We start from the raw sequence: 115,343 nt of genomic DNA, 5'->3' as shown, positions 1-115,343 counted from the left end.
GGTAAGGGTAAAGGATGCGTTCTGCATATAATATCTTAAATGATGTTTAAATTGAGCCTCCTTTCACAGCGCCGCTGTAAAACGGGTTACATTTGCAACCAACAACGAAAGTAAGTATATGAAAAAAATTTTCGCAGGATTGTTTTTAGTACTCAGCAGTTTTGCCGCACAATCGCAAACGGTTGACGAGATCATTTCAAAATACGAGGCCGCTGCCGGTGGCAGGGAAAAACTGGAAGGCGTTAAACAGCTCGAGGTGATCAGCAATGTGCGCATCGGTATGATGGGACAAAACATCGATCTTCCCCTTACGCTGGTTCGTGAAAAAGGAAAACTGTTTCGCCGCCAGGTGAGTGGCATCATGGGTATGGGTGATAGCTTTACGATGATCACTGATACATCAGGCAACTTATACATCCCGGGTATGCGCAATTTTGGCGGCCCTGGTGGTGGCGGATTTGGCGGCGGCGGCGGAAGGGATGGCCGTGGCGGTGGTGGTGAGAACGGTGCGCAACTTACACGCATGACTCCCGAGGAGGTTGCTGCGCAACAGTATGAACTCGATTGCGCCGGTGCTTTTCCCGAGCTTGTGAACTATGCCGCAAAAGGACACAAGGCCGAATTGGCAGGAACAGAAAAAATAAGCAAGGTGCCCTGCTACAAAATTAAAATGACATTGAAAACAGGACAGGTGGTTACCTATTACATCGACACCAACACCTTTCTTGTAAAACAAATGGAAACCTCCGGCGATATGGCCGCAAACCTTACCGGTTTCAGAAGCCTGATGCAGGCCTTTGGAAGCAACGTTCCCAAAAACACAAAAGCAACCGTGCTGGTAAAAGAGTATGGCGACTTTAAAGAAATCAAGTTCCCGAGAAAATTGGTATTGAGTTACGGGCCGATCGAATCAGAAGTTGAGAATACCAATATCCAGATCAACGAAGGGCTGGAAGAGAAATGGTATCATCCCAAGCCGTAGCTTTTAGCTCCAGGGAAAAAATAAGAAAAGGATAGGATGCGATTGCATTCTATCCTTTTTTATGATGATAAGGGCAAAGGAAATTATTCCTCATCCAGGAGATCCGGCCGTCTTTCTTTTGTACGTTGCAACGATTGCTCGTGGCGCCACTCTTCCACTTTTTTGGGATCGCCCTGCAGCAGCACTTCGGGAACCTTGTCGCCACGAAAATCTGCGGGGCGGGTGTATACGGGAGGCGCGAGTAGATTGTCCTGGAAAGAATCGAAAAGCGCCGATGTTTCATCGTTCAATACACCCGGCAGCAGCCGGCCGATCGCATCCACCACAACAGCTGCTGCAAGCTCGCCGCCGCTCAACACATAATCGCCGATGGAAATTTCACGCGTTACATAGGTCTGGCGTATGCGTTCGTCGATGCCTTTGTAATGACCGCAGATGATGAGAATGTTTTCTTTCATCGACAACAGGTTCGCTGTTTTCTGGTTGAAAGAAACGCCGTCGGGTGTCATGTAGATGATCTCGTCAAACTTCTTATCCTGCTGCAGTTCGTTGATCGCATTGGCCAGTGGCTCCGGCATCATCACCATGCCTGCGCCGCCGCCAAACTGGTAATCGTCTACCTGCATGTGTTTGTTGATGGCCCATTTGCGCAGGTTATGCGTACGCACCGTAAGCAGTCCTTTCTCCCTTGCACGTTTCATAATGCTGTGGTTGAAAGGGCTCTCCAGTAATTCGGGAACAACGGTGATGATGTCGATGGTCATTTTGCAAAACTAGGCGAAAAAGAACGAACATCGTTCACGCCTGTTGCGGCGGCGCTATTCATCAAAAACAAAAGTAGACACCTGCCGCTTGCGATAGGTGCTGGCCTTACCGCCTACAATAGCGGGCGACCATCTCGGGGCGTTTTTCAGAACGCGGTTCACCTCGTTGCGCACCGCCTGGCTAACCTGCCCCTCGATGTTGATGAGACCGATGCTTCCATCTGCAAGAACATTGAAAGTATATACAACGCGCTGCGTTTTTCCGAAGCGCTCGTAATCCTTTGCCGTCATCTGCGCAACCATGTTCTTGTTGTTGAATGCAGTGTCGAGATAGTGTTTCCATGCACTGTCTCCACCGGGAAAAGTGGCGGGAATATTGCCATCCTGTGCTGCGGCCGCCATGCCGGCGCCGATCATCAGGAAGAACAGGAGAAGAGGTCTCATCTTATGATTTCAAAATTCTTTAATTAACAAGAGATGTAATCGACTGTTTGTGCCTTTTACTTGTTTTGTAACAACCTACTGGTCCATAAATCCACCCAAATCGCGGCGCTCCCTTTTGGTGGGTCTTCCGATCTTGCTCATCCGTTTTCCGGTTTGAAAAACAGCTGCCTGGAACTGGATGCGGTCGAGCTCCTCGGCCGGTGTTATGTCTGTATAAAATTTGATCGCTTCCTGGTATTGTACTCGGTTCTGCAGCAGGCCGGTTACCCTGATCACCCATTTGCGGGCCTCTGTTTTTACTTCGTACTCATCACCCACAGCCACCACGCGCGAAGCCTTTACCGCTGTGCCGTTCATTTTCACTTTTCCTTTGTCGCACGCATCTCCCGCCTGGCTCCGCGTCTTGAACAAACGGATGGCCCAGAGGTATTTGTCGATGCGGAGCTTTTCTTTTTGTTCAGGCATGGGTGTTGAATTTGGAGCCGTACCAAAGCGCTTTACACACTTCCGTACCTAACTGTTTTTCATTTCAGCAAAGAACTGGTGGAAATAAGGTATCGTTTCAATGCCTTTGTAAAAATTAAAGAGATCGTATTTTTCATTCGGGCTGTGCAGGTTATCGCTGTCGAGGCCAAAGCCCATGAAAACGATCTTTATGCCGAGTTCTTTTTCAAACAATGCACAGATCGGAATGCTTCCTCCGCCGCGTACGGGTATCGGGTCCTTTCCAAAAGTTGCATGTATGGCTTTTGCCGCCGCTTTGTATGCGTTCGAATCGATCGGCGTCATATAGGGTTCGCCGCCATGGTGCTCTTCCGCTTTTACGGTAACGCCTGCCGGTGCGATGCTTTTGAAATAGCTGAGGATCTTTTCCGTCATCTTAACCGACGACTGGTTGGGAACCAGCCTGCAGGAGATCTTTGCAAACGCTTTTGATGGCAAAACTGTTTTTGCGCCTTCTCCTGTATAACCGCCCCATATGCCATTCACCTCCAATGTAGGGCGTATGCCCGTTCTTTCATTGGTGGTATAGCCTTTTTCGCCCCAGAGACTGTTGATGCCGAGGTCTTTTTTGTATGCTTCTTCGTCGAACGGAGCCTGTGCCATTTTTGCCCTTTCTTCGGGGGTTGACTCCACAACATCGTCGTAAAAACCCGGGATGGTGATGTGGTTGTTTTCATCGTGGCAGGATGCGATCATTTTGGCAAGCATGGTTACAGGGTTTGCAACTGCGCCGCCATACACGCCGCTGTGCAGGTCGCGGTTAGGGCCGGTTACCTCAACCTCGATGTAGCTCAACCCGCGCACGCCGATATCTATCGACGGTGTTTCCATGCTTAACATGGAAGTATCGCTGATGAGGATCACATCTGCTTTCAGCAGTTCTTTGTTGGCCTTAACAAATGTGGCCAGGTTCGGGCTTCCCACTTCTTCTTCGCCCTCGATGCAGAATTTCACGTTGGCCTGCAGGGTATTGGTGCGGGTCATTGTTTCCAATGCCTTCACGTGCATGTAGAATTGCCCTTTGTCGTCGCAGGAACCGCGTGCATATATTTTCCCGTCTTTGATCACCGGATCAAAAGGGCCGCTGTTCCAGAGTTCGAGCGGGTCGGCGGGCTGAACGTCGTAATGCCCGTACACCAGTATGGTAGGTTTGGAAGGATCGATGATCTTTTCTCCATACACAACCGGGTGACCGTCGGTTGGATAGATGGTTACGGTATCGGCGCCTGCTTCCAGCAAACGCTGTTTAACCGCTTCGGCGCAACGCGTCATATCATCTTTGTGCTCACTGCGCGCACTTACACTTGGTATGCGCAACAGATCGAGCAACTCATTTAAGAAACGATCCTTGTTTTGTTCCTGGTATTCTTTCCAAGCCTTCATTGTTTCAAATTTAGGGTGCAAAGATAAGCGGTTCGCTGTTAGCTGCATGCGTTGCAGCCTCGTTTTGGGGAGTCAATGCTTTCTTACTGTACCGGTGCATTCAGGCTATGAACCTACAATCGGTGTTTCTCGTTCGAAATAATATCCTTTAAGGTCCATTCCATTCTTGCTTTCATGGGTTGCTGGCGAACGGGGCAGTCGTTTTTGGTGCAGATGGTGCAACTGAAGGGGAGGCAGCCATCGGTATGCACAAACAGTTCGATGGCATCGCCGAAATTGTTTTTGATGAGCAGTTCCAGTTCATCGATCTCCAGGTGTGCCTCGTGAACATTCAGGTACCAGGGCACGGTAAGGTGGCAATCAATGTGCAGCAGCGGTCCGTATTTGATCACGCGTAAATTGTGAAGGTCTATCCAGTTGGCGCGCCGGTGTTCGTTAAGAACGGTGATGAAGCGGTTGAGCAATTGCATATCGGCCTCATCCATAATCCCGGCAAGCGAGGCGCGGATGATCTTGTAACCATTATAAACGATAAATACCGCCATGCCTAAGGCAATCACGCGGTCGAGCCAGTACATATCGGTAACCAGTATCACAACAAGCCCTGCAATGATGCCAAGTGTTGAATAGGTATCTACCTGCAAATGCTTTCCACTCGCCTGCAAGGCGAGCGATGTGTTTTTTTTGCCGATGCGGTAACAGATCGTACCCGCGATGAAATTGATCACCGCGGTAATGCCCACCAGTATCAAACCGGTATCCAGTTTCTGGATGGGGTTGTTCTGCAGGAAATTGATCACTGTTTCATAAATGATCATGATGCCCGCAGCAACGATCAGCGCACCTTCAACCGCGGCTGAAACAAATTCTGCTTTCCCATGCCCATAAGGATGATCGATGTCGCGCGGCTTGCCAGCCACATACAAACTATATAGGCCGATGAATCCTGCTATCACATTCACAATGCTTTCCAGCGCATCCGTTAAAATGGCGAGTGAGTGCGTAAACTGGTAGGCGATGATCTTTGTGAGGAACAACACCACGCTCAGGACCGTGATCCAAAGCTGTACGCGGAAATTTTGTCTGGAAGCCTGCATCGTGGGAAAGCCTTTGGCTGCTAGCTTTTAGCGCTAGCGTTCTTTTGAGTTAGGGTGCAGCCATTATCAGATCAACTCAATGGTATAATTGATCGGGCAATGTTTTGCAAGCATGGCAGATACGCCGCAATATTTTTCCTGCGATAAGGATACGGCGCGTTTTACTTTGTCGAGGTCCTCTTCTTTTGCATCCACTTTGTAAACCATTTCAATCGATTTGTAAACTTTCGGATGCTCTTCTGTCTGCTCCGCTTCGGCTTCTATCTCGAGTTTGGTAAATGCCACTTTCATTTTCTTCAATACTTCCACTACATCCATTCCGCTGCAGGCGCTCAAGGCGCCGAGCACCATTTTTTTCGGGTTCATACCGCTGCCCAACCCGCCGCCTTCTACAGACGTATCAATACGAACGGTGTGGCCGCTATCTGCTGTTGCGTCGAAGGCTAGGGCCTCGACCCATTTTGTTGTCGTTTTCATAAGCTTTTGTTTTGTGTTGGTGATCCATAGTACATCGGCTATGAACCATCGTCCAAAAATTTACATCTCAAGACGCCTGCCCACAAAATCCCAGTTCACCACGTTCCACCAGTTGTTGATGTAGTCGGGGCGTTTGTTCTGGTATTTGAGATAGTAAGCGTGTTCCCAAACATCGAGGCCCAGCAATGGGGTGCCTTTTACTTCGGCAACATCCATGAGCGGGTTGTCCTGGTTGGGGGTTGAGGATACAACGAGTTTTTTATCGGGCGTCATCACCAGCCATGCCCATCCGCTGCCGAAACGGTTCTTGCCCGCATCGGTGAACTGTGTTTTGAACGCTTCGTATGAACCAAAATGCTGGTTGATCGCCGCGGCCAGTTTTCCCTGCGGAACACCTGCTATCCCGGGTTTCATGCATTGCCAGAACAGCTCGTGGTTGTAATGCCCGCCACCGTTGTTGCGCAGTTTGGCGGAATATTTTGAAACATTGCGAAGAAGATCTTCCAGTTTGTTTGCGTTTGTATCAATCTTTTTTTCGGCCAGTTCATCCGCAAGGTTTTTTGCGTAGGCCGCGGCGTGTTTGCTGTAGTGGATCTCCATCGTCATCGCATCGATCACCGGTTCAAGCGCCGTATATGGGTAGGGCAGGGGTTGTTGTGCGAAAGAAGTTTCAACCGTTAAGGGCCCCGCAGTTACCAGCGAAGGTAAAATGGTGGAAGCAATGGCCGCGCCAATGCCGGCTTTGCCCGTGGTTTTGATAAACGCGCGGCGACTGTTGTCATGGTTATTCATACAATAAGATTTAGGATGATTTTTTACCGAACCTAAAATTAGCCAAAAATCTCCGCAATACTTTGAAAGTGCGGTAATAGAATTCCTGGTTAAATAATTGTGAATCGCGCATCGCCTTAAAGGTGAGAAAGATGCCTATCGGTATGAGGATGAATGTAGAGAGCCACATACCCGCAAATGCGCTTGTTTGCTCGGATTTCACAAACTTTTCGCCAAACGTGTTGAAGAGGTGGAAGATCACAAAGAACACGATCGCAAATACCAGCGGCAATCCCAACCCCCCTTTGCGTATGATGGACCCCAGCGGTGCGCCGATCAGCAGCAATACAAGACAGGCCGCCGAAAGCGTAAGCTTCCTGTGCCATTCGATCTCGTGGTAACGCATCGATTTCATCTTTTCGTTGTAATCCGTTACCAGAACGCTGATATTGCCTTTTGTTGTGGCGATCAACCCCTGTGCGCTGTTGGCAAAATCCGATTTCAGCGAGTCGGGTACTAGTTCGTTGAATGATTTTACTTTCCTGATCCTGGCAGTGTCAACTTTTGTCCACCCTGTATCGATATACCGCAGAAAGCGGAAATACGGAGCCAGCTCGCGTGAGGTTCGTTGTTTGTACAACGTGTCTTTGTTCTGCAAGGAATCGATGGCGTAATTCAACTGGCGTATGCTCAGCATCCTGGGGTCGTAGAAGGAGCTGTCGCCGGTTCGCTCCAATCCAAACCCGCGCATATCCAGCAGCTTTTTGTATTCTTTGAAATGGGTGCGGGTAAATTCTGTATTCGTTGTGCCGCGCGCGCCTTTCTCTTCGTAGCGCCAGCCGTTCCTTAAAATGAATTCAAGGAATTTATTGTCCCTGCCCACACGCATCACACCACGTTCGGCCATCAGCATATTGTCTTGCAGCCCAACGCCGGGTTTCTTCTCAAATATGATCACATCGTGAATGATGGTGTCGTTCTTTTCTTTTTTGCCAAGCTTGATGACATAGCCATCGATCTTATCATAAAAAACGCCTTCCTTGATATCCATCGCGGGTTTGGTGCGGATGATGTCGTATTTGAGGGTAGACAACTGCAGGTTGGAATACGGTATGATGTTATTGGCAAAAAGGAAGGCGCATCCGCTGATGAAAACAGTAACGATCACCAGTGGCCGCATGAAACGCGACAACGGGATACCGGCTGCTTTGATGGCAACAAGTTCGAAGCTTTCTCCCAGGTTGCCAAAACTCATGATGGAAGAGAACAGCAGCGCGAGCGGCAATGCCAGCGGAACGCAGGTGATGGCCACAAAGCCAACCAGTCTTAAAATGGTAAAAAGGTCAAGGCCTTTCCCTACAAAATCGTCGATCCACAACCAGAAGAACTGCATGGTAAGAACAAAAAGGGAAATGGCAAATGCACCGATGAAAGGGCCGATAAACGAACGGATGATGAGTATATCAAGTTTTTTTATCACTTTGTCCTTTCTTAATATTGTTTGATGAGCCCTGCAAAAGTAACGCTTTCGCCAAAGGAACTCGAATTGGTGAACAATAGTGATTGGATTTTAACAAAGAACGCCATCATAGGCAAAGTGTACACGCTTTTCGGGGAACTTAGCCAGGCGTATACGGCACAACTGAAAGAACAATCCTTTAACGCCCGCGGCGTCGATCTTGCTTCGGCCAAGATCGCAAAAGGCGACCAGTACGAGGGGCTGCCGTGGGTAATGCTCGACCAGCCGCGGCATTTTACACATACAGACACATTCGCCATCCGCAGTTTTTTCTGGTGGGGAAATTTCTGCAGTATTACGCTGCAGTTATCCGGGCGTTTTGCGGAACAATATGGCCCGGGTGCTTTGAACTATTTTGCGAACAAACCTTCGGAGGGCTGGTACACCTGTATTAATGGGGATGCCTGGCAACATCATTTCCGCGCAGACAATTATGTGCCGGTAACTGAAGGCACTGCACTCCGGTTCGAAGAAAGGCCTTTCATCAAACTTGCTAAAAAGATCCCGCTCACAGACTGGCACGCATTGCCTGAATTTTATGAGCGTTCTTTTGCAGAGATCCTGGAAGCGCTTCGTTTTGAATGATGTGTTGGTCGAGGAAACAAAAAAGCGATGTGGGAACAAACCGCACATCGCTTACTGGTATTTTTATCATGATCTGATACCGCGGGCGCTTACGCTCCTCCCAGCCTGTGAAACAGGTCCTTGATCTGGTAACCCCAAAGCTGGCTCTGGTCTTTGATCTCGTTTTTCTCGGCAAAATCTTTGATCACGAGGATCGTTTGGTTTGAGATCTCCGTTTTTTCTATGCGGAACTCGAAATATTCGTTTTTATCGCTGTGCTGCCAGTGAAAGCGGATGAATTTATCTTCTTCTTTGTCGAGAACATCGGCCTTATCCGGTGTTCCCCCGTTCCATGAAAAGCTGTAAACATTCTCCCATTCGTCAACTTTATCTGCGAACCATTCCTGTAAACCTGCGGGCGTGGCTAAAAATTCGTATAAAATGGTTGGTGAACATCTGACTGGAAACTCTAACGTAAATAGTTGCTTCTTACTCATTACAATCTCTTTTACTTACGAGCAATCGCTTTCGTAAGCCTGCAATAATATTAAATAATCCTTCGCTTCCAAATGTTTTTTTGACAATGGCATACCGTTCGGATGAATTATTAAAGGAGGCTAAAAAATATCCATGTTAAAACATTGTTTTTCAATTGGTTGCACAAAAATCTTTTTTTTGATAAGTTTTCGGAATTTGTTAAATTGCTCTACGGGTGATCGTGTGGCGTATTGTTTTTTCTGAGTGGCCCAACCACCGCGGTTTTTTACCATAACTACTATACAACCAAAACTGTTTATTATGAGTATGCGCCAACTCAAAATAACGAAGTCTATTACCAACCGCGAGTCGCAAAGTCTCGACAAATACCTGCAGGAAATAGGGAAAGTAGAGCTCATCAAACCTGATGAAGAGGTGCAGCTTGCGATGCGCATCCGGGAGGGCGACCAGTTGGCGCTCGACAGGCTCATCAAGGCCAATCTCCGTTTCGTGGTGTCTGTTGCCAAGCAGTACCAGAACCAGGGGCTCACGCTCCCCGACCTCATCAACGAGGGCAATCTCGGCCTGATCAAAGCCGCATTGCGTTTTGATGAAACGCGTGGTTTCAAATTCATCTCCTATGCCGTATGGTGGATCAGGCAAAGCATCCTGCAGTCGCTCGCCGAACAGAGCCGCATTGTTCGTTTGCCTTTGAACAAGGTGGGATTGACCAACCGCATCAGCAGGGCCTACCAGCAACTGGAGCAGGAATACGAACGCGAACCAACACCGGAGGAACTCGCCACTTTATTAGACATCAGCATAGAAGAAGTTACGGCCACCATGAGCGTGGGTTTTCGCCATGTAAGCATGGATACACCGCTGTCGGAAGGCGAAGACGGTACGCTTATGGACATGATGGAAAACCCCAATGCCGAGCGCACCGATGAACAGCTGGTTCACCACGAATCGCTGCGGATGGAGATCGAACGGAGCCTGCAGACGCTTACCGACAGGCAGAAAGATGTGGTTTGTTATTTTTTCGGCATCGGCATCGACCACCCGCTAAGCCTCGAGGACATCGGCGAGCGGTTTCACCTCACGCGAGAAAGGGTGAGGCAGATCAAAGACAAAGCCATCAACAAGTTGAGGAGCACAAACCGGTCGAAACATTTGAGATTCTATTTGGGATAGTTTTTCTGCATACCCCCGTCTTCTCTGCCAGGAAGAGCGTTTGGGGATTTAATGGGCGCCGGGGTCTTCCGTGACGTCTTTATTTGAAAACAAGAACGCAGGTTTGCAGGGGTAAACGCTATCCCGGCCGCTACTTTGTGCGGCGGGGAGGGGCCGGTGGGAGCGTAAATCCCTATATTTGCGGTCCTTATTTTGAAAGACTGAAACAAGCGAACCATGTTTAATTCCCTCAGTGAAAAACTCGAATCCGCGTTTAAAAACCTCAAAGGCGAAGCGCGGATCAACGACCTCAATATTGCCAATACGGTAAAAGACATTCGCCGCGCATTGATCGATGCCGACGTGAACTTCAAGATCGCAAAAGAGTTTACCGATAAAGTAAGAGAGAAAGCAACCGGTGAAAAAGTGATCAACGCCATCAGTCCCGGGCAGTTGATGGTGAAAATTGTGCAGGATGAGCTCACCGAACTGATGGGCGGTTCAGAGGCGCAATTCAACGTAACGGGTAATCCCGCAATCATTCTGATTGCAGGTTTGCAGGGTAGTGGTAAAACAACTTTCACAGGTAAACTTGCGAATTATCTAAAGACCAAAAAAGCAAAATCCGTTTTGCTCGTGGCTGCGGATGTGTATCGCCCGGCGGCGATCGACCAGCTGACTGTTTTGGCAGGGCAGGTGGGTGTAGATGTATACAGCGAGCCGGAAAACAAAAACCCGGTGGAGATCGCGCAGAATGCGATCAAAGAAGCAAAGACCAGGAACAAGAACGTGATCATCATCGATACCGCGGGCCGATTGGCTGTTGACGAGGTGATGATGACCGAGGTTGCCAATATCAAGGCCGCCGTTAACCCTGCGGAAATCCTTTTCGTAGTGGATTCAATGACGGGGCAGGATGCGGTAAATACCGCGAAAGCGTTCAACGACCGGCTTGATTTTACCGGTGTTGTGCTTACCAAACTGGATGGTGATACAAGGGGAGGTGCGGCATTGTCGATCAAATACACGGTAAACAAACCGATCAAGTTTGTGAGCAGCGGGGAAAAGATGGATACGCTGGATGTATTCTATCCCGACCGTATGGCGCAGCGTATCCTCGGGATGGGCGATATCACCAGCCTGGTAGAAAAAGCACAGGCCCAATACGACGAAGCCGAGGCTAAAAAACTTGAGAAAAAGATCCGCAAGAACCAGTTCGATTTCCAGGATTTTATGGACCAGTTGCAGCAGATCAAAAAAATGGGTAACCTGAAAGACCTCATGGGAATGATACCGGGTGTGGGAAAAGCCATGAAAGACATCGACATCAAAGACGATGCATTCAAAGGCATAGAAGCGATGATCAGTTCGATGACGCCTTTTGAAAGGGCAAACCCCGATTCGCTCACGCCATCGCGCAAGCAAAGGATCGCCAGGGGCAGCGGCAAAGACATCGCCGAGATCAACGCTTTTATGAAGCAGTTTGAACAGATGAAACAGATGATGAAAATGATGAACAACATGCCGATGGGAAGGATGCCGGGGTTGAGGAGATAAAAAATTTCTGTATAAACTTTTAATAGGGAGCCGATGATCATCGGCTCCCTATTTTTTGGAATTCTGATGCAGCCTTAAATTGGAAACGGAATCATCATTTCTCCTTGTTAAAACCAACCGTAAAATCAAAAACTTCGGTAATTTTACTTCGCTTTGAAAACGACGATCTTCATTCTTTTTCTTTTACTGGGCAGCCACCATGCCCGTTCGCAAACGATCGCGACCGTTGATGCCATGGAGCAGCGGAAGAAAGGGTGCCTCGAGGGAAATGAGCCGGGGCGCTCGCAGCTTTTTTGTATCGGCCGGTATAAAGACCAGTTGGATAGCCTGATGCAGGTGGTGTACCAGAAACTAAACGACCGTGCATCCGTATCGTACCAGCAGATCTTGCGGAAAGAGCAGGCCGACTGGCTCGAAAAAAGAATGGCCAACGATGCGGCCACCGATACCCTTAAGAAAGAGGGCTTGAACGATGCCGCGCTCCGTATTTACAGGTACGACCGTAGAACGGAGTTTCTCCGTGATCGCGTGAAATACCTGATCGGCAAACTGTAAGTGCCGGTACCAATAGCAGCGGTGCGATGCAACCATCTGCTGCAATACAACAATTACCAGTTCAAACATGGTTATGGCGCGGCAGAAAATAATTTTTCCTTTTCTTCTGATCTGTTTCTCTGCAAACACATCGCAGGCGCAATCTTATGCAGACATTGAACGGTTTGAAAAGGAGGAGAAAAGTTGCCTGGATACAAGCCGCGCGAAGACCGGTTGCGTGGTGCTTTTCAAAAAGCAGATGGACAGCCTTTTAGCGGTTGCTTACAACGGCCTTTTGAATACAGGCACAGGAAGCGAAAGGGAAGGGATCGTAAAGGAACAGGCTGCGTGGCTGGAGCAGCAAAAGGAGTTCAACCAAAGAACCGACGAGCAGTACAACCTCGAAGTAACCGAAAAAGACTTTGGCGAAATCGCGGCAACGATGGTTTTGAGCGAAAAGGCAGATTTTGTTCGGGATAGGGTGAAAAACCTCCTCGAAAGGCAAAAACGCTCCGCGCGGACGGCGCATTAGGATTTTTCTAACAAATAGTTCAGGCAGAAACTTGGTCGAAACGGGTTTTCGGGTTAGTTTTGCCGTCCGATTATTCTTAGTCGGGTTAACCAAATTCCTAACGTTAAATATCTATTTAACATGGCAGTAAAAATGAGATTACAGCGCCACGGAAGCAAAAAACGTCCATTCTACTTTATCGTAGTGGCCGATGCACGTGCGCCAAGAGATGGTAAGTTTATCCAGAAAGTGGGAACTTACAACCCGCTTACAGTTCCGGCAACCATTCAGCTCGATCGTCAGAAAGCGCTGGAGTGGCTGAACAAAGGTGCTCAACCTACCGACACTGTACGCCGAATTCTCTCTTTCAAGGGAGTATTGTACCTGAAACACCTGTTAAGAGGTGTGAAACTGGGATTGTTTGATGAAGCTGCAGCTATGACCAAGTTCCAGACCTGGCACAGCGAACACGAAGCCAACATTACCCGTCGTTCTGATGCCCACAAAGGCGCCCAAAGAGCTAAAAAAGCGTACGTTCCAGTTGTAAAAAAAGTGGAAACCGCTCAACCGGAACCAACCCCGGAAGCTGCTGAAGGAACTGCTGAAGAAGCATAACCAGACAGACGTTTACAATATTTCCGACATAAAAGCCCGAAACAAAGATCTTCGGGCTTTTTTATGCGGGTGGGGCCATGGAACGGCAAATCGTGCATGATCTGCCGCGAAAGATTGCCGCAACAAAGTTGGTTACTGTTAACCATTCGCAGTAAAAACATCGCACGCAAAAACATATGACCAATTACATCAACATAGGAAAATTCGTTGCCGCTTTTGGTGTGAAAGGTGACCTGATATTGAAGCATGCATTGGGTAAAAAAACAATGCTCAAAGACATAGAAGCCGTATTTGTGGAAGAGGTAAAGGGTTCGTACCTGCCGTATTTTGTAGAGTCGTCGAAGGCAAAGGACACCGAAGAAACCTATGTGAAACTGGACAGCATCGACACACGCGAGGCAGCTGCGCGGCTGAGCACAAAAAATGTGTGGCTGCCGGAAGAGGATTTCAGGAAGCTCGCGGGAAAATCGGCGCCGATCTCTTTACTCGGTTTCATACTGATCACCGATGAAGAAGAAAATCTTGGCCCGATAGAAGAAGTGATCGAACAACCGCACCAGGTATTGCTGCGTATAGATCTCGACGGGAAAGAAGCGTTGATACCATTGCACGCAGAAACGCTCGACAGGATCGATCACCAGAAAAAAGAAGTACACGTAACATTGCCCGATGGCCTGCTTGACATTTACCGTTAAAAGATCAACATGCGCAACGGCAGCGAAAAAAAGTTTTTTGAATATACCATCGAGGTAACAGCGGCGCACATAGACGGGCTCAACCACGTGAACAACGTTGTATATGTTCAGTGGATGCAGGACGCCGCCGCCCGGCACTGGAACAGCGTATCGCCCGCAGCGGCCGAAGACGAGGTATCCTGGATGGTGCGCAGCCATGAAATAGAATACCTGAACCAGTCGTATCTTGGCGATGTATTGCGGGTGAAGACATGGACCGGTGAGTATTCTGCCGTAACATGGAACCGGCACTACGAGATCGTACGCGCATCGGATGGAAAGAAGATCGTTTCGGCAAGAAGCGTCTGGATCTTGCTTGACAAAACAACGGGCAGGCCAAGGACGATAGATCATAACATCCTGGCCCGCTTTGATGAAGAGGAATTAAAATAAAAAGGCTAATGTTATGCAACAATTGTTGCGTATGTTGTATCATATAGCTGGATCGTTTTATAAAGCGCTACCTGAACTTTGGTTTTGAAGAGCGTGATTTTGTGGAAAAGAGTTTTAACCATTAAAAAGTATGTAGCACCCTTTATTGTCATGTTTAATCTGAATCCGGTACCAACTGTTATGAACAATCGTTTGGTGAAAGGGCTGGCCCTTGTGCTGGTCATGATCACCGTATCTTCTACCCAGTCTTTTGCCCAACCGCAGACAGCAACCGTTTGCAGTGGCACTCCTTTTTACTTTTACAAACCCGGTGCAGTTGCCGGAACCACTTATACATGGTCTGCGCCCAACATCCTTCCGGCAGCAGGGGCCATTACCGGGGGCGCTGCGCAAAGCACGCCGCAAACATCGGTATCGGAATTGCTGGAAAACACAACAACTTTCCAGGCCAAGGCAACCTATACCGTGGTTGCCACCAACCCGAATACTTCGGCCACAGAAACCTTTACGCTGGAGGTTACTGTAAATCCTTTACCTGAACTTACTTCCTCTCCAACACCGGCTGCGATCTGCAGCGGAACCGCGTTCAATTATGTTCCGCAGAGCAGCACACCGAATTCCGGTTTTGCCTGGAGCCGGCTTGCCGTTCCCGGCGTAAGCAATGTGGGCGCACAGGGTAATGGCAATCCCAATGAGATCCTATCGAATACAACGGTAATGCCTGTAACCGTGATCTATAAATATACGGTTACAGCAAACGGTTGTTCGAAAGGCGAACAAGAGGTCGCAGTTGATGTGAACCCGATCCCGTTCCTGAGCAGTTCATTGCTGCCCGCAGCGGTGTGCAGCGGGTCAACCTTTAACTATGTACCTGCATCACCCAATGCAAACAGCTATTCCTGGACGAGGGCCGCGGTAGCCGGCATCAGCAATACGGCGGGCCAAAGCAACGGCAATCCCGAGATACACGAACTGCTGCAGAACACAACGCTCACGCCAAGGCTGGTGGCTTATCGCTATACGCTTACAAACACCTCGCTCACCTGTTCTTCCAATACGCAGGTGATTGAAGTGGTGGTGAATCCTACGGCAGTTGTTGCCAACCAAACGATTACTTCTTTGTGCAATACCAATGCATTTCTTTCATCACCGGCCAACGTGCCCGAAGGAACGCTGTATACATGGAACACGCCGGCGCCCATCAATTCAACGGCAAATATCATTGGGGGTAGTGCGGTTTCTGTGGGGCAGTTGTTCATCAGTCAGCAACTCACCAATCTTGGAACTTCAACCGAAACACTGCGTTACACCGTTACGGCCAATTCGGGCGGTTGCATAGGAAGTACATTTTTTGTGGATGTGCCTGTGAATACAACCTCCAATTCAAGGGCCGAGTTAACCAACCCTACACCGGCAGGGATCTGTAGCGGCGGCACTTTTAATTTCACACCAGCGAGCGCAACCGCATCGAGCTATTCGTGGAAACGGTTTTACAATTCATCCATCGCACAATCGGCGAACCAGTCCAATAACACATCGGGAAACATAACCGAGATACTAACGAACACAACATCCATCCAGACAACCGCGTACTATGCGTACACTTTGTTTACGCCCAATGGATGTTCCAATACGGTTACACTTGCCGTGCCCGTAAATCCACCCACTTCACTTTCCACACCGTTAACGCCTGTGCCCATCTGCAGCAGCACGACTTTCAATTACGAACCTGCAAGCGCCACGCCCAATACAAGTTTTGCATGGACAAGGGCCGTTGTTACCGGCATCAGCAATTCTGCAGACGGTGGTACAGGTAACCCGAAAGAAACATTGGTGAATACAACACCCAATCCGATTCCAGTAGTCTATCGGTACGCCATGACCACACCGGATGGTTGTAACAATGCGCAAAATGTTACTGTGGTGGTAAACCCAACACCGTTATTGACAAGCACCGCAAACCCTGCGGCCGTTTGCAGCGGGTCACCGTTTACTTATAATCCGGCGAGCTCATCATCCGGTGTTTCTTTTAGCTGGACGAGGGCCGCTGTGCCATCCATCTCAAACGCGGCCGGCTCCGGCAACGGTGTTGTGTTGTCTGAGATCCTGGTAGATACTTCTATCGTTTCCGTACCCGTTGTATACAACTATATTGTTTCGGCGAATGGATGTGCAAGCCCTGCGCAGCCCGTAACCGTTGTTGTTAAACCAACGCCGCGGGTTAGCGGACAATTTGTTACCGCCTGCAGTAAAACAACACTTGAACTGCCGGCGCTGAATGTTCCCGCTGGAACAACTTATGGATGGGCGCCGCCATCGATCACTCCACTCAGTTCGCTCGCAGGAGCAAATGCGGTCACGTTGACCGGGGAGACGAGTTTTACACAGTTCCTTACCAACCAGACATTGAACCCTGCATTTGCGGTGTACAATGTAACACCGGTAACCAATGGGTGTACGGGGGTTACTTTCAGGGTGGATGCAACCATCAATCCTGTTCCGGTAGTGGCCAACCAGCAACTGCAATCGGTATGCAGCGGTGTCGGGTTCAGTTATTCGAATGGAAGTGTGCCAACCGGAACCACGTATACGTGGAGCAGTCCCGTACAAACGCCGTTGAACAGTTTAACCGGGGCAAGTGCGCAATCCATCGGGCAAAGCAGCATCAGCCAGTTGTTGAGCAGCACAAACAACCAAACCAATACGGCTGTGTATACCGTTACGCCTACTGCGTATGGCTGCGCCGGGCAAACATTCATGCTCACCGTACCTGTTAATCCAACACCGGCGATCAACAGCATTACTGATACGATCTGCTCTGCTGGCTCTTTTGTGCTGGCGCCAACGGCACCATCAAATACAACGTATTCGTGGGGACTGCCCACAAGTTTGCCTTTCGGGGCCATTGTAGGGAGCAGCGCGCAAACGGGGCAGACCACCATTTCGCAAACGCTTACCAATGCGACCAATACGAACGGACGCGCAGTATATACCGTAACACCAACCTCGGGAACCTGTGTGGGCCCAACATTCAATGTGAGCGTAACGGTTGGCGTGCCATTGCCATTTACACCGGACCAGGCAGCCTTGATCTGCAGCGGAACAGCGTTCGATGTAACACCAGCAACGGCCCGGCCCGGAACCAGCTATACATGGAGCGTTCCAACGATCACGCCTGCAGGATCGATTGTGGGGGCATCTGCTGTAACAACACCTCAAACATTCATCAGCCAGAAGTTGGATAACCTGATTACAAGAACAGATACCGTAGAGTATACCATCCTTCCCTACAATACAGGGTGCCGTGGAAATATTTTCAAGGCAACCGTACGGGTATTGCCTTTGCCTACCGCCACCATCACAGGATCGCCGGTGATCTGCCGTACGCCTACAGATACGGTCAGCGTAAGCTTTACCGGAACAGGGCCCTGGAGTTTCAACTACACCAACGGAAACACCACCGGCACGCAAACAGGCATCACCACATCTCCCTACAAATGGGCCGTGGCGGCGATACCCGATCTTGCATCGCGCGCGTTGTCGATATCGGAGGTGAGGGATTTTGCCTGTGTGAACACAGGTAACACAGGAGTGTTTGTACAAAAGGTAAATCCATTGCCCACAGCGCAGATGGTATCATTGCACGGCATATACATCTGTAATAATATACAGGATACATTGCTTGTTCAATCGCTGCGCTCAACGGATGTGCTCAGCTATCAATGGACACGCAATGGCACGCCTGTGCCGAATGCCGTTCGCGATACTTTCATTACATCGCAGGCGGGAAGGTACAACGTTACACTGGTGAACCAGTTTGGTTGTACAGACACCATTGCTGCGCCCATACCCGTTAGCGTGGTGCTGCAGCCCGTGCTCAGGATCTCACTCGATTCCTATTGCGTAGACAAGCAGATCCAGTTCACCAATCTTACGGATACCCTCAGTATTGGCGCAACCACCTGGCTGTGGGATTTCGGCGATACCACAACAAGCACCGCCTTCCATCCAACACATACCTACGCACGCGCAGGCAAGCATCATTTGCGTCTTACGGCCGTGCAGGCATTCTGCGCAGGCTACACCACCTCAGCCGATGCGATACTGGATGTGCAGGCGCCAATACCCGGCATAACCATGCCTTCCGTAAGCACGTATAAAGGAACCATCACACCCCTCGCCGTACGAGCATTGCCCAATTACACCTACCGCTGGAACCCAAGCAGGGGGATCGACAGGCCCGACAGCGCCTCTGTTAATTTTGACCTTTCGTCTACGCAGCAATATGCCGTTAGCCTTATTTCATCCGGCGGATGCGTAACAACCGATTCATTGCTTGTTCGTGTGTTTGATGATAAACTGCAAAACATTTTTGTTCCAAAATCATTCACGCCCAACAACGATGGCATCAACGATAAATTGTATCCATACCTGAGCGGCATAAAGGAGTTCAAATACTTTAAGGTTTTCAACCGCTTTGGTAAATTAATGTTCGAAACCACCAATCCCGATATTGGCTGGAACGGATCCGTTAACGGCACAGCGCAACCCATGGGCATCTACCTCTGGTTCTCTGTAGGCACAGCGCTGGATGGAACACCGGTTGAGAACAAGGGGCAAACCCTTTTGATAAGATAAGAAGCAGTAAGACGGGTATCGCCATACCCGTCTTCTTTTCAACGCATCATTTCAGAAAGCACAAACAGGTTCAGTTTCTTCTGCGTTTTTTTTACGCTTAGTTGCAACGCCCGGTCTGCCTGCAGTATGTGGCGGTAGTTGTGTGCGACGAGAAAGAGAAAAGTATCGCCAAGTTTCAGTTTGATGAATTTTGCGATGGAGATCGGGATCCGGATGGCGCCCATGTCTACTTTTTTTGCTTTGCGGAGGAGCAGCAGCATCTTTTCCTGCTGCTCAATAAATTCGGCGATCACCGCAAAGCTCTCGTTGGTTGTTTCGGGCGAATAGGCTTTGGGGGCAGACATTTTTTTTACCGGTGTTCCATCTGCATTGTTGAGCATCATCCCGGTAAAATAATTGCCCAGCCATCCCGCTTTGAATTCGATTGCCGGATCTTTTCCCGACGCGGTATATTCATCGATCGCTTTTTCGATCAATGGCAGGTAATACCTTCCGTATTCATTCAAATGTGCAAGACACTGGTTCGCACTCCATTTGTCTGGCCCAGGCTTGCTTGCAAACTGGTGGTGTGGCAGCATCTGCCACTCGCTCACCCCTTTGTCTAAAAATGCCTCGGTATGGTCCGAGAGAGCATCCAGTAATGTTTGTGATAAATAAACAGGCATACGATTTTTGTTTTGTTGGCACAAAGCTCTGGCCGCAAAAATTCATAAATCTTGGGAAATACCATGATTTTCTAAAAGCGCATGCAGTTGCCTTATACCCTCACGCTTCCCAACAATTTACTGAATGTTCCCGCATCGATGCCGAGGTAAGAAGCAAGGTATTTGTGCGGGATCAATCCCAGCACGTGCGGGCTCCTCTTCAGCAGCGCCCTGAATTTCTCTTCCGCCGAAAAACACTGCAATTCGATCTGTCTTTCCAGCACGCCCGACAGTGTAAAGCTTGTAGACTTGCGGATCAGTGTTTCAAAATTGTGGTAACGGTCCATCAATGCCTGCAATTGCTGGAAACTGGTCCTGATGAATTCGCTTTTCGTAAGCGTTTCCAAATAAAACCGCGAGGGGGTCTGCAGCAAAAAAGAATCGGCCACGCCGGAAAACGAGAAAGGGTACATAAAAACGATCGTGGCCTCTTTGCCATCGTCGCCCTGGTAAAATGCGCGCTGCACGCCTTCGGTAACAAAGTAGAGGTATTTTTCGGTATCGCCGGCTGCGGTAAGAACCGTTTTTCTTTTGGCTGAATAGGGTTGCCAGACCGATGCAAAATCGTTCCATTCCTCCTCGCGCAGCGGGTGAATGGGTGCAATGAATTTTTTTAACTGGAGGATCGCTTCTTCCTGGCTGATCATTTTTTATTTTTCAGGATCCAATCTACGGCAGTTTCAAGTACCGTATCTTTTTTTTGTGATGGGCCAACAACGGTGATATCGGGGATCACACTATCAAAATTGCGCTCATCTCCATCTGCCCTCGTAAACATTTTGGTTGAGGCCCGCGCGATGATATGGGTGTTGGGCAACATAAAATTAAACATCTCTCCGTAATCATTTCCCGATTCTGCCGTAGGCTCGCCCATCACCGTTGCCAGGTGGTAACTTTTGATGCCGTCTGCAAACATGTTCGCAGAAGAGAAGGTACCCGGGCCGATCAGCACCACAACGTTTCCTTTGTAACGAAGTGGATTGTTACCCGGCTTTTTGGGTTTCGATTGGTACGTAAACATAAACCCATCCGGCTTTGATGCATAGGCAACATCTTCGTCGCCTTTTTCTTTGATAAAATTTTTATAATGACTGCTGACCTTCCATTTCATCCCGCCTGCAAAACGACGTTTTTTACCCGAGAAATAATCGGCAAACAGCTGCCCGTAATAGGAGTTACCCCCGCTGTTTTCCCTAAGGTCAATGATCAGGCCACGCGCATCGGCTTCCCTGATCTTTGTAAAACTGCTCCTGAGGAATGCTTCAAACGGCTCTTCTTTCCAATCTTCCATGCTGCGGTAATTGATGTAGGCAATGTTATCGCTGCGCATTTCAAAACTGTAGGTTTTTTTTTGTGTTTGTGTTGCGTTGAGCGCCTTGCTAATGCTGTCTGCCTGCGTTCTTGAAAAACCCTCCGTAACTACACTGATCTTTCTCCCATCGGCCGTAACCGCATCAACCGTAAACGGGCTCACCAGGTTGTTCAGAAAAAAAAGCTTGCGCACATACGTTCCTATCTGCTGTTTGCGCCAGGCGTTCAGTCCGCCAAAATACTGGCTGAACTGCCGGTTGAGCAAATAAACGGGGATGTTGTTCACTGCCACGATCTCGGCTTCTGCGCCTACCTTGTGTTCTGCACTCACATCATACGAAACCACCCATGCGCTGTCCTTCACCCTGCCAATGAAAAACGGGAAGCGCAGTGTGTTCGCATACGTCATATCGGTAGAGGCACTGGAAGGGAGCCCGATATGACCCTCGTTCAACGCCGCGGCCAGCTTGCCTATAATAAGGACGGCCTGTTTCTGCGAAAGGCTGTCTTTTACATCTTCCAGCAATTTATTTTCCATCTTCAGCAAGCTGTCTTTGCTGATGGCATGGTAAAGATCCACATGCGATTCTTCCATCACTTTGAGCCAGAAGGCAATGTCTTCCTTCATTTCGTTTTTTGAAATGCTGCGCGAAGCAAAACCCGGCGCGTCGGTTTTTTTGTAAACGATGGTTTGCGCGTTTGCCAGGGAGGAAACAGCGAGAGTGCACCAAAGGAAGATCGTTCTCATAAGTACGTTTAACGCTTCAAAGTTACTGCGGCAGCGCCTCAATTTTAACCACATAAAAAGGTGATTGAAACTGAATTTTTTTACCTTGCTCTCCCAATGGCCAACCCGCAGCGGTACATAGCGCATTTTGATCTCGACTCTTTTTTTGTGAGCGTTGCGATACTGAACGATCCATCGCTCAAGGGAAAAGCCGTGATCGTTGGCGGCTCGCGCGAGCGTGGTGTGGTAACCAGCGCCAGCTACGAGGCCCGCAGGTTTGGCGTGCGCAGTGCGATGCCCATGAGGGCCGCTTTGAAGTTATGCCCGCATGCGATCCTCGTTGGCGGCACACGCGGCGAATACAGCCGCTACTCGCGCTGGGTAACCGATATCATCGCGGCAAAAGCGCCCTTGTTTGAGAAAGCGTCCATAGATGAATTCTACATCGACCTCACCGGGATGGATAAATTCTTCGATCCGCTGAAATGGACGGTAGACCTGCGTGCGGAGATCATTGAAAAAACACAGTTGCCGATCTCGTTCGGGCTGGCAACAAACAAGATGGTCGCAAAAATTGCCACGGATGAGGCCAAACCCAACGGTTATCTTTTTGTACAGCCCGGCAAGGAAAAAGAATTTCTTGCGCCGTTGCCGGTGGACAAGTTTTCGGGTGTGGGAGAACAGACCTACATCACGCTGAAAGCAATGGGCATCTATACGATCAGGGACCTTAGTGAAACGCCCATAGCGGTGCTCGAAAAAAAACTGGGCAAATACGGCGGCGATCTCTGGCGCAAATCGCAGGGCATTCACAATGGCGAGGTGCATGCATACCATGAGGCCAAATCCATCTCCTGTGAAAATACGTTCGAGGAAAATTCCGCAGACACCGCGTTCCTGTTGAGCGAGCTTGTGCGTATGACGGAACGCGTGGCTTACGAATTGCGACAGGATGAAAAGCTCACCGGTTGCATTGCGGTGAAGATCCGTTACCCGGATTTTGAAACCACATCCAAACAGACCACGATCGATTACACGCTGCGCGATGATGAACTGATACCGGTTGCCATCGATCTTTTTCACAAACTGTACCGAAAGGGCGTGCCTGTTCGCCTGCTGGGCGTTCGCCTGAGCGAACTTACCAACCACGCGGTGCAGGCCAGCCTGTTTGAGGATGCAGAGAAGAAGAACAACCTTTACAAAGCGATCGACGATGTAAAAAACAAGTTTGGAAAAACTTCGCTGAAGAAAGCGAGAACGGTAACGGCAAAAGATCCGCCCTCTTCATAAAAACTGTGCAGGTGCCGGTGGGTTATACCGATCGTAAAGACCCTCTTTTGTTGCCCGGTACAAAAAAACAAAAAAGTCTACCAATTTAATAGGAAATCCATATTTTTACCATACAAAATTTTAAAACCATGAGTTTACGCCTAGGGGATATCGCTCCCAACTTTACAGCACAGACCAGTATCGGGGAAATTGATTTTTATGAATATTTAGGGGATGGATGGGGAGTTCTCTTCTCGCATCCTGCCGATTACACCCCGGTGTGTACCACTGAGCTGGGTAAGACCGCTGCCCTGCAAGGCGAGTTTGAAAAACGCAACGTAAAAGTATTGGCGCTGAGCGTGGATGGGCTCGACAGGCACGCGGGCTGGATCAACGACATCAACGAGACACAGCAGGTAAATGTGGGTTTCCCGATCATCGCAGACCAGGATAAAAGCATTGCGAACGCCTATGGTATGATCCATCCGAATGCATCCGAAACCTTTACCGTTCGCTCGCTGTTCGTGATCGGACCCGATAAAAAAGTGAAACTGATGATCACCTATCCTGCATCAACAGGAAGGAACTTTGTTGAAGTGTTGCGCGTGATAGATTCTTTACAGTTAACGGCCAATTACAGTGTGGCCACACCGGCAGACTGGAAAGAAGGAGAAGACGTGATCGTGGTGCCGGCAGTAAGCACAGAAGACGCCATCAAAAAATTCCCTAAGGGTGTGAACGTTGTAAAACCTTACCTCCGTTATACACCACAACCCAATAAATAACGTTTTAGTTTTTTTGTACTTGTTCGGCCCTGGTTTCTACCAGGGCCCTTTTTTTGGTTGGTGGCCGCTGCGCAACAAAGAGCGGGCAGGCAGGAAGAATAATGAATCAATTTCGCGCCAGGTGTATTCCGGTGGGTTTTGCGTTCACTATTCACGTCCGTGTTGGTGTCGATGTTCGCCGTTCTTTTCCTATCTTACCACAAATTACTGCTATGAGAAAGCTCTTCTTCGTCTTATTTATTGTGATGGGATTTGCCGGGTATACGCAAAAAACATTGATCCATTGCGGGCAACTCATCGACGTGAAAAACCTGCAGGTATTGAAAGAGATGACGGTCCTTATAGAAGGAAACAAGATCATCGATGTACAGAAAGGCTATACCACGGCGGGCGCCGGCGAAAAGGCCATCGATCTGAAAACAAAAACAGTAATGCCCGGCCTGATCGATATGCATGTGCACATGGAGTCTGAAACGAATCCCAATAAATACATGGAAACGTTCACCTTCAACCCTGCGGATTTCGCATTTCAGTCTGTTGTGTTTGCAGAAACAACCCTGATGGCCGGTTTCACAACCGTTCGCGATCTTGGCGGGAGCGGTGTGAACATTTCACTTCGCAATGCCATCAATAAAGGAATGATCAAAGGGCCGCGGATCTACACTGCGGGAAAATCCATTGCCAGTACGGGTGGTCATGCAGATCCGACCAATGGATACAAGAACCAGCTGATGGGCAACCCCGGGCCGGAGCAAGGTGTTGCCAATGGCGTTGATGAATGTATGAAAGCCGTTCGCCAGCGTTACAAAGACGGGAGCGATGTGATCAAGATCACCGCATCCGGTGGTGTGCTCAGCGTTGCAAAGAGTGGTGAGAACCCGCAGTTCACCGAAGAAGAGATCAAAGCCATTGTTGCCACTGCAAACGATTACGGGTTTAAGGTGGCGGCACACTGCCACGGTGTTATCGCCATGCAGCGCGCCATCCGCGCCGGTGTAAATTCAATAGAACACGGAACGTATATGGATGCGGAAACAATGGAGCTGATGAAAAAACACGGCACCTATCTCGTGCCAACGATCATTGCCGGAAAATCTGTTGCCGATTCTGCAAAGAAACCCGGCTACTTCCCCGATGTGGTTACACCAAAAGCACTGGCCATCGGCCCCAAACTGCAAAGCATGTTTGCGGCGGCCTACAAATCAGGCGTAAAGATTGCGTTTGGTACAGATGCCAGCGTATATGCGCACGGAAAAAACTGGATGGAATTTGTATACATGACCGAAGCCGGTATGCCCATCCTCGAAGCGATACGCGCGGCAACGGTGAGGGCATCGGACCTGTTGGGCGACGACAGGCTGGGTGTAATTGAAAAAGACAAGCTGGCCGATATTGTTGCAGTAGATGGCGACCCCACGAAAGATGTGAAAAGCATGGGCCGCGTAACTTTTGTTATGAAAAACGGCGTCGTTTACAAAAACAATTGATCTTAGCGCATCAAAACACGCCATGAAAAAACACAAGGTTGCGATCTTTTTTCTCCTGCTGTACTACGCATGGTTTGCATTTGTGGGATGGCACATGGCAACGGGTGCAGACAATGAAGCCGAAGGATTGCGTATCACGGCGATGGTCGTTATTTCGCTCGGAATATCGGCAGTGTACGTGGTGGGGTTCATGATCAAAATGTTTACGTCGAAAGAATCGGTAAGGGAGAATTTTATTTTTTTATGGCTGGTCACATTGCCGATCGTGATCGGGTTCATTGCTCACATCATTAACATGTGACCCTTTCCACTCATCCCTTCCATTTGCGCAACTGTTGCAACACTGCCCTCAGATCCTTTGGCAGCGCCGCTTCCAGCGCAAATGTCTCTCCCTTTAAAGTGAACTTCAAAGTGGTAGAATGAAGTGCGAGCCTTGAAAGAACGGGGCGCTCTTCGTCGGCCGATTTGGATAGTTTGAAATTTTTCTTCAATGATGAAAGCAATACCGGTTTCGGGTCGCCATAAATCTCATCGCAAACAATCGGGTGGCCCAGGTGCTGCATGTGTACACGTATCTGGTGCGTTCTCCCGGTATGGATCCTGAACTGCACCCACGAAAACAACCGGAAAGATTCCAGCACCTCGTAATCCGTTAACGAAGGTTTCCCCTTCGCATGCGTCATCATCTTCGTAACCTTGCCCGGGTGTTCGGCGATGGGCGCGTCTATGCTTCCTGAAGCGTTCATCATATTTCCATAGACCAGTCCTACATAATATTTTTCCATCTCCCTTCCTTCAAACAACTGCGAAAGCTCTTTGTGGCTCTCTTCCGTTTTTGCAAAAACGATGATGCCGCTCGTATCCCTGTCGAGGCGGTGCACGGTATAAATACCATCGTATTTTTCTTTCAGCATGTCTTTCAAAGAAATTTCCTGTCCCAGCCTGTCTGGAATACTCAGCAAACCCGATGGTTTGTTTACTGCGATGAAATCATCGTTCTCAAAAATGACATCTATATGCATTATGCGTTGTTGGTGTTTGAAATGGTTGCGTGTTGGTAATTGTGGCCGCTGTTTAGGAGTATCAATCCTGCTCTTCACTGGCAACATTCTTCCCGCCGCCTTTGTTTTTTCTTACAAAGGATTGGTTCATGTATTTCAGCAGGCGCACTTCTTTTTCCTGCAGCAGGCGCCATTTACCGCGTTCCACATTTTTCTTGGTGAGGTTGGCGAACATAACACGGTCGAGGTTCTTCACTTCGTAACCGAGGTGTTCAAAAATGCGGCGCACAATACGGTTACGGCCGCTGTGGATCTCGATGCCGACCACGGTTTTTTCTTTCGGATCGGTATAACCCACGGCATCGGCCTGTATAAGCCCATCCTCCAGCGTTATACCTGACGTAATGGATTCGAGATCCTTTTTGGTAACGGGCTTGTCGAGCGTTACCTCATATATTTTTTTGATCTCGAAAGAGGGATGCGTAAGTTTTTGCGCAAGCTCGCCATCGTTGGTGAGCAGCAATACACCTGTTGTATTTCTGTCGAGCCTGCCCACAGGGTATACCCGTTCGGTGGTGGCCTGCTTTACCAGGTCGAGCACCGTTTTTCTTCCCTGCGGATCGCTTGAGGTGGTTAAAAAATCTTTTGGCTTGTTCAACAAAATGTAAACGGAATTTCGCTGGAGGAAAACCTGTTTCCCCTTCACCACTACCTTGTCTGCACCGCTTACCTTGTAACCCGGCTCAAATATCTTGTCTCCGTTAACGGTTACCTTGCCGTCTTTCACGAGATCGGCCGCTTCCCTTCTGCCACACACGCCGGCGTGCGCAATGAATTTATTCAGCGGCATCTGTTCGGTTGAGGCTTTATCGGTGGATTGTTGCGGATCGAATGCCTGCGGGCGGTTATCGGGTTTCTTGAAGCGTTTGCTTTTCTTCTCCGGTGATCCGGATTCCTGTTTCCTGCCTATGGGTTTGTTTTCTGTTCTTTTAGCGGGTGGGCCGGCTTTTTTAAACTTTGGTTCCTTCGGTTTGGTTTCTTCTACGTTGATGCCGCGGGCCTTGTCCAGTTTTTTCTTCCGCATTTCTTCACCTGCGGCGCGGGCCTCGAGTTTGTTTCTCTTTTTCTCCTGGCGGTATTGTTCTTTGATTGCGCTGCCTCTTGTTTTGTTGGCAAACTTGTCGAAGTTGTCGGTACGTTGTTTTTTCATTGTAGTTGATTTGCTGTTTTTCAACAGGAGCCACAAAGGTAGCCAAAAAAACAGAAGCAGGCTCCAGGCCTGCTTCTGCACTACTTATCACTCAAAAAACCCGCTGTATTATTTTGTTGCCACGCCTTTTCCCCTTCTGCCTGGTTTTCCTGCTTTCATCTTCTCCAGTTGTTCAGGCGTAAGCACTGATTTGAATTGTTCTTTCTGTTGTTTGAAAACCGCCTTTACCTGTTCTTTCTTCTGGTCATCGGTCAACGATTTGTCTTCGCGTATGCTTTTGATCTTTGTCTGAACCCCTTCCTGGCTTTCCTTTAATTTTCTTGACTGCTCGTCTGTTAATCCCAGCTGCGTTTTCATTTTGTCAAAACGCTTTGCCTGGCCCTCTTTCATCCTGCCCGCCATTACCTTGCGTTGCGCCGCCAATTGGTTTTTCTGCTCGGGTGTAAGGATCGACTGCATCTTTTCATGTTGCTCCTTGCGCAGTGCGGCAGATTTTGTGCGGAAGTCGCCCACAGACATGCTGGTGTTCTTTTTCAGATCAGCAAACTGTTTGTGGTAGCTTTCATTGAGCTCTTTAACCTGTTTTTTCTGGTCGTCATTCAGGTTCAGGCCGGACATTTGTTTCCTTCCCTGGAGTCCTTTATGATGCGATGTTTTTAGGTCATCTTTTGTTTGGGCCTGTAATGCCGCGGTTGACATTAACAAGGCTGCTGCTGCGATAAAAATTTTCTTCATGGTCTTTTTGTTTTGCTTGAATATAAGACCATGTGATGTTGAGGAGGTTTAAGCAATTGATCAAAACAATTGTTAAAGGTGCGGTCAGTATGAACACGAGGAGGTAGAGCTTTTGCATGGCAGTAATTTTAACAATTACTGAAAAAACTGTGCCTGCCCCAACCCTGGCAGACCGCCTGGGCGCCAGGGGATGGTTATTTGTTCTTATTTGCCAGCTGGCCACAGGCCGCATCAATGTCTTTACCCCTGCTGCGCCTGAGGCGGGCATTTACCTTATTGGCCTCGAGGATACCCATAAAATTCTGGATCGCATCCTCATCCGGTTTGGCGAAGCGGAAAGCATCGATGGGGTTGTATTCAATTATATTAACCAGGTCTGCCGGCACCTGGCGGTAAATACGGGTAAGTTCTTCGGCGTCTTTTTCCGAATCGTTGAGGTTCTTGAAAAGGATGTATTCGAGGGTGATCTCGTTGCCGGTCTGTTTGTAGAAATAGTTGAGCGCTTCTATCAACACCTTGATGTTGTTGTGCTCATTAATCGGCATGATGGTATCCCGCTTCGCATCGTTGGCTGCATGAAGGGAGAGGGCAAGCTTGAAACGCACCTTGTCGTCGCCCAGCATTTTGATCTGTTTGGCAACCCCGGCAGTAGAAACGGTGATCCTTTTCGGGCTCATAAACAACCCATCTTCCGCAGAAATGCGTTCAATGGCCTTGAGTACGTTGTTGTAATTCATCAACGGCTCGCCCATTCCCATGAAAACAATGTTGGTGAGCTTGCGGTCGTATGTTTTTTCGCTTTGCTGGTTGATGAGCACTACCTGGTCGTAGATCTCGTCGTAGGTAAGGTTGCGTTTGCGGTCCATATACCCCGTTGCGCAGAATTTGCAACTCAGGCTGCAACCGATCTGTGAAGAAACGCAGGCGGTTTTCCGTTCGTCGGTCGGGATCAATACACCCTCTATAAAATGGCCGTCGAATGTTTTGAAGCGGCTCTTAACCGTTCCGTCATCGCTGAACTGCGTGGTATCCGTTTTCAGTGCAGGCAAAGAAAAACTGCCGGCCAGCTTGGCGCGGAGGTCTTTGCTGAGGTTGGTCATATCATCAAAACTATGCGCATGTTTCTGCCACAGCCATTCGTGCACCTGTTTTACGCGGAACTTCTTATCACCGATCGATTCAAAATATTCTTCCAGCGCAGGTACACCCAGGTGGCGTATGTTGGGTAAAGGGGTATTCATCCTGCAAAGATACCTTTTTAGTGAGTTTATAAGGGTGAATGGTGAATCATGAATTGTTATTTTTTGCCCGTTCCTGCTCTTCCCGGCCCTTTTCTTCAATTACGGACCGCGATTGACGATTCGCGCCCAAACTCTATCTTGCAGTCCTATTTACTGAAAAGGAACACCAGCCATGAAAACATGTTATGTAATAGACGCAGTACGAACACCCATAGGACGTTACGGGGGAAAATTAAGTTCCATCCGTCCTGACGACCTGCTTGCGCATACCATCACCGCCCTGTTGCAACGGAACGAAGGCATAGATGTTGGCAGGATCGAAGACGTGATAGCCGGCGCTGCCAACCAGGCCGGTGAAGACAACCGCGATGTGGCCCGTATGGCCGCACTCCTCGCGGGCCTGCCCGTTAACGTAGCGGGCAATACGGTAAACCGCCTCTGCGCCAGCGGCCTCCAGGCCGTGATGGATGCCGCCCGCGCCATCATGTGCAACGAAGGGATGCTGTACATCGCCTGCGGGGTTGAGAGCATGACACGCGCCCCCTTTGTTACCGCCAAAAGCGACGGCGCATGGAACCGTAAAATAGAAACCTACGATACCACGATAGGATGGAGATTCACCAATAAAAAACTGGCAGAAATGTACCATCCCTTCAGCATGGGGGAAACGGCGGAAAATGTGGCGCGCGACTGGAACATCAGCCGCGAGGACCAGGATGCTTTCGCCTTTGCATCGCAACAGAAATATTTTGCAGCACTGGAAGCAGGCAAATGGGAAAACGAGATCACGGCGATAGAAATGATCAACGACAGGCTCATCACCTGGTTCAACCAGGATGAACACCCACGCCAGACCTCACCCGAAAAACTGGCAGCGCTGAAGCCGGCATTCGCGAAAGACGGAAGCGTTACCGCCGGCAACTCTTCGGGCATCAACGATGGTGCAGCGGCCATGTTACTGGCGAGTGAAGAAGCGGTGAAATTATTTAACCTGCAGCCAATGGCAAGGATCGTGAGCATGGGCGTTGCAGGGGTGGATCCCGCGATCATGGGTATCGGCCCCGTACCCGCTTCCCAGAAAGCATTGCAACGCGCCGGGCTATCGATTAACGACATCGGCCTTGTAGAACTGAACGAGGCCTTCGCCTCGCAAAGCCTTGCCTGCATGAAAGAACTTGAACTGGATCCCTCCAAAGTGAATGTGAACGGGGGATCGATCGCCATCGGTCATCCACTCGGTTGCAGCGGGGTGCGCATATCCACTACGTTGTTACACGAGATGAACAGGGAGAAAAAGAAATTTGGGTTGGCTACAATGTGTGTGGGCGTAGGACAAGGCGCAGCCATCATTTACGAAGGGTTGTAGCGGCCCCGGGTATTTTAAATGATGATGATTTTTTAAGGCAGACTCAATCTTTCGTATTGCGAATAAGTTTATTTTAGGACAACTAAAAAAAGCACTGATGAAAAAAATGATCTTTCTTTTCTGCATGGCTGTGGGTTGCTGCACGTTTACGCAGGCACAAGACGCGCCGAAAGACAGTACCTTAAAAGAATACATAGGCAAATATTTGTTCCCATCGGGATCGGTGATCGCAGAAACCAATGTTTCACTGGGCGATGATGGTGTGCTCACGAGTTCTTCCTCTGCGGGCGTTTCTGAACTGGTGAAAAGAGAGAAGGATGTTTTTGAAATTCCAAAGTTCCAGGGAACAGCGAAGTTTGTACGAGATGCAAATGGCAAAGTAATGGGAGTGGTGATCGATGCAATGGGCTATCACCTGGAAGGGACCAAATCTGAAAACGGGATGGCTGCAATGTTTTTCCCTGCGAAAGCGTTTGTTGCGGTGCGCGCAAAATAGCGCATGATCATATTTTGAAAAAGGCCGGATCTTTCATCCGGCCTTTTTTTATTGATAGTAGGTTTCATCGAGGTAAAACAGCCCGTCGTCTTTGCGCCAATAATAAAATTTCTTCTTGTAAATGATATAAGTTCCCCTTGCACTCTTCGAAGACATCTCTGCAGGAATGAACAAAACCTTGGGTGGAACCATTTTAAAGCGGTAGATCAGGTTTTTGCGTTGTTCAAGCGAAAATCCTTTGGCGATCTTTTTATAATCAACCTTAAGCGCGATCTCTTCAGGCAGTTTATCGCCCGGTGTGATCACTTTTCCCGCTTCGTCTATCACGATCAACGGCGAATTGAACACAGGCGCCTCCGTGGCGGGCTCAGGCGTAGTTGTAACCGGCGGATTTTCCGCAACAACTACAGGCGAATCTTTTTTTGGCGAAACGGTTGTAACAGGCTCCGGCTTTTTGGTGGGCTTGCTTACGGTCGGGTGTGTTTTTTTACTGCACGAAGCCAGCATTACAAGAGCAGTAACGGAAAACAACACGAGTTTCTTCATATTTTCTTTTGCATATGGATAGAAAAAATTATGCCAGTATTTGTGGTTCTTGTCTTTGTTATGGGCCGGTCGCGGTTGCTCCGGTTCTGTTGTTGCGGCAAAAATTTACTGGAAAGCAAATGCCGCCAGATCCGTTTGCGAAAGCACCGTTTGTTCCCCGGTTTTTTGGTTTTTGACGCGGCAGCTGTTCGTTGCCAGTTCTTCACTACCGATGATAACAACAAACGGGATCTGCTTTTTCTCCGCATACCTGAATTGCTTATCAAACTTTGCATTCTCGTGGAAAAGCTCGCATGCGATGTTGTTGCTTCTCAGTTGTTGCATCAGCGAAAACGCATTCCTGCTTTCTGCCTCGCCAAGGTTGAAAAACAAAACCTGTGTGCCGGTTTGTACTTCTTCCGGAAAGCGTTTCAGTTCTTCCATAACATCGTAGATCCTGTCAACCCCAAAGCTTATGCCCACACCAGGCACGTTGGGCACATCAAACAACCCGGTAAGATCATCGTAACGGCCGCCGCCGCCGATGCTGCCCATCTGCACATTGAGCGCTTTTACTTCGAAGATGATGCCTGTATAGTAATTCAATCCCCTTGCTAACGTAAAGTCGGTTACAAGCTGTGTATTGCCAGCCTGGTAATTAAGTACGTATTCGATCTCTTCGATTCCTTTTAAACCTGTTTCGTTTTCACCGATGAGTTTTTTCAGCGCGGTGATCTTTTCTTCGTTCGACCCCGCTATCGAAAGATATTGTTCGATGGTTGCGATCTGTTCCGGCGAAAGTGCTTTTGCAGCGAGTTCCGTTTTCACTTTTTCAAGGCCTATCTTATCCAGCTTATCGATGGCGATGGTGATATCGATCATTTTCTCCGGCCCGCCGCAGAGCTCTGCCAACGCCGCCAGAATTTTTCTGCTGTTGATGTGTATCGCTACTTCAACTCCTAATTTCCTGAATACCTCGCTGTAAATACCTGCCAGTTCCACTTCGTTCAGCAGCGACCTGCTGCCCACCACATCCGCATCGCACTGGTAAAACTCGCGGTAACGCCCGCGCTGCGGACGGTCGGCGCGCCACACCGGCTGCACCTGGTATCTTTTAAAGGGAAGCGTAAGCTGCCCGTAGTTCATGGCCACGTACCGCGCAAACGGAATGGTAAGATCGTAGCGCAGCGCGCGCTCCGTGATGCCCTTGGCGCTTTTGCCGGAGAGGATTTTCTCGAAATCTTCTCTTACCTGCTGTTGCTTGTCGGCATTATCGAGGCCATTGTTGAGTATCTTGAAAATGAGTTTGTCGCCTTCTTCCCCATACTTCCCCATCAATGTATCCAGGTTTTCCATCGCCGGTGTTTCCAGGGGTTGAAATCCATACAGTTCGAAGACGGAACGGATCGTTTGAAAAATATACATCCGTTTGCGCACCACTGCCGCGCTGAAATCCCTTGTGCCCTGGGGTAAACTTGGTTTTGCCATTTTTTAGCTGTTGCTGGTAATTACTGTTTCCAGATATAAAATAAACACCGGTAGCCAATGGCTAGCGGTTGGTAGCTTCCTTGATGATCTTGTCACACGCCTCACTCAACATCTCCCACACGTGGTGGTAATCCTTCTCCGTTCCGTACCACGGATCGGGAACTTCCTTGCCGGCGCCGGGGTGAAGGGGTTCCAGTACCAGGCTCACCTTATGCTCATCCCAGTTGTCCGCGCCGATGCGTTTTACCTCGGCCAGGTTCTCGAGATCCATCACAAAGATCCGGTCGTATGCCAACAGGTCATCCGCCGTAAACTGCCTGCACCGCTGGCCGCTGATGTCTACCCCGTTGACCAATGCCACTTTCTGCGATAGCTTATGCGGCTGCTCCCCAACATGGTACCCCGCCGTTCCCGCACTGTCGATCTGCCAGTCGAGTCCGGCAGCGGCTGCTTTTTGCCTCAGGATACCTTCCGCCAGCGGACTGCGGCAGATGTTTCCAAGGCATACCATCAGGATCTTCATACGGGCAAAGATAACGCACCCGCCGCATTGTTAAGTGTTTGCAAACCTTTGCCCTCCGTGCTAACATCCATTAGCTTAGAGGCATGAAAATTTATGGAAAGCAGTTTGCGCCGCATCTTATATTAAGAATGGCTGAGAACAATATTAAGTTTTGATAAGAACCGGTGAATAGTCTCAAATTGTCGGCCATAATTGTTGCAGACAAAAAAGATTTTTAACTAAATTGCCCAACCCTGTTAAAAACGAGTAATGGATAACGAGTTCAGAGCACAACAAAAGAAGAGTTATAACGTGATGAGGGTCGCATACGACGTCACCATGGGTATACTCCTGCTTGGAATGGCCGCTATGATGGTATTCGCAGAAAAACTGGGGCTTGAACAATTTACCGCAGCCGACAATACGTTCTTCCGTTATTTTTTCGGGGGATTGTGTTTGTTGTATGGCGGCTTTCGTTTGTACCGTGCCTTTAAGCAACTAGCCAGATGAGTAAAGCTGTTACATACATCGGTGCGATGCTGTTTATGTTCTTTGTTTCTTGTGGCAATGGAGATAAGAAAACCAACCTCGAAACGGTTACGAGCGGCGAGATCAACATCAGTGTTGATGAAAGCTTCAAACCGGTGATCGAAGAGCAGTTAAGCGTTCACCACGCATCGTTCCCGAATACGAAGATCAATGTTTCTTATAAATCGGAAGCAGCCTGTTTCAGGGATTTGCAGTCTGACAGTACGCGCATGATCATCGTAGGCCGTGGGCTTACCGAGAAGGAAGCAAAAGCGTATAACAATAACCTGTCTTACACCCCCCAATACGGGATCCTTGCTTATGATGCGGTAGTGGCATTTGTAAACAAGGAGTCGAAAGACAGTGTATACACAATAGCAGATCTCAGGGATATACTAAGCGGCAAAAACCAAAAGAAGGCAGTAATGGATGGATTGAACGCAACCAGTACGGTGCGTTACCTGAAAGACAGCATCCTGCATGGCGGTGATTTTGGGAAAAATGTGGTAGCGGCAGAAGGCAGCGAGAAAGTGATCGAAACGATCTCCAACAACCCCGATATGATCGGTTTTGTGGGCCTCAGCTGGGTGGGCGATTCATACGATCCCAAACAGGTGGCCTACCAGAAAAAGATCAGGCTGGCGCTTGTAGAATGTGTTAAATGTGAGGAGAAAGGACTGTACGCAAAGGCATCGCAGGCCTCTTTGGCTTTTGGTGAATATCCTTTGGCACGTCCATTGTATTACATCCTGAAAGAAAATGCTCCAACAGGCGTGGGTTCGGGCTTTATGAACTTCATGAGCCTGGAAAGGGGCCAGCTGATCTTCAGGCGGTCGTTCCTGGTACCGGCGAAAATGGGTTTTAATGTGCGCAAGGGGCAGATACGCGAAGAGAAGTAACAAGACAAAGGCAGATTGACAATTATAATAAAAACTGAAAAATGAAGAAGACCGTTTCTCTGATGTTAACAGCAGTATTTGCTGTACAGTTTTTGATGGCCCAGATTCCGGCTGGGATCAAATTTTTGAATTACGACAAGTACAACAGTGCGAAAGAAGCTTTTCAGAAGGCTTATGATGCCAATCCGAAGGATCCGCAGGCGATATATTGGTTAGGACAGGGACTGCTTGCAGCAGACAACTCAGATCCTTCCAAAGAGCAGATCGCGGCAGCGGAAGCGTTGTATAAAAAAGGGCTGAACGAAGTGGGAAGCGATCCATGGCTGCTCGTAGGAATGGGCCATGTGGAGATCCTGCAAAAGGGCGACCTGAATTCTGCCAAACAAAAATTTGAGCAGGCGATCACAGCGTCAACCGAAACAAAAGGTAAAAACAAAGGCAAGCCAAATGCAGACATCCTGAACGCGATCGGCCGCGCCAACGCTTATGTAAGCGGTAATCTCGGCGATCACGCTTACGCGATCGACAAGCTGAAACAAGCTGCTGCCATCGATCTGACCAACCCGGATATCTACATCAACATGGGTATTAACTACCTGAAAATGGGTGGAGAAAATGGTGGTGAAGCCGTAAAAGCCTACCAGGAAGCGATCCGCATCGATCCGAAAAACGCAAGGGCATATTACAGGATGGGTAAGATCTACCAGAGCCAGAACAACAAGGAATTGTACGATCAATATTTCCAGGGCGCCATCACCGCGGACCCAACCTTCCCTCCTGTGTACTACGCTTATTATGACCTCTTCAAAAACAAGGATGTGAACGAGGCAAAAAGTTACCTGGATAAATACATCGCCAATGCAGACAAGGACCCGATGAACGACCTGTTCCAGGCGAACTACCTGTTCCTGTCTGGTAAATATGCAGAGTCATTGGCCCTCGCAAAACAACTCGAAGCAAGCGGCGGCGCAAAAGGAATGCCTAAACTGGATGTGTTGTATGCATACAACTACGACAGGCTCGGTGATTCCATCCAGGCCAAATCTTACCTCACCAAATACTTTGCAAATGCAAAGCTGGAGACCATCATTCCTGCAGATTACGAGCTTGCGGTGAAAGTATTCTCTAAATTTCCAGGATCAGAAGACGAGGCGATCGGTTACATCAACAAGGCCATTGCCAACGATACATCCAAAGCAAACAAGATCCAGTATATGGCGCAGGCGGCCGACCTGTATGGCAAAGCGAAGAAATTTCCACAGCAGATGGAATGGACCAATAAAATGGTGGCCCTGCGCGGAACGCCGCTGTCGGAGTACGAGTTCTTCAACCTGACAAACGCGGCGCTTACTGCTAAGGACTACCCGTCAACCATTGATCTCGCCAAGAAATACATGGCTGCTTTCCCGGATAAACAACAACCTTATTCGTTCTTTAAAAAGGCGGCAGCAGCTTCAGACCCGGATACCACAACCGGGTTGAGGGTTGAATACTACAATTACCTTGACTCAGTGTACACCGTTGTAGACAAGGAAAAGTATAAAAAAGAGATTTTTGTAAACCAGTACTATATCCTCAATTTCTATCTCAAAAAGATGATCGCATTGAAGAACAGTCCTGATTTCAAGATCACAACTGCCGGTACTAAAACACCAACGGTAGACGAATACATCGCGGTGGCCAAGCAGGCGGTGGCGGTAACGGACAGCATGCTTGCATCTTATCCGAACCCGGGCGATGAGAACAAGTTTGCGATGGATACAAAGGCGGATATCCAGAAAAGGATCGATTACTACAGCAATCCACCTGCGGCAGCGCCTAAGAAAACAACAGGCGGCGGAGCTGCCGGCGCCGGCGGAAAAGGGTAGTTGACCAGGAAATCAACGAAAACACGAAACAAGTTTTTGTAATAAGTAGGGGGTAAGAACAGAAGGGAGACGATCCCGGGTTCTTACCCCTTTTTTTGTAAAAACAATCTTGTTCCCAGTGTCTTGCACCTTGGTTTCTTCGTAATAGTATCTTGTTCCTTATCTCGTAATCCTGTATTTTTGCGGCACAATAATTTTTTCAGATGAGCTGGCTTACTTTGTTATCAGATGCGAGTGCGGTAAATTCTTCAGCCAATTATTTCCCGATCGCGGTACAATTGATCTTTGCCGCGGGTTTTGTGGCCACGATGATCGGCGTTTCGGCCTGGATGGGCCCCAAAAGAAAAACCACAGATAAGCTCGAGAACTTCGCCAGCGGTATCGAAACCCACGGAAATGCGCGCCAGCCGATGGCCATCAAGTATTTCCTCGTGGCAATCCTTTTTGTTTTGTTTGATGTTGAAGTGATCTTCTTCTACCCATATGCCGTTAATTTCCGCGAACTGGGTTGGGAAGGGTTCACTGCCGTATTGATGTTTGTTGGATTTTTCCTCTGTGGATTCATCTACATCATCAAGAAAGGCGCACTTAAGTGGGAAGACTAGTAATCAATTAATAATTAACAATGAAGAATTGATAATCAGAGAACAGTGCAGCAAGAAAAGTTGTTATCAATTTCAAATTACTAATTACTAATTACTAATTAAAAAGATATGGCACGTCCGGTACGTTTTAATATTCACCCCAGGGAGCAGAAGATCGAAGATGCAGTAGCATCCATCGAGGCGCCGGAAGGGTATGCAGGGGAAGGGTTCTTTACCACGCAACTAAGCAGCGTAGTAGGCCTGGCGCGTAAGAATTCGCTCTGGCCGCTGCCTTTCGCAACTTCGTGCTGCGGTATCGAATTCATGGCAACCATGGGCTCGCATTACGATCTTTCAAGGTTCGGTTCCGAACGCGTGGGCTTTTCGCCCCGCCAGTGCGACCTGCTGATGGTAATGGGAACGATCGCCAAAAAAATGGGCCCCGTTCTCCGCCAGGTTTACCTGCAGATGGCAGAACCCCGCTGGGTAATCGCCGTTGGCGCCTGCGCATCAAGCGGGGGAATTTTTGATACCTACAGCGTGTTGCAGGGGATAGACCAGATCATACCCGTAGACGTGTACGTGCCCGGTTGCCCGCCAAGACCGGAGGCAATTCTCGATGGGTTTATGAAAGTGCAGGAGCTTGTGGGCCAGGAAAGCATCCGCAGGAGAAACAGCGAACAATACAAGGCATTGATGAACGGGTACGGGATCCAGTAAGGGCCGGGTCGTGAACGGCCGGGTTTGTATTCAATTAAAAAAATTAAAACTCCTTTCCGGGAGTACGGGGTCATGACGAACGAAACAATTCAACAGCGCTTAACAGAGAAATTTGGAGAAGGCTTTTTCAGGTTTGAAGAGGCGTATGGCATGCTGAACATCGAAGCGGCCAAAGAGAACAACCTCAAGGTGCTGCAGTTCCTGTTTGATGATGAAATGCTGCAGTTCCGTTTTCTAACCGATCTGTGCGCCGTTCATTATCCCGATAACGCGGGCCGTGAGCTGGCCGTGGTTTATCACCTGCATAACCTCACGGAAAATGTGCGCATCCGTTTCAAAGTATTTACAGGCATCAACGAACCCGATATTTTTACGGCCACCCAATTGTTTTCAGCAGCCAACTGGATGGAACGCGAAACCTATGATTTCTACGGGATCAATTTTGTTGGCCATCCCAACCTGAAAAGGATCCTGAACGTAGACGAAATGGATTACTTCCCGATGAGAAAGGAGTTTCCATTGGAAGACCAGACAAGAAGGGATAAGGACGACGAGATGTTTGGAAGGGGGTAGTACCTGTTGACCAGAAAAATACCGCTATGAATCTTTTCTATTGGATCGAAGAAAACAAGCTGAAATGGACCGCCGCCACAATCGTTGCAGGCGTTTTGCTGCATGTTTTCGGCAACGATTTCTGGAGCAGTTTCGGGTGCGGAACATGGATCACTACCGGGCTTCTGTTTGCTGTGGAATCATTCAAAAAACAAAAAGTAAGTAAGACTAAAATATAATGTCAGTATACGAACATCCTCATATCAAACTGCCCGAGGGCTCGATCGAGAAGCAAACAACCACGCTTAATGTGGGGCCAACGCACCCTGCAACGCATGGTGTGTTCCAGAACATCATGGAGCTGGATGGCGAGCGTATCGTGTCTACTGAATCTACCGTAGGCTATATCCACCGCGCGTTTGAAAAGATAGCGGAGCGCAGGCCACTGTACCAGATCACGCCGCTCACAGACCGGCTTAACTATTGCAGCAGCCCGATCAACAACATGGGCTGGCACCTTACCTGCGAGAAATTACTCGGTGTAAAAACGCCCAAACGTGTGGATTATCTCCGTGTGATCATCATGGAGCTTGCGCGTATTTCCGATCACCTTATCTGCAATTCCATTGTAGGTGTGGATACGGGTGCCTACACCGGCTTCCTGTATGTAATGCAGTACCGCGAATTGATCTATGAAATATATGAAGAAGTATGTGGCTCCCGCCTTACTACTAATATTGGGCGTATTGGCGGTTTTGAAAGGAATTTCACAAATACAGCGTTTACGAAACTCGAGAAATTCTTAAAGGAATACCCGGGTGTGCTGAAAGAATTCGAGAACCTTTTCTCGCGCAACCGCATCTTTATGGAGCGCACCATCGGCACCGGCGGCATCAGCGCAGAACGTGCATTGAACTATGGGTTTACGGGCCCCAACCTGCGCGCGGCAGGTGTTGATTACGACGTGCGCGTTCATACCCCTTACAGCAGTTACGAAGATTTTGATTTTACCATACCGGTAGGAACGGCGGGCGATAACTACGATCGTTTCCTCGTGCGCAACGAAGAGATGTGGCAGAGCCTCAACATCATCCAGCAGGCCTACCAGAAAATACAGGAATTCAAAGGGGAAGAAGCAGAAGTGTACCATGCCGATGTTCCGGAATATTACCTGCCGGAGAAAAAAGACGTGTACACCAAAATGGAAGCACTCATCTGGCACTTCAAAATAGTGATGGGCGAGGTGGATATGCCTAAAGGCGAAGTGTACCAGTCGGTAGAAGGCGGCAACGGCGAAGTAGGTTACTACCTCATCAGCGATGGCGGCAGGGCGCCTTTCCGCCTGCACTTCAGAAGACCCTGTTTCATTTATTACCAGGCATACCCGGAACTGGTAACAGGGGGTATGTTAAGCGATGCGATCGTAACGATGAGCAGCCTGAACCTGATCGCAGGAGAAATGGATGGGTAAAAGCTTTTAGCCGATGGCCATGCGGCCATTGGTGACCGGTACTCTCATGCAACAAAAAAGCCGGCAGCGGACCGCCGGCAGATAAAAGAACACTATGATACAATTTTCGGAAGAAAAACTCGCCAAGGTAAAAGAGATCATTGCACGTTATCCCGAAGGGAAACAGAAAAGTGCGTTGCTCCCCGTATTGCACGTGGCGCAGGATACATTTGGTGGCTGGCTCAGTACCGAAACGATGGATTATGTGGCATCCCTGCTGCAGATCACCCCGATTGAAGTATACGAGGTAGCAACGTTCTACAGCATGTACAACCTCAAACCGGTTGGCAAATACATGTTCGAAGTTTGCCAGACAGGCCCATGCATGATCAATGGAAGCGATAACATCGTTGCCTACATCACCGACAAACTGGGCATCAAACCGGGTGAAACAACCGCAGACGGCATGTTCACCCTTAAAACCGTAGAATGCCTTGGCGCATGTGGGTACGCACCCATGATGCAGCTCGGCAAAACTTACCGCGAACACCTGACGAAGGAGAAAGTGGACGCGATCATCGACGAATGCAGGAAAAACGCAGCAACAAATAATTAGCCCGAAGCTTTACAGCGTAACTATGAGTAAAAAATTATTACTAGAAAAAGCCCACATCGAAGGCATCCGTTTCTACGATGTATACCGCCGCGAAGGCGGGTACCGCAGCGTGGAAAAAGCGCTGAAGGAAATGGGGCCCGAAGCCATCGTTGAAGAAGTGAAGAAGAGCGGCCTGCGCGGCCGTGGCGGCGCGGGTTTTCCGGCAGGTATGAAATGGAGCTTCATCGCAAAACCCGAAGGCGTGCCCCGTCACCTGGTATGCAACGCCGATGAAAGCGAACCCGGCACCTTCAAAGACCGCTACCTCATGGAATTTTTGCCGCACCTGCTGATCGAAGGACTGATCGTTTCTTCTTTCGCACTCGGCAGCAATGCAACCTATATTTATATCCGCGGCGAATATGCCTGGATCGTTGATATCCTCGAACACGCCATTGAAGAAGCACGCGCAAATGGGTTCCTGGGAAAAAATATTTTAGGTACCGGGTTCGACTGCGAGATCTATGTACACCGCGGCGCCGGCGCGTATATCTGCGGAGAAGAAACCGCACTCATCGAATCGCTCGAAGGCAAACGCGGTAACCCCCGCATCAAACCTCCGTTCCCGGCGGTACAGGGTGCATGGCTCCGCCCCACAGTGGTGAATAATGTAGAAACACTGGCCGCAGTGGTTCCCATCATCAACATGGGCGGCGAAGAATATGCAAAGATCGGTGTGGGAAAATCTACCGGCACAAAACTCATTTCCGCCTGCGGTAACATCAACAAACCCGGCGTTTACGAGATAGACATGACGATCTCTGTTGAAGAATTCATTTACAGCGACGAATATTGCGGTGGCATCCCCAACGGAAAGCGTTTGAAAGCATGCATTCCCGGCGGATCATCCGTACCCATTCTTCCCGCCAACTTATTATTGAGGACCGCCAAAGGCGAAACACGCCTGATGAACTACGAAAGCCTCAGCGACGGCGGTTTTGCAACGGGATCGATGATGGGCTCCGGAGGGTTTATCGTGTTGGACGAAGACCAGTGTATTGTAAAAAATACCTACACGCTTGCACGCTTCTACCGCCACGAAAGCTGCGGGCAATGCTCACCCTGCCGCGAAGGAACAGGATGGATGGAGAAATTGTTGCTGCGCCTCGAGAACGGTGCTGGCAAACTGAGCGATATCGACCTGCTTTGGGATATCCAGAGAAAGATCGAGGGAAATACGATCTGTCCGCTGGGCGATGCCGCAGCATGGCCCGTGGCAGCAGCGATACGCCATTTCAGGGATGAATTTGAATGGCATGTATTGCATCCCGACGAAGCGGTGAAAAGAAATTATGGACTGGCGCATTATGCAGACCCGATCCATGTTCCGGTAGCAGGGTAAGAAAATTTTTGACTTTTTGAATTTTGGCATATGTCAGAAACACCGATGTTTAAGGTTACGATAGACAACATTACGGTAGAAGTACCTGCCGGTACCACTATACTCAATGCCGCCAGGATGATCGGCGGAGAAGTGGCGCCACCTGCTATGTGCTACTACAGTAAACTGGAAGGAAGCGGCGGTAAATGCCGCACCTGTTTGGTGGAAGTAAGCAAAGGCTCCGAAAAAGACCCGCGCCCCATGCCCAAACTCGTGGCATCATGCCGCACCACGGTTATGGACGGGATGGAAGTGAAAAACATCACCAGTCCCAAAGTACTCGATGCGCGCGCCGGTGTTGTCGAATTCCTGTTGCTCAACCACCCGCTCGATTGCCCGGTGTGCGACCAGGCAGGGGAGTGCCACCTGCAGGACCTCAGCTACGATCACGGTAAAGAAGGTACACGATACGAGTTCCAGCGCCGCACATTCAAGAAACACGACATCGGTCCTTACATACAACTGCACATGACGCGTTGCATTCTCTGCTACCGTTGCGTGTACACCGCAGACCAGCTTACAGCGAAGAGGGAACATGGTGTGCTGGACAGGGGCGACCATTCAGAGATCGCAACATTGATAGAAAAGAGTCTCGAAAATGATTTCATCGGTAATGTGATCGATGTTTGCCCGGTGGGTGCGCTCACAGACAAAACCTTCCGCTTCAAAAACCGCGTATGGTTCCTGAAGCCGATGGATGCACACCGCGATTGCCCAACCTGCAGTGGCAAGGTAACGTTATGGAACCGTGGCGATGAAGTGTTCCGCGTAACCGCGCGCAAAGACCAGTGGGGAGAGGTGGAAAGCCTGGAAGATGGCAAGCCCGCCTGGATCTGCAACACCTGCCGCTTCGATAAAAAGAAATCCAGCGATTGGGTAATTGAAGGCCCGAGGGCCATCAGCCGCCAGTCGGTGATCTCCGCCAATCATTACGCCGGGAAAGTAGGATCGGTAAAACCGACCGAAATATTCGAAGCGGTTCACGATGGAAGACACCCGAAGATCATGATGGACATCCACGCGGCCAGCGAGGTGAACAAACCCGGGATAGAATTGAGCCTGATCAACGGGCCGGCGCACTCGACGGATTTTACCGGGGAAGAATAAGGATCTGATGTTTCGAAACGAGGGATACAACATTTAGGATACAGCAGCAAGCGCTGATCCGGATGATAAAAAGTTTTAAAAGAAATTGAATAAATGACACTACTCACCATCGACTGGATTCTGTTAATAGAAAAGCTCGTACTCATCGCCATCATCGTGTTTGCGAGCCTGGGCATCGCTTTGTACACCACTTTTGCGGAGCGTAAGGTGGCTGCCGTATTGCAGGACAGGCCGGGCCCCAACCGCGCCGGCCCGTTTGGTTTGCTGCAGCCGTTCGCGGATGGGTTGAAGCTGATCATGAAAGAAGAGATCATTCCCAATACTTCCAATAAATTTTTGTTCATTCTCGGGCCGGGATTGGCGATGACCGCAGCTTTGATGACCTGTGCCGTTATTCCATGGAGCACACATGTAGAAATGTTCGACCGGCAGATAGACCTCCAGATCGCAGACATCAACATCGGCATCCTGTATGTTTTTGGCGTGGTGAGCATGGGTGTGTATGGCATAATGATCGGTGGATGGGCATCCAACAATAAATTCTCGCTCATGGCCGCACTGCGCGGCGCATCGCAGGCCATCAGTTATGAGCTGGCAATGGGGTTATCACTCATCGCAGTACTGATGATCTCGGGTTCGCTCAGCCTGCGCACCATTGTAGAGCAACAGGTAAGCGGGCCGGTATGGAACATCGTTTACCAGCCACTGGGCTTCCTGATATTCTTTATCTGCGCCATGGCGGAATGTAACCGTACCCCGTTCGACCTGCCGGAAGCAGAGAACGAACTGAACTTCGGTTACCACCAGGAATATTCATCCATGAAACTCGGTTTTTACCTTTTTGCAGAATACGTGAACATGATCATGAGCAGCGCCGTAATGGCCTGCCTGTTCTTCGGCGGGTACGATATTCCGTTCCTCGACGAAAGCACGCTGGCGCCAAACCTCGCCGCAGTATTGGGCGTATTGGCGTTGCTGACCAAGATCGTGATCTTTATTTTCATATTCATGTGGATCCGCTGGACCATCCCGCGTTTCCGCTACGACCAGTTGATGAACCTGGGATGGAAAACACTCATCCCGCTGGCACTGGTGAACATGCTGGCAACAGGTGGCGCGATATTGTATTTCCAGGGCAGGTGATTTGTGAATCGTGAAAGAAGGTCCGGGCAACACGCAGGACGGACGGAAAAAGTTGGTATCAATACACTATAAAAATATTTTTGCCGCTGCAAGCGGCAGGGAGAAACCAAATATGCAGGCATTAACTAAAAGAGCAAGAACGGTAAACAAGAAGCCCATGACCCTCATGGAGCGCTTGTATCTGCCCTCGATCGCGAAAGGTATGGCCATTACGTTCAGCCATATTTTCAAAAAACAGCCAACGATCCGTTATCCCGAACAGAAGCGCCCGTTCAGCCCCGTGTTCCGCGGCCTGCACGTGCTGAACCGTGATGCGGAAGGACGCGAGAACTGCACCGCCTGCGGGTTGTGCGCGGTTGCATGTCCTGCTGAAGCCATTACCATGGAAGCCGCAGAACGTTTACCCGGCGAAGAGAACAAGTACCGTGAAGAGAAATACGCGGCCAAATACGAGATCAACATGCTGCGTTGTATTTTTTGTGGTTTGTGCGAAGAAGCCTGCCCGAAAGACGCGATCTACTTAAGTGAAACCTTTACGCCTGCGAGCTTTACGCGTGAGAGTTTTATTTATGGAAAGAAGGACCTCCTGATCCCCGATCCAAACACCGATCCGGAAGGATATGAGAAGGCAAGGGGAGAAAGGCAACCAACAACAGCAAATCCAAATTAACAATTAGTAATCAGCGATTAATAATTGAACCGGTTATTGATTCTGATTACCAGTTACTAATTAAAATTATGAGTACAACTGAATTAATATTCTTCATCCTTTCTGCGGTTGCTGTGTTCAGTGCTGTCATGGTATTGGTTAGCAAGAACCCGGTGCACAGTGTGTTGTGGCTGATCGCGGTTTTCTTTACCATCACGGGGCACTATATATTGCTGAACGCGCAGTTCCTCGCCATCGTAAACCTGATCGTTTATGCAGGAGCCATCATGGTATTGTTCCTTTTTGTGATCATGTTGATGAACCTCAACTCCACCACCGAACCGCAAAAACATGTGTGGATGAAACTGGCCGGCGTGATCTCCGGCGGGTGTTTGCTCATCATGCTCGTATCGCTCACGCGCCAGGCCGTTGAAATGGGCGGAAGAACCGCTATGATGGGCGGCGGCGATATCGGCCTCATCAAAAACCTGGGTAAGGTATTGTTCAGCGAATACGTGGTTCCTTTCGAAATAAGCAGTGTTCTCTTTTTGAGCGCGATGGTAGGAGCCGTAGTGATCGGGAAAAAATAAAAGCAACGGCGCCGGGCGCTCACGCGTAAGGCAGCCGGAAACAAAGAATATAAAAATAAAAAAAGCGTTGCGCACCAGCGTTCCGCACCAAGCGAATAAAATGCCAATACAATATTACATCTATCTCTGCCTCACGCTCTTCTGCATCGGTATCGTAGGCGTGCTCACGCGCCGCAATGCGATCATCGTGTTCATGTGCATTGAACTGATGCTGAATGCAGTCAACCTCCTGCTTGTTGCCTTTTCAAAAATGCACCACGCTGTACAGGTAGCGGCAGATGCGAAGAATGTAAGCGCGGGTACAGACGGGCAGCTGTTCGTATTCTTCATCATGGTAGTGGCAGCGGCAGAAGTGAGCGTAGGACTGGCGATCATTGTAATGATGTACCGGAACACACATTCCGTAGATATCAATTTCCTGAACCGGTTGAAGAACTAGCAGCCGCGTAAAAAATAAAATAGTAACGCTGAACGGCAATCGTTCAGCAGGGCCGATAAAAAATAGTAAACCAAAAGCGCTGAACGTTCAGCGTTAAGCACAATAGGGTATGAATAAATTAGTTTACCTGGTTCCATTGTTTCCACTGCTCGGATTTTTGATCAACGGGTTGGGAAGGAAATCAATGTCTAAGACACTGATCAGCATCATCGGCAGTGGTGCCATTCTCGCTTCTTTTGTGGTGAGCCTTTTCCTGTTCTTTGATGTAAAGGCACACGGTGGTTCCGTTAGCGTGCTGTTCGATTTTATCAGGACCGACGCTTTCAGCATTCCGTTTGCGTTCCAGGTTGACCAGTTGTCTTCTTTGTTCCTGCTCATTATTACCGGTATCGGTTTCCTGATCCACTTGTATTCTTCTGCCTATATGCACGAAGAAGAACCGCAGCATTTTGGCCGCTACTTTGCTTACCTCAACCTCTTTGTGTTTTCAATGCTGCTGCTGGTGATGGGTGCGAACTATGTGATCATGTTCATCGGTTGGGAGGGCGTGGGGCTTTGCTCTTACCTGCTCATCGGCTTCTGGTTCAAGAACAACAATTACAACTACGCAGCCCGCAAGGCTTTTGTAATGAACAGGATCGGCGATCTTGGTTTCTTACTCGCTGTATTCTGGCTGCTCTTTAAACTCGGCACGGTTACTTACCATGAAGTATTCACCGTTGCCAATATCGCAAAACTTACCTCGTTCGATATCGCTGCCATCACCACTTTACTGTTTGTGGGCGCTATGGGAAAAAGCGCCCAGATCCCTCTTTATACCTGGCTGCCGGATGCGATGGCCGGTCCAACCCCGGTGTCTGCACTCATCCACGCCGCAACAATGGTTACCGCAGGTATTTACATGATCGCGCGAAGCAATATCCTTTATACACTCGCGCCAACAACGCAAACACTCATCGCCATCATCGGCCTGGCAACTGCGATATTTGCGGCAACCATCGCGTTGAAACAGGATGATATCAAAAAAGTACTCGCCTACTCCACCGTAAGCCAGCTCGGCTATATGTTCCTCGGCCTCGGCGTTGGCGCCTATACCGGTGCGGTTTTTCATGTGATGACACATGCTTTCTTCAAAGCCCTGCTGTTCCTCGGCGCCGGTTCCGTGATCCATGCAATGCACCATGAACAGGACATACGCAAAATGGGCGGGTTGAAAAAATACATGCCCATTACGCACATCACCTTCCTGTTGGCTTGTCTTGCCATCGCGGGTATTCCTCCTTTCTCCGGTTTCTTTTCAAAAGACGAGATCCTGACGGCTTCTTATGGGGTTAGCCCGATCTATTATTACATTGGTGTGGCCGGTGCATTAATGACGGCATTCTATATGTTCCGCCTCTACACCCTCACCTTCCTCGGAAAATTCCGCGGCACGCATGAGCAGGAACACCACCTGCACGAGAGCCCCTGGCAGATGACACTGCCATTGATCATCCTCGCCATTCTTTCAGTAGCGGGTGGATGGATCGGAATTCCTGAAGTGTTTGCAGAACACGCGCACAGCCTGGAACATTTCCTTGCGCCGGTATTTGCAGAATCGGCAAAAATTGCGGGCGAACACCATCACCTCGAAGCCTCGCAGGAATACATGATGATGGGCGGAACCACCGTGCTGATCATCATTGCCATCGTAATTGCCGTAACAAAATTCAAAAAATACGAGAACACAGGCGCAGAAAATACCGGCATCGCAAAAGTGCTCGAGAACAAATGGTACGTGGATGAGCTCTACAATGCCATCATCGTAAACCCATTGAATGCATTGGCAGGGTTCTTCAAAAACATCGTCGAAAAAAGCGGTATCGATGGGTTGGTGAATGGTGTTGGGAGGATGATCAGCTACGGGTCAAGACAACTCCGTTTGCTGCAGAGCGGCCAGGTGGGCAATTACATACTTGTGATGGTATTGGCCATGGTTGTATTCTTTTTAATATGGTTCAACGATGTAACGATCGTTCAATTTTTCAATAAAATATTTTAAACTGCTGTTGCGATAAAGAAAAGATATGATCTCTGTTTCTCTCATATTGATACCGTTGATCACCGGCCTGGCCAGCTTCTTCTTAAACGGAGCGGGCGCGGCAAGAGCATGGTCATTGCTTGCTTCCCTGGTCACACTCGCTGTTGCAATAACGGGGATTTACTGCCTGCCATCCGCTAATCTTTACCACAACGTACCCTGGCTCGCCGAGCTCGGCAGCCGTTTCAGCGTATCGATGGATGGTATGGGCAAAATGCTTTGCCTGCTCACAGCCGTTTCTTTCCCTGTAATCTTTATTGCCGTTTACCGCAACGATTACAAAAACCCGGGCAGTTTTTATGGGTTGATGTTGCTTACGCAGGCCGGGCTGATGGGCGTGTTCCTCGCCATGGATGCCTTGCTGTTCTATTTTTTCTGGGAGCTGGCGCTGATCCCCGTTTATTTTCTCTGCTCGCTCTGGGGCGGCGAAAAAAGGATCGCAGTTACTTTCAAATTCTTTGTTTACACCTTCCTCGGCTCTTTGCTGATGCTCGCGGGAATATTGTATATCTATTTTCAAACCCCTGATCATTCTTTTGCGCTCAGTTCGTTTTACAGCGTGGTGCTCGGCGCCAAAGCGGAAAGCTGGGTATTCTGGTTGTTCTTCATCGCTTTCGCGATCAAGATGCCGGTGTTCCCGTTCCACACCTGGCAGCCCGATGCCTACGAGCAATCGCCTACCGCAACCACCATGGTGTTAAGCGGTGTAATGGTTAAGATGGGCATCTTCGCCGCGGTACGCTGGCTGCTTCCGGTTTTCCCGAATGCCTCGGTTCATTTTGCGGACTGGGTGATCATTTTGTCGGTGGTGGGTATGCTGTATGCATCGCTCATTGCCATCAGGCAGGATGACCTGAAGCGGATGATCGCGTATTCATCCATCGCCCACATCGGGTTGATGTGCGCTGCCATCTTCGCCCACAACAAAACAGGAATGGAAGGTGTGATGGTGCAGATGTTCAACCACGGCATCAACGTGATCGGTTTGTGGATCATCGCAGATGTTGTGGAGCAAAAAACCGGTACACGCAAACTCAGCGAGCTGGGCGGACTTGCACAAAAGGCGCCGGCACTGGCCATATTACTGGTGGTGATGGCCTTTGCAAACATCGCCCTGCCATTGACCAACGCGTTCATTGGTGAGTTCCTGATGTTCAACGGGCTGTTCCAGTACAATATATGGATGGCGGCAGCGGCAGGGGTGAGCGTGATACTCGCGGCCATCTACACACTCAACATGGTTCAGAAAGTATTGTACGGAAATACAAACGAGATCACCGCCAATGCAACAGAGATCGGTGGAAATGTGAAATGGATACTGGTGGCGCTGGCGCTCATCATCATCGCGCTGGGCGTATACCCGCAACCGTTGATCGACCTTACAAAAGATACTGTAAACGCAATAGTGGTTAACCGATAAATAAATTTTGTTTCCCCCACAGTATGGTTGGGGGGATAAGATCACGATAAGTTATGAATGCAATCATCGTTTCTGCTTTACTGGGTGTTGTCATGATGTTCAGTGGCATCATGTTCAAAAATAAATCTACCTACACGGCCATCGCTGTTTCAGGATTGCTGCTGCTGCTGGTTGCCAACCTGTTCCAGAGCTATGGCATTTTTGTGGTGCACGTAAAACGCACAGACCTGTTCAACTACGACCAGTTCGGGATGTATTTCAACACCATCGCCATCGCTGCCACCCTGGTGTATGTGCTGCTGAGCGGTAAGACCATCGAAAAAATGGGTGTGAATGTGGCCGACAGTTACGCGCTGATCTTTTTTGTACTCTGCGGTGTAACCATCCTCTCTTCATACAATGGGTTGCTGATGTTGTTCATCGGTATAGAGATCATGTCTATCCCTTTGTACATACTCACCGGCGCAGACAAAAGGAACCTCAAGAGCAACGAAGCATCTTTGAAATATTTTTTGATGGGTTCTTTCTCCACGGGCATCATGCTCATGGGTATTGCGCTTATCTACGGCGCAACAGGCAGCTTCCAGCTCGGCATCGATAAATCACTCGTTGCCGGCGGGCTCATACCGCACACTTCTTTTCTCGAGATTGCCGGTATGATATTGTTGTTCGTATCAATGTGTTTCAAAGTTTCAGCCGCGCCTTTCCATTTCTGGACACCCGATGTTTACGACGGTGCACCCGGCGTATTCACGTCCTTCATGGCAACCATCGTAAAAGCAGCGGGCTTTATCGCCTTCATGCGCTTGTTTGAACAGCATACACGCGCACTGGGCCCTACATGGCATATTTTACTGGGGTTTGTCATCATCGCAACGCTGCTCATCGGCAACATCACGGCCGTGTTCCAGCAAAGCGTAAAACGCATGCTGGCGTATTCGAGCATTGCACAGGCAGGATTTATGTTGTTTGCCCTGTATGGTGAGAACGACCTGTCTAAAGAAGGTATTTTGCTGTATGCCTCGGCTTACAGCCTGGCAACCATCGGCATCTTCTCGGTGCTCATCAAAATGAAAGATTACACGTTTGAAGGGTTCAACGGTCTTGCAAAAACACAACCGGTGCTTGCCTTGGCAACCACGGTTTGTTTGCTGTCGTTGTCCGGTATCCCGTTAACCGCCGGCTTCTTCGCAAAATATTACATGCTTGCTTCTGTAGTAAAGGCGGGCGGCCCTATGTGGCTGATCGTGGTTGCCGTATTGTTTGCGGCAGTAAGCGTATACTACTATTTCCGGGTGATACAGGCGATGTATTTCAAAGAAGGCGACGCAGAGGCAACCGAGGTAAGCGGCGCATACAAGATCGGGCTCCTGCTCGTGGCGGCGTTCATCATCTTTACCGGTTTGTTCCCGTCGTTTATACTGAACTGGTTCTATTTTTAAGGAACACGGATACTTTTAAGGAAAGAAGGCGGGAAGACGCGCCATCTTGTAACTTGTCTCCTTAATCTCCTATCTTTATGGAGAACAATTTACCTGCATGACCACCACCGATTCCCTCGTTCTCGCCTGGCGCACCGTACGGAGCAATAAACTGCGTACCGGTTTAACCGTTGCCATCATTGCATTGGGAATTATGGCATTGATCGGCATCATCACCGCCATCGGCGCCATGGAGCAGAGCCTCAAAGAAAGTTTTTCATCGATGGGCGCGAATGCATTCAACATCCGTTACAAAGAATCGCGGAACGGTTTCAACAACGGCAACGACGACATCAAGAAAAAACGACGTGGCCTGCGGGAGAAAAAGTCCAACCTCGGTAAACCCATCCGCGAAGAAGAAGCGGAACTTTTCAAAACCAATTTCAATTTCCCGGATGCGGTGGTAGCCGTTTACAGGCGGGGACCCGGCGCACAGGAAATTCATTACGAGGAAAAAAAGACCAACCCGCAGATCACTTTGTGGGGCGGCGATGAGAATTACCTGGTGGTGAACGGCTACTCTATAGAACAGGGCAGGAACCTCAACAGCCTCGATGTAACCAGCGGCCGCGCCGTTTGCCTGATGGGAAGCAATGTGGCCACGAAATTGTTTGGCGACAGGCCGGAAAAATGCATCGACAAGGTCATCCGCGTGGGAAGCCTGCCATACCGCGTGGTGGGACTGCTCAAAAGCAAGGGCTCCAGCGCCATGATGCGGCAGGATGATGTATTGCTCACCTCGTATACCAACGTTCGTAATTTCCAGAATTCCAATCCGTCTTACATGCTTGGTGTTATGGTAGGTAATGTTGCGCATCTCGATGTGGCAACGGAAGAGGCCACATCCGTTTTCCGCGCCGTGCGGAAACTGGAACCTACAGAAGACATTAATTTTGTGATCGAGCGCAGCGACAAGTTTGCCGAAATGTTCATCGGCTTCCTAGGAAGCATAACGGGCGCAGCCATTGCCATCGGGGGCATCACGCTCATCGGTTCTGCCATTTGTCTGATGAACATCATGCTCGTATCGGTAAATGAACGTACGAAGGAAGTGGGCCTTGTAAAAGCCATCGGCGGAAAGAACAGGAACGTGCGCCAGCAGTTTCTCTTCGAGAGCCTCATCATCAGCACGCTGGGCGCCGTGTTTGGAATTGCATCCGGGTTGCTCGTCGGCAACATAGCCACCATACTCTTGAAGACCAGCTTTGTGATCCCATGGCTATGGATCTTTATCGGCATTTTATTGTGCTCGGCGGTAGGATTGCTTGCAGGCATTTACCCTGCACTAAAAGCAGCAAGACTAAACCCGATCGTTGCACTCCGCTACGAATAGGCCATAAGAATGATGCATATCCTGAAACAACAGGGTTAATAAATCCTTATTTATTTACCGTGATAGATCTTGAGTTTATCATTGATGTAATACATAATATCAACCTCGCTGGTATTGCTTCTTAGCCACGCATTGGTTGGCCGGTATTGCTGCATAAAGTCGCGCAGCGCATCCCCTTTCAGGTTGGAGTATTTTGCAACGATTTCGGGTGAGAACCGGTAGTTGATGTAAGCCTGCACCTCGTTCGATTCAAAAAAATCAAAAGCGCGGCGTTTTGTTTTTTCCCTTTTCGAAAAACGGTCGAGGTTCAGTGCGATGCCCGCGCCTGAATTGGCCTGCGAAAAAGTGGGGATCTTGTATCCCACGGTGGATTGCAGGAACTCTGCGCGGCGTTCCATGCTGTCGAGCTGGTACCGGCTCATGCCTTTGGTGGTTACGGTAACATTGCCAAGACTATGCGCCAGCGGCGCGAGGTACAAGGCAATGGTATCTTGCAGTAAATATTGTTTGTTGAAATGGATCGTGTCGAAAAAATAACCAACCGCTGCAAACGACAATACATGGTTTTCTGCAACATCGATCCTGAACCGGCCGCTGGCATTGGTTACCACCGTTTTACCGGTATTGGTATTGGTAACGCTCGCTAACGCGATCGGCTCATTCGTTACACTATCGCGGAGGTATCCCCACCGTTCTTTTTTCTGGGCATGCAAAGAGAGGGTGGCGAATAACAACAAAGTACAGATCGCATATTTCATAAGCGAGGTTTATGCAAAGGTATAACATGAATGGGCTGTAAAACAGATCTGCAGCTTGTGTGCCGAATTTTAACATGAGTTTCCGTGGTTGCACAAAAAAAAGCTCCCGCAATTTGCGGGAGCTTTTTGGCTGTGATAAGATCCATGATCTTATTTAGGATCCAGTGCTTTCTTGATCCTGTCAGCAATATCCTGTAAGTGATATTTCGTCATCTTATCAGTTGAAGCGGCAGCAGCAGCCGAAGCTTCTGACTGCAGGCTTCTCAGGTGTCCTTTCGCAATAGAAGTAACATCTGTTGTTTTGGAAATACCTGTTGTGATAGAGATACCCGGAGCAAGTTGCTGCGTAACCGGCGGCGGAGGATTTCCGAGCGTGATCAGTTGCTCAACAAATTCTTTCTGCAGGTTTCTCCTGTAGTTGTCGATTGGTTTGCGTGAAGCGAGTTCGCTGAACACTTCCGACTGAACATCAGTAACAAGCTCATCGGCAGTATACGTACCTGCGCCAAAACGGTTTGCGCTGGTTGTTAAACGGCCCAGGCGCGTTCCATCGAGCAAAGATCTCAAAGTGCTCACCTGGAGCGTTTGAATTCTTTCAGTTGTTGCAGGTTGTGCAATTTTGTTGAGGATGTTTTTATCCAGCAACCAGGTTGGTGTTGCAAACAATTGTTTGTTGATGAATGAAACCGCATCTTTCTGAATTGCTTTTGGTGTTGGTTCGTAAACATCTCCCGGCTCTTCAATTGATTTGAATGTTTCGTAGATACCACCAACGTTGCGGCTCACATGGCCCATGTAGCGGCCGAACTGTCCGATAACCTGGCCATACATATCGCTCAGGTTCTCGTAATGGTCGCCTTCTTCTTTTGTCCACTCAGGAAGATTTGCCAACACGCGTTTCAGGTTCTTGATACCGTAATCGCTTGCTTTTACAGCATTGTCGCCAAGGTCTTCTGTTTGTGCGCGTGGATCGTTGCCACGGCCTTCGCCGCCAAACCACAGGCGTGGGTTACCGCCAATGTTCTTGATGATCCACTGGTTGTTGATCTTCATGTCTTTCTCAACATCGTTCTCACCAAGAAAACGGTATCCCCATTCGATCGCCCATTTATCGTAATCGCCGATGCGTGGGAACAATCCTTTTTCCGAGATATTGTCTTCAGGCTGCGCTACATAGTTGAAACGTGCGTAGTCCATGATAGATGCAGTATGGCCATTTGCTTCAACCCATGCTTTGTTGCGCAGGTTTTCCACAGGCGTTTTGCTGCTGCTTCCCATGTTGTGGCGCAGGCCAAGGGTATGGCCCACTTCGTGTGATGATACAAAACGGATCAACTGGCCCATCAGCTCATCATCGAATTTCATTTTTCTTGCTTTCGGATCTACCGCTGCGGTTTGCACCATGTACCAGTCGTGAACCAGTTTCATTACGTTGTGGTACCAGCCGATATGGCTCTCGAGGATCTCTCCACTGCGTGGATCGTGTACCTGCGGCCCGTATGCGTTCTCGATATCGGAAGCGAAATAACGGATCACAGAGTAACGTGCATCTTCAAGGCTCATGTTCGGATCGTTTGGCCATTCTTTACCAACGATCGCATTTTTCCATCCTGCTTTTTCAAAAGCTACGTTCCAGTCGTTGATACCATCGATCAATGGTTTAACCCATTGTTTCGGTGTGGCCGGGTCGATGTAATAGATGATCTGTTTGGCGGGCTCTACCAGTTCGCCGCGGAAATATTTCTGAAGGTCCTCCGCTTTTGGCTCGAGCCTCCATCTTACTGCAAAGGTCTGGTTGTCTACTTTCTGCTGGTCATCGCTGTACACCGTAAAACGGTCTGCGAAGAAACCTACCCTTGAATCAAACAAACGGCGGTACATCGGCAGTTTAGGAAGAAGCAACATAGAAGTGTTCAGCTCCACGGTAACAGCGCCTGCTGCACGTCCTGCAGGAAGCGAACTGCTGCCCGGCGTACCAGGAAAACCACCTGGGGCGCCTGCTGAAGCAGAATAGGTTTTCACCGTTCTGATCTCGGTGTTGATCGGGAATGTGTTGATGCTTTGGATGTAAGACCTGTCGCTCGCAAGCGCCTGCAACCCAAACTGGCGTTTTGCGCCGGCGTCTAAAGCGATGAGCTGGTTATCGCTCTTGAAGAAATCGGTTACTTCAAAAACATAGCTCGCAGAATCCTTGCCGTATGCCGCGATCGGGAATGCAACAGCGATCGGGTCGAGGTAAGAATTGGCAACGGCCTTGGCGATACGTGTTGTAGAATCAGCGGTGCTGATCAGTGCAACCACGCGTACAAAGAGATTGTTGCTCGGCCCTCTTTCAAAGCGGATGCTTTGCTCGTTCACTTGTTCACCACCATACTGGCCGCCACCGCCCGGTACTTTTGAAAAGCGGGTTACGGTGAGGATCTCACGGCTCAACAAAGTATCGCCGATCTCGAAGTAATACTTGTCTTCTACTTTGTGCACCGTAAACAGCCCTTTTTTGGTAACTGCTTTATCGGTGATCACTTCCTTGTAAGGCCTTGGCTTTCCGGCCGCAGCCGCGCCGCCCAGGCCGGGGAACGCACCCGCGCCTCTCGGAACCCCACCTACCGGGGCAGGTGCAGGGTTGGTTGTGTCTCTCTGCGCAAAACCGGCTGTAGTAGCCATCAGCGCGAGGATGAGTAATTGTTTTTTCATAATACAGTATAAAATAGTGTTGAATAATTTTTAAAGATAAGGGTCTCTCCGAAAAACCCCTCTTATTTTATTACCAATGTTACCAATGGTGAAAAGGCGAAATAAGTCGGTGAAAAGAGTTGGGGCGCTTTGGTTTGATGCAGTATCTTGGCACTTCTTAAAAACCCAGGCGGGAAGTACGAAGTACGAACGGATTTCGTAATTCAAAGTTCAGCTTTGTCGAAGTTCTTTGGTAGCAAAACGGCAGGCCCGGAAAAGCACGAAAGCAAAATGTAAGGGCCAGGAAAAAAACAGAGATCCGTAACCCCGGAATCTGTATCCCGGAGGACCATTTGAACCCTGGTTTCCGGGGCGTTAAAACCCCATTAAAAACACACCCAAAGGATAACAAAAACTAAATTGGCGCCTTTCAATAAAATAGTTATTTTGTAAGCCACTTTTTTACTTTTTTGAAATATTGTTTTGTTTTTTCAACACAATTTTCAGTAGAATTGCGGAAACAAACATTTTTTTTAAATCAACTGTAATTTTTAAAAAACCAAAAATCAATTGAATCATGGCTGAAACAAAACCCACTGCAGCTGCTGCGGTAAAAAGCCCGTCTCCTGCACACGCTAAAAAGAGCGGTAATTCTATTTCATGGCTCGCGCCGCTTTTGTGTATCATTCTCGGGTACGTTATCTGGCGTTTCGTGATCGGTGCTCCCGGCAACTTTACACAACCTGATCCGAACGGAGGTTTCTGGCCTGATCATAAAGGACCTAAAGGTACTTTCACTAAAATGTACGAGGGTGGTATCATCGTACCTATCCTGATCGGATGTGCATTAACGGTTCTTACTTTCTGTATCGAAAGGCTCCTCACGGTTTCACGTGCAGCCGGTACCGGAAGCATCGCTGAATTCGTTCGCACCGTGCAGTTCCACCTGGCTAATAAGGAAGTGGACAAAGCGCTGGCTGCCTGCGACAAGCAAAAAGGTTCTGTAGGTAATGTGATGAAAGCAGGACTGAAAAAATACAAAGAAATGATCACCAATACAGAGCTCAATACAGAGCAGAAAGTATTGAATATCCAGAAAGAAGTGGAAGAAGCAACGGCGCTTGAACTGCCAATGCTCGAGAAGAACCTCGTGTTCCTGTCAACCATCGCCTCAGTAGCAACCCTTTTGGGTCTGTTGGGAACGGTAATGGGAATGATCAAATCGTTCTCTGCACTCGGCCAGGAAGGTGGCGGTGATGCGGCACGTGCACTCTCTGAAGGTATCTCTGAGGCCCTGTTTAACACGGCATTGGGTATCGGTACTTCGGCGATCGCGATCATCATGTACAACGTGTTTACAACGCGTATCGACGGTATTACTTATGGTATTGACGAGTCAGGTTTCACTTTAACACAAAGTTTTGCCGCTAACTACAAATAATCGCAGGATTGTTTATGGAAAGTGCGAAGATTTGAATCTTATAATGTGAAATTCTTAAATCAATAACAATGGGTAGAGCCAAATTACCTCGTAAGAGTACCAGCATCGACATGACAGCCATGTGCGATGTGGCCTTTCTGTTGTTGTCATTCTTTATCTTAACAACGAAATTCAAGCCCTCGGAGGCCATCGCTGTTACGATCCCTAAATCTGTGGCGGCGAAAGTGGCCCCGCAGAAGGATTTTGTAGAGATAATCTTTGACAAGGACGGCAAAGTGTTCCTTACGATGGATGACGAACAAAAAAAGGAAAGCATAGCCAATGCGCTGAACAGTACCCGTAATCTCGGCATAGACGTACAGAAGTTCAAAACGGCGCTGTTCATCGGCGCTCCGTTTGAGCAACTGAAATCATACCTGGAAACACCTGAAGACCAACGCAAAGGAAACCTGTTGCCAGGGATCCCGGTGAAGGATTCTTCTAATAACCAGTTGATTACGTGGATGACCCTGGTCCGCGATGCATACCAGGGCGGGAAAGCCCCGAACATCCTTGTAAAAGGAGACAACGCGGCCAAGTTCCCGGCGTTCAAAAGTGTGATTACGGCGTTCAAGAAGAACGACTTCATGAAATTCCAGATGATCACCAATCCTGAAGGCGTGCCTGTAGGAACGGATCTCTGGAAGAAAATGCAGGCTGGAGAGAAAAGGGAAGAGTAAACAAATTGCTAATTAAAACTAAATTCTACCGACATGGCAGAAATGGATACCTCCGGCGGAGGCCATAAGAAAGGTCCTGGGGTCAAGAAGTCGAAGAAATTATCGACACGGGTTGACTTGACACCGATGGTGGATCTCGGCTTCCTGCTGATCACGTTTTTCATTTTCACCACAACCATGAGCCAGGCCACAGCGATGAAGCTGACCTTGCCCAAGGACGTAGATAATCCTGAAGATCAGAACAAGGCGAAACAGTCGGGTGTAATTACCGTTCTCATGGGAAAAGACAATACTGTTTTTTACTATGAAGGAGAACTGGATAATACGGCATCCAACTTCAAATCGTCCAATTTTCACGATATCCGCGATGTGTTGATGCGTAAAAAGTCAACCGTGAGAGAACTGAAGGATTATGTGGTAATCATCAAACCTTCAAAAGAATCAACTTACAAAAACCTGGTAGATATCCTTGATGAAATGACGATCACGGTGTCAACACGCTACGCGCTTGTAGATATCACCGATATCGAAGAGCAGCTCGTGGCGAAGTCGGCCGCGCAGGCGTCGAACTAAAATCGAATTTTTATCATCGTTACTAACAAAAGTTTTTAATCATGGATGCAAACAAAATCAAATCAGCAGATATCCTCGATATCCTTTTTGACGGAAGGAACAAGGAATATGGTGCGTATGATCTCCGCAAAACGTACAACAAAAGGATCCGTTATTCCATTATCGGGATGATCACCCTTTGTGCGCTTCTTTTCGTGGGCTCGATCATTGCGAACAACGCCCCGAAAGAGAAAAAAGCGGAGGTTGTGGTTGATATGGAGCTGGCCAAGGTAGACGAGGCTAAAAAGCCCGAACCACCGCCACCACCACCACCACCAAAGCAGGAACCGCCAAAAGTGGAAATGGCAAAATTCACCCCTCCGAAAATCGTGAAGGATGAAGAAGTTAAGCCCGAAGAGGAGATCAAAGAAGTAGAAAAACTGGAAGATACCAAGATCGGTACCATTAACCAGGAAGGTGCGAAAGACGAAGGTATCGTTGCCCCGCCGCCTGAAAAAGGAACCGGTGTGGTGGAAGCGCCAAAAGTGGAAGAAGACTACGATAAAGTATTTACCGTGGTTCAGATCCCAGCTTCATTCCCGGGTGGTGCCTCGGCATGGATCAAATACCTCGAGCGCAACCTGAACAGGGACGTTCCGAACGACAATGGTGCGCCTCCGGGCAAATACACCGTGATCGTATCTTTCATCGTAAGCAAGACCGGCGCCATCAGCGATGTAGTTGCTGAGAACGACCCGGGTTACGGTACAAAAGCGGAAGCCATCAGGGCCATCCAGAAGGGGCCAGCCTGGACACCAGCCGTTCAGAACGGTAGGAATGTGATCTACAGGCACAAACAAAGTATCACCTTCCAGGTGTCGGAAGATTAGGACTCAGCTGTTGCTGCGCGCCTTACGATCCGCGCTTTGAATAATTCATTACTAAGAGCCACGCATTGATTGCGTGGTTCTTTTTTTGCGCATAGGGCGGCCTTGAAATACATCGAACACGATCCTTGGTAGGAGTTCTGTAATGCAAGGCAATGCTCATCATCCCGGCGTTCACCAGCCAAGCCGCAGCGGTGTTATGGAATTTCTGCAAAATATTCTCACCGGAAACGCATGTGGATTTTTTCGTGTTCGCGGATCATAATAGTAAAACCTACTATTATGGAAAAGACAAACATTCTTACAGCAGATCTCCTCGACATCCTGTTCGATGGACGCAACAAGAATTATGGCGCGTATGAACTCCGCAAGAGTTACGACAAACGCATCCGCTATGCGATCGGGGGAACCTTCGTGGTGTGCCTGCTTTTGGTGGTTGGTTCGCTGCTGGCAGGCGATCAGAAAAAGCAGGCCGTGGAAACTTCGGTGGTTGTAGAACTTGAAAATGTAAAACAACAGGAAGAAGAAAAGATCGAACCGCCGAAAGAAAAACCAAAGGAGCTTCCACCGGTAGAAACCGTAAACGCAACGCCACCCAAAATTGTTAAGGACGAACTTGTAAAACCGGACGAACAGATAGCCGAAGTAGCCAAGCTCGACGATGCAGCGATCGGTACGATCAACATTACCGGTGAGAAAGACCCCGACGTGATTGCGGCGCCGGTTGAAAAAGAAACGGGTGTCGGCAAGAAATCATTGAGAGAGGAGCCCGATGAAAACAAGATCTTCATCACCGTGCAACAGGAAGCGCAGTACCCCGGTGGCATGGAAGCCTGGAGAAAGTTCCTCGAACGCAACCTCAACCGCGACGTTCCCGGTGACAATGGCGCACCTGTGGGAAGCTACAAGGTTGTTGTTTCGTTTGTTGTGGACCAGGGCGGCTATCTCAGCGAGATCCGCGCAGAAAATGATCCAGGTTACGGCACAAAAGAAGAGGCCATAAAAGCCATCCAGAAGAGCCAGAAATGGATCGCCGCCGTTCAGAACGGGAGAAACGTGAAATACAGGCAACGACAGACCATCACGTTTATGGTTAATGAATAGCGTGTACATTGGGTAAAAGGGTTGAAGAAAAAGACCATCCGCCCTTTTACCCATTAACCAGGCTTGAAACACCGTACGCCTCCTGCCCACCGTTCACTATCTTTGCAAAATGCTTGGACAACTCTCCGGATGGGACGACACAATTGTAGCACTGGCCACACCGCCGGGCATCGGTGCCATTGGTGTGATCAGGGTGAGCGGGAAAGAAACCTTTGCCGTGCTCAACGCCATGTTTCCTTCGAAAGACCTTGCCAAACAGCCATCGCATACCATACAGGTTGGTTTTTTGTACGATGGGGAAAAGATGCTCGATGAAGTGGTGTTGTCGCTCTTCCGCGGCCCACGCTCTTATACGGGGGAGGATGTGATAGAAATCAGTTGTCATGGTTCGCCGTTCATACAGGAGAACATCATCCAGGCCATCACTGCAAGAAATGTGCGCATTGCCAAACCGGGCGAGTTTACACAACGTGCGTTTCTCAACGGCAAGCTCGATCTTACGCAGGCAGAGGCCGTTGCCGACCTGATCGCAAGCAATACGGAAGCGAGCCGTAAAACGGCGCTGCACAGCATGCGCGGCGGCTTTTCATCCGACCTGCACCAGCTGCGCGAACAGCTCATCCGTTTTTCGGCGATGATTGAACTGGAACTTGATTTTTCGCAGGAGGATGTGGAGTTCGCAGATAGGTCGCAGCTCACTGCGCTCATCAACCAGCTTTCACTTTCCACGCACCGGCTCATCAGTTCCTTTCAATTGGGAAATGTGATCAAGAACGGTGTGCAGGTGGCCATCATCGGTAAACCGAACGCAGGTAAATCGACCCTGCTCAACACCTTGCTCAACGAGAACCGCGCCATCGTAAGCGATATTGCCGGAACAACCAGGGACACGATCGAAGAAGTGCTCAACATCAACGGCGTGCTGTTCCGCCTGATCGATACCGCGGGCATCCGTGAACATACACAGGACAAGATCGAGAGCATAGGCGTAGAGCGCTCCTACGAAAAAATGCGCGCCGCAAACGTGGTCGTGTACCTGTTTGACGTGAACGAGATCAGCGCAGCGGAATTACGGAACGTGGTGAATGGTTTTGAAGCAGAGAACATACAGTACATCCTCATCGGCAACAAGACCGACGGCAACGAAGCCGCCGCGAAACAAAAGTTTGCGGACTTCGCCAACATCATCTACATCTCCGCCAGGGCCAATACGAATATAGACGCGCTCCGAGAGGCCCTTGTTTCCAAAGCGATCAAAGGCGATCTCAATACCGAATCCACCATCGTAACCAACGCGCGGCATTACGATGCCCTGCGCAAACTCAGCTCCGCCCTTGCCGATGTGCAACGCGGCCTCGAAGACAAAGTGCCCGGCGATCTCCTCGCCTTAGACATCCGCCAATGCCTGCATTACCTCGGAACCATTACGGGGCAGATTACGAATGAGGATCAGTTGGATTTTATATTTAGTAAGTTTTGTATTGGGAAGTAGCCCGGCTAACTGTTCATGCACGTTTTATGGCGTTTATATTCATTATCAGTGAGTTTCATTAGCCGATAGTTGCCTTTTCTTGCCTTTGTTAGCCAATTAGTTGTGACTATTTCGGTTACTACTTTTATTTCGTAACAGATTTAGGAAGTGGGGGATGAATTATGGGTAACAATGATACGGTATGATACGCAATGATGCATAAGTGAACAGTGTATGAGGTTGCAATATTGCGTTTTGCAATCAATGCATACATGTTAAAATAAGTTTGGATAAGTCAAGTTTTGTTTGCATTTTAGTATTCCTCTATATTGTCTTGTTTGATGCTTTCAAAAAAATAATTTTGTTCATTGACAATCTGATAAATGCTAAATAGGAAAATAATCAAGCCGAAAAGGGCAATGAACTTATATAAATTATCTGTCGGTATTTCGGGTGTTTTAAACATCTAGGATTATCAGTTTTTCAATTCGGTGTGCCTAAACTACCTGCCACCAACGTTAAAGGCTTTGCGAAGGTTGGGCATTCTGTGATCCAATTGCTGGCTTGGCCACTAAACCCCGATTAGCTAAAGCCAAATTACAAAAGTCGATTAGAATTCCCACAGCTGATGGGCCATAATCGCCCAACTTTTGCAAAACCAATGTTGTAGGCAGTCTTTACTTCTCGTAATTTGAAGCAGTAGTCAGCAATTCGCTTTTGTATTTGTATATATCGTCTAATGTATCAAGCAATTTTCTTTCTCCGTTCTCTTTTCCATTGTTAAATAGTTCTATGTACTTGTTTGAAGAATTAAAATGCAGTCTACATAGTGGCTTACGATTATTGTCGTCTAGTAATACACCAAAGTATGACTGAGTATCTCTGAAAGAAATTCTTTTAGCTGGAAGTATCTCACGCAAAATTGCCTTTACTATCTGCGACCCTTCCATTTCTTCCTCTGTGGTAATTAGCTTAACAGCATCGGAATTTTCATCAATTGCAACTATTTGTTCTTCATCTTTCGAAGGAATAGCGTCATTGATGCTTAAAGCATTTTTTAACCTGAAGTTTATATTCATTAATAGAGCCAGAGAATGCTTTTTTGGAATATTCCCTGAAAGTGGCAAGCCTAGAGGAAGTTAGAGGTTTGTCGAAAAATCTACTAACTAAAAGCTTGATTAAATCATCAGACGGGTTTTGTATTTCCTTCTCGAATTCATTTCGGATTGCCTTAATATATTTGAGTGCTTCGGCTGAATCTAAAATTCCTTCAAGGTTGTATCCGTTTTTCGTGAAGTTTTCTAAAATTTTTAAATTTGAATCCTGCAAGTTAGAAAGATCTAAAGTGAAAAATGGCTTTTCATCCATTATATTGGGTTTCGCCAAGTCCGCATAGAAATTATAAACCCCTCCGTTAGTAAGAACGCCAAAACGAGCTTTTTAAACGTGGTAGTATCGATGAAGTTGTGAATTGTGTGCATCAGCATTTTCTTTCCAATGTTTGCACTCAATTATCAAAATAGGCTCGTTGTCTTTTTTTATAACGTAATCCACTTTCTCACCTTTTTTTGTACCAATATCACATATAAATTCGGGAACTACCTCAGTTGGATTGAAGATGTCATAGCCAAGAATTTGTATGAAAGGCAGCACAAACGCGTTTTTGGTTGCTTCCTCGGTATTAATTTGGTCTTTTAATGAGTCTACTCTTTGATGAAGCTGCTCAAGTTTCAACTTTAAGGTTGTGTCCATTATTGTTTGTTTTGGTATGTATATTTAGTGTGTCCGATAGATTGCCTACAACGTTATAGGCTTTGCGAAGGTTGAGCCATCCTTGATCCCACTGCTGCCTTGTCCACTACAAACCCGATTAGCTAAAACCAAATTACAAAACCCGAAAACCCTGAGTAATTGATTTCGGCTATTTCTAAACGTACGGATACCCAATGCCGCCCAGAGATTTTTTCACGCTCCGCGTACTACAGTCACAGAAATGTGAGTGTAACAACAATAAAAACACGAATCACTGCGGTAAAATACGCCGTAAAAAACACGGAAGCCTGGAGGGGGGATTTGTTTAGGCACTTCAAGATAATCGACCGGAACGGTATTTCATAATTTTTTAGACGATTTCATTACGATGGAATAGCCGGGTGCCGCCGATAAATCCCGTCAGTATTCCTTATATTTAAAACACCCATGCGCCACCAACTCCTTAAACACTGCTTAATAGGGGTCTTGCTGACCTGCTTGATAGCTAACCGTCTGTCAGCACAGATCATATTTTTAAGCACCGAAACAAAAGGGCTGTTCTCAGTTGACATGGGGAACAATTTCAAGGTGGAGAATATATCCTCCGTAAAAAACTGGGACATCGGCAGCATCGCATTGTACCGCGACAGCCTTTATTTCCTCGACAAAACCACCCATACCCTGCACAGTGCCGTGCTCGATCCCGTGTCTCCCAAGAAAACCGATCTGCTTCCTTACATTCCAGGTGGCGCGAATACGTTAACTGTAGACAACAACGGCGTGTTGTGGGCCTTCGAAAACAGGTACAAGCACCTGTACAGGACCAGCACTGTATTTTTTTCAGGGTACACCACGAACCTTCCTTTTACGCCATCGGGTGATATGGTTTTTTACAAGGGCAAACTCTACCTCAGTGCCGACGAGGGCATCGTTGAAGTAACCAAGGACTTCTTGTTAACGGGCACGTCGGTGATCATACCCACCAACGGCCGTGTGTTTGCAGGCCTGGTAAACGTGAGCGAAAACTGCGCCGGCAACCGTGTTTATGGCGTTGAAACCATCGGAACCACCACGCACCTGGTGGAGATCGATATCGATAACAAAAAGATTGGCAATATCCGTGCATCGTTCAGTCTTGAGGATGACAAAGTATTCGATGCCGCCAGTTACAATGAAACCGGTGAACAGCCTTTTATCCTTGCAAAGACCATCAGCATCACACCCATCTGCTTCCCCCAAACCGATACCCGCATCGCATTGCATGCCTATACCGCTGAAGGCGATTCAGGCATCAGTTATACGTTAACGCATGGAAACGAAATAAAACAGGCGCTCAACAGGAAAGGACCCATAACCTTCAACGAACCCGCAACGCCCGGTACCTGGAACCTGCAGATCAAAAGCAGCAATGGTTGCAGGATCGATACCGCCGTGGAAATTTACCCGCCGGGAAAAGTAGTAGCCACCATCGCGTCGATACAGGCAGATACCTGCGCAAGGTCTACCGGCGGTGTAATAGTACAAACAACAGAAGGAAAAGCACCTTTACACTTCGAGATCAGCGGTTTGCCCGTAAGCGCATCGCCAAAGATCACGGGGTTGCAGGCGGGACAGTATAAACTGAAAGTGAGGGACAGCACGCAATGCACCACAGAAGAATTGCCGTTCACCATCGCCGCATATTCCATTTCCGACCCGGTCTCTGATATTGCAATCGTTCCGGGTTCGGTGTGCGCACAGAATGGTGAAATAACAGTGTGGTACCACGCTTCGGCGGCGATCGACAGTCTCAGGATCGACAACGGAAATTTTGGCACAAAAAATCATTTTACAAACCTACCGCCAGGTGCGCACAGGGTGCAACTGAAAACCGGTAACTGCATTTACGACACGCTGGTGGTTGTTCCCGTTTCAACTGCGGTGCCTGTGATCGATTCTTTCATAACCCACAACATCTGCCTGGGAACGGGAAACATCAAAGTTGTCGTTTCGGGTGCAGAGGGCCCTTATCGTTTCGAGGTGGCGGGCGGGATGTATAATTCAGGGATTGAAGTAAGGAACATGTCTTCGGGCACACACGCGGTAAAAATTTTCAACGCGGCCAAATGCCTGGTTGATTCCTTTGCTTTCAGCATACCGCAGAAAGGAGATTGCGATACGCTGCAGGCCATCTACGTTCCATCCGCCTTCACGCCAAACGGTGATGGTAAGAACGATATCCTCAAACCTTTGAAAAACCCGCTGGGCAAAGTGTCGCATTTTGTGTTCCGCATTTACAACCGGCTCGGGCAGGTGGTGTTCGAATCCAGCTCCGTGGGAACGGGTTGGGATGGCAGTTACAGGAACATCCCGCAACCCATGGGCACTTATGTCTGGATGTTTGAGGCTACCCAGGGCGATGGCAGGAAGATGATTTTTTCAGGAACAACGGTATTGATCAGGTGAGCGCTGAAATTTTTTGTGTAAGCGGGACCAGGCCGCCATGTGTTTTTTTTAAGAAGAAGCCTGATGCAATGAGCCGCGTGTTCATTTGAAACGGACTTGCCGTCAAAACAAAAAAATCCGCTTCGTTACATATTCAATCCCAACTTAACAAAAATCCCACTACTTTTACTCCAATGCCCCAGACCCTCTACATCATATTACCTGCTTACAATGAATCGGCCAACATCGAATCCGTTGTGGCGCAGTGGCACCCCGTGGTGGAGAAGATCGGTGGCAACAGCAGGCTGCTCATCATCGATGATGGCAGTAAAGACGATACCTATTCCAAAATGCTCGAACTGGGTAAGAGATATCCTTACCTCGAAGCCATCACCAAACCCAATTCAGGCCATGGAAGAACGCTGCTGTTTGGTTACAACCTGGCGCTCGAAAGAAATGCCGACTGGATCTTTCAAACCGATTCTGACGGGCACACCGACCCCAACGAGTTCCAGGCGTTCTGGGAGAACCGCAACGAATACGATTTCCTGATCGGCGTTCGCAACAACAGGCAGGACGGAAGCAGCAGGGTGTTTGTTACCAAAGTTCTGAAACTTGTGCTCCTGGCCACTTTCGGCGTGAGCGTTCCGGATGCCAATACACCATTCAGGCTCATCAATGCAGCAACGCTCCGCAAATACCTCGGGTTGATACCGGCGGATTCTTTTCTTTCGAATGTGGTGATGTCAACATTGATCGTAAAAGACAAGGTTCCCGTAAAATGGATCCCGATCACTTTCAAACCAAGGCAGGCGGGTAAAAATTCGATCAACCTGAAAAGCATAACAAAGATCGGCCTCAAGGCGATCAGGGATTTCAGGCAGATCAAGAAAAGCTATGAGCGATCGAAAAGACCGTGATGGTAACGGCAACACGGCAGCGATCATTCTTCCAACACAACCGTATGAACAAACTGCTTTACTTTCTCATCATTGTCGTTTTCGCCGGCTTCGTTGTTCAGCGTGCCTTCAACCCGTTTGAGGAGGACCAGAAGATATTTTTCGCTTCGGCCAATATTTCCAATGCATCTGCCAAACATTTCCCCGGTAACGTACTCGAAACATTTGAACTCAAACCTTTTTACAACAGGGCCGTTTATTACGGCATTTACAAACTTGCACAACCGCTCCATCTCTGGGAGAACAAATACAGTTTTATTGTTGCGGTTCAAATGATCTTCCTTTCGTTCCTTGTTCTGGGGGCCTATCTTTTTTCCAGGAGCCACAATGCGTCTGTAAAAAACCAGTGGAAATTGTTTTTCATCACTTCCATTTTCCTGGTCACGGCGGGATCGGATTCGTTCATGCAGGCCGAGCACCTGGCCATCGGTTTGTTGTTGTATGCGGTCTTCTTTTTGTCGCAGCAAAAACTTGTATTCGATATTATTGCAGGGATCCTGTTGGGGTATGTGGCCGGGTTAAAAGGCATCACCCTTCTGTACGCAGGAGCGGTGCTTGTTTTTTCTTTTTTTTATTTCAGGAAAAGCAATTACTGGATCGTATCCTTAGCGCTTGTGATCGTATTCGGAACTTCCATTCTCATCAGCTGGAAAGAACTGGAAACTGCCAAACTGCTCCAGGGCAATGGGCTCAACCTGCGCCGTTTCTTTGATTATTTCAGGATCACTTACCGGTTTGTATGCATAGACCAGGCCTATATGTTGTCGCTTGTATGTTGCCTGGTTCTGATCGTGTTGGTATGGATCAAAAACAAAAAAGACAAACCACTTTTTTGGAAATTTATTTTTCCTGCGGCGCTTATGTTTGCGCTCGTGGTTCCTACGGTGGTGCTGCAGGTCGGTTTTTCTTATCATTATTTTGGATTGCTGTTGTTCCTGTTGCTGCTCACCAGGAGCGTGCTTCAGTTTGAGGGCACGGCGTATTTTGCGATGCTCAAAAAGTTTATCGACCTGCGTATTGCATTGCCTGCGCTGTTGATGTACCTGTTCTTTTCCACGCCGGTGATCAGTCATTCTAAAAACGTGATGCAATACAACCTATCCAATTTCAGGTCCGAGATCGCCGTGAACGATTCGATCAGCAAAATAATTCCAGCCGGCGAGCGCGTTCTTTTTTTAACGGACGGGGTGCTTAATTTTTACAGCAGGAACCCATCGGCGTGTTACGAGTTCTTCCCCATCACCATCAACAGGCTGATGCCAAAATATCCGTCGATCCCTGTAAAATTAAAACCGCGTTACGAGGCAACTTTGTCGTGTATCAAAAACTTTACAGGCAATTACATTGTGCTGGGCGAGAACTGGCTCCCGAAAGAAAAATACCCGGGCGTTTATCCCGATTCAAATTATGTAGCGGTTGCCAACCTGCGGTCGGTTCAACGGACTTATCTTGTTTACAAACGAAGAACAAAAGAACAATAATGATACCCACTAAATTCTAATTATTAATTGCTAATTAGTAATCAGTAATCAAAGGTTCCGCTTATGGACGATAACAGTAACGATAAACTCGATTCACTGGAGCATACACTCAGGACCCTCCGTTTTCAACAACAGAGGATCGACAGGGAACTTGACCGTGTGAGCGCTGAAATAGAATCGTTGAAGAAAAATACTGCTGCTACGCCATCTGCCGATCCTGTTGAAGCACCGGATACCATACAAGCTGCTGGTGAAACAATCCATACTACCGTTCCTGCGAAGCCTGTTTTTGCGAAGAAGATCGTTTCCCAAACATTTACGCCACATGTAAGGGTATCCGGGAAAAAACTGGAAGACCTCATCGGCACCAATATCATCAACAAGATCGGGATACTGATCACCGTGGTTGGCGTTTTTATCGGTGTAAAATATGCGATCGATAAAGAACTGGTCAGTCCGGCGACGCGCGTTGTTTCGGGATATGCACTGGCCATTGGTTTACTCGCCATCGCCAAAAAACTCAAAACAAAATACCACGATTTCAGCTCGGTCATCATGAGCGGCGGTGTAACCATCCTTTATTTCATCACTTTTATAGCGTATGATTTTTATGACCTTTTCCCGCAGGGCGTTGCATTTTTTCTGATGGTGGCCACCACCGCCCTCGCAGTGTGGATGGCGCTTTGGTACAACAGGAAGATCATCGCGCTGCTCGGGCAGGTTGGTGCCTACGCAGTTCCGTTTTTGTTAAGCGACGGAAGTGGAAAAGTATTGGTGTTGTTTGCTTACGTGTCCATCATCAATGGCGGGTTGCTGGTGCTCTCGGTAAAGAAAGACTGGAAGCTCATTTACCGGAGCGCGTTTGCAATAAGCTGGCTGATCTTCCTGTTGACCATCACCATCGAACACGTGCAGAAGGATCATTTTGCATTGCAGTTTATTTTTTTAACGTTGAACTTCCTGGTCTTTTACGCCGCGTTCCTGTCGTATAAGATCCTGAAAAAAGAAATGTACCAGCTCGGGGAAATTGTGGTATTGCTGATCAATGCATTTGTGTTTTTTCTCATCGGGTACCAATTCATTTCACATTCATTCGCTAACCAAACCTATCTAACCATTTTTACGCTTGCCAATGCAGTGGTGCACCTGGCGGTGGGTTTGTGGATACGAAGGATGAGACTGGTAGATGCCTCCGTTGTGGTATTTGTTCTGGGGCTTGGCATTTCCTTTATAACCATTGCCGTACCCATCGCTTTTTCAAATACATGGATCACGATGTTATGGGTGATGGAGGCTACTGTATTGTGTTTCATCGGCTACCAGGAGAAAAGAAACCTTTACCTCCTTGCTTCGTTCTCGCTGGTGGTATTAACGCTGATCAGTTTGCTGATGGACTGGAGCACGCATTCCCAGGTTCTTTTTCGCACAACAATGCCACAAGCAGTAGAAACAGCGTTTGCAAACATCGATTTTGTAAATGCAACACTCGTGTGTGGTTGTCTTGCGGCGATGAGTTGGATCGCCGTAAAGAACAGGAATGCGGTAACCGAATGGACAGGTTATTTTTTCAGCATGGTTCTGCCGGTGTTGTTCATTGGCCTGTTGTATATAAATATTTTGATTGAGCTCGATCTCTGGTGGCTTGGCGATTACATCAGCCATCACTATGTGCAGGCTGCTAATTTTCAGACGTTGTGGGTACTGATCTACAGCATGCTTTATGCAGGCGCCTGGTTGTTCCTCAATCAGAGGTATATGCGAAAGAGCAGTATCACGGTGCTGATGGCCGTTGTGTCTGTTTTCTGCATGTTTGGTTTGTTTACGGAAGGATTGAACGCGATCGGCTGGATCAGGGAATCTTACCTTCAGCACCACACGGGGCGGCCCTTGGCTATGCTGGGCATACGGTACATGTGTTTTGCGGCTGTGGCACTACTGCTCGCCGCGCTTAAGAAAAACCAGCTTGCATTTTTCAATTCCCTGGTTTCGGCGCGGGCTTATTCAATGCTGTTCAACATCGCTTTGCTCACGGTTATCTGTAACGAATTTGTGCATTGGATGGATGTAATGGGATACAACAACCAATACAAACTGGGGTTGAGCATCATCTGTGGATTATATGCGCTGGTGCTTATTGCGATCGGGATCCTCAGGAAAAGAAAACACCTGCGCATCGCGGCGATGGTATTGCTTGGATCAACCTTGCTCAAATTGTTCTTTTACGACCTGGCATCGCTTTCAACCATTTCTAAAACGATCGTCCTGATCATACTCGGTATTATTTTATTGGTGGCTTCTTTTCTGTACAACAAATTCAAGCATACGCTTTTTGAGGAGCCTGCGGAAGAAAGGACCGGTGGCGGATCAAGGTAAAGGCAAGCGTTACAGGTTCCATCCAGTGGCCTTTCGTTCAAGGGAGTTCCTAAGAATGTCTACTGTGAAGTTTACTCTCTGCGTGTTAAATAATTCCCCAAAATCATTTTTAATTCCCCAGAATGGGAATTTCTTAATAAAGATTTATACGGCAATACCCGTTACTGGCACGATTGTTTTATAGGAACAGTAATGAATGTAAATTTTTACAAACCTAACACGAAGTATATGAAAAAGTTATTAATGGTGCTCAGTATCACGGCGGTATTTGCCGCGTGTAACAACAAGCCTGATAATACGGCTACTGTAGATACAGTTGCCGTTAAACAAAGGGCTATTGCCGAAGAACAGGCCAAGGCTAACGAGGCAGCGCGACTGCAGGCCCTGGAGAATGAACGTGCCAACCTGGCCGCAGAACGCAACCGTTTGGCTGCAACAAGAAGAAGGGTTGCTAATTCAGGCTCTTCGTCCTCATCTTCAAATGTAGGTGGAACTACCACAACGCCTGCCACAGGTTCGGGTACGGCTACAGAAGCCCCGGCTAAAAAAGGTTGGAGCGATGCCGCGAAAGGAACAGCGATTGGTGCAGCCGCCGGTGCGATCGGTGGTATGCTGATCGATAAGAACGATGCGCGCGGAGCCATTATTGGTGGTGTGGTTGGTGCAGGCACCGGTTATGTGATCGGTCGTGCAAAAGACAGGAAAACCGGCCGTGTGCAAAAAAAGCCAACGGATAATTAAGAAGTATTTTCTGGTATGAAATATGAATAGAGAAAAGCGCAGTGTAACAACTGCGCTTTTTTTATGATCCAACGATACATGCGGACGGCTGTAACTTTTATACTGGTTTTCTTTTCTTTTTCGGTTGCTGCGCAACGCAACCTGAGGATCTTTACCGAGAAGGAAAACGATGTAACCGTTTTTTATGCAAGCAATGAGGAGTACTGCCCGGTTTCGGTTGAGATCACGCTCACGCGCGATAACCTGTCTACCACCGGTTTTTCCGACGGTGTATTCGTGGTTCCGGAATACGCACAGCGGTTCAGGTTGTTCAGCCTGACGGGTATACGCCCGCGCCGCAAAACATCTTACTCCTACACCTACCGAGCCGTATTTGGTGATGTGAAACAGGTGAGTTACGACAGTGTTTTCCGCTACGATCTGCCCTTCAAAAAAGGCGCGAAGTACCGCATCGAACAGGGCTATAATGGCCGATTTACGCACCTCGGCGAAAATTCGCTTGATTTTAACCTCCCGGAACGATCGCAGGTGCGCGCCGCCAGGGAAGGAGTGGTGATTGATGTGGTTCAGAGCTTTACCGCCACCTGCCTCCGGGAAGATTGCAAGGCAATGGCCAATCACATCCTTATTTACCATGCCGACGGAACCATAGCCGAGTACAGCCACCTCGCCTTCAACGGCGCCAGGGTGGCGGTGGGCGATTCTGTAAACAAGGGCGACCTGATCGCCCTGAGCGGAAGCACCGGTTATGCCCGGGGCCCGCATCTCCATTTTATCTGCTACCTGCCGGGATTCGGTTCACCGAGATCTGTCAAAACAAAGTTCCGGACCGGCAAGGGCGCCACGGCCGCTTACCTTGTAGAGAATTCTGTATACCAGAAAAATTATTAAAATTCAGTAGAACTACGCAAACCGGATTTCAGGAAATCATCCTTCTAAAATTTATATCTGTAATTTATTACAAATCAAATGGTTGCAATTGAAATAGTTTCAATTGCAACCATTTTTTTGCTGCTTTCATAGTCGATTGTAGTGATTAACCCACACTTCGTGCGACTAAAAACACATTAATTTTTCGAAAAACTGTAGGTGAATTACTACAAAGTCTATAATATTGTTAACCGGATTTAACAGCTTGTGGCTGTAATCCTGCACAAAACAGAAGAAAAGTGCGCGCGTATTGTTTGTTGATGTGAGAAGCGCAGTAAAAATATAAAACGGCTGAAACCCTTTACCATCAAGCGTTCCAGCTGTGTCGAGAATAGATTCTTAAAAGTATTACGCCAAAACCTGCTGTTATGAAAACAGTTCTACTCAGAACGATTTGTTTTGTTAGCCTTTTAGCTGTCCTGCTCAGCGCTATTTCCACTAACGCAAAGCCAGCCAAAGCTGGCCGTTTCAATGGATCCGTTCCTAAAGCGGTTAGTGATAACACTTTGCGCAAAGCTCCAGGGCAACTCAATCCCCTTCAAGAGTCTGGTAAGAAGCTTGCACCCAGGCAAACTGCTGGTCCACTTTTGTACAGCCATGTTGTGGCGCCCTTTGCTGCAACTGGGGCGGCTGCCTCGCATCCAATCCCGGGTAATGCGATTAACATTACCATCAGGGCAAGAGGTGGCGCGGGTGGCAACTGGGATGTGAACAAAGGTGGTAAAGGCGCGAAATTGTCGGGCTCATACGGAACCTCATTACAGGGTAAAACAATACAGATCATTGTTGGCCAGAAAGGTGGCAGCGACGGGTACAATGGCGGCGGCGGCGGCGGCGGAAGCTTTGCCTATTACATTTCCGGCAATTCGAACGTATTGCTGATGGCGGCAGGCGGCGGTGGCGGCGCCGCATTAATAGATGCGAGCCCGGCCGATGATGCGGAACACGATATCAATGCAAATGTACTCGGCCCCAACGGCCGTTACGGAACAGCCACTTCTGAACTGCAGGGAGGAGATTTTGGCACAGGCGGCAATGGCGGCCAGAATGCAAGGGACGTAGATGGACTCACATCTGATGAAAACCCTGCATCCGGTGGCGGTGCCGGTTGGAACCCAAGTGTTGACGACAATAATTTTCCTGAGCTGAGAGGGCCTTTTCATGGCCGCAGTCCGCAGGATGCAACCAACCCGGCTGCCGGCGGTGGTGATAATGTAGATGGATTCGGATACGGTGGATTCGGTGGCGGCGGTGCAACCTTCTTTGGTGGCGGTGGCGGTGGCGGCGGTTATTCCGGCGGCGGCGGGGGTGCGGGTACTTCAAATTTCGACGCAGGCGCCCATGGTGGTGGCGGTGGATCTTATTTTAATACGAACGTAGGCGGTACCCGTGATTCTGAACAACCAACCGATCTTGGCGATTACGACCAGGATGGTGAAATCGTTATCGAATATGATATTCCGGAAGGATGTACGCCACCTGCAGCTGTGATTACAGCCAATGGCGCAACCACTTTCTGCACAGGTGGTTCTGTAACACTGACCTCATCATCTGCTACAGGCAATTTGTGGAGCAATGGTGCAACTACCCAATCCATAACAGTAAATGCAAGTGGAACCTATACAGTTAAAGTAACAGACGGCGCTTGTTCCACGATCTCCGATCCGGTAGTGGTAACGGTGAATACAACCCCGGTGCCAACGATCACTGCAAGCGGCGCAACCACTTTCTGCGACGGCGGCTCGGTAACCCTTACTTCCAGCGAGGCCGACAGCTACAACTGGAGCACAGGCGCAACAACCCGCTCGATCGTTGTAACAGAAAGCGGAACCTACGGGCTCGAGGTAACTACAAATGGCTGTTCTGCAAACTCACTCGGTACAACGGTTGAGGTGAAACAAAAACCACATGTTACGGCATCGGTTAGCCCGAACCCTGTTTGCTACGGCACTTCAGGAACGATCACCGCTTCTTCTGACATGGGCGGCGCAACCTTTGTATGGAAAAAATCAGGCACCACGGTAGGAACGGGTTCATCTTTCACAACTACCACGCTTACCGCGGCCACTACTTACAGCGTTCAGGCAACGGCAGACGGTTGTTCTTCTGTTGAAGAATCGATCGTTGTTCCGGTATTCCAGGTGCAGACACCAACTGTTACAGCCGTTGGCCCAACCTCGTTCTGTTCAGGCGGATCCGTTACACTTACTGCAAGTTCGGCAAGCAGCTACCTGTGGAGCAATGGTGCCACTACACAATCGATCACTGTTAACCAAACAGGAAGCTATTCGGTAACCGTATTTATGAATGGTTGCTCTGCTACGTCTGCAGCAACACAGGTTACTGTAAATGCGATCCCTTCTGCACCAACCGTTTCAGTAGTCAACAACTGTAACAACACATCCACATTAACCGCATCAAATTATACAGGCACGCTGTTGTGGAGCACCAACGAATCAACACCATCCATCAATGTTTCTTCGGCCGGTACTTATACGGTTACACAAACAGTGAATGGTTGTACAAGTGTTGCGGGCTCAGGCGTAGCAGCACCTAAATCCACACCGGCTACCATCACTTATTCAACGGTTACCGATTGTTCAGGATACGTAACGGTTACGGCAACAAATGCAACCGGCTCATTGTTATGGACACCAAATGGTGAAACAACAAGCAGCATTTACGTAACTGCCTCAGGTACCTATGGTGCAAGGCAAACCATCAACGGTTGCCAGAGTGCATCGGCGCCCATCACTGTGACTACGATCGCGGTACCAAACACAAACTATACCGTAAGCGGAAGCATGACCATTTGTGCAGATGCCGTAAACAGCACCAACGTGAGCATCGGGTTGAGTGGTTCAGAAGCAGGGGTTACGTACAGGCTGGTTAAAAACGGAAACAACACCGCTACAACTTTAGCCGGTACCGGTTCTGCCATTGCATTTACCGGGACCTTTGCTTCATTTGGCGCGGGCTATTATAATGTACGTGCAGAAAAAGCAGGCCTGCCTTGCGCCCTTACAATGAGTGGCAACGCGAGCCTCAATGTGTTGAACAATCCTTCAACACCAACTGTAACCGTTGTTGATAACTGCGGAACGTCTACATTGACCGCTTCAAACTATACAGGTTCGCTGAGCTGGAGCAATGGCGCAACAACGCCATCTATCACAGTAAGCACACCGGGTACATACACGGTTACACAGAATGTAAATGGCTGTACGAGTGTAACGCCAGGTTCGGGTGTTGCGGCGCCCAAAGCGGCTCCGTCGGCTCCGGCTGTAACGGTTACAGACAATTGCGATGGTACATCAATTTTGACTGCATCGAATTATACAGGATCGTTGCTGTGGAGCAACAATGCAACTACACCATCCATCACCGTATCGTCTGCAGGAACCTATACCGTAACACAAACCGTTAACGCCTGCACAAGCGCAGCGGGTTCAGGTGTTGCGGCGCCGAAAACAACACCATCGGCCCCAACCGTGACTGTTGTTGACAATTGCAACAATACATCAACCTTAACTGCATCAAATTATACAGGCTCGTTGCTGTGGAGCACAAATGCGACAACAGCATCCATCACTGTCAATTCAGAAGGAACCTATAGCGTAACACAAACTGTAAACGGTTGCACAAGTGCGGCCGGGTCTGGCATTGCGGCGCCTAAATCAACACCGGTTGTAAACCTTACCGCGGGAGGCCCTGCTACTTTCTGCGCAGGCGGATCGGTAGTGCTTACCTCAAGTTCAGCTGCAAACAACAGCTGGAGCAACGGCGCAACAACGCAATCCATCACCGTAAATGCATCGGGTTCATACGCTGTTACTGTAAACAACAATGGCTGCGTGGCCACTTCATCAACCATCGTGGTTACTGTTAACCCATTACCTGCCGCACCGGTGGGAACGGGCAACGCACGCTGCGGCGCAGGTGATGTTACCATTTCGGCAACACCGGGTGCAGGTGAAGTGATCGACTGGTATGCGAGCGCATCAGGAGGTTCACCAATTGCAACTGCATCTAATTCATATACGGCGATAGGTCATGGTACAACTACAACCTATTATGCCGAGGCAAGAAACACAACTACAGGTTGTACATCTGCAACAAGAACACCGGTAACTGCAACCATCAATTACCCGGCAACACCAACGATCTCATCAAATGCGATGCCGACAACGTTCTGCAACGGCGGATCTGTTACGCTGACCTCAAGCTCAGCCGCCAACAACCTGTGGAGCAACGGCGCAACAACACAATCCATTGTCGTTACAGCTTCTGGAGATTATACGGTAAGTGTAACAACAACAGGTTGCCAGGCAACATCGGCGCCTGTCACTGTTACGGTTAAACCAACTCCATCAACACCCGTTGTTTCTGTGGCAGACAACTGCGACGGAACATCAACGCTGACCGCATCAGGTTATGTGGGTTCTTTGCTGTGGAGCAACAATGCAACTACATCATCTATCACTGTATCATCTGCCGGAACTTATACCGTAACACAAACCATTGATGGTTGTGTAAGCGCGGCGGGTTCAGGCATTGCTGCACCGAAATCCACTCCGGCAACACCGGTTGTTACAGTGGTTAACAACTGCGATGGAACATCGGTATTAACCGCATCAGGTTATACAGGTTCATTGTTGTGGAGCAACAATGCAACTACCGCATCAATCACTGTTAATGCGGCCGGTACTTATACGGTTGCACAAACAGCGAACGGTTGCACAAGCGCACTGGCTTCGGGTGTGGCCTCACCTAAATCTACCCCGGCAACACCGGTGGTTACCGTTACTGATTATTGTAACGGGCCTTCATTCTTAACTGTATCCAATTATAATCCACTTGCAACAGTATTGTGGAGCACAGGGGAAACAACGCCAGGCATCAGCGTAAGCAGTGCGGGTACATATACCGTTACACAAACAGTAGACGGTTGTACAAGTGCAGCAGGATCAGGCGTTGCGGCGCCGAAAACAAATCCGGCTCCGCCAACCATTACTTATGTTGTCAATTGCAACGGAACTACGGTATTGACTGCCCAGGCATCAGGACCGGTATTGTGGAGTACGGGAGAAACAACCAACTCAATTACAGTTACAACCTCCGGTATGTACACTGTAACCCAGGTTGTGAACGGATGTACAAGTGTACCGGGCGGCATCTCTGTTGGCACAATCAAAAACACGCCGGCAACACCGGTGGTTACTGTGGTTGATAACTGTAACGGAACATCAACACTGGTGACTACCGCAAACGGAACATTGTTGTGGAGCACAGGCGAAACGGGTAATTCTATTACAGTTTCTTCAGCCGGTACGTACACAATTACACAAGCCGTCGATGGTTGTGTGAGCGCACCAGGATCGGGTATTGCCAATCCGAAAACAACACCGGCAGCACCGGCTATAACGGTAGTCAATAATTGCGACGGAACATCAACACTCACTGCATCAAATTATACAGGCACATTGTTGTGGAGCAACAACGCAACAACACCATCCATTACGGTTTCTGCACCAGGATCGTTTACGGTGACGCAAACGGTTAACGGTTGTACAAGTATGGTAAACGGAGGTTTTGCTTCTCCGAAAACAGCGCCTGCCGCTCCGCAGGTAACGGTTGTTGACAATTGCAACGGAACATCTACGTTGACTGCTTCCGGTTACAGCGGACCACTTGCGTGGAGTACGGGAGAAACAGCAGCAACCATCACGGTTTCTGCAGCAGGCAATTATACCGTAACACAAACTGTGAACGGTTGCACAAGCGCACCATTCGTTGCGGTTGCCAACCCGAAAACAGCACCATCGGCTCCAGGCGTAACGGTTGTAGACAATTGTAACAACACATCAACCCTTACCGCATCAAATTATACGGGTTCATTGCTTTGGAGCAATGGCCAGCAAACGCCATCCATCACTGTTAACGCTGCCGGAACATATACCGTAACCCAAACTGTAGCCGGTTGCACAAGTGCAGCGGGTACGGGCGTTGCGGCTCCGAAAGCAACACCTGCAGTGATCAATTATTCATCTTATCCTAATTGTGATGGAAGCATCACGGTTGTCGCGAACAACGCAACAGGTTCTTTGGTGTGGATACCAAACGGTGAAACAACCAACAGCATCATTGTAAACGTTGCGGGTACGTATGGTGCACGACAAACGATCAACGGTTGCCAGAGCAACCCGGCACCGATCACTGTTACACCGGTTGCTGTTCCGGTAACTTACAATGTAGGCGGCGGCGCAGCGGTTTGCTCTAATGTGAACCAACAGGTAACGATCACATTAAGTGGATCTGAAACCGGCGTTACTTATGTGCTTTATAGAAATGGAGTGAGCACGGGTATGTCGAAACCAGGTACATCCGGTGCGCTCAGCTTCACCGGCGGATTTGCACCGGGTACCTTCACCATCAAGGCAACCAAACCAGGATTGCCGCCTGCATGCGAATACCTGATGAACGGTTCTGCTCCTGTAACCAGGATCCAGGCCCCGGTAATTACCATCACCGCACAGAACAATATCTGCGCTGGCGTAACACTTCCTGTTTCTGCCTCTGTAACCGGCGGAAGCGGCAGCTACACCTACGAGTGGCACAACAACTCTGAATTCAATGAAGATGTTGTTGCAACAACAGCTGCCTTCAATGCTACATTTACAGCCGACACAAGTTTCTATGTAATGGTGAACGACCAGTCAACGGGCTGCTCTGCCATTAAACCGGTATTCATTACCGTTAAACCAACGCCGGTTGCAACCATAACTGCAGGTGGAAACACATCTGTTTGTCCTGCACAAACCGTTACCCTGCATGCCAACACGGGTGCTGGTTATACTTACCAATGGTTCAAAGATGGCAACGCGATCAATGGTGCAACCAATGCAGATTACATTGCAACGGTATCTGGCAGCTATACTGTACAGATCACAAACAATGGCTGTACGTCTGTATCATCCAACGCGATTGCGGTAACAGTGGCCGATACAACGGCTCCTGTAACACCAGTATTGCCAAACATTACAGCAGAATGTGCTGCTACAGCAACTGCGCCAACAACCACCGATGCATGCGCCGGCACCGTTGTTGGTACAACAACAGATGCACTTACTTATACAACGCAGGGCGATCACGTAATTCACTGGACGTTCACCGATGCGAGCGGCAATACAACCACCGCAGAGCAGCATGTGATCATCAGCGACGTTACACCGCCAACGGTTACCTGCCCGGCAAACATCACCCGAACCGCAACCAACACGGGAAGCGGCTACGGTGCACTTGTTACCTACAATGCAACAGCAACAGACAATTGCGGAACACCAACCGTGACCTACTCACCGGCGTCAGGCAGCTTCTTTGCTGTAGGCACAACAACCGTAACGGTTACTGCGGATGATGGCAACGGACATACAAGCACTTGTCATTTCGACGTAACAGTGGTTGCGCCAGAGATCAACATCACAGGCAACAATCAAACTATTGTTGACGGCGATGCAACGCCATCAACGGCAGACCATACAAACTTCGGCAGCACAACACTGGGCGTACCTGTTGTTAAAACGTTTACGATACAGAATACAGGAACCGAGAACCTGGATGTATCTGCGATCAATATCAGCGGCGCAGATGCGGCTAACTTTACCGTAAGCGGCTTTGAAGGAATCGTTCTCGCGCCGGGCGCTTCTACAACGTTTGATGTTACGTTCCTTTCAAATACAGTAGGAACAAAAACAGCAACCGTTGTTGTAAGCAACAACGACAACGACGAGTCTGTTTATGACTTTGCGATCACGGCAGACATCAACTGTTCATCACCTGTATTTGCTGTATGCCCTTCAAACAAAACCGTTAACACCGATGCGGGTCTCTGCAGCGCGGTAGTTAACTATACAACAACGGTGAACGGCGTACCGGCACCATCGCTCACATACAGCTTCAGCGGTGCAACAACCGGAAGCGGTTCGGGCAACGGAAGCGGTTCAGTGTTCAACAAAGGAACAACTACAGTAACCATCACTGCACACAATGCATGTGGCGACGCTGTATGCAGCTTTACGATCACAGTGGAAGATCATGAGAACCCAGTGATCACAAATGTTCCAGCGAACATCAGCAAATCAAACGATGCAGGTGCATGCGGAGCAGTAGTTACATGGACAATACCAACAGCAACGGATAACTGCCCGGTAGTAACGCTTGTTTCTGACAAGCACCCGGGTGATGTGTTCCCGACCGGTACAACAACCGTTCATTACACGGCAACAGATGCAAGCGGCAATACAGCCTCTGCAAGCTTTGATGTAACGGTGAACGATACGGAAGATCCAACCATCACCGTTCCTGCAGATGTAACACATACAGCTGATGCAGGATTGTGCTCTTATAAATTTGCGAACAGTGTTGCAGACATCAATACAGTAACACCAGACGGCCACACGCCAGGCTACGGTCCAACCGCGATTCTTCTGGGAGCCGCAACAGGAACCGATAACTGCGGCACTGCAACAGTAGCAGGTGTGAGAAGCGATGGCTTGTCACTGACAGATCCTTATCCTGTAGGTGTAACAACCGTAACATGGACAGTGACCGACGCGCACGGACATACGAAGACAGGTGTGCAAACCATCACCATTACAGATGATGAGTTCCCTGTGATACACAACCTGCCGGCTAACATCAGCAAGTCTACAGACGCGAATGCATGCATGGCAACTGTAACATGGACGGCGCCAACTGCAACAGACAACTGTGCGGTAACCATGGTATCGGATCATCAATCAGGCGAACAGTTCCCTATCGGTACAACAACGGTAACCTATACGGCAACAGATGTTCACGGACATGTAACCACGGGAAGCTTTACTGTGAGCGTTGCCGATCATCAATTGCCAACCATAACCTGCCCGGGTACGATTACCGTACCTGCACAAGCAGGTAAAAATGGTGCAAACGTTGTTTATGTGGCGCAGGGAACAGACAATTGCCAGGCACCTGCTGTTACCTACTCAATTGCACCGGGCAGCTTGTTCCCGATCGGATCAACCACGGTAACGGCAACTGCAACAGATGCTGCGGGTAACCAGGCAACCTGTTCATTCAATGTGATCGTTACCAATAACCCGCCGGTTGCAAACCCTGATGTAAACACAACAACAGAAGATACACCGGTAAGCGGGAACGTTTTGCCAAACGACAGTGATATCGACGGACATACATTAACGGTAACAACCTTTACCGTAAACAACATAAGCTATACCGCAGGACAAACAGCAAGCTTTGCAGAAGGAACGATCGTGTTGAATGCTGACGGCAGCTATACCTACACACCAGCGGCAAACTTCAATGGTGCGGTACCGGTGGTTACGTATTACATCACCGACGGTCATGGCGGAACAGCGAACGCAACATTGACCATTACCGTAACACCGGTTAACGATGGGCCTGTTGCAAACCCGGATACCAACACAACCAGCGAAGACACGCCGGTGAGCGGTAATGTATTGCCTAACGATAGCGATATCGATGGTGATGTTCTTACCGTAACAGGTTTTGTGATCAACGGAACACCATATGCACCGGGTAATATTGCCCTTATTCCTGGCATTGGCGATATCGTTGTGAATGCGGATGGATCATATACTTATATCCCGGCACCGAATTACAATGGACCGGTACCGGTTGTAACGTATTCGATCACTGACGGGCATGGTGGTAATGCATCATCAACGCTTACCATCAATGTAACACCGGTAGACGATGCACCTGTTGCTGTGAATGATACCGAGTCTGTAAACGAAGATGCAGTTCTTACTTCAACTGTAAGAACCAACGATACAGAAAGCGGAGACGGCGGCAATACCTGGAGTGTTGTAACAAACCCGACACACGGCACATTGGTATTCAATACTGACGGTTCTTATACTTACACTCCGAATGCCAACTTCAACGGCACAGACGTGTTCACTTACAAAGTATGTGATGTGGATGGCGATTGTTCAACTGCAACCGTAACAATTACAGTAGTATCGGTTGACGATGCACCTGTTGCAGTGAACGATACCGAGTCTGTAAACGAAGATGCAGTTCTTACATCAACTGTAAGGACCAACGATACAGAAAGCGGAGATGGCGGCAATACGTGGAGTGTTGTTACAAACCCAACACACGGTACTTTGGTATTCAATACCGACGGTACTTATACTTATACTCCGAATGCCAACTTCAACGGCACAGACGTGTTCACTTACAAAGTATGTGATGCGGATGGCGATTGCTCAACTGCAACTGTAACAATTACAGTAGTATCTGTTGACGATGTGCCTGTTGCGGTGAACGATACTGAGTCTGTAAACGAAGATGCAGTTCTTACATCAACCGTAAGGACCAACGATACAGAAAGCGGAGATGGCGGCAATACATGGAGTGTTGTTACAAACCCAACACACGGTACTTTGGTATTCAATACTGACGGTACTTATACTTACACTCCGAATGCCAACTTCAACGGCACAGACGTATTCACGTACAAAGTATGTGATGCGGATGGTGACTGTTCAACTGCTACTGTAACCATCACCGTAGTATCGGTTGACGATGCACCTGTTGCAGTGAACGATACCGAGTCTGTAAACGAAGATGCAGTTCTTACATCAACCGTAAGGACCAACGATACAGAAAGCGGAGATGGCGGCAATACATGGAGTGTTGTTACAAACCCAACACACGGTACTTTGGTATTCAATACTGACGGTACTTATACTTACACTCCGAATGCCAACTTCAACGGCACAGACGTGTTCACTTACAAAGTATGTGATGTGGATGGCGATTGTTCAACTGCAACTGTAACAATTACAGTAGTATCGGTAGACGATGCACCTGTTGCAGTGAACGATACCGAGTCTGTAAACGAAGATGCAGTTCTTACGTCGACTGTAAGGACCAACGATACGGAAAGCGGAGATGGCGGTAATACCTGGAGTGTTGTAACAAACCCAACACATGGTACTTTGGTATTCAATACCGATGGAACTTATACTTACACTCCGAATGCCAACTTCAACGGCACAGACGTGTTCACTTACAAAGTTTGTGATGTGGATGGCGATTGTTCAACTGCAACTGTTACCATCACAGTGGTTCCGGTGAATGATGTGCCTGTTGCCGTGAATGATGCGGTATCTACCAACGAAGATGTAGCGATCCATTCAACTGTTGCGGGCAACGATACACCAAGCCCTGATGGTGGCAATGTATGGAGCGTTGTATCAAACCCGGCACATGGAACACTCGTGTTGAATGCTGACGGTTCTTATGTGTACACGCCAAATGCAAACTACCACGGCACAGACGCGTTTACTTACAAAGTCTGCGACATCAACGGAGATTGCGCAACAGCAACTGTGAACATTACGATCGCGTCGGTGAATGATCCGGCTGTGATCAAAGTGAGAAACATTACTGTTTACGTAGATGCAACCGGAAACGTGAGCATTACACCTGGCCAGATCGACAATGGTTCTTACGATCCTGACGGAATCGCAAGCATCACCCTCAACAGAACCAATTTCAGCTGCGCTGATATTGCAACCAGTCCGAACACCGTTACATTAACCGTAACCGATGTTGACGGCAACAGCATGTCTGCCAACGCAACCGTAACCGTACTGGATGCCATCGCACCAACGATCGTTTGTCCTGCACCGGTAACCGTTCAGTGTGCTTCAGCAGTACCGGCACCAAATACGGCTTCTGTAAGCGCGGCGGACAACTGTTCTTACACAGTAAGTTTTGTGAGCGATGTGATCTCTAACCAGTCGGCGCCAAACAAATACACGATCACACGTACATACAAAGCTGTTGACCCTTCAGGAAACCAGTCAACGTGTACGCAGATCATCACTGTAAACGACAACACTGCTCCAACGCTCATCGTAGCAGGAAGCTTGCCTGGCAACAGCAATGGCCAATGCCTTGCAGGTGTACCGGCGGCTCCGTCAACTGCAAGCATTGCAGCATTGTATACGGATAACTGCAGCGGAACGGTAACAGCGGTATTAACAAACACAACCACCACCGGCACCAACGCTGCAGGATGGGTGCGTAAATACTACTACACCATCACCGATGCGAGCGGCAACACAACAACCGCATGCGTAACCTATAGCGGAAAAGATACACAGGCACCTGTGCCTAACATAGCAACATTGCCTACGGTAACAGCAGAATGCAATGCGTTTGTTACAGCGCCTGTTGCAACAGACAACTGTGCAGGAACAATTACCGGCACAACCACAAGCGCACTCAGCTATACTGCGCAAGGCACGTATGTGATCACATGGACCTATGCTGACGGCAACGGCAACACTTCTACACAAACACAAACGGTGATCGTGAAAGATGTTACGCCACCTGCGGTTACATGTCCTGGTGACATTACCGTTACTGCAAACACAACAGTAAGCGGGCAGGCCGGGGCAAACGTAACGTACACGGCATTGGCGGTAGATAATTGTACAACACCAACGATCACGTACAGCAAAGGATCCGGAAGTTTCTTCCCGGTAGGCACAACAACAGTAACCGTAACTGCGAACGATGGCAACGGCAATACGTCGACCTGCTCATTCAAGGTGATCGTGAACTGCGTTGTACCGGTGTTCACAACATGTCCGACCAATAAATCAGTTAACACCGATGCAGGTAACTGCAGTGCGGTGGTAACATACACATCAGCAGCAACGGCAACGCCATCTGCAGCATGCAGCTATACATTCAGCGGCGCAACTACAGGAAGCGGTCCTGGCAACGGAAGTGGTAAAACCTTCAACAGGGGTGTAACTACGGTAACCATCACGGCATCTAACCTGTGTGGTTCAGCTACCTGCAGCTTCACAGTTACGGTTGTTGACAATGAGAAACCTCGTATTACAGCGCCGGCGGCATGGAGCGTTAACAACGATGCAGGCAAATGCGGTGCGACCATTGCCAGCCTGGGTACGCCGGTAACGAGCGACAACTGCGGCGTGGCAAGCGTAACCAACGATCATCCTTCAACATTCTACCCGGTTGGTAAAACAATCGTAAAGTGGACCGTAACGGATGTGAACGGCAACGTTACAGATACGGCAAAAACATGCGTAACTGTATTGGATAATGAAATGCCAACCATCAGCGTAACCAATGTATCAGTGGGCAACAGCGCAGGCATCTGCGGTGCGAACATCACACTGGCTGCACCGGTTACGGCCGATAACTGTGGTGTTGCAAGCGTAACCAACGACCATCCGTCAACCTATTATCCTGTAGGAACAACAACGGTTACATGGACCGTTACGGACAATGCGGGATGGACAAAAACAGCAACCCAAACCGTTACGGTTACGGACACCGAGAAGCCGGCGATCGTTTGCGCACCTAACACAACCATTGCGTGCGGATTGCTGCCAACCCCTGCAAATACAGGATCGGCAACAGCTACAGACAATTGCGGTGTTGCATCTGTTACTTACACAGACGTAACCAACGGCAACATCATAACCCGTACCTGGAAAGCAGTTGATGCTGCGGGCAACACAAACACATGCACACAAACCATTACTGTGGGCGGTCCGTTTGTTGCAAGCATCACATCTGTTCCAACAAGCAATACTTATACAGGTGGATCTGCGAACAGCCTCTTCATCGGCTACGGCGCGCAAAGCACCGTTCTGCAAACCAATGTTCCTGCAGGTAGCTATACCTATGCATGGAGCGGCGCAGACGCAGCCATGCTGAGCAGCACTACTACCGCTAACCCGGTATTTACACCAACAAGAGGCGGAAGCTTTACGTTCACCGTTACCGTTAAAAATGCGCTGGGCTGTACAAACACCGCAACCATCACGATCTGTGTAACAGACATCAGGGTGTTTGCAACAGCAACACCGCCAAGCAACAACAACTGCGGCCACCAGTCGCACTACTCCTGGAACTGCCCGCATGGCGGACACGGACACAGCTGCAGCCATGGCTCGCACAACTCATACAATTGTCCTGATAAAGAAGACCAGGACGATAAACAGGGTATGTGTAACCACCAGTCGCACAATTCATACGATTGTCCGCACAAAGGCCACAACCATACCTGTAACCACAGGTCGCATACTTCATACAACTGCTCGCACAGGAGTTGTAACGATCGCGATGACGATGATGATCACCAAAGAACGTGCAACCACCAGTCGCACACATCAAGCGATTGCTCGCACAGGGGTCATAACCACGCAAGCTGTAACCACCAGTGGCACAGTTCATACAACTGTCCGCACAGCGGCAACAGCAACGATCAGAAAGTGTGCAACCACCAATCACATTCATCAGGTGATTGCAACCACAATGGCCATAACCATGGCAACTGTAACCACAGGTCGCACAGTTCTTCAGATTGCCCGCACAACGGCGGCAATGGCGGAACGGATGACGATGATGAGAAGAAAGTATACATCTGCCACGTACCGCCAGGCAACCCTGCTCAACGCATGACCTTGTCTATCGGCATCAGTGCAGTAGCGGCACACCTTGAGAACCACCCTGGCGACAGGCTGGGAAGTTGTGACCAGGCGCCTTGCAGTGGCTATACGGATAACGTGAAACCGGTGATCGATTGTTCGGATAACGTAACGATCGCGTACGGTTCATCAACATCGCCTGCTGTAACAGGATCACCGGAAGCGGATGATAACTCGGGAGATGTAACCATCACTTATACAGATGCAAGCACAAAAGGCAGCGATGCAACGGCGGCGAACTATTACAACTATGTGATCACAAGAACATGGAAAGCAACAGACCTCGCAGGCAACTATGCAACCTGTGTACAAACCATCACCGTAACGGAAACAACCAAACCGGTGATCACTTGTCCGGGCAGCACAACCGTAGCATGCGGATCAACAGCGCCATCTGTGGCGGGCACTGCAACGGCAACCGATAATTCGGGTGTGGTGAACATTACCTATACAGATGCAGTGAGCGGCAACAAAACAACACGTACATGGAAAGCTACGGATCCATCAGGCAACTATGCAACCTGCACGCAAACGATCACCGTGGTTGATAATGTTGCGCCTGTGTTGACAGAGCCGAACGACATCACCGTAAACTGCGGAACGTCTACCTTGCCTGCTGCAACAGGTACCGCAACAGCAACAGACAATTGCAGCAACGTAACGATCACTTATACCGATGTGGCAGGAACGAACAAGATCACAAGAACCTGGAAAGCAACGGATGCCTCAGGAAACTACAGCACGGATGTGCAGGTGATCACCATTGTGGATCTTGTTAAACCAACGATCACGGCGCCTGCGGATATCAGCATCAGCTGCAGTGCATCAACCACACCATCGTACTGTGGTGGAAACGCAACAGCATCCGATAACTGCAGTTCTGTAAGCATTTCTTACAGCGATTCAAAAACGGGCAACGTGATCACACGTACCTGGAAAGCGACGGATGCATCGGGCAATTTTGCAACGGATACGCAAACGATCACGATCACAGATAATACCAAACCGGTGATCAGTGTACCGGGTGCGATCAGCCTCAGTTGCGGATCATCAACCACACCATCGGGATGCAACAGCATGGCTACGGCTACAGACAACTGCAGCACGCCGGTTGTGACCTATAGCGATGCGGTGAATGGAAACAAGATCACGCGTACATGGACAGCAACCGATGCGGCGGGTAACTTCAGCACGGGAACGCAGATCATCACGATCGTTGACAATACGAAACCGACGCTTACGGTGCCTTCGGCTGTAACCGTTAACTGTGGTTCATCAACATTGCCTGCGGCAACGGGTACGGCAATGGCAACAGATGCGTGCAGCACGCCAGTTGTTACTTATACAGACGCCACATCAGGCAACGTGATCACACGTACCTGGAAGGCAGTGGATGCAGCAGGTAACACAACAACGGCAGCGCAATACATTACCGTTGGAGTACCGTTTACTGCAAACATCACTTCTGTACCAACAAACAGCACGTATACAGGCGGTGTAAGCACGAACCTTTACCTGGGTTATGGTGCACAAAGCACAACACTTACCATGTGCAGCCTGCCATCGTCTGGCGCGCCTTATACCTATGCATGGAGCGGATCGTTCGTGAACAAACTGAGCAGCACAACAGCGGCATCACCATTGTTTACACCGGGCGTGAGCGGGTACTTTACATTCAATGTAACAGTGACCAACAAGTATGGCTGTACATCATTCGCAACCATCAGCATCTGTGTAACCGATATCCGCGTACCGGGCACGAACGGAAGCAAAGTATACATGTGCCATACGGCTAAGTACAAGGCACCGCAAACCATACAGGTGGCACTCAGCCAGGTATCGTCTCACCTGAGCTCAAGCACATGTGGAAGCGATGGCAACGACAGGCTGGGAAGCTGCGACCAGGCGCCTTGCAACAGTGTGAACGAAGTATCTGCTCCTATCGTAGTGAATAAAACAACAGCAACGGGCGAATCTGCTGAGGCGGTTGCCACAACAGAAGAAGAACTGAAAGTGACCGTGATGCCGAATCCGTCAACTACTTACTTCACGCTGAAAATGGAGAGCAAATACGAAACACCGATCAGCATGCGTGTAATGGATGCGAACGGCCGCGTGGTAGATGCGAAAACAAAGATCGGAGCAAACAGCACGATCCAGATCGGCCACAACTACGCAAGCGGTACCTATTACGCTGAACTGGTACAGGGCACCAAACGCAAAGTGATACAACTGATCAAGGCAAGAGGATAAACAGGATAAGTAACGGGAAACAGGAAGCGCGTAACGTAGAAAGGAACAGAACAACAGAACAAACAGAAATATGCAAAGCAAAACAGAAGGTCTGCAAGGACCCCTGTTTTGCTTGTTGATACCATTCGTTGAATGATAGACCCAGGATCGCCACAAACGATCCTGGTTTATATCTGTGAAATTGATTTTGAATAATTAACTGAAGCAATCATGATGCTTAAAAAAACTGCTTTACTTGTCTGCGCATTCCTGTGTGTATTTCTTTCGCAAAGCAAGTCGTTTGGCCAGACCACCACTTTCAAATCAGGTACCGCGATCATTGATATGGGATCGGCATCGCCGACGGTGAAGAATTCTCTCAAGCCTTATGGATTGATTTATGCCTTGCTTAAAAACAACCACGTGCCGGTTAGCTACGTGGTAAATTCCGCGAAACTAAAAGGCGGGGCCGATTTTGTTTACAACGGGAAAGGATACAAAGGCGGTACCTTCATTGTTTCAGGAGAATTCATCAATGCTGATGTGCAGGCGGTGCTTACCAACTGGGCCAACCAGGGTGTAGTGATCGATTATACGAACAGCCCGATCACCGTGGATGTAACGTTCAAGATCAATTTTCTTCCGAAATGGGTAATGGATAAGACGAACGGAAGCATCGGTGTTTCCTTTCTGAATGCGGCAGGAATACCCGCATCTGCTTACAGTTTCAAACAGCCTGCCGATCTCGGCACTTGCGACGATATCTTTGTATTGCCACACGCCGACCCCACCTGGGCCGACCATGGCAACCTGCTTACCTGGAACACTACCAACAAGGGAGCAATATGGGCGGGCTGTCATGCCGTTAGTGAACTGGAAAACCTGTGGAACGGAAGCAATCCGGCCACCAAAATGAATTTCCTGTCTACGAACGGGCTTGTTCCTTTCACCGACCACAACCCGACCTCAACACCTTTCAGTAATTTTTTACCGGGAGATCCGGTAGGACAATACATCGGCAAAACAGACAACGCCCAGTTATCGGGTTCTGAAACGGTTTATCTACCTAAATTAGGAAGTGCGTGGAGAGCCGGCGCGAAGATCCTCACCACCAGTCCTTCGCAATCCGACCTTCCATCACTCGATGCGGGCGCGAAAGCAGTAGAAAATATTTATGGACGTGCCTTTGATGTGTCGACAAATGGATATGTGGCATACCAGGCATCGCACAACATTGCGGGCTCCAATGCAGACCAGGTTGCGGCGCAGCGGATGTTTTTCAACTTTAGTTTTTTTGCGATGAACGACAAGATTCCGCCGATCATCAACTTAAGTCTTGGCGCAGGATCCACCCAATTAAAATCAACGCCAACAACAGGCGAAACATCGGCACCCATTGTTGCCACCAATCTCGGTGGTGCAACCGTTACAGAATATGCATGGTCTGTATCGCCAGCCAATGCCGGCACGTTGAATACACCCACCGCAAATACAACAACGTTTACGGCTGCACCGAACATCAGCGTGATCACAACAGTGATCGTTACCTGCGTGGTGAAAGAGGCCTGCGGACGTGTAAGTTTCGATTCAAAAACGATCACCATTATCCCCGACGTAGGTTACCCTGCGCCGGCAACCATCAATAAATCGATCCCCGAATCATGCCAGGGCGGAAGCATCACCTTCAATATTTTTGACGACAACGTTAATGCGAATGGTGGTGTAAGAACAATGACCTCTTTCTCAGGAATACCCAACGGAACAGTAAGCAGTTCATCAGACGGAAAGATTACCTTTACTGCCAATGCAGGATTCAAGGGAACAACATCCGGCACCTATAAAATAAGCAACGACGGCGGCGCAACCGAGAGCGCATCGGGAACGATCAATATTACCGTGGGCGATGATACGCAGGTTCCCAAGCTCACAGATGATGCCGGAACGGCCCTTGTGAATACACTCAAGGTATTTGAAGTGCTTCCCAACGACAAAAGCACGCAATCAGCAACGGATGCAGACCTGCTTTATATACGCAGTGCAAGAACGGTCACATCGAAAGGGTATGCTTATGTGAACCCGGGATCAAGAACCATTTCTTATGTATCGAAGAATGCGCAGACGGGCGTGGAGCAGATCGAATACCAGGCCTGCAATACTGCAGGGTATTGCGCAACCGGAACGTTGAGTGTAACGCTTGTAGACAATTGCGGAACGGGTTTGTACCAAACAATAGAGACGCTGACACCGCTTACACAGGTGTTTACTCCGAGCGCAGACACCTATCTCAATGGAACCAACGTTACTACACAAACCACCCCTAACGGCAGCTCCACTTCATTGAGCGTAAAAGGTTTCCCGGCGATGAGGTCGTTGATCACGTTTGGCGGGTTGGCCACTGCATTTTCAACAACCGCAGTGATCAAACAGGCGGTGCTGACACTTACCACCTCTGCAACCTACACACATCCAGCCTTAAGCTCTTCGGCAAGCAGTACTTTTCCGTTCCAGGCATCGGCATTGCTCAAATCATACAATGCGGCCACAACCACTTATGATGTATCATCGGGTTGGGCTACGGCAGGTGCGGGTACTGCAGGAACAGACTACAGCACTACGGGGCAGGCGGATTTTCCGTTTACTTCTGGTGTTGTATTAAATGCAGGAAGTGAAGTCGGCGCCTATGTCACATCCATCGTGCAAAGCTGGGTGAGCAGCCCGGTGAGCAACTATGGGTTCCGACTCGGTTTGATAGGTTCAAAAACACAAACTTATTCTTTCTACAGTAGCGAGGGAACCACCCCGCCAAAGCTTACCGTAAGCTATTACCCATGTTCGCCCACACCAACCAGCTATATACCAATTGTATATCCTGATGCTGCGGCAACCAGTTCAGCACTTACGGTTACCGTGAGCCCGTTAACGAACGATGAAAACTATTACGGCAACAACCAGCTGATCACATTGATCAATGGAAGTGCAGCAGCTACAGTTAACACATTTAGTGGTACTGCTTCCATTACTGGCGGCGGCACGACTATATTATATACTCCAAGTGGTGGATTTGTTGGTGTGGATACGCTGAACTATACCGTTACCGACCAGGTAAACGGAACAAGCAACACAGCAAGCATCCGCATTACCGTAACAAGATCTGCACCAACACTGGTAAACGACGTTGCCACAGTTAATTCAGGAACGCTTACTTCGATCAACGTAGGCGCGAATGATGTGGGTTATGGCGGATTGGGCGCACCAATCATCGTAACACAACCCTCAAACGGCATCGCGGTGGTGAATGGCAACAATGTTGACTATACACCAACTTCAGGCTTCTCCGGAACGGACCAGTTCACCTACAGGCGCGTTGGCATTGCTGCTGATGCATGTTCCGCAGCATTGAGCAGCACGGCCACCGTAACCATTACGGTAAACAACCAGCCGCCTGTGGCAGGGCCTGGCACCATAAATACATTTGCTTGTATAACCTCATCTCTCAAGGTACTTGACATCGCTTCAGATCCGGAAGGCGGGGCATTGTCTGCGGTGATCGTTTCGGCGCCGGGCCACGGAACCGTGGTTGCAAAAGCCGATGGTACGTTGGTGTACACACCGGGCGCATCTTATTCTGGTGTTGATGCATTTACTTACCACGTGGTTGACCCATTGGGTGTAACGAGCGGAACGGCCACCGTATCCATCACCGTAAGCGGTGCGTCCAATCCCAACATCGCGCCGATCGCTTCTGCCGATGCGGATGTTACGCTGATGAACCATCCGGTATACACCAACGTGATCAGCAATGATACAGATCCGAACAGCGATCCGCTCACGGTGAGCATTACTGCACTCGGGCTCACAGCGCCGGCAAGCGGAACGATCACGCTGATGCCGAACAAACTCATCAAGTATACACCGGCAACAAATTTTGTTGGAACCGATACTTACCAATACCAGATCACAGATTCGCATGTTGACGGACAGGTAGGATGTGGTGTGAGTGCATCATTGAGTTCAATCACAACCGTAACCATCACGGTGAAAGGAATTCCAACCACTTTATCAGGAACCGTATGGAACGATGCCGACCAGAGCGCCGCGAATTCGTTTGTGAACATCAAAACAAATACGGAAACGGGTACGAGCGGTAATGGCGGCGTGTACGTGTATGTGGTGGATGGCAACAGCATCGTTATTGACAAAACACCGGTTGACATAGACGGCACCTATTTATTATCGAATGTGCCTTCGGGAACAGCCAACCTGAAACTTTTATTAAGCAGTGAGGATGTATTGATTGGAGCAGCGCTCCCGGCAGGATCTGTGCCCAACGGGTACAACAACAGTACACCACTCTCCCGTGCGTTGCCAACAACAACGCTGGCAGACATGGGCCCTTACGATTGGGGAATCTTCACTAACCCAACTTTAACACCCGGAACGATCATTGCGCCTGCAACTGTCTGCAGTGCATCCGCAGTGCCCGGCACACTCAGCTCCACCGCCAATGCAACAGGAGGAAGCATCACCGCAACAGGATATGTATACCAATGGCAGTCGTCGCTCAACAATACCGATTTCGGAAACATTGCCGGCGCCACCACATCGAGCTACACACCATCGGGTGCATTGACCACAACTACCTACTTCAGGCGCAAAGTTTCTACCAACCTCAATGCGGCTGTATACAGCAACGTGGTTACGATCACTTATACAACATCACCAACCATCGTAACAGCACCTGCAACTGCCACCATCGCCGCGGGCGGAAACATCGGGTTAACGGCAAGCGGTGCAGACACTTACGTATGGACGCCAGCCACGGGCCTCTCGGGAACCACAACCGCGTCTGTTACGGCAACACCATTGTCTACCACGCGGTATACGGTTACCGGAACCATTACCCCATCCGGCTGTACCGCTTCGGCAAGCATTACCGTTACGGTGGTCAATGCAGGAACGATCGGCTCCGATCAGAACAACTGCGGTCCGTTTACACCGGCTACGCTTAGCTCACTGGCAGATGCGAGCGGTGCAACGGGCATTACCTATACATGGGAGGCATCGGTAACATCGGCATCCACAGGTTTCTCAACCATCGCCGGTGCAACGGCGGCTACCTATGTGCCGGCTGGTGCAATCACTACGACTACTTATTACAGGCGGGTGGCAACAGCGGGCGGTCAATCAGTCCGCAGCAACGTGGTCACTGCAACAGTGAAGCCATTGCCATCAGTGAATGTATCACCAACAGCCGTTACGGTGGCAGCGGGTGCCTCAACAACCCTGGCGGCGAGCGGCGCCGATACCTACGATTGGGCGCCGGCCACCTATTTATCAGCAACCAACACTGCAAGTGTAATTGCCACACCCACAGCGGTAGGTGCAACCGTATATACCGTAACAGGAAGGATCACCGCAACAGGATGTACCGCAATGGCAACGGTTGTAATGACCGCTGTTCCGGCAGGAGCATTGATACCAGGAACCATAGGCAGCCCGCAAACGATCTGCGCATCAACGGCGCCTGTCGCATTTACATCAACAGCCGCAACAGGCGGAACCGGAACGATCAATTACCAATGGCAGCGAAGCCTCGACAATGTAACGTTCTCAAACATTCCTGCAGCAACCTCCGCAAACTATGGTGCGGGCACGTTAACACAAACCTATTATTACAGGAGAGCGGCAAGCACATCATCAGATGCGGCGGTATATACACCTTCGGTGAAGGTGACCGTTCTGCAGAAACCGGTTATCGTGGGTGGCATCAACGGTGTGTGCGCCATGCCGAGGGATACGGTTAAAACTTTCTCCGTAACACCGGCAGCATTGGCCACCACGTATGTGTGGACCGTTCCTGCAACCGGCGGATGGAGCGGGTCATCTTCAACCAATACCATCAACGTGAAAGCGGGCAATACCAATGGCGTGATCACGGTAACACCATACAACCAGGGTTGTGCAGGCTCGCAGGTTACTTACAACATCGCGATCATCGATTACGCACAGGTTACCATTACAGGTACACCGGTTACAGCATCGGGCACCAGCAACGATCCGATCAATGTCAAAATACAATTGTACGACGTACTTGGAAACATCATTGGCTGCAGCGGCGGGCCGGCAACACTCTGCTCCAGCGGGGGTACGTTTACCAAAGTAACCGACAACGGCGACGGAACCTATACATCGCAACTGATCTCAACAGCAGACAATGTAACGATCTGTGGATCCGTCGCAGGGGTAGCTATTTCAAAAACAACAACGGTTACGTTCACGGGCCCGCAGGGCGGTATCAGGAGCAACGGGCCGATCTTCGATTTCGAAACACCAAGGATCACGTTCACCGCAACAGAAGGACGCGCACCTTTCACCGTGATCTATCATTCAGATAAATCACCCGCAGGTAAAAACGATACACTCAGGAACGTTACCAGCGGAACAGCCTATGATGTTGCAAAAATTCCTGCAACCACCTTGTATACGCTTGTGAAAGTGACCGATGCAAACGGTGAGACCAGGGACCGGAATTTTATCCGCGATACCACAACAACACGTGTTGTAATTCCGAAAGTGATTATTACACTGAAAGCGGATCCGGCCAGGAAAGAAGTAGACAGTACATGGGCAACACGCATCGTGGTGCACACGAAGAACATAGGCGATCTTGATCTCGCCAATTCACAGGCAAGACTGAACCTGAAGGATGTGTTCCCGAACCCCGTAACTTATGTGCTGGACAGTGTGAAAGTATCAGGCACAACCGTTGTACAGAACATGAACTACGATGGGGTGAACAATTCAGATCTTTTTGCAAAACTTACAAAGAAGAAAACATACAATGCAGCAGGCTTAGACATGACAGGCATGGCACCTGATGGAACAAGAGAAGAATTGTGGAACAACGATGAAGACGAAACCGTGGTGCGCGTGGGCGACGATGGGCACAGCATCTATATGTTCGGCCCGCAGTCAAACCTTCCTGTAGGAATGGATGCCACCATCATCCTCTGGCTGCATGTAAAACCAAACGGGTATACAGAACCATTTGTGATGCAGGCGGTGGCACTGGGTACAGGGCATACACAGGATGCCACATCGTTGACAACAAGTCTTTCAAATGATAATGATAAAGTAGAGGAACATCCGGAGGTGACGAAGAAAGGCGATCCGTTGCCGGCCGTCATCAATCTCTTCCCTACGGCATCAATCGGCGTTGCGCTGAATGCGGGAACGCCGGTTGAACAGGGCAACGGCACTTACAATGTATTGCTCTCTTACAAACTCAGGAACTACGGGAACGTGAACCTCAGGGACGTGAAACTGCAGGAGAACCTGCTGCGATCCATCCTCACCCCATCAACATTCAATGTTGTAGGCGGAACGCTCACCGCAACGGGCGGACTCAACACCAACAATGCATTTGATGCAAAGGCGGATACAAACATGCTTACCGGAACCAACCTGCTTGGATTCAAACAGGAAGCAACCGTTAGCTATGTCATCAACATCACACCCAACCAGCTGCAATCCGTTTACAGGCTGCAGGCATTGGCATCGGGTTATGCGGACGATCTGCTGACAACAGTAACCGACCTTTCTACAGATGGAACAAACCCGGATCCGGATGACAACAATGTTCCAAGTGAGAAAGTGATCACAACCATTATTATCAACACACCGGTGCCACCGTTGAAACCGGGCGACATCGGTATCAAAACAGGATCAACCACCGTACTGGCGAACGGTTATTGCGGAAGCGCCGACAACGTGGAGATCATACCAACCAGTGTGAATACAGGTGGATTGGATGCGTATCTCTACCAATGGCAAAGTTCACCGGATAACATAACGTTCAAAGACATCATTGGCGCGGAAGCGGCAACGTATACAACGGGATCGGTAAAAACAAGTTACTATTTACGCAGGGCAACCATTTCAGGAAGCCAGGTTAAATACAGCAACTCTGTTTACATACAGATCTACACAGTGCCAGCCACACCGGTGATCACGGGAACAGGTACGATGGTGATCGGTAAAGGCAACATCACGTTGACGGCTACACAGGCAACAGGCTATGTATGGTCAACCGGCGCCACCACACGAAGCATTGTTGTAGGCGACCCGGGCAACTACACCGTAACGGTAAGCGATGCAAACGGATGTACCGCAACTGCAACCGCATACGCCATTACATCGCTCGAGCCGGGCAAAGCGGCAGACATACAGAAGATACTTTCATCGGCGCCTGTATTGCAGCAGGATGGAAGCTTCCTCGTATCGTTCAACCTCGTTGCCACCAACCTGCGCGGCGAATTACTGGACAGCGTAAAGATCACGGACGATCTTACCAAAGTGTTCCCGATACAATCTACATGGAGCCTGGCAGACATCAAAGCAAGCGGTGGGTTGATCGCCAATCCATCCTACGATGGAAAAACAAACATCAACCTGCTGAGTGATGTAAGCAAACTGCCGGCGTTCAAAAAAGATTCGCTCCAGTTTACGCTGAAAGTGTTCCCGAACGGTTTTGCAGGAACATTGAACAACGTAGCGGTACTCACGGCCAACTCGCCTTTGGGCAAAGTATCGGTATCATCCAATGATCCGCTTACAAATTCAGACCCTACGGTGCGGGCCCCAACCAAGTTTGTGATACCGGTGGTAGACATATTCATACCCACAGGTTTCTCACCAAACAACGATGGGTACAACGACTATTTCGTGATCACAAGGCCATTCAACACCACGATCAAAATGGAGATCTACAACAGGTGGAGCAACCTTGTGTACAAGTCGCTCGACTATAAAAACGAGTGGAACGGAAAAGGAAACCAGGCCAACCGGGTATTGGGAGAGGACCTGCCGGATGGTACCTATTATTACGAGATCCTTGCGGTAAACAATACGAACGGTACGGTGCGCAAGTTTGCAGGGTACATAACATTGAAACGATAATCCCGTTTTTAACTTTTGGAAAGTGTTTGCTTTCCAAAAGTTTCAGCGCGTTTGCAAAAAGGTAATGAAAAAGAAAAGTAATCACATGCGTGTATTGATGATGAAAGTCAGATGGGGCCTGGTGGTTTTAATAATAATGCTTTCGCTCTCGGGTAAAGCGCAGCAACATCCAATGTATACCCAATATATGTTCAACATGATGAACATCAATCCCGCCTACGCCGGCAGCAGGGGTGTGCCCACTGCTACCGCATTGTACAGGGACCAGTGGGTGGGCATTGCTGGTGCGCCTAAAACGGCATCCATCAGCGTAGACATGCCGCTGAACGCAAAAAAGATCGGCCTTGGTTTCCAGATGTACGATGACAAACTGGGTATCGAACGCACCACGGGATTCAATGCTTCTTACGCTTTCAGGATACAGATGACGGAATCCGGAACATTGAGCCTTGGCCTGCAGGCAGGATTGTTGAACTACCGCGCCAACTATACCGAAGCCGTTACTTTTCAGCCGAACGATCCAAGGTTCCAGCAGAACATCAGCGGACTGTTGCCCGCTGCCGCAGCAGGTATCTACTACAACTCGGACCGATTTTACATAGGGCTGTCAACACCCGCATTGCTCAAATCAAAGATCTCGTACGATAATTCGACATCGGTAGAAGGCGTAACCGGGAAAGATCTTCACCTGTACCTCGCCACCGGTTTTGTAATGAACCTCAACCGGGATCTTGTTCTCAAGCCATCCATCCTCGTAAAAGCGGGGAGCGGTGCGCCAATCGAATACGATTTCAATGGCAACCTGTGGATACAGAACACCATCGCCTTCGGATTCTCCTACAGAACAGGCGATGCCTATGTTGGGATGGCAGAACTGCAGTTGAGTAAACAGTTGCGTGTAGGATATGCATACGATAAAACATTCAACGCCCTGGGCAACTACAACAGCGGAACCCACGAGTTAATGCTTCGTATGGAATTTGGATCCGGCAACGGAAAAGTTGCATCACCCAGGTACTTCTGATTTTAATTACGTGTAATGAAAAAGATTATTTTATATATACTCGTTCTGACCGCAGCCGCCCACGCAGCGGCCCTTGCGCAATCAGGACGTTCGGCAAGAGCGGAAGTATATTTCCGCAATGGTGAAAAGGAGTTCAACGACCAACGGTACACTTTCGCCATCCCCTTTCTCAAAACGAGCCTTGAACACCCGGGCAAAAACGATTCAATTGCCGGCATGCACCTCGCCGAGGCATATTGGTACGTGAAGAATTACGATTCTGCCCTGGCATACTACAGGTTGTTCGAAAAGAAACATGGCGCAAACAGCGTGTCAAGACAACGCATTGCCGAGCTATCGGCCAACCTGAAAAATTACAGCGAGGCCGCTTCCATCTACAAAAAACTGGCAGCCGAGGGGGCCAATAAAACCAACGGTATCCTGCAGGAGCGGTTGAAAGGTTTTGCTGACACCAAACCTTTCTACAAAGACTCACTCGATTTTACCATCCGCCTTTTACATCTCAACACACAGCAACAGGATTTTAGTCCGCAGTACTACGGCGCAGGCATGGTGTTTGTTTCAAACCGGTACACAAGAAAATCGGGCGAGAAGGAGTTTGGATGGGATGGATTGCCCTTTGCCAACATTTACTGGGTAAAAGATACAGCAGACATTTATACAAGCGACACCGTTCCCGGCCGTTCATCGCGCACACATGATGTGAACAGGATCAAGGCAACAGACGATTATACGGCGCAAACCAGCAACGACAACGATATCATTGTTGTTGCCAATGCCCGGGGCGCGTACAATGGCACGGTTCACAAGCTCGCGAGGTTCAGTGATGAATTGAGTGCGAAATACAATTATGGCCCGTTGTGTTTTAACAAGGCGGGAAACAAAGTCTATTTCACACGCAACAACCTGAGCCCGAACAACGGCCGTTACAACCTGGAGATCTGCTCCGCAACATTGGAAAAAGGCAACTGGGGCAATATCAGGATAATGCCGTTTGTAGAACAGGAGTACGATTTTTATCACCCTGCCTTGAGCAATGATGAAGCGCGTTTGTATTTCTGCAGCAACAAACCCGGTGGCCAGGGTGGCAGCGATATTTACTATGTGAACCTCGATGCCGAAGACACCAAAAGCGCCTACTCATTGGGCAGCCGCATCAATACACCGGGCAACGAATTGTTCCCGACCATCAATGGAGATACGCTGTACTATAGTACGGATGGTTTTGCGGGATTGGGCGGACTGGATATATACAAAACCTACGCGGTACGCGGCGTATGGAAAGCACCCGTGAATGCCGGGTACCCATTGAATTCAAGCTACGACGATTTTGGTTTGACCTTTAACGGCACCAAAACAAAAGGGTTCTTCAGCAGCAACCGCTTGGGAACAGATGATATTTACGTATTTGAGAACAGGCCCTTCCGCGTACAGATCGAAGGCACCGTGCTGAGCAGGCTCACCATGCGCAGGCTTGATGTTGCAACGGTTTTGCTACGCGATGAAGAAACAAGAACGGTGATCGATTCTTTTGTAACAACCATTACGGGTAATTTTTCCTTTGCCGTTAAACCATTGCACCCATACACATTGCTCGCCAGCAGGAACGGTTACATCGATGATTCATTGCAGGTACCGAACACGGGCGCCGAAAGAAAACTTGAAATCCAACCCATACTCTTAACACCGGTTGTGGCACCACAGCCACAGCCGCCGGTGCTCGACAAAGACGGTGATGGTGTTCAGGACAGCAAAGACAAATGTCCGGATGTAAAAGGAGCCAAAGAGAACAACGGTTGCCCGGATATACAGGCGGAAATAGATAAACTGGCCAAGATGGTATTCTTCAAAACCGCGAGCGCGGAATTGTCGCCGGCATCATTGAAGCCATTGAATGAAGTTTGTGCATACCTGGCCAAATATCCAAACCTCACCTTGTATATCGAAGGGCATACAGACAGCAGGGCACCGGCTCCATACAACCTGGATCTTTCAAAACGCAGGGCAAGATCGGTTAGGGATTATTTCATCCGGAAAGGATTTGCCGCAAACAGGTTCACATCCGAAGGGTTTGGTTTAACCAGGCCGATAGCCGACAACAACACAGAAGAAGGACGGGCCATGAACAGGCGCGTGGCCATCAAAGCAAATTTCCATTGATAAGAATTTTGTAAAACAGTATTATATGAAAAGAGTAAAATACATGGTTTGTTTCTTTGCCGCCGCAGCACTCATTACAGCAGCTGCCGGAAAGGGAACAATAGTGAACAATGCTGAAACAACAACAACCCAACCCGTGCCGCCCGCCGAATTGCACCTTGGCCGCTACGAATTGTTTTCGGGGATCCCATCGATGTACATCGGCCACTTTATTCTGCTGGCAGACGGCAAATACAAAGTGGCATTCGATACAGACGAGAACAACTATGATGTATCCGGCCGTTATACCTACAACAAACAAACCGGCACCATCGAGTGGATCAGCGGCATGTTCAAAAACAACAATTGGGGCGGCAAATTAACAAAGACCGCAAAAGGGTTCCATATCCAGTTCAACAAGGCAACCTACGGCGAAAGCAATAAGTAAGGTGTTTATACTGATGAGAGAAAAGCCGGGCGATGAGCCTGGCTTTTTTTGTGAATGATGAACAGCGGGTTGACTACCTGTTGTGCCCCCGATGATACAAAAATGGATCCTGGAAATACACCATTCACCAATTACCCATCTTGATTCCCCGATTTTTCCTGATTTGATAACTCCCGCGCAGCTCCCAAAGCTAAATTGCAACACATGTCTGCACGAACGCATGTATTTATTCATCATACAAAATAGGTATAAATGAAGCTGTCACTTAGGTTATTTGTGGTTACACTGATATCGGTTCCCATGGCTTTTGCCGGTGGAAAACCTTCCCTGGCCGCCGCCCCGAAACTGTTTGTTTCGCATTTCGAAAACGTGTTGGGAACTTCTTTGGAGATAAAAGTAAAATCGGCCTCGGAAAAGCAGGCCGGCGTGGCGGAAGCTGCTGCGTTGAAAGAGATTGAACGCGTGGGTAAGATCCTGAGTGCATACGACGCAAACAGCGAATTCAGCAAATGGCTCAACACATTCGGCGAAAGCAGGAAAGTATCACCCGAACTGTTTGAGGTGCTGAGCCTGTTTGACCAGTGGCGGGAGCGCAGCAACGGCGCGCTTGATGCTTCTGCGCAGGTAGTAAGCAAAGTATGGAAAGACGCAGCTGCAAAACAAAAACTTCCTACCCAGGCAGAGCTGGACAATGCAGTGGCCGAAGTAAAACAGACACACTGGAAACTGGATGCCCGGGCACAAACGGCTACCCACCTTAGTAAATCACCGCTGGTGCTGAATTCGTTCGCGAAGAGCTACATCATCAAACGCGCTGCCGATGCGGCCATGGCGGTGGGCGATGTAAATGCGGTGGTGGTGAACATTGGTGGCGACATCGTGATCGCCGGCAACCTCGCAGAAACCGTACAGGTGAGCGATCCGAAAGCGGATGCAGAGAACGATGCGCCCATTGACAGGTTGAACGTAAGCAACAAGGCAGTGGCAACAAGCGGCAACTACCGGCGCGGACAAGAAGTGAGTGGCCAATGGTACTCACACATCATCGACCCGCGCACGGGCCAACCCGCGGGTGAAGTGATCAGCGCAACAGTGGTATCGCCTAATGCCACCGATGCAGGCGCACTGGCAACTGCCATGAACGTATTAACACCCGGAGAAAGTGCGGCGCTGGCGGCAACCATACCGGGAACAGAATATATGCTCATTACCAAAGAAGGCAGACGCATAGAAAGCAAGGGCTGGAGAGCGTTGGAGATCCCGTTGGCGAACAAAGAGCAAACGGCTAAGGCCAGCACAACGGCGGCAGACCCATGGAACGATTTTGAACTCGTTGTCAATTTTGAAGTGGCGCAGTTGCAAGGCTTTACCCGCCGGCCATACGTAGTGGTTTGGGTGGAAGACAGGGATAAAAACCCGGTACGCACCATCTCACTCTGGTACCAGAAAGACCGTTGGCTCCGCGACCTGCGTTTGTGGTGGAGCAACAACAGCGCGCAGTTTGGCGGCGAGGCCAACAAAGCAAACGTGAGCTCTGTATCCAGCGCAACACGCGCCCCGGGAAAATACTCGGTGAAATGGGATGGCAAAGACGACAAGGGTAATTTTGTAAAACCCGGAAAATATACCATCTACATAGAAGCGGCACGCGAGCACGGAACCTACCAGATCATCAGCCAGGAATTCAGTTTTACAGGTGTGCCAAAACAAATGAACTTAACGGGAAACATCGAGATCCCTTCTGCATCACTCGACTACAGGAAAAAGAATCAATAGATGAGTGAACAGAGCATTGCACCGCAAAAAAAGCCAAAGAAAGCCAAGAAGAAAGTAGCGAAAGTATCGCGCTGGCTGCATATTTATTTGTCGATGGTGAGTTTCGCCGTTGTACTGTTCTTCTCCGTTACCGGGCTCACGCTGAACCATGCAGATTTTTTTGCAGGGAAAACCGTATCGTCCAAAGACACGGGAACATTAGCGCCAGCCTGGGTAAACGTGCAGGATACCAATAAGATTGCCAAACTCAACATTGCAGAATTCTTCCGCAACAAACACAAGGTGAAGGGGGCGGTAAGCGATTTCAGGATCGATGATGCACAGGTAAGCATCTCTTACCGCGGCCCGGGCTACGAGGGCGATGCGTATATAGACCGGCAAACCGGCGCGTACGAACTCTCGCAAACCCGCGGCAGCTTCGTTGCATTCATGAACGATCTTCACAAAGGGCGCGATACCGGTACCGCATGGTCCTGGGTAATTGATGTGTCGGCTGTGTTCCTCGTGCTTATTTCTTTGAGTGGATTGATCCTGCTTCTCTTCATCAAAAAGAAAAGAATGAGCGGGTTGATATTGCTCGTGATCGGGTTGGTATTGATCTGGCTGATCTACAAATTATGGGGGCAATAGATTTGAGAATCGTGTATCCCTGTTGGTACACGATTCTCAAATAAGTCTTTTTATTTTACCGGGTCGTGGTCCCGCTCGTGTTCCAATCGCGCCCAAACACCCGCTGCAAAGAACTTGTTGTTCTCGCCGAAGCGTTTGTTCTGATATTGATTTCCTGCTGTTCTATTTTTTTGAACATCTCATTCGTCAGCATTACTGCAAGAATGTGATCGAGATCGAGGTTGAGTGAGGCCTTGCTGCCCAGTAGGAGTTTGGCAGGCCCCACCAGTTTATCCCATTGTGGAATGATGTTGTATTCGTTGAGTGCGGTGCGCATTACCGGCGTAACTGCATTGCGGAGGCTGTCGCCGATCTTGTTGCGCAGGTAATCTGTTGCCGCGGTGCCACCGTTCTTTACAATGGTGATCGCATCGCGTATCGACATCCGGCGGATGCCGTCTACAAATATGGGCGCAGACTTCAGCGTGGCATTTACGGCCGCATCGTCGAGCGTATTGGCAAAGCGGTTGAATTCGGTGGCGAGCCCGAGCTTGTCGAGCGTGTTGATCACCTGCTGCGCGCCCTGTGGCAATACCGCGGCCAGCAATACTTCGCGGCTGAAAGAATTTTTCTGTCCAAGGCTATTCGCACCCAGGTTGGCACCGATGGTAAGGGCATCTTTAATGGCCATGGCCGCATCGGCCTCCGAAAGATAGTTGCTCAACGATTGCAGGGAGCTACAGCCGCTCAATCCCATGGAAATAGCGGCAAACAAGGGGAAGAGTAGTTTTTTCATAAATAAGATACTGCATTTTTTGTGCCACCGATCGGGCCGGGGTGGTAACAAGAGAACCACCGGCTCTTCAAATAGCCGGCGCACCAGCCAATGGGCTTGAATATGAACGAAAATGGCATATTTTCATATCCGGCTTTAAACGAATACAGCAACGGCCCGGCGCAATGAAAATAACCAGGGAAACCATAGTACCACTGCTCAAACCCCGCGATACACATGCGCACAAAGGAATGTATGGCCATGCGCTGCTGGTTGCCGGGAGCCATGGAAAAATCGGCGCCGCCGTATTGGCGGCAAAAGCATGTTTGCGGGGTGGGGTCGGGTTGCTGACCGTGCACCTGCCGGCTTGTGGGTATACCGTTATGCAAACCTCCGCCCCGGAAGCGATGGTTTTGGTGGATGGCAACGCGGAGGTCTTCAGCTCATACATCGACACAGCAAAATATACAGCGATTGGGGTTGGGCCGGGATTGGGAACCGATCCGCTTACACAGAAAGCGCTGCACCATCTCCTGCAGCAAAACCAACACCCGGTGGTGCTGGATGCAGATGCGTTGAACATACTCAGCCTTAACAAAGAATGGCTGGATGATGTTCCGGAAAATTCGATCCTCACGCCACATCCGAAAGAGTTTGAGAGATTAAGCGGACAGTCGGGAATAGAGGCACAGGTTGCGTTCTCCAAAAAATACAAAGTATTTGTAGTGGGTAAAGGCGCCGGCACCTGCATCAGCACACCCTCCGGCGAAACGTACATCAACACTACCGGTAACCCCGGGATGGCCACCGGCGGAAGCGGCGACGTGCTTACCGGTTTACTCACCGCTCTGCTCGCGCAGGGATATGGGCCATTGCATACCTGTATGGCCGGGGTATTTGCGCACGGCCTTGCCGGAGACCTGGCGAAAGAAAGATACGGCGAGGCCGGGCTGGTCGCCGGCGACCTGTGCGAATATGTGGCCTATGCTTTCAAATCGCTCACACAATAATGGCCGGGAGCGATTTCAAAAAAGAAAAGGATCAAACAAGTGAACTGAGCTTTGTATAACCCAATACCCATTCGTCTTTTGCCCCCGAAAAATGCTCTTCGATGCGGATCGAATATTTTTCTTTGATACCCGCATCAAGGATCTCTTCGATTTCGTACAGGTCGTCAACATCTACTCCGTACTTATCATCAATATGCGAATCGGCGCCTTTGAATCCTGTGTGTTTGTAGAACGCGGAGGCTTTGGCCTGTTTGATGGCGCCTGCTTTGTCTTCGGCCACCACCAGCATTTTGTAATGGTATTCTTCAAACTCGTGCTGCTTGTATCCGCCGAGGTTGATGAAGAACAACTGCCATTTTTTTTCGCCTTGTTCTTTCTTCGGCACAAGGCTGATCCTGAACCCGTCCACTTCGGTTACTTCGCGCCAGGCATCGATGTGGATCTTATGCGGCCCCGGCCAGAACGCATGAATGCCGGGGAGAAGGTCTTTCAGCGCTGCGCCCGCACCAAAAAAAACATCGTGTTGCTCGGTATACCTTCCCTGCGGTTTGCAGCCGAGCAGCAGCATAAATAATTTTGTTTCCATATCTGTGTAAGCCGATGTTTTAAATGTGTATTTTGTAAAGCAATTACCGGATCTATGAAAGCTCAAAATACATCTTTACTGCTGCTTCTTTGTGTCCTCTTTTCTCACAACTTGTTTGCACAGGCGAAGTACCCGGCGCCGGTTGAGGGCGACTACTACCCGAAATCTTTTGTGTTCTCCAATAAGAAAACCATCGATTCGTTCAGGATCCATTACACCACCGTCGGCAAACCGCAAATGAACAGCAAAGGAGAAGTGATGAATGCAGTGCTCATCATGCATGGAACAACGGGCAGCGGCAGGAACTTTTTAACGGATCAGTTTGCAGGAAATTTATTCGGTCCCGGCCAGTTGCTCGATGCGGCCAGGTATTACATCATTATTCCCGACGCCGTAGGGCATGGGAGATCGAGCAAGCCGAGCGATGGGTTACACATGCGTTTCCCGGAATACAATTACGACGACATGATCGATGCGAACCATCTGTTGCTCACGCAGCACCTTCACATCAATCACATGCGTTTGATCATGGGAACATCGATGGGCGGTATGCAGACATGGGTATGGGCCTACCGCCATCCCGGGTTTTCGGATGCATTTATGCCGCTGGCGAGCCTGCCCGTTGCCATCGCCGGCCGCAACCGTATACAACGTAAAATGGCAATCGATCTCGTAAAACTCGACCCCGAATGGAAGGGCGGCGAATATCAAAAACAACCCGCATTGGGTATGCGCGGGGCCATCTCTTCGCTGATATTTATGTCGAGCAGCCCGCTGCAAATGCAGAAGTCGGCGCCCACGCGCGAACAGGCAGAAGCCATGTTGGATAACCTCGAAAAAAGATACGCAGCATCGCTCGATGCCAATGATTTTATTTACCAGTTTGATGCATCGCGCGATTACGATCCCTATCCGCACCTGGAAAAAATAACGGCGCCTTTGTTTGCCATCAATTCGGCAGACGACCAGGTAAACCCGCCAGAGCTGGGCATACTGGAGAAAGAGATCAAACGGGTAAAGAAGGGGCGGTATATTTTATTGCCCATAACAGACAAAACCAGCGGGCATGGCACACATTCAAACCCGACCATCTGGGGCGGGTACCTGGCAGAATTACTCAAGATCACAGAACCGGATAAATAACATCGGATGAAATTTATTTTGATTTGCATGGCATCATGGATGGCCACCGTTTCGTTTGCACAACAGAATTCAGCTGCAGGTATGGAGTTACTCAACAACATAAAAGCAACACTTGCGCAGGAGAAAGGAACGTTTGCGATGACCTTCATCGATCTCCAGACAAAACAAATGTTGGTGATCAATGAACACGAAAACTTTCATGCCGCAAGTACAATGAAAACCCCGGTGATGATCGAAGTGTTCAAACAGGTTGCAGCAGGAAAACTATCGCTGCAGCAAATGGTAACGGTGAAGAATGAGTTCAGGAGTATTGTAGACAGCAGTACGTATTCGCTCAACGCATCAGACGACAGCCAGCAGGAACTCTACACAAAAGTGGGCAGGCAGGTGCCATTGTCTGAACTGGTGTACCAGATGATCATACTCAGCAGCAACCTCGCCACCAACCTGGTTATAGAACTGGTGGATGGAAAAAACGTAACCCAAACCATGCGAACGCTGGGCGCGAACGATATGCAGGTATTGCGTGGCGTGGAAGACACCAAAGCCTTTCAGAAGGGATTGAACAATACAACCACGGCATACGACCTCGCCATTGTATTTTCAAAAATGGCCGAGGGAAAGATCGTGAGCCCGCAAGCCTGCGATGAGATGATAAAAATATTGCTGGACCAGCAACACAACACCGTTATTCCCGCCCTGCTTCCCAAAGAGGTAAAAGTGGCCCACAAAACCGGAAGCATTACCGGCGTTCACCACGATTCGGGGATTGTTTTTTTGCCCAACGGGAAAAAATACGTGCTGGTTCTCCTCTCCAAAAACATTGAAAGCGACAAAGCGGCCACCGGGGCAATGGCCAGGGTTTCGAAAATGATTTACGACTTTGCGGTACAATAACGAGGCCCGCATAAACGCAGCCTGCGCCAAACACCGGATGCCCGCAGAATTTGCGTAGTTCTACGCAACCTTTCAGTAGTTTCCCGCAAACAATAAAAAGCGATTTACGGATATTAGTGTTTTAATAGTTCAACCAAAACAACCAAACCAAACCAACGATTATGAGCTACACAATTCCCCCGAAGTCTCATGTTATACCGCCGCAGGAGGCCTATAACATGATTGAACGTTATCAGGCAAAGATGTACGACATCCTGAAACCCGAAGTGAAAGCAATGAACCCGAACGTGCTTACCATTTCGGAAACGTTCAACAAAGAAGCCATTCTCGAATACTTTTCACGCCCGGATATCAAATACATCCGTATTTACCAGGGCATGAGCGTTAATGGTGAGTTTCATTCCATCCTTGTGGGTGCCGACGACAAGGGTGTTGATATTTTTCCAACAGGCTATGGGCACGGTCATGGCGATGGCCATGGACATGGTGGTCATGGCGGTGGTCACGGCCATCCGGGCAATCCTCCCGGCGACGACCCCGATCCGCTGGTATTTGAAGATGGCGTTCGTTGCCCCACAACCTGCCCACCACCGGGCGGCCCTTTAACCAATTTTCCCCGCCATTAATGCAGCCGTTGAATTACTACTGGATACTCGCATTCAGTTACTCAATCGTTTTTGCAACGGTCATAGGCCTGGTACGATATAAGAAGGTTCTTAAATCGTACCGGCTTTTTATTGTATTTGCCTGCCTGGGCCTGCTCAGCGAAATAGTGAGCACCATTATGGTAGAGATCAAACACAACAATGCCATCAATGCCAATATTTATGTATTGGTTGAGGCCAACCTGCTGGTGCTTCTTTTTTACGACTGGCGCTCGTACAATAAAAGGATGCTGGTGTTCCTGCATATTCTTCTTACAACGGTATGGATCGGCGAGAACCTGGTATTCGGATCGATCACTTACAACAATTCATTCTTCCGGATATTTTATGCATTGACCATTGTGATCCTGTCTATCGACCAGATCAATGTAACCATGATGCATGAACGGAAGAACCTCGCAAAAAATGCCAAGTTCATCATCTGCTCATTGTTCGTACTTTATTTCGCGTACAAAGCCATATACGAAGTGTTTTATTTTGTACGGATGCCGATGAGCGACCGCTTTTACGACAGCCTTTTCCTCATTCTTGTTTATGTAAATCTTTTCGTTAATTTGGGCTACGCATTAGCGGCATTATGGATACCTACGAAACAAAAATTTACATTGCCTTACTGATCGGTGGAAGTATCCTGGCGCTGCTCTTCATTTTTTTCGTGGTTTCGCTGATGAAGCACCAGAAAAAAAACGTGACCCTTTACAAAGAAAAGGTGCAGGCGGAGATCAATACCCTCGAGAACGAACGCAGCCGTTTTGTAAGCGACCTGCATGATGATTTTGGACCCGTATTGTCGTCCGTAAAACTACACGTTGCCTCTTTGAGCCCTTCTTCTCCCGAAGACGAGGCGCTGCAGCAAAAATCGCTTTCGCTGATCAACGATATGCTCTCGCAGATCCACCAGATCGCCAATAACCTGATGCCCAATGCGCTTCGCAGGAAAGGCGTGGTGATAGCGCTGAAACAGTTTGCCGACGACATCAACAACACCGGCAAGATCAATATCTCGGTTACATCGGAGAGCAATGAACTGAATGTGGTGAAGGAAAACGAGATCCATATTTACCGGATCATCCAGGAAGCGATCCATAATACGCTGAAACACTCGAAAGCAGAACGGATGTCGATCAACTTCAAGGAAGCGCCGGGAGAGATCCATTTCACCATCGACGACAACGGCGTAGGTTACAACTACGATGCGCATAGGAAAAATTCGTTGGGACTGGGATTGAAAAACATCATCAGTCGCGTGGAAATGTTGAACGGCGAGATCTTCATCGATACCGCTGTAGGAAAAGGAACTCATTATTCGATCATAATACCCAATGCACAGAACTGATGAACGAAGAACAACCCATCATCAAGATCGTAATTGCGGATGACCACGAGGTATTCCGGGATGGATTGAAACTGATGCTTTCAAAAGAAAAAGCATTCAGCATCGTGGCCGAGGCCGAGAATGGCCTTGAGCTGATCAGGTTGTCCGATGAAACGGAACCGGATATTATTCTCACCGATATCAAGATGCCCAAGATGGATGGCATAGAAGCCACCCGCCGCATACACGACCAGAACCCATCCATCGGGGTCATCGCCCTGTCTATGTTCAACGAAGAAAGCCTGGTGGTAGACATGCTCGAGGCGGGTGCACTCGGTTACCTGCTCAAGAGCTCAGACAAAGCTGAGATCATTGATGCGGTAAATACGGTGTATCATCACCATCCCTATTACTGCAAATCAACTTCCGCCAGGTTGGCGATCACGATTACGGAGAGCAGGTTCAATCCCTATAACAGCGGTGTTCATTCTTCTCTTTTTTCCAGCAAGGAGATCGAGGTGATCAGGCTGATCTGCGAAGAATATTCCACCAAGGAGATCGGCGACAAGATCTTCCAGAGCATGCGCACCGTAGAAGGTTACCGTGCAAAAATACTCGACAAGATGAATGCAAGGAACACGGCCGGGATCGTGATCTATGCCATCAAGCACGGGATTTACGAAGTGAAGAAATAACGCGGATGCGCCGCGCCTTTCCCGCTCACGGTTGAAACAAGCCATCCGGGCGTTCGATTTTCGTTCCAGGTGCGTACCGTAACCTGCCCAAACCCCTGCAACAACCAGTTGTAATCCATTGACTTTGATCTTCAAACGCACAGGGCTCCACACGAAAACTAACAAAAAAAACGTCGGTTTGACATGTAAACGCTAACGCGCTGCCTGCTGACAACGTTACCGGGAACGATTGCGTAGAAAAAAAATCATTTTCGCTTTCTGTATTGTCTATATAGGTGTAGAATTGGGTAGACATGCGCTTTTGGGCGTATTGTTGTTCGATTTTAAAAAACTGCTTGCCATGCTGTTAAAGAATGAACGCCTCACAATCGTGACCGCTGCGCCTGTACGCGCCAGATCCTCCGTTTCTATTTCGCCCATCAATATTGCTAACCAAAACAACATTTTTTGCTTAAATCGATTGCGTATGCTTATGAAAAAAGTACACCTGTGCGTTTGCCTGCTCGCCGGGTTGTTTTTACTGGCCGGACCGCTAACGGCCCAGGAAAAGAAATATGAGATCAAGGGGCGCGTTGTTGCGCCCGATAACCAGCCGTTAGAAGGCGTGAGCGTTACTGTAAAGAACGTTCGGCAATCCGGAACGGTAACCAACAGGAACGGCGAGTTCCGCATTCTCACCACCAATGGAAAAGTGACGCTCGTTTTCTCTTCCATCGGTTTTGCCAACCTCGAAGAACCCGTTGCAGAACGGTCGATCGTTAACGTAACCCTGAAAACCGAAGCGAAGGAATCGGAAGAAGTGGTGGTGATCGGTTACCAGTCTGTAAAAAGAAAAGACCTTGTGGGAGCGGTTGCCTCCATCGGTTCAAAGGAACTGAAAGACATTCCTGTCAACTCTGCCGCAGAGGCCATTGCAGGTAAACTGCCGGGCGTACAGGTAAATGTTTCGGAAGGTGCGCCGGGCGCTGATGTAGACATCTATGTACGCGGCCGCAACTCCATCACGCAAAGTGGTTCGCCTTTGTACATCGTAGATGGTGTGCAGGTTGAAAACGCCCTCGCGGTCATTTCTCCGCAGGACATCCAGAGTATCGATGTGTTGAAAGATGCGGCTTCTACAGCCATCTACGGTGCGCGCGGATCAAACGGCGTTTTCATCATTACAACAAAGGGAGGAAAAAATACAGGTGGTAAAACATCCGTTACCTACAACGGCTTTTATGGTGTGAGCCAGATCTCCAGGAAGCTCGACCTGATGGATCCTTACAACTTCGTGCTGTGGGCATACGAAAGGGCCAAATACACAGAGAACCCGACCGATACAAGCGTTGCCACGCAATACATTCGGAAGATGAGCAATTACGATACCATCGCCTCAACCTATTCGAACTACGCGCAGCCGCAGGATTGGCAGGACCGCATCCTCGGCCGCAAAGCAGCGCAGATGACACATTCAGTTTCTGTTACCGGTGGTACCGATATCACACAATATAATTTAACCGCTACCATCAATAAACAGGAGGGACTGCTCATCAATTCGGATTACAACCGGAAACTCGCGAGCTTCAGGTTCGATCACAAAGCATCGGCCAACCTGAAAGTGGGCTTCAACGTTCGTTACAACGAACAGGAGGTTACCGGAGCGGGTACCTCTGATGTGGGTGGTGCCGGATCCAACAGGCTGCGCCAGTACATCCGTTACAGGCCATTCATCCTGCCCGGGCAAACAGAAGATTATTACGATCTCACGCTTGATGCCAACAGCCCGGGTAACGGCCTGAACATCGTGAACCCAATCCAGATGGCGAATGCAGAATACCGTCTCCGCAACATCACCGCTTATAACTTTAATGGATACGCGAACTATACATTCAACAAAAACTTCTCTTTCAAAAGCACGTTCGGTTATGATGTGAACACAACCACATCGTATGGTTACGACGATACCCTCACTTCAAACTCGAGGAACTTCAACAGGTTGCCGGTGCTTACCCTGAATACCGTTGGACGCAAAACGATCAACAATTCAAACGTGTTCACGTACACAAACCCGGGTATCAATGGATCTAAACATGGGTTGAATGTGTTGGTAGGACAGGAGATTTACGAAACCAATACAAAAACCAACAGTCTCGAGGTACGCTATTTCCCTGTGGGAACAAAACCTGAACTGGCATTTGCCAACCTGGGTCTTGCAACGCCGCCGGCGGGATTGGCGCAGCCGAAACCATCGTCGTCGGAGATCAACACAACACAATTATCCTTCTTCGGAAGAGTAAGTTATAGTTACGATTCGAAGTACCTGCTCACCCTGAATTTCAGGGCCGATGGTTCTTCGCTTTTCGGGCCCGATTACAGCAGCACCATTGCGCCATCGGATCCAACCAACCGCAAGTGGGGTTATTTCCCTTCAGCATCTGCGGCATGGAGGCTTTCTTCTGAAAACTTTATGCAGAAAGTTGATTTCATCAGCGATGCAAAAGTGCGTGTGAGCTATGGCCAGTCGGGCAACAACCGCATCGCCGCCTATGGTTATACTACCGGGTACGCGCCACCATCAAATGCAGGGTATGGTTTGAACGATGTGTTGAACTACACATTGACCTTGCCGGCCAGGTTGGGCAACCCGTTCTTGCAGTGGGAGTCGCTCACATCGCAGAACTTTGGTCTTGACCTTGGCTTCTTCAAAAACAGGCTCACGCTTACGGTGGATGTTTATTCGAACACAACCAGGAACCTGCTGGTTGAAAACAAGATCCCGCCAACATCGGGTTATACAACGCAGTACCAGAACGTGGGAAGCACGCGCAACCGTGGTATCGAGTTCCAGCTGGGTGCAACCGTTGTGCGCAACAGCAACTTTAGCTGGAACGCCAACTTCAATATTGCATTCAATAAGAACAAAGTGATCAGCCTCGGTTCGCAAAACCAGTTCACCGCCAACTCGGGCTGGTTCAGTTCAACAGCGAACCCCGATGATTTCCTGTTGAAAGTGGGCGATGAGATCGGCACCATTTACGGGTTGAAAACAGATGGCTTTTATACGGTGAACGATTTCAACGTAACTTCTTATGTAAATGCGGCCAACAACGCACGTTACCCAACCCTGCTTTACCAATATACTTTGAAACCAGGCGTTGCCAATGCCGCACCGGTATTGTCGACCGGCCTTGCTTCACCCGGACTCATCAAATATGTTGATGTGAACGGGGATGGAAAGATTTCGCTTGATGCAGACAGAACCGTGATCGGCCATGCGCTGCCAAAATTCACCGGCGGATTTAACCAGCAGTTCCAGTACAAGAATTTTGATGCGAGCCTGTTCCTCATTTTCTCTTACGGTAATGATGTATACAACGCAAACAAACTGGAA

The 115,343-nt window shown here is 49.0% G+C and carries 89 protein-coding genes (2 of these 89 only partly in view); 62 read left to right on the top strand and 27 right to left on the bottom strand.

What is annotated here, in order from left to right; translation table 11 throughout:
- Nucleotides 1-27: the 5' portion of an adenine deaminase gene (gene ade / locus GWC95_RS17450; protein WP_161819992.1), read on the bottom strand. It extends 1,623 nt beyond the left edge of the window; 27 of the gene's 1,650 nt are visible here — the first part of the coding sequence; the start codon lies at nt 25-27; the stop codon falls past the left edge of the window.
- 91 nt (nt 28-118) lie between these two features.
- On the opposite strand from ade, the gene GWC95_RS17445 reads away from it, so the two are divergent.
- The gene (locus tag GWC95_RS17445) at nt 119-982 is read left to right on the top strand and encodes a LolA-like protein (RefSeq protein ID WP_161819991.1); all 864 of its coding nucleotides are present in this window, start codon (nt 119-121) and stop codon (nt 980-982) included.
- 83 nt (nt 983-1,065) lie between these two features.
- Here GWC95_RS17445 and trmD read toward each other — a convergent pair whose 3' ends face one another.
- The 8 genes from trmD to GWC95_RS17405 form a co-directional block, all read right to left on the bottom strand.
- Nucleotides 1,066-1,746: a tRNA (guanosine(37)-N1)-methyltransferase TrmD gene (gene trmD / locus GWC95_RS17440; RefSeq protein WP_161819990.1), complete on the bottom strand. Its 681-nt coding sequence runs from the start codon at nt 1,744-1,746 to the stop codon at nt 1,066-1,068.
- A 54-nt stretch (nt 1,747-1,800) separates the two neighbouring features.
- Entirely contained in the window at nt 1,801-2,190 is a 390-nt protein-coding gene (locus tag GWC95_RS17435) for a hypothetical protein (RefSeq protein ID WP_161819989.1), read from the bottom strand.
- Nucleotides 2,191-2,265: 75 nt separating this feature from the next.
- Complete coding sequence (locus tag GWC95_RS17430; RefSeq protein ID WP_161819988.1) at nt 2,266-2,655, bottom strand: RNA-binding S4 domain-containing protein; 390 nt, start codon at nt 2,653-2,655, stop codon at nt 2,266-2,268.
- Nucleotides 2,656-2,703: 48 nt separating this feature from the next.
- Entirely contained in the window at nt 2,704-4,077 is a 1,374-nt protein-coding gene (locus GWC95_RS17425) for a dipeptidase (RefSeq protein WP_161819987.1), read from the bottom strand.
- Between the two features lie 113 nt (nt 4,078-4,190).
- Nucleotides 4,191-5,174 carry a cation diffusion facilitator family transporter gene (locus GWC95_RS17420; RefSeq protein ID WP_161819986.1) on the bottom strand — a complete coding sequence of 328 codons (984 nt, stop codon included), beginning with the start codon at nt 5,172-5,174 and terminating at the stop codon, nt 4,191-4,193.
- 66 nt (nt 5,175-5,240) lie between these two features.
- Nucleotides 5,241-5,651 (bottom strand): OsmC family protein, encoded by a 411-nt coding sequence (locus tag GWC95_RS17415; protein WP_161819985.1) that lies wholly within the window; start codon nt 5,649-5,651, stop codon nt 5,241-5,243.
- 60 nt (nt 5,652-5,711) lie between these two features.
- Entirely contained in the window at nt 5,712-6,443 is a 732-nt protein-coding gene (locus GWC95_RS17410) for a superoxide dismutase (protein WP_161819984.1), read from the bottom strand.
- Between the two features lie 10 nt (nt 6,444-6,453).
- Nucleotides 6,454-7,902, bottom strand: a complete 1,449-nt coding sequence (locus GWC95_RS17405; RefSeq protein ID WP_161819983.1) for an LptF/LptG family permease — start codon at nt 7,900-7,902, stop codon at nt 6,454-6,456.
- A 24-nt stretch (nt 7,903-7,926) separates the two neighbouring features.
- Here GWC95_RS17405 and GWC95_RS17400 point away from each other — a divergent pair, with 24 nt between their 5' ends.
- Nucleotides 7,927-8,526 carry a hypothetical protein gene (locus GWC95_RS17400; protein WP_161819982.1) on the top strand — a complete coding sequence of 200 codons (600 nt, stop codon included), beginning with the start codon at nt 7,927-7,929 and terminating at the stop codon, nt 8,524-8,526.
- An 89-nt stretch (nt 8,527-8,615) separates the two neighbouring features.
- Here GWC95_RS17400 and GWC95_RS17395 read toward each other — a convergent pair whose 3' ends face one another.
- Entirely contained in the window at nt 8,616-9,002 is a 387-nt protein-coding gene (locus GWC95_RS17395) for an START-like domain-containing protein (RefSeq protein WP_161819981.1), read from the bottom strand.
- Between the two features lie 307 nt (nt 9,003-9,309).
- On the opposite strand from GWC95_RS17395, the gene GWC95_RS17390 reads away from it, so the two are divergent.
- From GWC95_RS17390 to GWC95_RS17355, 8 genes are all read left to right on the top strand, one after another.
- The gene (locus tag GWC95_RS17390; protein WP_161819980.1) at nt 9,310-10,176 is read left to right on the top strand and encodes a sigma-70 family RNA polymerase sigma factor; all 867 of its coding nucleotides are present in this window, start codon (nt 9,310-9,312) and stop codon (nt 10,174-10,176) included.
- A gap of 216 nt (nt 10,177-10,392) precedes the next feature.
- Nucleotides 10,393-11,712 (top strand): signal recognition particle protein, encoded by a 1,320-nt coding sequence (gene ffh / locus GWC95_RS17385; RefSeq protein WP_161819979.1) that lies wholly within the window; start codon nt 10,393-10,395, stop codon nt 11,710-11,712.
- 153 nt (nt 11,713-11,865) lie between these two features.
- Complete coding sequence (locus GWC95_RS17380; RefSeq protein WP_161819978.1) at nt 11,866-12,267, top strand: lysozyme inhibitor LprI family protein; 402 nt, start codon at nt 11,866-11,868, stop codon at nt 12,265-12,267.
- Between the two features lie 73 nt (nt 12,268-12,340).
- A complete protein-coding gene (locus tag GWC95_RS17375) occupies nt 12,341-12,778 on the top strand; it encodes a lysozyme inhibitor LprI family protein (RefSeq protein WP_161819977.1) in 438 nt (145 codons plus the stop codon).
- A 120-nt stretch (nt 12,779-12,898) separates the two neighbouring features.
- Nucleotides 12,899-13,372 carry a 30S ribosomal protein S16 gene (gene rpsP, locus GWC95_RS20010; RefSeq protein WP_161819976.1) on the top strand — a complete coding sequence of 158 codons (474 nt, stop codon included), beginning with the start codon at nt 12,899-12,901 and terminating at the stop codon, nt 13,370-13,372.
- A 176-nt stretch (nt 13,373-13,548) separates the two neighbouring features.
- Entirely contained in the window at nt 13,549-14,067 is a 519-nt protein-coding gene (gene rimM / locus GWC95_RS17365) for a ribosome maturation factor RimM (protein WP_161819975.1), read from the top strand.
- 9 nt (nt 14,068-14,076) lie between these two features.
- On the top strand, nt 14,077-14,499 hold the full coding sequence (locus GWC95_RS17360) for an acyl-CoA thioesterase (RefSeq protein ID WP_161819974.1): 423 nt from the start codon (nt 14,077-14,079) through the stop codon (nt 14,497-14,499).
- Between the two features lie 180 nt (nt 14,500-14,679).
- Entirely contained in the window at nt 14,680-19,137 is a 4,458-nt protein-coding gene (locus GWC95_RS17355) for a PKD-like domain-containing protein (RefSeq protein ID WP_161819973.1), read from the top strand.
- A gap of 38 nt (nt 19,138-19,175) precedes the next feature.
- Here the strand turns inward: GWC95_RS17355 and GWC95_RS17350 are convergent, their stop codons facing one another.
- The 3 genes from GWC95_RS17350 to GWC95_RS17340 form a co-directional block, all read right to left on the bottom strand.
- Nucleotides 19,176-19,802, bottom strand: coding sequence for a DinB family protein (locus tag GWC95_RS17350; RefSeq protein WP_161819972.1), 627 nt, complete (start codon nt 19,800-19,802; stop codon nt 19,176-19,178).
- 92 nt (nt 19,803-19,894) lie between these two features.
- On the bottom strand, nt 19,895-20,488 hold the full coding sequence (locus GWC95_RS17345; RefSeq protein WP_161819971.1) for a Crp/Fnr family transcriptional regulator: 594 nt from the start codon (nt 20,486-20,488) through the stop codon (nt 19,895-19,897).
- Entirely contained in the window at nt 20,485-21,900 is a 1,416-nt protein-coding gene (locus GWC95_RS17340) for a S41 family peptidase (protein ID WP_161819970.1), read from the bottom strand. Before GWC95_RS17340 ends, GWC95_RS17345 begins: the two co-directional genes overlap by 4 nt.
- A 96-nt stretch (nt 21,901-21,996) precedes the next feature.
- Here GWC95_RS17340 and dinB point away from each other — a divergent pair, with 96 nt between their 5' ends.
- The 4 genes from dinB to GWC95_RS17320 all read left to right on the top strand — a co-directional run bounded on the left by dinB (nt 21,997) and on the right by GWC95_RS17320 (nt 25,721).
- On the top strand, nt 21,997-23,169 hold the full coding sequence (gene dinB / locus GWC95_RS17335; RefSeq protein WP_161819969.1) for a DNA polymerase IV: 1,173 nt from the start codon (nt 21,997-21,999) through the stop codon (nt 23,167-23,169).
- Nucleotides 23,170-23,297: 128 nt separating this feature from the next.
- Entirely contained in the window at nt 23,298-23,933 is a 636-nt protein-coding gene (locus GWC95_RS17330) for a peroxiredoxin (RefSeq protein ID WP_161819968.1), read from the top strand.
- Nucleotides 23,934-24,145: 212 nt separating this feature from the next.
- Nucleotides 24,146-25,420, top strand: a complete 1,275-nt coding sequence (locus tag GWC95_RS17325; protein WP_161819967.1) for a metal-dependent hydrolase family protein — start codon at nt 24,146-24,148, stop codon at nt 25,418-25,420.
- A 22-nt stretch (nt 25,421-25,442) separates the two neighbouring features.
- A complete protein-coding gene (locus tag GWC95_RS17320) occupies nt 25,443-25,721 on the top strand; it encodes a hypothetical protein (protein WP_161819966.1) in 279 nt (92 codons plus the stop codon).
- Between the two features lie 10 nt (nt 25,722-25,731).
- On the opposite strand, the gene GWC95_RS17315 is transcribed toward GWC95_RS17320, so the two are convergent.
- The 4 genes from GWC95_RS17315 to rlmN form a co-directional block, all read right to left on the bottom strand.
- A complete protein-coding gene (locus GWC95_RS17315) occupies nt 25,732-26,529 on the bottom strand; it encodes an RluA family pseudouridine synthase (protein ID WP_161819965.1) in 798 nt (265 codons plus the stop codon).
- The gene (locus tag GWC95_RS17310) at nt 26,504-27,631 is read right to left on the bottom strand and encodes a pseudouridine synthase (protein ID WP_161819964.1); all 1,128 of its coding nucleotides are present in this window, start codon (nt 27,629-27,631) and stop codon (nt 26,504-26,506) included. The genes GWC95_RS17315 and GWC95_RS17310 overlap by 26 nt, the downstream gene beginning before the upstream one ends.
- A 108-nt stretch (nt 27,632-27,739) precedes the next feature.
- Complete coding sequence (locus tag GWC95_RS17305; protein ID WP_161819963.1) at nt 27,740-28,366, bottom strand: hypothetical protein; 627 nt, start codon at nt 28,364-28,366, stop codon at nt 27,740-27,742.
- 194 nt (nt 28,367-28,560) lie between these two features.
- Complete coding sequence (gene rlmN, locus GWC95_RS17300; protein ID WP_161819962.1) at nt 28,561-29,607, bottom strand: 23S rRNA (adenine(2503)-C(2))-methyltransferase RlmN; 1,047 nt, start codon at nt 29,605-29,607, stop codon at nt 28,561-28,563.
- Nucleotides 29,608-29,779: 172 nt separating this feature from the next.
- Between rlmN and GWC95_RS17295 the strand changes: the two genes are divergently transcribed.
- Together GWC95_RS17295 and GWC95_RS17290 are read left to right on the top strand one after the other, a co-directional pair.
- The gene (locus tag GWC95_RS17295) at nt 29,780-30,973 is read left to right on the top strand and encodes a thiolase family protein (RefSeq protein WP_161819961.1); all 1,194 of its coding nucleotides are present in this window, start codon (nt 29,780-29,782) and stop codon (nt 30,971-30,973) included.
- A gap of 97 nt (nt 30,974-31,070) precedes the next feature.
- Complete coding sequence (locus GWC95_RS17290; RefSeq protein WP_161819960.1) at nt 31,071-31,469, top strand: hypothetical protein; 399 nt, start codon at nt 31,071-31,073, stop codon at nt 31,467-31,469.
- 48 nt (nt 31,470-31,517) lie between these two features.
- Here the strand turns inward: GWC95_RS17290 and GWC95_RS17285 are convergent, their stop codons facing one another.
- The 3 genes from GWC95_RS17285 to GWC95_RS17275 form a co-directional block, all read right to left on the bottom strand.
- A complete protein-coding gene (locus GWC95_RS17285; RefSeq protein ID WP_161819959.1) occupies nt 31,518-32,015 on the bottom strand; it encodes a hypothetical protein in 498 nt (165 codons plus the stop codon).
- A 105-nt stretch (nt 32,016-32,120) separates the two neighbouring features.
- Nucleotides 32,121-33,482 carry a histidine--tRNA ligase gene (gene hisS / locus GWC95_RS17280; RefSeq protein ID WP_161819958.1) on the bottom strand — a complete coding sequence of 454 codons (1,362 nt, stop codon included), beginning with the start codon at nt 33,480-33,482 and terminating at the stop codon, nt 32,121-32,123.
- 61 nt (nt 33,483-33,543) lie between these two features.
- Complete coding sequence (locus tag GWC95_RS17275) at nt 33,544-34,005, bottom strand: low molecular weight protein-tyrosine-phosphatase (RefSeq protein WP_237722193.1); 462 nt, start codon at nt 34,003-34,005, stop codon at nt 33,544-33,546.
- 249 nt (nt 34,006-34,254) lie between these two features.
- On the opposite strand from GWC95_RS17275, the gene GWC95_RS17270 reads away from it, so the two are divergent.
- From GWC95_RS17270 to GWC95_RS17180, 19 genes are all read left to right on the top strand, one after another.
- Nucleotides 34,255-34,494: a hypothetical protein gene (locus GWC95_RS17270; protein ID WP_161819957.1), complete on the top strand. Its 240-nt coding sequence runs from the start codon at nt 34,255-34,257 to the stop codon at nt 34,492-34,494.
- Nucleotides 34,491-35,411 carry a PstS family phosphate ABC transporter substrate-binding protein gene (locus GWC95_RS17265; protein ID WP_161819956.1) on the top strand — a complete coding sequence of 307 codons (921 nt, stop codon included), beginning with the start codon at nt 34,491-34,493 and terminating at the stop codon, nt 35,409-35,411. Before GWC95_RS17270 ends, GWC95_RS17265 begins: the two co-directional genes overlap by 4 nt.
- A gap of 41 nt (nt 35,412-35,452) precedes the next feature.
- Nucleotides 35,453-37,279, top strand: a complete 1,827-nt coding sequence (locus tag GWC95_RS17260) for a tetratricopeptide repeat protein (RefSeq protein WP_161819955.1) — start codon at nt 35,453-35,455, stop codon at nt 37,277-37,279.
- A gap of 203 nt (nt 37,280-37,482) precedes the next feature.
- Nucleotides 37,483-37,884, top strand: a complete 402-nt coding sequence (locus tag GWC95_RS17255; protein WP_161819954.1) for an NADH-quinone oxidoreductase subunit A — start codon at nt 37,483-37,485, stop codon at nt 37,882-37,884.
- 108 nt (nt 37,885-37,992) lie between these two features.
- Nucleotides 37,993-38,583: an NADH-quinone oxidoreductase subunit B gene (locus GWC95_RS17250; RefSeq protein WP_161819953.1), complete on the top strand. Its 591-nt coding sequence runs from the start codon at nt 37,993-37,995 to the stop codon at nt 38,581-38,583.
- A gap of 72 nt (nt 38,584-38,655) precedes the next feature.
- Nucleotides 38,656-39,156, top strand: a complete 501-nt coding sequence (locus GWC95_RS17245) for an NADH-quinone oxidoreductase subunit C (protein WP_161819952.1) — start codon at nt 38,656-38,658, stop codon at nt 39,154-39,156.
- 26 nt (nt 39,157-39,182) lie between these two features.
- Nucleotides 39,183-39,374 (top strand): hypothetical protein, encoded by a 192-nt coding sequence (locus GWC95_RS17240; protein ID WP_161819951.1) that lies wholly within the window; start codon nt 39,183-39,185, stop codon nt 39,372-39,374.
- Nucleotides 39,374-40,606, top strand: coding sequence for an NADH-quinone oxidoreductase subunit D (locus GWC95_RS17235; RefSeq protein WP_161819950.1), 1,233 nt, complete (start codon nt 39,374-39,376; stop codon nt 40,604-40,606). The genes GWC95_RS17240 and GWC95_RS17235 overlap by 1 nt, the downstream gene beginning before the upstream one ends.
- A 94-nt stretch (nt 40,607-40,700) precedes the next feature.
- The gene (locus tag GWC95_RS17230; RefSeq protein WP_161819949.1) at nt 40,701-41,201 is read left to right on the top strand and encodes an NADH-quinone oxidoreductase subunit NuoE family protein; all 501 of its coding nucleotides are present in this window, start codon (nt 40,701-40,703) and stop codon (nt 41,199-41,201) included.
- Between the two features lie 22 nt (nt 41,202-41,223).
- The gene (gene nuoF, locus GWC95_RS17225) at nt 41,224-42,582 is read left to right on the top strand and encodes an NADH-quinone oxidoreductase subunit NuoF (protein WP_161819948.1); all 1,359 of its coding nucleotides are present in this window, start codon (nt 41,224-41,226) and stop codon (nt 42,580-42,582) included.
- A gap of 30 nt (nt 42,583-42,612) precedes the next feature.
- Nucleotides 42,613-43,728 carry a 2Fe-2S iron-sulfur cluster-binding protein gene (locus tag GWC95_RS17220; protein WP_161819947.1) on the top strand — a complete coding sequence of 372 codons (1,116 nt, stop codon included), beginning with the start codon at nt 42,613-42,615 and terminating at the stop codon, nt 43,726-43,728.
- Between the two features lie 93 nt (nt 43,729-43,821).
- Entirely contained in the window at nt 43,822-44,871 is a 1,050-nt protein-coding gene (gene nuoH, locus GWC95_RS17215) for an NADH-quinone oxidoreductase subunit NuoH (RefSeq protein ID WP_161819946.1), read from the top strand.
- 112 nt (nt 44,872-44,983) lie between these two features.
- Nucleotides 44,984-45,541: an NADH-quinone oxidoreductase subunit NuoI gene (nuoI, locus tag GWC95_RS17210; RefSeq protein ID WP_161819945.1), complete on the top strand. Its 558-nt coding sequence runs from the start codon at nt 44,984-44,986 to the stop codon at nt 45,539-45,541.
- Between the two features lie 68 nt (nt 45,542-45,609).
- A complete protein-coding gene (locus GWC95_RS17205; RefSeq protein WP_161819944.1) occupies nt 45,610-46,110 on the top strand; it encodes an NADH-quinone oxidoreductase subunit J family protein in 501 nt (166 codons plus the stop codon).
- A 100-nt stretch (nt 46,111-46,210) separates the two neighbouring features.
- Nucleotides 46,211-46,549 carry an NADH-quinone oxidoreductase subunit NuoK gene (gene nuoK / locus GWC95_RS17200; RefSeq protein ID WP_161819943.1) on the top strand — a complete coding sequence of 113 codons (339 nt, stop codon included), beginning with the start codon at nt 46,211-46,213 and terminating at the stop codon, nt 46,547-46,549.
- A gap of 109 nt (nt 46,550-46,658) precedes the next feature.
- A complete protein-coding gene (gene nuoL, locus GWC95_RS17195; protein WP_161819942.1) occupies nt 46,659-48,590 on the top strand; it encodes an NADH-quinone oxidoreductase subunit L in 1,932 nt (643 codons plus the stop codon).
- 25 nt (nt 48,591-48,615) lie between these two features.
- Nucleotides 48,616-50,049, top strand: a complete 1,434-nt coding sequence (locus GWC95_RS17190; protein WP_161819941.1) for a complex I subunit 4 family protein — start codon at nt 48,616-48,618, stop codon at nt 50,047-50,049.
- 53 nt (nt 50,050-50,102) lie between these two features.
- Nucleotides 50,103-51,491: an NADH-quinone oxidoreductase subunit N gene (locus GWC95_RS17185; protein WP_161819940.1), complete on the top strand. Its 1,389-nt coding sequence runs from the start codon at nt 50,103-50,105 to the stop codon at nt 51,489-51,491.
- 97 nt (nt 51,492-51,588) lie between these two features.
- A complete protein-coding gene (locus tag GWC95_RS17180) occupies nt 51,589-52,863 on the top strand; it encodes an ABC transporter permease (protein ID WP_161819939.1) in 1,275 nt (424 codons plus the stop codon).
- A gap of 50 nt (nt 52,864-52,913) precedes the next feature.
- Here GWC95_RS17180 and GWC95_RS17175 read toward each other — a convergent pair whose 3' ends face one another.
- A complete protein-coding gene (locus GWC95_RS17175) occupies nt 52,914-53,621 on the bottom strand; it encodes a carboxypeptidase-like regulatory domain-containing protein (RefSeq protein WP_161819938.1) in 708 nt (235 codons plus the stop codon).
- Nucleotides 53,622-53,771: 150 nt separating this feature from the next.
- On the bottom strand, nt 53,772-56,315 hold the full coding sequence (locus GWC95_RS17170; RefSeq protein WP_161819937.1) for a zinc-dependent metalloprotease: 2,544 nt from the start codon (nt 56,313-56,315) through the stop codon (nt 53,772-53,774).
- A 556-nt stretch (nt 56,316-56,871) separates the two neighbouring features.
- Here GWC95_RS17170 and GWC95_RS17165 point away from each other — a divergent pair.
- From GWC95_RS17165 to mnmE, 6 genes are all read left to right on the top strand, one after another.
- Nucleotides 56,872-57,735: a MotA/TolQ/ExbB proton channel family protein gene (locus GWC95_RS17165; protein ID WP_161819936.1), complete on the top strand. Its 864-nt coding sequence runs from the start codon at nt 56,872-56,874 to the stop codon at nt 57,733-57,735.
- A 68-nt stretch (nt 57,736-57,803) separates the two neighbouring features.
- Entirely contained in the window at nt 57,804-58,454 is a 651-nt protein-coding gene (locus GWC95_RS17160; protein WP_161819935.1) for an ExbD/TolR family protein, read from the top strand.
- 33 nt (nt 58,455-58,487) lie between these two features.
- Nucleotides 58,488-59,027: an ExbD/TolR family protein gene (locus GWC95_RS17155; RefSeq protein WP_161819934.1), complete on the top strand. Its 540-nt coding sequence runs from the start codon at nt 58,488-58,490 to the stop codon at nt 59,025-59,027.
- A gap of 41 nt (nt 59,028-59,068) precedes the next feature.
- The gene (locus GWC95_RS17150; protein ID WP_161819933.1) at nt 59,069-59,896 is read left to right on the top strand and encodes an energy transducer TonB; all 828 of its coding nucleotides are present in this window, start codon (nt 59,069-59,071) and stop codon (nt 59,894-59,896) included.
- Nucleotides 59,897-60,175: 279 nt separating this feature from the next.
- Complete coding sequence (locus tag GWC95_RS17145) at nt 60,176-60,997, top strand: energy transducer TonB (RefSeq protein ID WP_161819932.1); 822 nt, start codon at nt 60,176-60,178, stop codon at nt 60,995-60,997.
- 109 nt (nt 60,998-61,106) lie between these two features.
- Entirely contained in the window at nt 61,107-62,489 is a 1,383-nt protein-coding gene (gene mnmE / locus GWC95_RS17140) for a tRNA uridine-5-carboxymethylaminomethyl(34) synthesis GTPase MnmE (protein ID WP_161819931.1), read from the top strand.
- Between the two features lie 656 nt (nt 62,490-63,145).
- On the opposite strand, the gene GWC95_RS19835 is transcribed toward mnmE, so the two are convergent.
- The 3 genes from GWC95_RS19835 to GWC95_RS19825 all read right to left on the bottom strand — a co-directional run bounded on the left by GWC95_RS19835 (nt 63,146) and on the right by GWC95_RS19825 (nt 64,220).
- A complete protein-coding gene (locus tag GWC95_RS19835; protein ID WP_237722192.1) occupies nt 63,146-63,547 on the bottom strand; it encodes a hypothetical protein in 402 nt (133 codons plus the stop codon).
- Nucleotides 63,504-63,836: a hypothetical protein gene (locus GWC95_RS19830; protein ID WP_237722191.1), complete on the bottom strand. Its 333-nt coding sequence runs from the start codon at nt 63,834-63,836 to the stop codon at nt 63,504-63,506. Before GWC95_RS19830 ends, GWC95_RS19835 begins: the two co-directional genes overlap by 44 nt.
- A 72-nt stretch (nt 63,837-63,908) precedes the next feature.
- Nucleotides 63,909-64,220: a type I restriction enzyme HsdR N-terminal domain-containing protein gene (locus GWC95_RS19825; protein WP_237722190.1), complete on the bottom strand. Its 312-nt coding sequence runs from the start codon at nt 64,218-64,220 to the stop codon at nt 63,909-63,911.
- 588 nt (nt 64,221-64,808) lie between these two features.
- Between GWC95_RS19825 and GWC95_RS20005 the strand changes: the two genes are divergently transcribed.
- The 13 genes from GWC95_RS20005 (at nt 64,809) to GWC95_RS17045 (ending at nt 104,905) form a co-directional block, all read left to right on the top strand.
- Complete coding sequence (locus GWC95_RS20005) at nt 64,809-66,665, top strand: gliding motility-associated C-terminal domain-containing protein (RefSeq protein WP_161819930.1); 1,857 nt, start codon at nt 64,809-64,811, stop codon at nt 66,663-66,665.
- A gap of 173 nt (nt 66,666-66,838) precedes the next feature.
- Nucleotides 66,839-67,564, top strand: coding sequence for a glycosyltransferase family 2 protein (locus GWC95_RS17125; protein WP_161819929.1), 726 nt, complete (start codon nt 66,839-66,841; stop codon nt 67,562-67,564).
- Between the two features lie 44 nt (nt 67,565-67,608).
- Nucleotides 67,609-69,084 carry a hypothetical protein gene (locus tag GWC95_RS17120; protein ID WP_161819928.1) on the top strand — a complete coding sequence of 492 codons (1,476 nt, stop codon included), beginning with the start codon at nt 67,609-67,611 and terminating at the stop codon, nt 69,082-69,084.
- A 63-nt stretch (nt 69,085-69,147) separates the two neighbouring features.
- The gene (locus tag GWC95_RS17115; RefSeq protein ID WP_161819927.1) at nt 69,148-71,457 is read left to right on the top strand and encodes a DUF2339 domain-containing protein; all 2,310 of its coding nucleotides are present in this window, start codon (nt 69,148-69,150) and stop codon (nt 71,455-71,457) included.
- A gap of 228 nt (nt 71,458-71,685) precedes the next feature.
- Nucleotides 71,686-72,198, top strand: coding sequence for a YMGG-like glycine zipper-containing protein (locus GWC95_RS17110; RefSeq protein WP_161819926.1), 513 nt, complete (start codon nt 71,686-71,688; stop codon nt 72,196-72,198).
- A gap of 63 nt (nt 72,199-72,261) precedes the next feature.
- The gene (locus GWC95_RS17105; RefSeq protein WP_161819925.1) at nt 72,262-73,089 is read left to right on the top strand and encodes a M23 family metallopeptidase; all 828 of its coding nucleotides are present in this window, start codon (nt 72,262-72,264) and stop codon (nt 73,087-73,089) included.
- A gap of 407 nt (nt 73,090-73,496) precedes the next feature.
- Nucleotides 73,497-89,951 (top strand): Ig-like domain-containing protein, encoded by a 16,455-nt coding sequence (locus GWC95_RS19645; protein ID WP_202630309.1) that lies wholly within the window; start codon nt 73,497-73,499, stop codon nt 89,949-89,951.
- Nucleotides 89,952-90,161: 210 nt separating this feature from the next.
- Complete coding sequence (locus tag GWC95_RS17070) at nt 90,162-98,888, top strand: Ig-like domain-containing protein (protein ID WP_161819924.1); 8,727 nt, start codon at nt 90,162-90,164, stop codon at nt 98,886-98,888.
- 64 nt (nt 98,889-98,952) lie between these two features.
- A complete protein-coding gene (locus GWC95_RS17065) occupies nt 98,953-99,912 on the top strand; it encodes a PorP/SprF family type IX secretion system membrane protein (RefSeq protein WP_237722189.1) in 960 nt (319 codons plus the stop codon).
- Nucleotides 99,913-99,927: 15 nt separating this feature from the next.
- On the top strand, nt 99,928-102,072 hold the full coding sequence (locus GWC95_RS17060) for an OmpA family protein (protein WP_161819923.1): 2,145 nt from the start codon (nt 99,928-99,930) through the stop codon (nt 102,070-102,072).
- 25 nt (nt 102,073-102,097) lie between these two features.
- Nucleotides 102,098-102,499 (top strand): hypothetical protein, encoded by a 402-nt coding sequence (locus GWC95_RS17055; protein WP_161819922.1) that lies wholly within the window; start codon nt 102,098-102,100, stop codon nt 102,497-102,499.
- Nucleotides 102,500-102,751: 252 nt separating this feature from the next.
- The gene (locus tag GWC95_RS17050) at nt 102,752-104,275 is read left to right on the top strand and encodes a DUF2271 domain-containing protein (RefSeq protein WP_161819921.1); all 1,524 of its coding nucleotides are present in this window, start codon (nt 102,752-102,754) and stop codon (nt 104,273-104,275) included.
- Nucleotides 104,276-104,905 carry a PepSY-associated TM helix domain-containing protein gene (locus tag GWC95_RS17045; protein ID WP_161819920.1) on the top strand — a complete coding sequence of 210 codons (630 nt, stop codon included), beginning with the start codon at nt 104,276-104,278 and terminating at the stop codon, nt 104,903-104,905.
- Between the two features lie 55 nt (nt 104,906-104,960).
- On the opposite strand, the gene GWC95_RS17040 is transcribed toward GWC95_RS17045, so the two are convergent.
- Nucleotides 104,961-105,680: a DUF4197 domain-containing protein gene (locus GWC95_RS17040; protein ID WP_161819919.1), complete on the bottom strand. Its 720-nt coding sequence runs from the start codon at nt 105,678-105,680 to the stop codon at nt 104,961-104,963.
- A gap of 164 nt (nt 105,681-105,844) precedes the next feature.
- Here GWC95_RS17040 and GWC95_RS17035 point away from each other — a divergent pair, with 164 nt between their 5' ends.
- The gene (locus GWC95_RS17035) at nt 105,845-106,669 is read left to right on the top strand and encodes an NAD(P)H-hydrate dehydratase (RefSeq protein WP_161819918.1); all 825 of its coding nucleotides are present in this window, start codon (nt 105,845-105,847) and stop codon (nt 106,667-106,669) included.
- Nucleotides 106,670-106,700: 31 nt separating this feature from the next.
- Here the strand turns inward: GWC95_RS17035 and GWC95_RS17030 are convergent, their stop codons facing one another.
- Nucleotides 106,701-107,255, bottom strand: coding sequence for a DUF1543 domain-containing protein (locus tag GWC95_RS17030; RefSeq protein WP_161819917.1), 555 nt, complete (start codon nt 107,253-107,255; stop codon nt 106,701-106,703).
- Nucleotides 107,256-107,309: 54 nt separating this feature from the next.
- On the opposite strand from GWC95_RS17030, the gene GWC95_RS17025 reads away from it, so the two are divergent.
- The 7 genes from GWC95_RS17025 to GWC95_RS16995 form a co-directional block, all read left to right on the top strand.
- Nucleotides 107,310-108,398 (top strand): alpha/beta fold hydrolase, encoded by a 1,089-nt coding sequence (locus tag GWC95_RS17025; RefSeq protein WP_161819916.1) that lies wholly within the window; start codon nt 107,310-107,312, stop codon nt 108,396-108,398.
- Between the two features lie 6 nt (nt 108,399-108,404).
- A complete protein-coding gene (locus tag GWC95_RS17020; protein ID WP_161819915.1) occupies nt 108,405-109,295 on the top strand; it encodes a serine hydrolase in 891 nt (296 codons plus the stop codon).
- 242 nt (nt 109,296-109,537) lie between these two features.
- Nucleotides 109,538-109,921 (top strand): hypothetical protein, encoded by a 384-nt coding sequence (locus GWC95_RS19640; RefSeq protein ID WP_202630308.1) that lies wholly within the window; start codon nt 109,538-109,540, stop codon nt 109,919-109,921.
- Nucleotides 109,921-110,577: a hypothetical protein gene (locus GWC95_RS17015; RefSeq protein WP_237722188.1), complete on the top strand. Its 657-nt coding sequence runs from the start codon at nt 109,921-109,923 to the stop codon at nt 110,575-110,577. Before GWC95_RS19640 ends, GWC95_RS17015 begins: the two co-directional genes overlap by 1 nt.
- Nucleotides 110,538-111,296, top strand: a complete 759-nt coding sequence (locus GWC95_RS17010; protein WP_161819913.1) for a sensor histidine kinase — start codon at nt 110,538-110,540, stop codon at nt 111,294-111,296. Before GWC95_RS17015 ends, GWC95_RS17010 begins: the two co-directional genes overlap by 40 nt.
- Nucleotides 111,296-111,970 (top strand): response regulator transcription factor, encoded by a 675-nt coding sequence (locus GWC95_RS17005; RefSeq protein ID WP_161819912.1) that lies wholly within the window; start codon nt 111,296-111,298, stop codon nt 111,968-111,970. Before GWC95_RS17010 ends, GWC95_RS17005 begins: the two co-directional genes overlap by 1 nt.
- 472 nt (nt 111,971-112,442) lie before the next feature.
- Nucleotides 112,443-115,343 carry the 5' portion of a SusC/RagA family TonB-linked outer membrane protein gene (locus GWC95_RS16995; protein WP_161819910.1) on the top strand. Its footprint extends 468 nt past the window's final position, so only the first 2,901 of its 3,369 coding nucleotides appear in the window; it begins with the start codon at nt 112,443-112,445; its stop codon lies beyond the right edge, outside the window.

This window comes from Sediminibacterium roseum (genome assembly GCF_009939005.1).
Lineage (GTDB): Bacteria > Bacteroidota > Bacteroidia > Chitinophagales > Chitinophagaceae > Sediminibacterium > Sediminibacterium roseum.
Note: the sequence above shows the minus strand (reverse complement) of the source record. Positions and strands in the feature narration are given on the sequence as shown.

What these genes read in the sequence shown, in the direction of transcription:
- GWC95_RS17445 (WP_161819991.1), top strand. Translation starts at nt 119, where the DNA reads ATGAAAAAAATTTTCGCAGGATTGTTTTTAGTACTCAGCAGTTTTGCC.
- trmD (WP_161819990.1), bottom strand. Translation starts at nt 1,746, where the DNA reads ATGACCATCGACATCATCACCGTTGTTCCCGAATTACTGGAGAGCCCT.
- GWC95_RS17435 (WP_161819989.1), bottom strand. Translation starts at nt 2,190, where the DNA reads ATGAGACCTCTTCTCCTGTTCTTCCTGATGATCGGCGCCGGCATGGCG.
- GWC95_RS17430 (WP_161819988.1), bottom strand. Translation starts at nt 2,655, where the DNA reads ATGCCTGAACAAAAAGAAAAGCTCCGCATCGACAAATACCTCTGGGCC.
- GWC95_RS17425 (WP_161819987.1), bottom strand. Translation starts at nt 4,077, where the DNA reads ATGAAGGCTTGGAAAGAATACCAGGAACAAAACAAGGATCGTTTCTTA.
- GWC95_RS17420 (WP_161819986.1), bottom strand. Translation starts at nt 5,174, where the DNA reads ATGCAGGCTTCCAGACAAAATTTCCGCGTACAGCTTTGGATCACGGTC.
- GWC95_RS17415 (WP_161819985.1), bottom strand. Translation starts at nt 5,651, where the DNA reads ATGAAAACGACAACAAAATGGGTCGAGGCCCTAGCCTTCGACGCAACA.
- GWC95_RS17410 (WP_161819984.1), bottom strand. Translation starts at nt 6,443, where the DNA reads ATGAATAACCATGACAACAGTCGCCGCGCGTTTATCAAAACCACGGGC.
- GWC95_RS17400 (WP_161819982.1), top strand. Translation starts at nt 7,927, where the DNA reads ATGAGCCCTGCAAAAGTAACGCTTTCGCCAAAGGAACTCGAATTGGTG.
- GWC95_RS17395 (WP_161819981.1), bottom strand. Translation starts at nt 9,002, where the DNA reads ATGAGTAAGAAGCAACTATTTACGTTAGAGTTTCCAGTCAGATGTTCA.
- GWC95_RS17390 (WP_161819980.1), top strand. Translation starts at nt 9,310, where the DNA reads ATGCGCCAACTCAAAATAACGAAGTCTATTACCAACCGCGAGTCGCAA.
- ffh (WP_161819979.1), top strand. Translation starts at nt 10,393, where the DNA reads ATGTTTAATTCCCTCAGTGAAAAACTCGAATCCGCGTTTAAAAACCTC.
- GWC95_RS17375 (WP_161819977.1), top strand. Translation starts at nt 12,341, where the DNA reads ATGGCGCGGCAGAAAATAATTTTTCCTTTTCTTCTGATCTGTTTCTCT.
- rpsP (WP_161819976.1), top strand. Translation starts at nt 12,899, where the DNA reads ATGGCAGTAAAAATGAGATTACAGCGCCACGGAAGCAAAAAACGTCCA.
- rimM (WP_161819975.1), top strand. Translation starts at nt 13,549, where the DNA reads ATGACCAATTACATCAACATAGGAAAATTCGTTGCCGCTTTTGGTGTG.
- GWC95_RS17360 (WP_161819974.1), top strand. Translation starts at nt 14,077, where the DNA reads ATGCGCAACGGCAGCGAAAAAAAGTTTTTTGAATATACCATCGAGGTA.
- GWC95_RS17355 (WP_161819973.1), top strand. Translation starts at nt 14,680, where the DNA reads ATGAACAATCGTTTGGTGAAAGGGCTGGCCCTTGTGCTGGTCATGATC.
- GWC95_RS17350 (WP_161819972.1), bottom strand. Translation starts at nt 19,802, where the DNA reads ATGCCTGTTTATTTATCACAAACATTACTGGATGCTCTCTCGGACCAT.
- GWC95_RS17345 (WP_161819971.1), bottom strand. Translation starts at nt 20,488, where the DNA reads ATGATCAGCCAGGAAGAAGCGATCCTCCAGTTAAAAAAATTCATTGCA.
- GWC95_RS17340 (WP_161819970.1), bottom strand. Translation starts at nt 21,900, where the DNA reads ATGAGAACGATCTTCCTTTGGTGCACTCTCGCTGTTTCCTCCCTGGCA.
- dinB (WP_161819969.1), top strand. Translation starts at nt 21,997, where the DNA reads ATGGCCAACCCGCAGCGGTACATAGCGCATTTTGATCTCGACTCTTTT.
- GWC95_RS17330 (WP_161819968.1), top strand. Translation starts at nt 23,298, where the DNA reads ATGAGTTTACGCCTAGGGGATATCGCTCCCAACTTTACAGCACAGACC.
- GWC95_RS17325 (WP_161819967.1), top strand. Translation starts at nt 24,146, where the DNA reads ATGAGAAAGCTCTTCTTCGTCTTATTTATTGTGATGGGATTTGCCGGG.
- GWC95_RS17320 (WP_161819966.1), top strand. Translation starts at nt 25,443, where the DNA reads ATGAAAAAACACAAGGTTGCGATCTTTTTTCTCCTGCTGTACTACGCA.
- GWC95_RS17315 (WP_161819965.1), bottom strand. Translation starts at nt 26,529, where the DNA reads ATGTTGCCAGTGAAGAGCAGGATTGATACTCCTAAACAGCGGCCACAA.
- GWC95_RS17310 (WP_161819964.1), bottom strand. Translation starts at nt 27,631, where the DNA reads ATGAAAAAACAACGTACCGACAACTTCGACAAGTTTGCCAACAAAACA.
- GWC95_RS17305 (WP_161819963.1), bottom strand. Translation starts at nt 28,366, where the DNA reads ATGAAGAAAATTTTTATCGCAGCAGCAGCCTTGTTAATGTCAACCGCG.
- rlmN (WP_161819962.1), bottom strand. Translation starts at nt 29,607, where the DNA reads ATGAATACCCCTTTACCCAACATACGCCACCTGGGTGTACCTGCGCTG.
- GWC95_RS17295 (WP_161819961.1), top strand. Translation starts at nt 29,780, where the DNA reads ATGAAAACATGTTATGTAATAGACGCAGTACGAACACCCATAGGACGT.
- GWC95_RS17290 (WP_161819960.1), top strand. Translation starts at nt 31,071, where the DNA reads ATGAAAAAAATGATCTTTCTTTTCTGCATGGCTGTGGGTTGCTGCACG.
- GWC95_RS17285 (WP_161819959.1), bottom strand. Translation starts at nt 32,015, where the DNA reads ATGAAGAAACTCGTGTTGTTTTCCGTTACTGCTCTTGTAATGCTGGCT.
- hisS (WP_161819958.1), bottom strand. Translation starts at nt 33,482, where the DNA reads ATGGCAAAACCAAGTTTACCCCAGGGCACAAGGGATTTCAGCGCGGCA.
- GWC95_RS17275 (WP_237722193.1), bottom strand. Translation starts at nt 34,005, where the DNA reads ATGAAGATCCTGATGGTATGCCTTGGAAACATCTGCCGCAGTCCGCTG.
- GWC95_RS17270 (WP_161819957.1), top strand. Translation starts at nt 34,255, where the DNA reads ATGGATAACGAGTTCAGAGCACAACAAAAGAAGAGTTATAACGTGATG.
- GWC95_RS17265 (WP_161819956.1), top strand. Translation starts at nt 34,491, where the DNA reads ATGAGTAAAGCTGTTACATACATCGGTGCGATGCTGTTTATGTTCTTT.
- GWC95_RS17260 (WP_161819955.1), top strand. Translation starts at nt 35,453, where the DNA reads ATGAAGAAGACCGTTTCTCTGATGTTAACAGCAGTATTTGCTGTACAG.
- GWC95_RS17255 (WP_161819954.1), top strand. Translation starts at nt 37,483, where the DNA reads ATGAGCTGGCTTACTTTGTTATCAGATGCGAGTGCGGTAAATTCTTCA.
- GWC95_RS17250 (WP_161819953.1), top strand. Translation starts at nt 37,993, where the DNA reads ATGGCACGTCCGGTACGTTTTAATATTCACCCCAGGGAGCAGAAGATC.
- GWC95_RS17245 (WP_161819952.1), top strand. Translation starts at nt 38,656, where the DNA reads ATGACGAACGAAACAATTCAACAGCGCTTAACAGAGAAATTTGGAGAA.
- GWC95_RS17240 (WP_161819951.1), top strand. Translation starts at nt 39,183, where the DNA reads ATGAATCTTTTCTATTGGATCGAAGAAAACAAGCTGAAATGGACCGCC.
- GWC95_RS17235 (WP_161819950.1), top strand. Translation starts at nt 39,374, where the DNA reads ATGTCAGTATACGAACATCCTCATATCAAACTGCCCGAGGGCTCGATC.
- GWC95_RS17230 (WP_161819949.1), top strand. Translation starts at nt 40,701, where the DNA reads ATGATACAATTTTCGGAAGAAAAACTCGCCAAGGTAAAAGAGATCATT.
- nuoF (WP_161819948.1), top strand. Translation starts at nt 41,224, where the DNA reads ATGAGTAAAAAATTATTACTAGAAAAAGCCCACATCGAAGGCATCCGT.
- GWC95_RS17220 (WP_161819947.1), top strand. Translation starts at nt 42,613, where the DNA reads ATGTCAGAAACACCGATGTTTAAGGTTACGATAGACAACATTACGGTA.
- nuoH (WP_161819946.1), top strand. Translation starts at nt 43,822, where the DNA reads ATGACACTACTCACCATCGACTGGATTCTGTTAATAGAAAAGCTCGTA.
- nuoI (WP_161819945.1), top strand. Translation starts at nt 44,984, where the DNA reads ATGCAGGCATTAACTAAAAGAGCAAGAACGGTAAACAAGAAGCCCATG.
- GWC95_RS17205 (WP_161819944.1), top strand. Translation starts at nt 45,610, where the DNA reads ATGAGTACAACTGAATTAATATTCTTCATCCTTTCTGCGGTTGCTGTG.
- nuoK (WP_161819943.1), top strand. Translation starts at nt 46,211, where the DNA reads ATGCCAATACAATATTACATCTATCTCTGCCTCACGCTCTTCTGCATC.
- nuoL (WP_161819942.1), top strand. Translation starts at nt 46,659, where the DNA reads ATGAATAAATTAGTTTACCTGGTTCCATTGTTTCCACTGCTCGGATTT.
- GWC95_RS17190 (WP_161819941.1), top strand. Translation starts at nt 48,616, where the DNA reads ATGATCTCTGTTTCTCTCATATTGATACCGTTGATCACCGGCCTGGCC.
- GWC95_RS17185 (WP_161819940.1), top strand. Translation starts at nt 50,103, where the DNA reads ATGAATGCAATCATCGTTTCTGCTTTACTGGGTGTTGTCATGATGTTC.
- GWC95_RS17180 (WP_161819939.1), top strand. Translation starts at nt 51,589, where the DNA reads ATGACCACCACCGATTCCCTCGTTCTCGCCTGGCGCACCGTACGGAGC.
- GWC95_RS17175 (WP_161819938.1), bottom strand. Translation starts at nt 53,621, where the DNA reads ATGAAATATGCGATCTGTACTTTGTTGTTATTCGCCACCCTCTCTTTG.
- GWC95_RS17170 (WP_161819937.1), bottom strand. Translation starts at nt 56,315, where the DNA reads ATGAAAAAACAATTACTCATCCTCGCGCTGATGGCTACTACAGCCGGT.
- GWC95_RS17165 (WP_161819936.1), top strand. Translation starts at nt 56,872, where the DNA reads ATGGCTGAAACAAAACCCACTGCAGCTGCTGCGGTAAAAAGCCCGTCT.
- GWC95_RS17160 (WP_161819935.1), top strand. Translation starts at nt 57,804, where the DNA reads ATGGGTAGAGCCAAATTACCTCGTAAGAGTACCAGCATCGACATGACA.
- GWC95_RS17155 (WP_161819934.1), top strand. Translation starts at nt 58,488, where the DNA reads ATGGCAGAAATGGATACCTCCGGCGGAGGCCATAAGAAAGGTCCTGGG.
- GWC95_RS17150 (WP_161819933.1), top strand. Translation starts at nt 59,069, where the DNA reads ATGGATGCAAACAAAATCAAATCAGCAGATATCCTCGATATCCTTTTT.
- GWC95_RS17145 (WP_161819932.1), top strand. Translation starts at nt 60,176, where the DNA reads ATGGAAAAGACAAACATTCTTACAGCAGATCTCCTCGACATCCTGTTC.
- mnmE (WP_161819931.1), top strand. Translation starts at nt 61,107, where the DNA reads ATGCTTGGACAACTCTCCGGATGGGACGACACAATTGTAGCACTGGCC.
- GWC95_RS19835 (WP_237722192.1), bottom strand. Translation starts at nt 63,547, where the DNA reads ATGAATATAAACTTCAGGTTAAAAAATGCTTTAAGCATCAATGACGCT.
- GWC95_RS19830 (WP_237722191.1), bottom strand. Translation starts at nt 63,836, where the DNA reads ATGGATGAAAAGCCATTTTTCACTTTAGATCTTTCTAACTTGCAGGAT.
- GWC95_RS19825 (WP_237722190.1), bottom strand. Translation starts at nt 64,220, where the DNA reads ATGGACACAACCTTAAAGTTGAAACTTGAGCAGCTTCATCAAAGAGTA.
- GWC95_RS17125 (WP_161819929.1), top strand. Translation starts at nt 66,839, where the DNA reads ATGCCCCAGACCCTCTACATCATATTACCTGCTTACAATGAATCGGCC.
- GWC95_RS17120 (WP_161819928.1), top strand. Translation starts at nt 67,609, where the DNA reads ATGAACAAACTGCTTTACTTTCTCATCATTGTCGTTTTCGCCGGCTTC.
- GWC95_RS17115 (WP_161819927.1), top strand. Translation starts at nt 69,148, where the DNA reads ATGGACGATAACAGTAACGATAAACTCGATTCACTGGAGCATACACTC.
- GWC95_RS17110 (WP_161819926.1), top strand. Translation starts at nt 71,686, where the DNA reads ATGAAAAAGTTATTAATGGTGCTCAGTATCACGGCGGTATTTGCCGCG.
- GWC95_RS17105 (WP_161819925.1), top strand. Translation starts at nt 72,262, where the DNA reads ATGATCCAACGATACATGCGGACGGCTGTAACTTTTATACTGGTTTTC.
- GWC95_RS19645 (WP_202630309.1), top strand. Translation starts at nt 73,497, where the DNA reads ATGAAAACAGTTCTACTCAGAACGATTTGTTTTGTTAGCCTTTTAGCT.
- GWC95_RS17070 (WP_161819924.1), top strand. Translation starts at nt 90,162, where the DNA reads ATGATGCTTAAAAAAACTGCTTTACTTGTCTGCGCATTCCTGTGTGTA.
- GWC95_RS17065 (WP_237722189.1), top strand. Translation starts at nt 98,953, where the DNA reads ATGAAAAAGAAAAGTAATCACATGCGTGTATTGATGATGAAAGTCAGA.
- GWC95_RS17060 (WP_161819923.1), top strand. Translation starts at nt 99,928, where the DNA reads ATGAAAAAGATTATTTTATATATACTCGTTCTGACCGCAGCCGCCCAC.
- GWC95_RS17055 (WP_161819922.1), top strand. Translation starts at nt 102,098, where the DNA reads ATGAAAAGAGTAAAATACATGGTTTGTTTCTTTGCCGCCGCAGCACTC.
- GWC95_RS17050 (WP_161819921.1), top strand. Translation starts at nt 102,752, where the DNA reads ATGAAGCTGTCACTTAGGTTATTTGTGGTTACACTGATATCGGTTCCC.
- GWC95_RS17045 (WP_161819920.1), top strand. Translation starts at nt 104,276, where the DNA reads ATGAGTGAACAGAGCATTGCACCGCAAAAAAAGCCAAAGAAAGCCAAG.
- GWC95_RS17040 (WP_161819919.1), bottom strand. Translation starts at nt 105,680, where the DNA reads ATGAAAAAACTACTCTTCCCCTTGTTTGCCGCTATTTCCATGGGATTG.
- GWC95_RS17035 (WP_161819918.1), top strand. Translation starts at nt 105,845, where the DNA reads ATGAAAATAACCAGGGAAACCATAGTACCACTGCTCAAACCCCGCGAT.
- GWC95_RS17030 (WP_161819917.1), bottom strand. Translation starts at nt 107,255, where the DNA reads ATGGAAACAAAATTATTTATGCTGCTGCTCGGCTGCAAACCGCAGGGA.
- GWC95_RS17025 (WP_161819916.1), top strand. Translation starts at nt 107,310, where the DNA reads ATGAAAGCTCAAAATACATCTTTACTGCTGCTTCTTTGTGTCCTCTTT.
- GWC95_RS17020 (WP_161819915.1), top strand. Translation starts at nt 108,405, where the DNA reads ATGAAATTTATTTTGATTTGCATGGCATCATGGATGGCCACCGTTTCG.
- GWC95_RS19640 (WP_202630308.1), top strand. Translation starts at nt 109,538, where the DNA reads ATGTACGACATCCTGAAACCCGAAGTGAAAGCAATGAACCCGAACGTG.
- GWC95_RS17015 (WP_237722188.1), top strand. Translation starts at nt 109,921, where the DNA reads ATGCAGCCGTTGAATTACTACTGGATACTCGCATTCAGTTACTCAATC.
- GWC95_RS17010 (WP_161819913.1), top strand. Translation starts at nt 110,538, where the DNA reads ATGGATACCTACGAAACAAAAATTTACATTGCCTTACTGATCGGTGGA.
- GWC95_RS17005 (WP_161819912.1), top strand. Translation starts at nt 111,296, where the DNA reads ATGAACGAAGAACAACCCATCATCAAGATCGTAATTGCGGATGACCAC.